The sequence below is a fragment of the Pseudomonas sp. SLFW genome (genome assembly GCF_009905615.1).
Taxonomy (GTDB): Bacteria; Pseudomonadota; Gammaproteobacteria; order Pseudomonadales; family Pseudomonadaceae; genus Aquipseudomonas; species Aquipseudomonas bambusae.
This window is the reverse complement of the sequence record NZ_JAAAKW010000011.1, coordinates 106,924-205,732: the sequence shown is the minus strand read 5'-3', so window position 1 is coordinate 205,732 and position 98,809 is coordinate 106,924. Positions and strand designations below refer to the sequence as shown.

General features: G+C 60.6%; 97 protein-coding genes, 1 tRNA gene and 1 pseudogene (1 of these 99 cut by a window edge). 34 read left to right on the top strand and 65 right to left on the bottom strand.

The window, feature by feature from the left end; all coding sequences use genetic code 11:
- Positions 1 to 730, bottom strand: a 730-nt coding sequence (locus GVN17_RS20150; protein ID WP_256665319.1) for an FGGY-family carbohydrate kinase, incomplete at its 3' end; no start/stop codon positions are given.
- Between the two features lie 517 nt (positions 731 to 1,247).
- Positions 1,248 to 1,646, bottom strand: coding sequence for a transposase (locus GVN17_RS20145; protein ID WP_371928584.1), 399 nt, complete (start codon positions 1,644 to 1,646; stop codon positions 1,248 to 1,250).
- A 400-nt stretch (positions 1,647 to 2,046) separates the two neighbouring features.
- Here GVN17_RS20145 and GVN17_RS20140 point away from each other — a divergent pair, with 400 nt between their 5' ends.
- Positions 2,047 to 2,460 (top strand): PaaI family thioesterase, encoded by a 414-nt coding sequence (locus tag GVN17_RS20140; RefSeq protein ID WP_166597000.1) that lies wholly within the window; start codon positions 2,047 to 2,049, stop codon positions 2,458 to 2,460.
- Positions 2,461 to 2,479: 19 nt separating this feature from the next.
- Here GVN17_RS20140 and GVN17_RS20135 read toward each other — a convergent pair whose 3' ends face one another.
- From GVN17_RS20135 to GVN17_RS20115, 5 genes are all read right to left on the bottom strand, one after another.
- Complete coding sequence (locus tag GVN17_RS20135) at positions 2,480 to 4,936, bottom strand: TonB-dependent receptor (protein ID WP_166596999.1); 2,457 nt, start codon at positions 4,934 to 4,936, stop codon at positions 2,480 to 2,482.
- A gap of 94 nt (positions 4,937 to 5,030) precedes the next feature.
- Positions 5,031 to 5,987, bottom strand: coding sequence for a FecR domain-containing protein (locus GVN17_RS20130; protein WP_166596998.1), 957 nt, complete (start codon positions 5,985 to 5,987; stop codon positions 5,031 to 5,033).
- Entirely contained in the window at positions 5,984 to 6,520 is a 537-nt protein-coding gene (locus tag GVN17_RS20125; protein ID WP_166596997.1) for a sigma-70 family RNA polymerase sigma factor, read from the bottom strand. The genes GVN17_RS20130 and GVN17_RS20125 overlap by 4 nt, the downstream gene beginning before the upstream one ends.
- A gap of 318 nt (positions 6,521 to 6,838) precedes the next feature.
- Positions 6,839 to 7,561 carry a dienelactone hydrolase family protein gene (locus tag GVN17_RS20120; RefSeq protein ID WP_371928583.1) on the bottom strand — a complete coding sequence of 241 codons (723 nt, stop codon included), beginning with the start codon at positions 7,559 to 7,561 and terminating at the stop codon, positions 6,839 to 6,841.
- A gap of 161 nt (positions 7,562 to 7,722) precedes the next feature.
- Positions 7,723 to 8,262 (bottom strand): sterol desaturase family protein, encoded by a 540-nt coding sequence (locus tag GVN17_RS20115; RefSeq protein WP_166596996.1) that lies wholly within the window; start codon positions 8,260 to 8,262, stop codon positions 7,723 to 7,725.
- 494 nt (positions 8,263 to 8,756) lie between these two features.
- On the opposite strand from GVN17_RS20115, the gene ppnN reads away from it, so the two are divergent.
- The 5 genes from ppnN to GVN17_RS20090 all read left to right on the top strand — a co-directional run bounded on the left by ppnN (position 8,757) and on the right by GVN17_RS20090 (position 16,787).
- Entirely contained in the window at positions 8,757 to 10,130 is a 1,374-nt protein-coding gene (gene ppnN / locus GVN17_RS20110; RefSeq protein WP_166596995.1) for a nucleotide 5'-monophosphate nucleosidase PpnN, read from the top strand.
- Between the two features lie 131 nt (positions 10,131 to 10,261).
- Positions 10,262 to 10,855: a GNAT family N-acetyltransferase gene (locus tag GVN17_RS20105; RefSeq protein ID WP_166596994.1), complete on the top strand. Its 594-nt coding sequence runs from the start codon at positions 10,262 to 10,264 to the stop codon at positions 10,853 to 10,855.
- 78 nt (positions 10,856 to 10,933) lie between these two features.
- Entirely contained in the window at positions 10,934 to 15,700 is a 4,767-nt protein-coding gene (locus GVN17_RS20100; RefSeq protein ID WP_166596993.1) for an AvrE-family type 3 secretion system effector, read from the top strand.
- 44 nt (positions 15,701 to 15,744) lie between these two features.
- The gene (locus GVN17_RS20095; protein WP_166596992.1) at positions 15,745 to 16,164 is read left to right on the top strand and encodes a type III secretion system chaperone; all 420 of its coding nucleotides are present in this window, start codon (positions 15,745 to 15,747) and stop codon (positions 16,162 to 16,164) included.
- A gap of 176 nt (positions 16,165 to 16,340) precedes the next feature.
- Complete coding sequence (locus GVN17_RS20090; RefSeq protein WP_166596991.1) at positions 16,341 to 16,787, top strand: CBS domain-containing protein; 447 nt, start codon at positions 16,341 to 16,343, stop codon at positions 16,785 to 16,787.
- Positions 16,788 to 16,856: 69 nt separating this feature from the next.
- Here GVN17_RS20090 and GVN17_RS20085 read toward each other — a convergent pair whose 3' ends face one another.
- Positions 16,857 to 17,606, bottom strand: a complete 750-nt coding sequence (locus tag GVN17_RS20085) for a hypothetical protein (protein WP_166596990.1) — start codon at positions 17,604 to 17,606, stop codon at positions 16,857 to 16,859.
- 251 nt (positions 17,607 to 17,857) lie between these two features.
- On the opposite strand from GVN17_RS20085, the gene GVN17_RS20080 reads away from it, so the two are divergent.
- The 4 genes from GVN17_RS20080 to GVN17_RS29470 all read left to right on the top strand — a co-directional run bounded on the left by GVN17_RS20080 (position 17,858) and on the right by GVN17_RS29470 (position 21,559).
- On the top strand, positions 17,858 to 19,015 hold the full coding sequence (locus GVN17_RS20080) for a murein transglycosylase A (protein WP_166597017.1): 1,158 nt from the start codon (positions 17,858 to 17,860) through the stop codon (positions 19,013 to 19,015).
- A 6-nt stretch (positions 19,016 to 19,021) separates the two neighbouring features.
- Positions 19,022 to 19,627 carry a GNAT family N-acetyltransferase gene (locus GVN17_RS20075; protein ID WP_166596989.1) on the top strand — a complete coding sequence of 202 codons (606 nt, stop codon included), beginning with the start codon at positions 19,022 to 19,024 and terminating at the stop codon, positions 19,625 to 19,627.
- Between the two features lie 104 nt (positions 19,628 to 19,731).
- Complete coding sequence (locus GVN17_RS20070) at positions 19,732 to 20,946, top strand: MFS transporter (protein ID WP_166596988.1); 1,215 nt, start codon at positions 19,732 to 19,734, stop codon at positions 20,944 to 20,946.
- A 133-nt stretch (positions 20,947 to 21,079) separates the two neighbouring features.
- Positions 21,080 to 21,559 (top strand): MarR family transcriptional regulator, encoded by a 480-nt coding sequence (locus tag GVN17_RS29470; RefSeq protein ID WP_341964564.1) that lies wholly within the window; start codon positions 21,080 to 21,082, stop codon positions 21,557 to 21,559.
- Positions 21,560 to 21,645: 86 nt separating this feature from the next.
- On the opposite strand, the pseudogene GVN17_RS20060 reads toward GVN17_RS29470, so the two are convergent.
- The 4 genes and pseudogenes from GVN17_RS20060 to GVN17_RS20045 all read right to left on the bottom strand — a co-directional run.
- Positions 21,646 to 21,777 (bottom strand): annotated as a pseudogene (locus GVN17_RS20060) (DUF2934 domain-containing protein); the annotation flags it as partial.
- A gap of 223 nt (positions 21,778 to 22,000) precedes the next feature.
- A complete protein-coding gene (locus GVN17_RS20055; RefSeq protein ID WP_166596986.1) occupies positions 22,001 to 22,354 on the bottom strand; it encodes a DUF883 family protein in 354 nt (117 codons plus the stop codon).
- Between the two features lie 110 nt (positions 22,355 to 22,464).
- Positions 22,465 to 23,046 carry a DapH/DapD/GlmU-related protein gene (locus GVN17_RS20050; RefSeq protein ID WP_256665317.1) on the bottom strand — a complete coding sequence of 194 codons (582 nt, stop codon included), beginning with the start codon at positions 23,044 to 23,046 and terminating at the stop codon, positions 22,465 to 22,467.
- A gap of 185 nt (positions 23,047 to 23,231) precedes the next feature.
- Positions 23,232 to 23,525 (bottom strand): DUF6021 family protein, encoded by a 294-nt coding sequence (locus GVN17_RS20045; protein WP_166596985.1) that lies wholly within the window; start codon positions 23,523 to 23,525, stop codon positions 23,232 to 23,234.
- A 332-nt stretch (positions 23,526 to 23,857) separates the two neighbouring features.
- On the opposite strand from GVN17_RS20045, the gene GVN17_RS20040 reads away from it, so the two are divergent.
- A complete protein-coding gene (locus GVN17_RS20040) occupies positions 23,858 to 24,061 on the top strand; it encodes a hypothetical protein (protein WP_166596984.1) in 204 nt (67 codons plus the stop codon).
- A 33-nt stretch (positions 24,062 to 24,094) separates the two neighbouring features.
- Here the strand turns inward: GVN17_RS20040 and GVN17_RS20035 are convergent, their stop codons facing one another.
- The gene (locus GVN17_RS20035; protein WP_166596983.1) at positions 24,095 to 25,198 is read right to left on the bottom strand and encodes an alkene reductase; all 1,104 of its coding nucleotides are present in this window, start codon (positions 25,196 to 25,198) and stop codon (positions 24,095 to 24,097) included.
- A 110-nt stretch (positions 25,199 to 25,308) separates the two neighbouring features.
- On the opposite strand from GVN17_RS20035, the gene GVN17_RS20030 reads away from it, so the two are divergent.
- Complete coding sequence (locus tag GVN17_RS20030) at positions 25,309 to 26,220, top strand: LysR family transcriptional regulator (RefSeq protein WP_166596982.1); 912 nt, start codon at positions 25,309 to 25,311, stop codon at positions 26,218 to 26,220.
- Between the two features lie 124 nt (positions 26,221 to 26,344).
- Entirely contained in the window at positions 26,345 to 27,574 is a 1,230-nt protein-coding gene (locus tag GVN17_RS20025) for an MFS transporter (RefSeq protein ID WP_166596981.1), read from the top strand.
- Between the two features lie 9 nt (positions 27,575 to 27,583).
- Here GVN17_RS20025 and GVN17_RS20020 read toward each other — a convergent pair whose 3' ends face one another.
- Positions 27,584 to 28,768 carry a M20 aminoacylase family protein gene (locus GVN17_RS20020; protein WP_166596980.1) on the bottom strand — a complete coding sequence of 395 codons (1,185 nt, stop codon included), beginning with the start codon at positions 28,766 to 28,768 and terminating at the stop codon, positions 27,584 to 27,586.
- 48 nt (positions 28,769 to 28,816) lie between these two features.
- Positions 28,817 to 30,142, bottom strand: coding sequence for an MFS transporter (locus GVN17_RS20015; RefSeq protein WP_166596979.1), 1,326 nt, complete (start codon positions 30,140 to 30,142; stop codon positions 28,817 to 28,819).
- Positions 30,143 to 30,305: 163 nt separating this feature from the next.
- On the opposite strand from GVN17_RS20015, the gene GVN17_RS20010 reads away from it, so the two are divergent.
- From GVN17_RS20010 to GVN17_RS20000, 3 genes are all read left to right on the top strand, one after another.
- Positions 30,306 to 31,214: a LysR family transcriptional regulator gene (locus tag GVN17_RS20010; protein ID WP_166596978.1), complete on the top strand. Its 909-nt coding sequence runs from the start codon at positions 30,306 to 30,308 to the stop codon at positions 31,212 to 31,214.
- A gap of 109 nt (positions 31,215 to 31,323) precedes the next feature.
- Positions 31,324 to 32,292 (top strand): aliphatic sulfonate ABC transporter substrate-binding protein, encoded by a 969-nt coding sequence (locus GVN17_RS20005; protein ID WP_166596977.1) that lies wholly within the window; start codon positions 31,324 to 31,326, stop codon positions 32,290 to 32,292.
- Positions 32,289 to 33,620, top strand: a complete 1,332-nt coding sequence (locus GVN17_RS20000) for an LLM class flavin-dependent oxidoreductase (protein WP_166596976.1) — start codon at positions 32,289 to 32,291, stop codon at positions 33,618 to 33,620. Before GVN17_RS20005 ends, GVN17_RS20000 begins: the two co-directional genes overlap by 4 nt.
- A gap of 10 nt (positions 33,621 to 33,630) precedes the next feature.
- On the opposite strand, the gene proB is transcribed toward GVN17_RS20000, so the two are convergent.
- From proB to GVN17_RS19970, 6 genes are read right to left on the bottom strand one after another with little or no spacing between them, the layout of a single operon-like run.
- The gene (gene proB / locus GVN17_RS19995; RefSeq protein WP_166596975.1) at positions 33,631 to 34,728 is read right to left on the bottom strand and encodes a glutamate 5-kinase; all 1,098 of its coding nucleotides are present in this window, start codon (positions 34,726 to 34,728) and stop codon (positions 33,631 to 33,633) included.
- Between the two features lie 48 nt (positions 34,729 to 34,776).
- A complete protein-coding gene (phnN, locus tag GVN17_RS19990; RefSeq protein ID WP_166596974.1) occupies positions 34,777 to 36,822 on the bottom strand; it encodes a phosphonate metabolism protein/1,5-bisphosphokinase (PRPP-forming) PhnN in 2,046 nt (681 codons plus the stop codon).
- A gap of 5 nt (positions 36,823 to 36,827) precedes the next feature.
- Positions 36,828 to 37,664, bottom strand: coding sequence for a carboxylating nicotinate-nucleotide diphosphorylase (gene nadC / locus GVN17_RS19985; RefSeq protein WP_166596973.1), 837 nt, complete (start codon positions 37,662 to 37,664; stop codon positions 36,828 to 36,830).
- Positions 37,665 to 37,706: 42 nt separating this feature from the next.
- Complete coding sequence (locus tag GVN17_RS19980; protein WP_166596972.1) at positions 37,707 to 38,438, bottom strand: ABC transporter permease; 732 nt, start codon at positions 38,436 to 38,438, stop codon at positions 37,707 to 37,709.
- 5 nt (positions 38,439 to 38,443) lie between these two features.
- On the bottom strand, positions 38,444 to 39,193 hold the full coding sequence (locus GVN17_RS19975) for an ABC transporter permease (protein ID WP_166596971.1): 750 nt from the start codon (positions 39,191 to 39,193) through the stop codon (positions 38,444 to 38,446).
- A gap of 31 nt (positions 39,194 to 39,224) precedes the next feature.
- Positions 39,225 to 40,073, bottom strand: a complete 849-nt coding sequence (locus GVN17_RS19970) for an ABC transporter ATP-binding protein (protein WP_166596970.1) — start codon at positions 40,071 to 40,073, stop codon at positions 39,225 to 39,227.
- A 605-nt stretch (positions 40,074 to 40,678) separates the two neighbouring features.
- Between GVN17_RS19970 and GVN17_RS19965 the strand changes: the two genes are divergently transcribed.
- Positions 40,679 to 41,665 (top strand): ABC transporter substrate-binding protein, encoded by a 987-nt coding sequence (locus GVN17_RS19965; protein ID WP_166596969.1) that lies wholly within the window; start codon positions 40,679 to 40,681, stop codon positions 41,663 to 41,665.
- 312 nt (positions 41,666 to 41,977) lie between these two features.
- Positions 41,978 to 43,219, top strand: coding sequence for an MFS transporter (locus GVN17_RS19960; protein ID WP_166597014.1), 1,242 nt, complete (start codon positions 41,978 to 41,980; stop codon positions 43,217 to 43,219).
- A 101-nt stretch (positions 43,220 to 43,320) separates the two neighbouring features.
- Here GVN17_RS19960 and GVN17_RS19955 read toward each other — a convergent pair whose 3' ends face one another.
- The 4 genes from GVN17_RS19955 to GVN17_RS19940 all read right to left on the bottom strand — a co-directional run bounded on the left by GVN17_RS19955 (position 43,321) and on the right by GVN17_RS19940 (position 47,349).
- A complete protein-coding gene (locus GVN17_RS19955; protein ID WP_166596968.1) occupies positions 43,321 to 43,995 on the bottom strand; it encodes a GntR family transcriptional regulator in 675 nt (224 codons plus the stop codon).
- Between the two features lie 189 nt (positions 43,996 to 44,184).
- Positions 44,185 to 45,468 (bottom strand): aspartate aminotransferase family protein, encoded by a 1,284-nt coding sequence (locus GVN17_RS19950; RefSeq protein ID WP_166596967.1) that lies wholly within the window; start codon positions 45,466 to 45,468, stop codon positions 44,185 to 44,187.
- Positions 45,458 to 46,468: a transketolase family protein gene (locus GVN17_RS19945; protein ID WP_166596966.1), complete on the bottom strand. Its 1,011-nt coding sequence runs from the start codon at positions 46,466 to 46,468 to the stop codon at positions 45,458 to 45,460. Before GVN17_RS19945 ends, GVN17_RS19950 begins: the two co-directional genes overlap by 11 nt.
- Positions 46,465 to 47,349 (bottom strand): transketolase, encoded by an 885-nt coding sequence (locus tag GVN17_RS19940; RefSeq protein ID WP_166596965.1) that lies wholly within the window; start codon positions 47,347 to 47,349, stop codon positions 46,465 to 46,467. The genes GVN17_RS19945 and GVN17_RS19940 overlap by 4 nt, the downstream gene beginning before the upstream one ends.
- A gap of 187 nt (positions 47,350 to 47,536) precedes the next feature.
- On the opposite strand from GVN17_RS19940, the gene GVN17_RS19935 reads away from it, so the two are divergent.
- From GVN17_RS19935 to GVN17_RS19905, 7 genes are all read left to right on the top strand, one after another.
- Positions 47,537 to 48,928 (top strand): aminotransferase, encoded by a 1,392-nt coding sequence (locus GVN17_RS19935; protein ID WP_256665316.1) that lies wholly within the window; start codon positions 47,537 to 47,539, stop codon positions 48,926 to 48,928.
- Positions 48,928 to 50,034, top strand: a complete 1,107-nt coding sequence (locus tag GVN17_RS19930) for an ABC transporter ATP-binding protein (protein WP_166596964.1) — start codon at positions 48,928 to 48,930, stop codon at positions 50,032 to 50,034. The genes GVN17_RS19935 and GVN17_RS19930 overlap by 1 nt, the downstream gene beginning before the upstream one ends.
- A 150-nt stretch (positions 50,035 to 50,184) precedes the next feature.
- Positions 50,185 to 51,237, top strand: coding sequence for an ABC transporter substrate-binding protein (locus GVN17_RS19925; protein WP_166596963.1), 1,053 nt, complete (start codon positions 50,185 to 50,187; stop codon positions 51,235 to 51,237).
- A gap of 71 nt (positions 51,238 to 51,308) precedes the next feature.
- Positions 51,309 to 52,562, top strand: coding sequence for an ABC transporter permease (locus tag GVN17_RS19920; RefSeq protein WP_166596962.1), 1,254 nt, complete (start codon positions 51,309 to 51,311; stop codon positions 52,560 to 52,562).
- A 13-nt stretch (positions 52,563 to 52,575) separates the two neighbouring features.
- Positions 52,576 to 53,394: an ABC transporter permease gene (locus tag GVN17_RS19915; protein ID WP_166596961.1), complete on the top strand. Its 819-nt coding sequence runs from the start codon at positions 52,576 to 52,578 to the stop codon at positions 53,392 to 53,394.
- Positions 53,395 to 53,465: 71 nt separating this feature from the next.
- On the top strand, positions 53,466 to 54,203 hold the full coding sequence (locus tag GVN17_RS19910) for an SDR family NAD(P)-dependent oxidoreductase (RefSeq protein ID WP_166596960.1): 738 nt from the start codon (positions 53,466 to 53,468) through the stop codon (positions 54,201 to 54,203).
- Between the two features lie 226 nt (positions 54,204 to 54,429).
- Positions 54,430 to 54,957 (top strand): GIY-YIG nuclease family protein, encoded by a 528-nt coding sequence (locus tag GVN17_RS19905; protein ID WP_166596959.1) that lies wholly within the window; start codon positions 54,430 to 54,432, stop codon positions 54,955 to 54,957.
- A gap of 66 nt (positions 54,958 to 55,023) precedes the next feature.
- On the opposite strand, the gene GVN17_RS19900 is transcribed toward GVN17_RS19905, so the two are convergent.
- Positions 55,024 to 55,773 carry a glucose 1-dehydrogenase gene (locus GVN17_RS19900; protein WP_166596958.1) on the bottom strand — a complete coding sequence of 250 codons (750 nt, stop codon included), beginning with the start codon at positions 55,771 to 55,773 and terminating at the stop codon, positions 55,024 to 55,026.
- A 215-nt stretch (positions 55,774 to 55,988) separates the two neighbouring features.
- Between GVN17_RS19900 and GVN17_RS19895 the strand changes: the two genes are divergently transcribed.
- The gene (locus tag GVN17_RS19895; protein WP_166596957.1) at positions 55,989 to 56,855 is read left to right on the top strand and encodes an AraC family transcriptional regulator; all 867 of its coding nucleotides are present in this window, start codon (positions 55,989 to 55,991) and stop codon (positions 56,853 to 56,855) included.
- A gap of 21 nt (positions 56,856 to 56,876) precedes the next feature.
- Here the strand turns inward: GVN17_RS19895 and GVN17_RS19890 are convergent, their stop codons facing one another.
- The 6 genes from GVN17_RS19890 to GVN17_RS19865 all read right to left on the bottom strand — a co-directional run bounded on the left by GVN17_RS19890 (position 56,877) and on the right by GVN17_RS19865 (position 62,791).
- Positions 56,877 to 57,854, bottom strand: a complete 978-nt coding sequence (locus tag GVN17_RS19890) for a trans-acting enoyl reductase family protein (protein ID WP_166596956.1) — start codon at positions 57,852 to 57,854, stop codon at positions 56,877 to 56,879.
- Positions 57,851 to 58,252, bottom strand: a complete 402-nt coding sequence (locus tag GVN17_RS19885) for a VOC family protein (RefSeq protein WP_166596955.1) — start codon at positions 58,250 to 58,252, stop codon at positions 57,851 to 57,853. Before GVN17_RS19885 ends, GVN17_RS19890 begins: the two co-directional genes overlap by 4 nt.
- A gap of 34 nt (positions 58,253 to 58,286) precedes the next feature.
- Positions 58,287 to 59,030 carry an SDR family NAD(P)-dependent oxidoreductase gene (locus GVN17_RS19880; RefSeq protein WP_166596954.1) on the bottom strand — a complete coding sequence of 248 codons (744 nt, stop codon included), beginning with the start codon at positions 59,028 to 59,030 and terminating at the stop codon, positions 58,287 to 58,289.
- 156 nt (positions 59,031 to 59,186) lie between these two features.
- Positions 59,187 to 60,428, bottom strand: a complete 1,242-nt coding sequence (locus GVN17_RS19875) for a DUF1835 domain-containing protein (protein ID WP_166596953.1) — start codon at positions 60,426 to 60,428, stop codon at positions 59,187 to 59,189.
- A 318-nt stretch (positions 60,429 to 60,746) separates the two neighbouring features.
- Positions 60,747 to 61,781, bottom strand: a complete 1,035-nt coding sequence (locus tag GVN17_RS19870; protein WP_166596952.1) for a methionine synthase — start codon at positions 61,779 to 61,781, stop codon at positions 60,747 to 60,749.
- Between the two features lie 26 nt (positions 61,782 to 61,807).
- Entirely contained in the window at positions 61,808 to 62,791 is a 984-nt protein-coding gene (locus GVN17_RS19865) for a DUF1852 domain-containing protein (RefSeq protein ID WP_166596951.1), read from the bottom strand.
- A 317-nt stretch (positions 62,792 to 63,108) separates the two neighbouring features.
- On the opposite strand from GVN17_RS19865, the gene GVN17_RS19860 reads away from it, so the two are divergent.
- Positions 63,109 to 64,005: an AraC family transcriptional regulator gene (locus GVN17_RS19860; RefSeq protein WP_166596950.1), complete on the top strand. Its 897-nt coding sequence runs from the start codon at positions 63,109 to 63,111 to the stop codon at positions 64,003 to 64,005.
- Positions 64,006 to 64,143: 138 nt separating this feature from the next.
- On the opposite strand, the gene GVN17_RS19855 is transcribed toward GVN17_RS19860, so the two are convergent.
- Complete coding sequence (locus GVN17_RS19855; RefSeq protein ID WP_256665315.1) at positions 64,144 to 66,678, bottom strand: ATP-binding protein; 2,535 nt, start codon at positions 66,676 to 66,678, stop codon at positions 64,144 to 64,146.
- 335 nt (positions 66,679 to 67,013) lie between these two features.
- On the opposite strand from GVN17_RS19855, the gene GVN17_RS19850 reads away from it, so the two are divergent.
- Positions 67,014 to 68,618 carry an inorganic phosphate transporter gene (locus tag GVN17_RS19850; RefSeq protein ID WP_166596949.1) on the top strand — a complete coding sequence of 535 codons (1,605 nt, stop codon included), beginning with the start codon at positions 67,014 to 67,016 and terminating at the stop codon, positions 68,616 to 68,618.
- 30 nt (positions 68,619 to 68,648) lie between these two features.
- Here the strand turns inward: GVN17_RS19850 and GVN17_RS19845 are convergent, their stop codons facing one another.
- Positions 68,649 to 69,836, bottom strand: a complete 1,188-nt coding sequence (locus tag GVN17_RS19845) for an ATP-binding protein (RefSeq protein ID WP_166596948.1) — start codon at positions 69,834 to 69,836, stop codon at positions 68,649 to 68,651.
- 212 nt (positions 69,837 to 70,048) lie between these two features.
- Between GVN17_RS19845 and GVN17_RS19840 the strand changes: the two genes are divergently transcribed.
- Positions 70,049 to 70,849, top strand: a complete 801-nt coding sequence (locus GVN17_RS19840) for an EAL domain-containing protein (RefSeq protein ID WP_166596947.1) — start codon at positions 70,049 to 70,051, stop codon at positions 70,847 to 70,849.
- A 10-nt stretch (positions 70,850 to 70,859) separates the two neighbouring features.
- Positions 70,860 to 71,189, top strand: coding sequence for a YceK/YidQ family lipoprotein (locus GVN17_RS19835; protein ID WP_166596946.1), 330 nt, complete (start codon positions 70,860 to 70,862; stop codon positions 71,187 to 71,189).
- A 72-nt stretch (positions 71,190 to 71,261) separates the two neighbouring features.
- On the opposite strand, the gene GVN17_RS19830 is transcribed toward GVN17_RS19835, so the two are convergent.
- From GVN17_RS19830 to GVN17_RS19810, 5 genes are all read right to left on the bottom strand, one after another.
- A tRNA-Ser gene (locus GVN17_RS19830) sits at positions 71,262 to 71,332 on the bottom strand.
- 122 nt (positions 71,333 to 71,454) lie between these two features.
- A complete protein-coding gene (locus GVN17_RS19825) occupies positions 71,455 to 71,781 on the bottom strand; it encodes a hypothetical protein (protein WP_166596945.1) in 327 nt (108 codons plus the stop codon).
- A gap of 229 nt (positions 71,782 to 72,010) precedes the next feature.
- Complete coding sequence (locus GVN17_RS19820) at positions 72,011 to 72,262, bottom strand: hypothetical protein (protein ID WP_166596944.1); 252 nt, start codon at positions 72,260 to 72,262, stop codon at positions 72,011 to 72,013.
- An 11-nt stretch (positions 72,263 to 72,273) separates the two neighbouring features.
- Entirely contained in the window at positions 72,274 to 73,554 is a 1,281-nt protein-coding gene (umuC, locus tag GVN17_RS19815; protein ID WP_166596943.1) for a translesion error-prone DNA polymerase V subunit UmuC, read from the bottom strand.
- The gene (locus GVN17_RS19810) at positions 73,541 to 73,972 is read right to left on the bottom strand and encodes a LexA family transcriptional regulator (protein ID WP_166596942.1); all 432 of its coding nucleotides are present in this window, start codon (positions 73,970 to 73,972) and stop codon (positions 73,541 to 73,543) included. The genes umuC and GVN17_RS19810 overlap by 14 nt, the downstream gene beginning before the upstream one ends.
- 99 nt (positions 73,973 to 74,071) lie before the next feature.
- On the opposite strand from GVN17_RS19810, the gene GVN17_RS19805 reads away from it, so the two are divergent.
- The 3 genes from GVN17_RS19805 to GVN17_RS19795 all read left to right on the top strand — a co-directional run bounded on the left by GVN17_RS19805 (position 74,072) and on the right by GVN17_RS19795 (position 76,037).
- Positions 74,072 to 74,794, top strand: a complete 723-nt coding sequence (locus GVN17_RS19805; protein ID WP_166596941.1) for an SOS response-associated peptidase — start codon at positions 74,072 to 74,074, stop codon at positions 74,792 to 74,794.
- A 321-nt stretch (positions 74,795 to 75,115) separates the two neighbouring features.
- Entirely contained in the window at positions 75,116 to 75,484 is a 369-nt protein-coding gene (locus GVN17_RS19800; protein WP_166596940.1) for a helix-turn-helix domain-containing protein, read from the top strand.
- Position 75,485: 1 nt separating this feature from the next.
- Positions 75,486 to 76,037 carry an ImmA/IrrE family metallo-endopeptidase gene (locus tag GVN17_RS19795; protein WP_166596939.1) on the top strand — a complete coding sequence of 184 codons (552 nt, stop codon included), beginning with the start codon at positions 75,486 to 75,488 and terminating at the stop codon, positions 76,035 to 76,037.
- 355 nt (positions 76,038 to 76,392) lie between these two features.
- Here the strand turns inward: GVN17_RS19795 and GVN17_RS19790 are convergent, their stop codons facing one another.
- Both GVN17_RS19790 and GVN17_RS19785 read right to left on the bottom strand, forming a co-directional pair.
- Positions 76,393 to 76,905, bottom strand: coding sequence for a lysis protein (locus GVN17_RS19790; protein ID WP_166596938.1), 513 nt, complete (start codon positions 76,903 to 76,905; stop codon positions 76,393 to 76,395).
- Positions 76,902 to 77,342, bottom strand: a complete 441-nt coding sequence (locus GVN17_RS19785; RefSeq protein ID WP_166596937.1) for a lysozyme — start codon at positions 77,340 to 77,342, stop codon at positions 76,902 to 76,904. The genes GVN17_RS19790 and GVN17_RS19785 overlap by 4 nt, the downstream gene beginning before the upstream one ends.
- 90 nt (positions 77,343 to 77,432) lie before the next feature.
- Here GVN17_RS19785 and GVN17_RS19780 point away from each other — a divergent pair, with 90 nt between their 5' ends.
- Positions 77,433 to 77,753, top strand: a complete 321-nt coding sequence (locus GVN17_RS19780) for a YceK/YidQ family lipoprotein (protein WP_166596936.1) — start codon at positions 77,433 to 77,435, stop codon at positions 77,751 to 77,753.
- On the opposite strand, the gene GVN17_RS19775 is transcribed toward GVN17_RS19780, so the two are convergent.
- From GVN17_RS19775 to GVN17_RS19660, 24 genes are all read right to left on the bottom strand, one after another.
- Positions 77,754 to 78,236, bottom strand: a complete 483-nt coding sequence (locus GVN17_RS19775) for a DUF1353 domain-containing protein (protein WP_166596935.1) — start codon at positions 78,234 to 78,236, stop codon at positions 77,754 to 77,756.
- Positions 78,233 to 78,769 carry a DUF4376 domain-containing protein gene (locus GVN17_RS19770; RefSeq protein WP_166596934.1) on the bottom strand — a complete coding sequence of 179 codons (537 nt, stop codon included), beginning with the start codon at positions 78,767 to 78,769 and terminating at the stop codon, positions 78,233 to 78,235. The genes GVN17_RS19775 and GVN17_RS19770 overlap by 4 nt, the downstream gene beginning before the upstream one ends.
- On the bottom strand, positions 78,766 to 80,448 hold the full coding sequence (locus GVN17_RS19765) for a sialidase family protein (RefSeq protein WP_166596933.1): 1,683 nt from the start codon (positions 80,446 to 80,448) through the stop codon (positions 78,766 to 78,768). The genes GVN17_RS19770 and GVN17_RS19765 overlap by 4 nt, the downstream gene beginning before the upstream one ends.
- Positions 80,448 to 81,362, bottom strand: a complete 915-nt coding sequence (locus tag GVN17_RS19760) for a hypothetical protein (protein WP_166596932.1) — start codon at positions 81,360 to 81,362, stop codon at positions 80,448 to 80,450. The genes GVN17_RS19765 and GVN17_RS19760 overlap by 1 nt, the downstream gene beginning before the upstream one ends.
- Positions 81,359 to 87,004, bottom strand: coding sequence for a phage tail tape measure protein (locus GVN17_RS19755; RefSeq protein WP_166596931.1), 5,646 nt, complete (start codon positions 87,002 to 87,004; stop codon positions 81,359 to 81,361). The genes GVN17_RS19760 and GVN17_RS19755 overlap by 4 nt, the downstream gene beginning before the upstream one ends.
- 88 nt (positions 87,005 to 87,092) lie before the next feature.
- Positions 87,093 to 87,470 (bottom strand): hypothetical protein, encoded by a 378-nt coding sequence (locus GVN17_RS19750; RefSeq protein ID WP_166596930.1) that lies wholly within the window; start codon positions 87,468 to 87,470, stop codon positions 87,093 to 87,095.
- A gap of 55 nt (positions 87,471 to 87,525) precedes the next feature.
- Entirely contained in the window at positions 87,526 to 87,786 is a 261-nt protein-coding gene (locus tag GVN17_RS19745; RefSeq protein WP_256665314.1) for a DUF1799 domain-containing protein, read from the bottom strand.
- 53 nt (positions 87,787 to 87,839) lie between these two features.
- Entirely contained in the window at positions 87,840 to 88,223 is a 384-nt protein-coding gene (locus GVN17_RS19740) for a phage tail assembly chaperone (protein ID WP_166596929.1), read from the bottom strand.
- 54 nt (positions 88,224 to 88,277) lie between these two features.
- A complete protein-coding gene (locus tag GVN17_RS19735) occupies positions 88,278 to 88,937 on the bottom strand; it encodes a phage tail protein (protein ID WP_166596928.1) in 660 nt (219 codons plus the stop codon).
- A gap of 66 nt (positions 88,938 to 89,003) precedes the next feature.
- A complete protein-coding gene (locus GVN17_RS19730; protein ID WP_166596927.1) occupies positions 89,004 to 89,456 on the bottom strand; it encodes a phage tail tube protein in 453 nt (150 codons plus the stop codon).
- Positions 89,457 to 89,464: 8 nt separating this feature from the next.
- On the bottom strand, positions 89,465 to 89,881 hold the full coding sequence (locus GVN17_RS19725; RefSeq protein WP_166596926.1) for a phage tail terminator-like protein: 417 nt from the start codon (positions 89,879 to 89,881) through the stop codon (positions 89,465 to 89,467).
- Positions 89,878 to 90,450, bottom strand: coding sequence for a hypothetical protein (locus GVN17_RS19720; RefSeq protein ID WP_166596925.1), 573 nt, complete (start codon positions 90,448 to 90,450; stop codon positions 89,878 to 89,880). The genes GVN17_RS19725 and GVN17_RS19720 overlap by 4 nt, the downstream gene beginning before the upstream one ends.
- The gene (locus tag GVN17_RS19715) at positions 90,447 to 90,836 is read right to left on the bottom strand and encodes a hypothetical protein (protein ID WP_166596924.1); all 390 of its coding nucleotides are present in this window, start codon (positions 90,834 to 90,836) and stop codon (positions 90,447 to 90,449) included. The genes GVN17_RS19720 and GVN17_RS19715 overlap by 4 nt, the downstream gene beginning before the upstream one ends.
- Complete coding sequence (locus GVN17_RS19710; protein ID WP_166596923.1) at positions 90,836 to 91,330, bottom strand: DnaT-like ssDNA-binding protein; 495 nt, start codon at positions 91,328 to 91,330, stop codon at positions 90,836 to 90,838. The genes GVN17_RS19715 and GVN17_RS19710 overlap by 1 nt, the downstream gene beginning before the upstream one ends.
- Positions 91,327 to 91,779, bottom strand: a complete 453-nt coding sequence (locus GVN17_RS19705; protein ID WP_166596922.1) for a hypothetical protein — start codon at positions 91,777 to 91,779, stop codon at positions 91,327 to 91,329. The genes GVN17_RS19710 and GVN17_RS19705 overlap by 4 nt, the downstream gene beginning before the upstream one ends.
- Entirely contained in the window at positions 91,779 to 92,183 is a 405-nt protein-coding gene (locus GVN17_RS19700; protein WP_218576313.1) for a hypothetical protein, read from the bottom strand. Before GVN17_RS19700 ends, GVN17_RS19705 begins: the two co-directional genes overlap by 1 nt.
- A 12-nt stretch (positions 92,184 to 92,195) precedes the next feature.
- Positions 92,196 to 92,615, bottom strand: a complete 420-nt coding sequence (locus GVN17_RS19695; protein WP_166596921.1) for a hypothetical protein — start codon at positions 92,613 to 92,615, stop codon at positions 92,196 to 92,198.
- 61 nt (positions 92,616 to 92,676) lie between these two features.
- The gene (locus GVN17_RS19690; RefSeq protein WP_166596920.1) at positions 92,677 to 93,840 is read right to left on the bottom strand and encodes a P22 phage major capsid protein family protein; all 1,164 of its coding nucleotides are present in this window, start codon (positions 93,838 to 93,840) and stop codon (positions 92,677 to 92,679) included.
- A 60-nt stretch (positions 93,841 to 93,900) separates the two neighbouring features.
- Positions 93,901 to 94,746, bottom strand: coding sequence for a DUF6651 domain-containing protein (locus GVN17_RS19685; RefSeq protein WP_371928582.1), 846 nt, complete (start codon positions 94,744 to 94,746; stop codon positions 93,901 to 93,903).
- Between the two features lie 45 nt (positions 94,747 to 94,791).
- Positions 94,792 to 95,016, bottom strand: coding sequence for a helix-hairpin-helix domain-containing protein (locus GVN17_RS30000; protein ID WP_166596919.1), 225 nt, complete (start codon positions 95,014 to 95,016; stop codon positions 94,792 to 94,794).
- A 244-nt stretch (positions 95,017 to 95,260) separates the two neighbouring features.
- A complete protein-coding gene (locus tag GVN17_RS19675; protein ID WP_166596918.1) occupies positions 95,261 to 95,434 on the bottom strand; it encodes a hypothetical protein in 174 nt (57 codons plus the stop codon).
- Positions 95,431 to 97,071, bottom strand: a complete 1,641-nt coding sequence (locus tag GVN17_RS19670) for a hypothetical protein (protein ID WP_218576312.1) — start codon at positions 97,069 to 97,071, stop codon at positions 95,431 to 95,433. The genes GVN17_RS19675 and GVN17_RS19670 overlap by 4 nt, the downstream gene beginning before the upstream one ends.
- Positions 97,072 to 98,415 (bottom strand): DUF4055 domain-containing protein, encoded by a 1,344-nt coding sequence (locus tag GVN17_RS19665; protein WP_256665313.1) that lies wholly within the window; start codon positions 98,413 to 98,415, stop codon positions 97,072 to 97,074.
- A 43-nt stretch (positions 98,416 to 98,458) separates the two neighbouring features.
- On the bottom strand, positions 98,459 to 98,809 hold the 3' end of the coding sequence (locus GVN17_RS19660; protein WP_371928581.1) for a terminase large subunit domain-containing protein. Its footprint extends 924 nt past the window's final position; the window shows 351 of its 1,275 coding nt (coding positions 925-1,275); its start codon lies off the right edge, out of view — the gene reads right to left on this strand; it ends in the stop codon at positions 98,459 to 98,461.

Genomic DNA, 98,809 nt, shown 5'->3' with positions numbered 1-98,809 from the left:
CCTGACCGTCGCCCCCGCCTGCCACCACGGGCGTACCGGCGGGCAGACCGGTGAGGGTTTCGGCATCGTCCGTGACCAAGCCCAGCACCGAGCCGGGCGCGAATGCCGTGGGGAAGCAGTCGCTGTCGAGGGGGATCGGCAATGCGCTGAGCACGTCGTCCGCCCAACGATGTTGGTGAATGTCGAAGGCGCCAAACGGGTCGGCGCTGGCCCAACTGGTGACGAACTCGCCGGTGAGTTTGCGCACCAGCCAGGCGTGAGGTTCGTAGACGTGGCGAATCTGCCGGAACCGCTCGGGTTCTGCGTCGGCCAGCCACGCCAGGCTGTAAATGGCCGGCGCCCAGTCATGGGGTTTGCCGGTGATGCTGTGCAGACGTTCGTGGCCGACGCGATGACAGAGCGCCGCGACCTCGTCCTTGCGACGCTCGTCGAGCCAGAGAATGGCGGGCCGCAGCAGGCGATCTTCGGCGTCGGTGACGGCCACGGTTTCCCGTTGGTTGACGATGGAAACGGCCGCAATGGCCGAGCCTTCGATCAGCCGCATCAGCGCCGTGACCGCCTGTTGCGTGGCCCGCCACCAGTCTTCCGGGTCCTGCTCGTACGCATTGGGCGCCGGTCGCGACAGCCCCAACGGCGCCCGCGCCTGCGCCACCAACAGGCCCCGCGCATTCCAGGCAATCGCCTTGCAGGTGGTCGTGCTCAGATCGATACCGATAACCAGCTTATGCATGCGCGCCCTGCCCCATCACCGTCCGTGACCGCCTGAAGTCGAAGGGCAAGATTAGTTCAGGATGTGTGGCGTTGTCTGGTCGGCGTGATGCCCCTATGGCCGTTCGGCATGAGCCCGATGGCGTTCACAAGGCCCCAGGGTGAGCTTTCATGCCGAAGATCGAAGCCTCTCTTCAGCCAGCCACTCCCCCTGTGGGAGCGAATTCATTCGCGAATCGTCGGCCCAGGTGCTGCATCTTCTTTGCCTGAAAGTCCGCTTTCGCGAATGAATTCGCTCCCACAGTTAGAGTCTTCGGCCAGTCAGAAATATTTCCGCAGCACTCGCGATGTCAACAACGAGCACCACCTCCCTATCAGGCAAAACACCGCCCCCCCTGTGGGAGCGAATTCATTCTGGGCGGCATTCCGACGAAGATGCCGGTACGGCTGATACATCTCCGTCGTCTGATACATCTTTCGCGAATGAATTCGCTCCCACAGTGAAGATCGCGCCGTCCCTACTTTCTTCATCCAGCCCGTCAGACCCACATGCAATCCCACAGCGGATAGTCTCCAACACGCTGAACCAAACCGGCCCTGACCGGGTTCAGCATGATGTATCGTGCGGCAGCCTTCAGATCCTCGTCATACCGCAGCGCCCGCTCGTGATAACCCTGTTGCCAGACCCTTCCTCGGCGGTGAGTCGCTCGATTCACAGCGATCGCGCTTCTCGCCGTGACCTGCTTTACCAATTGATCCAGTGATCCGCCTTTTAGCTCCGCTAGCCAGTGAATGTGATCAGGCATCACCACCCACGCCACCGAAGCCGCGATCTCCTCTCGGTCAGCGCGGCGAAACTCATCCACCACCAGACGCCCCAGGCAAAAACGCGAAAAAAACGGATGACGCCCTTCAGTGGCCGAGGTGATCAAATACACCCTGCCGGTTTCGGAAAATCGCCCTGAGCGAAGACGATGGGATTGCGATGGGTTAAGCACGCTCGACCTCTGATAGTGATTAGTACCTACTCCCCCTAGTCGTGCGTGTGAAGATCGTACGCTTTGGTATTTCTTCAAATATGAACATCGCCAACCGCATAGACCCCGTTGACTCAAGTCGCACACCGTCCCCCCCTGTGGGAGCGAATTCATTCTGGGCGGCATTCCGACGAGGGGCCGGTGCGGCCGATACATCTCCATCGTCTGATACATCTTTCGCGAATGAATTCGCCCCTACAGAGAACGGCCACTAAACGAGGCAGCGGCTTGTGCGCATTGCTCCGTTGACAATCCCCGCCCGCTCATCAAGTCTTGCGCTGCCCATCACTCAGGAGTCGTCATGGCCAGCAAAGAAGAGATTGCGGCGTTTATCGCGCAGGAGTTTCCGCAGACGCGGATCGTGGTCGAGGCGGTTGGGGAGAAGACCGCGACGGTTTCTCAGGCGGTCGATGAGTCGGACTTGCGGCCCGGTGGGACGGTGTCGGGGCCAACGTTGATGGCGGTGGCGGATGTGGCGCTGTACGTCGCGGTGTTGGGGGCAATTGGCATCGTGCCGTTGGCGGTGACCACCAGTCTGACGATCAATTTCCTGCGTAAACCTGAGGCCGGGCGGCGGATCGTGGCCGAGTGTCAGTTGCTGAAGGTCGGCAAGACCCTGGCCATTGGTGAGGTGTCGCTGTATTCCGAGGGGCTACCGGACGCAGTTGCCCATGTGGTCGGGACCTACGCGATCCCGCCCAAACGTCCGGCCTGAGCCGTTACACGACTGCCGTTCAGAACTTCCAGCGAGCGTTGATCACCGCGTTGCGCGGGTCGCCGTAGGACCCCGAGTTGAACGTGCCCAGCCCGTCGTAATACTTCTTGTCGAACAGGTTGTTCACGTTCAAACCCACACTCAGGTGCGAGTCGACTTCATAGTTGGCCAGCAACCCGACCACACCGAACGGCCGTTGATGAGCCTTGGTGCCAAAGTCTTCGTTGACTGCGTAAATGTCGCTCTGCCAGGTCATGTTGCCGCCCACTGTCAGCTTGTTCAGTTCGCCCGGCAGGCGATAGGTGGTGCCGAGTTTGAACAGATTCATCGGCTGGTTGGTTTCGACGCGATTGTCATCCTTGTCGTGGGATTCGCGGTAGGTGTAGCCGCCGATGACGTTCCACCCCGGCAGCACTTCGCCGGAGATTTCCGTCTCGATGCCCCGCGTGGTGGTGCCGCTGATGGCCTCATACACCTCACGGCCGTCTTCGCCGGTGTCGACGAATTGCGGCGTGTTCTTCTGCTTCACCTCGAACAGCGCAATGCTCGCGTTCAGCGCGCCGTCGTAGAACGAGCCCTTGAGGCCCACCTCGTAGTTGTCGCCTTCGAGTGGTTTGAGCGAGGTGTTGCTCGCCGTTTTGTAGAAGGTCTGCGGCAGGAAGATGCTGGTCCAGCTGGCGTAGACCGAGTAGGTGTCGTTCAGGTCGTAGATGACGCCCGCGTACGGCGTGACCACGCCCGTCTTTTTGGTGCGGTCACGGCTGGTGGATTCGCCGGTGAAGTCGTCGCTGCTGTCGTCCTTTTCAGTCCACGAACTGACCCGCGTGCCGAGGATCACCGACAGCGCATCCGTCGGTTTCAAGCGTACCGCGCCATAGACACCGTTCTGGCTCAGGCGCGTCAGGTTTTCACCGGTTTTGCCCAGGTGCGGCTTGCCACCGGGGTTGCCGTCGTACTCATAAATGTTATCGACCGAGGGCGTTGCACGCTCATAGTCCGGGTAGTTGAGGTGGGTGTAGGCCACGTTGGCACCGAACACCAGCTCATGCTCTCGCCCGCCCAATTCAAACGGTCCGGTGACGTACAGGTCGCCGTTGTCCTGGGTCTGGTAGCTGTCCAGCCGGTTGACGTACATACGCACGCCCCCGCCGGTTTCAAAGTCCGGCGCACCGGCACTGGCCGAGCCGACCACGCCGTGACGGTAGCCGTACTGATGGGTGTAGGCGGCTTTGAGCGTCCAGTCGTTGGCGAGTTTCTGTTCCAGCACGGTGCTGAAGTTGTACTGCGTGTTGTCCAGGTAGCTCCATTTCGCGCCGGGGTTGAACGAACGGGAAAAATGGGTCGCGGTGCCGTTGCTGTTGAACAGCGGGATATGGCCGAAGCTGACGCCGTCGGAGTCGTTATTCTGGTAATCGAGGCTGAAGCGCAGCAGCGTGTCTTCGCTCAGGTCCACGTCCACCGCGCCGTACATCACGCGTTTCTCGGTCTTGTACGCGTCGATGAAGGAACCGGCGGTTTGATACACGCTGACCAGCCGCCCCCGCACGTTGCCGCTGTCGGTCAACGGCCCCGCCACATCGGCCTCGGCGCGGTAGCGGTCCCAGGCACCGGCCTCGCCGTACACATAGCCCTGAAACTCCGAGGTCGGGCGTTTGCGAATCAGGTTCAGCGTCGCCGAAGGCGTGCCCGCCCCGCTCAACAGGCCGGTCGCGCCGCGCACGACTTCCACGCGGTCGTAAATCGCCATGTCCGCGAGGGTGCTGGTGTACTGCTGGGATTCGTTGGCGGTCTGCGATGGAATGCCGTCGTATTCGAAGTTTTGAATCTGGAAGCCGCGCGAATAGAAGGTGTAGCGATCACTGTCGCGGTGGTTGCTGGACAGGCCCGGCGTGAACTTGACCACGTCATCCAGCGACGCCAAGTGGTGATCGGTCATGACCTGACGCGGGATCACGGTGACCGACTGCGGCGTCTCTTTCAGCGACAGCCCCATCTTGGTGGCGGTACTGGTCTGGCGCGGGGTATAGGTGCCAGTGTTCTCGGTGGTCTCATCGATTCCCGCGCCGACGACGCTGGTGGCGCCGAGTTGCAGGGCCGAGGTTTTCTCGGCGCGGTACAGCACGTAAACACCTTGGGCCCCGGGGGTGGCGATCAGGTCCGAGCCCGCGAGCAACGCCGCGAAGCCTTGGTCGACGCTGTAGGTGCCGTTGAGTCCAGCGCTTTGCTTGCCATCGGTCAAACCCGCCTGAAACGACAACACCACGCCCGCTTCATTGGCGAAACGCCCCAACACCGCGCCCAGCGACCCCGGTGCGATGGCGTAGTTTTTCTGCACACTGGCGGCCTGCGCGTATGCCCCACCCAGCAAGATCGGCTCCAGCCACGCGAGCGAAGCCCCGAGCACAGCGAGTCTCAAGGTGTTGCGCGGCGTGAAGGCAAAGGGATTTCGGCTGGCGGGTTTTGACGGGGTGCGCATGCGTGCTCCTGATGCCCTGTTCGGGCGTTGTAAGGGTTTCTTACAAGGAGTCGCGCGAGCCTGCGCAAATCGACAATGCCACCCTGAAAATAAATTATGCAGAGGCTGGATGCCCCACCAACCGCATCCAGAAATCGGTGTAGCGCACCACCCTGACCGGCAGCGAGCGGGCAATCGCTGACAGCGCCAGATCGATGTCATCGAGCGGATAGGAACCCGAGACCCGAAGGTGCGCGATCTCTGGCGCGCAACCGAGGTATCCGCTGCGGTAGCGCTGCAATTCACCGATGAGACGGCCCAGCCGCCAGCCGTCGACCACGAGTCGCCCGCTGATCCACGTGTCAGCCAGAGGGTCCAGCGGATGACGGTCGAACAGCGTGCGGGCGTTGAAGCTCACGGCCTGGCCGCTGTCGATGATCGTCTGCTCCCCCGGCGCGCCTTCAGGGCGAACCGCGACCGCATGCTGAAACACGCCCAACTGCGTGACGCCGTCCTGCTGCCGCACGCTGAAACGGGTGCCCAGTGCCTGCATCTCACCCTGTGCGCTGCGCACGATGAAGGGTCGGGCATCCTTGGCGGTCTGAACGAAAATTTCGCCCTCACGCAGCAGGATCAATCGGGCCTCGGCGTTGAACACAATGTCCACGGCGCTGGCCGTGTTCAGAACAAGAGTGCTGCCATCGGCCAACGTGCGGGTCAGGCGCTCGCCAGTGCCGGTGCGCAGGTCGGCGAGCAACACCGGCGCTTCACGATACCCCGCCCAGCCAAGCGCGCTAAAACCGACACCCAGCGCAACCGTTTTGAGCACGCCCCGTCGCCCGAATGAAGCGCGACCTGCGCGATCCAGCACCTGATAACCCAGCGCACCCTTGGCGTTGCCCAGGTGCGCCTGCAACAGCGCGACCCGCTGCCAGGCCCAAGGGTGCAAGGGGTTTTCGTCGTGCCAGGTCTGGAACTGGCGCTGCATCGTGGCGTCACCAGGCGTGGCGCCCATTCGCGCAAACCAGTGGGCCGCTGCGCTCAGGGCCTGATGTTCGGGGGAACGGTTCAAGCGCCGTGTTCCAGCTGGAACAGCAGGCAATGTTCAGTAGCGCGGGCGATGTATTTGGTCACCGAACTCACTGATACGGCCAGTTGTTCAGCAATGTCCTTGTAACCCAAGCCCTGCAACTGCGAGAGCAGGAACGCTTCTTTCACCCGCTTGCCCAACCCGCTGAGCATCGCGTCAAGCGCGTGCAGGGTTTCCAGCAGCATCAGGCGTTCTTCCGGGGAGACGGCGTAACGTTCGGGCTGTTCAGCGAGGACGTGCAGATAGGCCTCTTCCACCGACCGACGCCGAAAACTGTCGACCATGACCCGTCGGGCGATGGTGACCAGAAAGTGTCGGGGTTCGATCAGTTCGTGGGTGATCGGTTGGTTACGGTCCGCCAGCAGCACGCGCATGAACGTGTCTTGCGCCATATCGGCGGCCTGATGGGAACAGCCCAGACGACCCCGTAGCCAATTCACCAGCCAGCCGTGATGAGCGCCATACAGCGTCGCAACGCCCTGATGGGGATGGGAAGAAGAACCGGAAACGGGCATGGTGAGAAACGCAAGCAAATAGGAATGGTTCGCAATATATTTCAAACGGAAACATTCGGCAACGTGCGTCAGGCTTGAATGTGCAGGGAATGAGTCAGCCGCAAGGTACTCGAGCACATCGCACCTGTAGGAGACGCCGGAGGTTACGACGGCAGCGAAGACAGCCTGGCTGACACACCCCCGCCACCGACCCGCCGCCTTCGCGGCTGTCGTACAGCTCCTGCTGCTCCCACAGGTTCAGTGCTGAATCCCATTCCCCGGCACGCCGTCACTCATCCGACAGTCCACAGCGTTTGGCGGCGTGACGGGATTAAATCATCAACCCCACAACGTCCGACCAAAGAAGGTCAAGGTCCGGTCCCACGCCAGTTGCGCCCAGACCGAGTCGTATTGGGTGCCGGGAATCCGGCCATGGCCCACGGCGGTTTCGTTGGTGAACGCGTGGTGCGCGAGGTAGCGATGGAATTCGAGGTCGACCCCGCCGTCGCCGAGTTTCTTTTCCAGCTCGTCCACGGTTTCGATCGCGAAGAACTCGTCTTGCGTCGCCCAGTGCGCCTGAACCGGCACCTTGATGGCGTTCGGATCAAGGTATTCCAGCGGCGGGAACCCGTAGAACACCACGCCGGCCGATAACTCGGGAATGAAGTTCAAGGACAGGAAGGTCAGCGCGCCGCCCATGCAGAAACCGGTCACGCCGACTTTTTGCGCATGACCTTTCAGGTATTGCACCGCGCCGCGAATGTCTTGAGTGGCGGCATCGGCGAAGTCGAGTTTGCTCATCAGGTGATGGGCCTCCTCTTCCTCGACCGTGGCTTCGCCGCGATACAAGTCAGGCACCAGCGCCAGATAACCTGCGGCTGCCAGACGGTCGGCGACGCCACGGATCTGATCGTTGAGGCCCCACCATTCCTGGATCACCACGATGGCCGGCGCGCCTTCGGTTTTCTCAGGGGTGGCCAGATAGCCGCTGACGTCTTTGCCGTCAGGGCGTTTGAAGGTAATGGTTTTGCCTGTTGCGGGTTGTGCGATGGATTGCGTCACGTGTATCTCCCGGGCGTTTTAGGTGTCTGAGATGCTGACCTTGGGCATCCTCGGACAGCAGAGCCCTCTGTTCTACGACACTTGCACGCGCCTGAAAAGGGCAAATAACGGCCATTGCATGAAAGTTGCCATCAAATGGCAGAAATGAGCGATGTCAAGGCTCAGCCGTTTTGCAGATCGGAGTTGATCGAGGTCCCGCAGAGGTCGGTCAGGGAAGCGTCGCGGTCTCGGGCGCGCTCGGCATCACGCATGTCCCGCAGTTGCTTTTGCAGCGTCGGCACCGACGGCGAATAAAGGAAACCGAACGACACGCTGTTGCGTCGGCCCTTCACCGCGTGGTGCATCCGGTGGGCTTGATAGAGACGGCGCAGGTAGCGATTGCGCGGTTGCGGCCGCATGGGCCAGTGGCGATGGACGATGCCGTCGTGCACCAGCATGTAAATCAGCCCGAACGCCGCGACACCGGCCCCCACCCATTGCAGCGGGTCGTAGCCGTTAATGCCCAGAACAATCAAGCCGACTGCCGCCATGCCCAGCGCCAGCAAATAAAGGTCGTTGGTTTCCAGCGCGCCGAGGTGTTCTTCGTGGTGGGAACGGTGCAGAAACCAGCCCCAGCCGTGCATCACGTACTTGTGAGCCAGAAAGCCGACACCCTCCATGGCGACCAGGGTGCAGAGGAAAATCGCGAAGTTAAGGATCATGGGGATGGCGTGGTCACGGGCTGGTGGACATCGAGGTGCAGCATACCGGGGCACGCGGGAAAATCAAAAGCGGGCAGGCGAACGGAGGCCACATCGCCGCACGGGATTCCCTGTGGGAGCGAATTCATTCGCGAAAGAGGGTATGGCCGATGGAGATGCGTCGGCTGTACCGGCCGTTCGCGAATGAATTCGCTCCCACAGGGGTTTACGTGTTTAGCCTGTTCGGGTGGAGTTGGCCCGGATTTGATGTCAGCGGCCGCAGAGGTGTTTCTGCCGGTCCAAATGGTCAGAAGATCTGCGTCAGCTGCAAAGCCATCGTCAGCACGCCAAGGCCAACCGCTTTTGCTCCTCAGCCGAAGATTTCACTCACAACGTTTGCTTTCCTGACCGAGCGATGTAAAAAATGGCCCCCATGGGTGGGCGGAAATCTGGCCCACTGTATTAATGCCGGTCATCGACACCCGCTGGCCAGCATCGCTTTCAAGGAATTCAGAATGGCTCCAAGACATGTAATCAACGCTTCGGTCAGTCCTAAAGGTAGCCTGGAGACGCTGTCACAACGTGAAGTGCAACAGCTCAGCGCCGCAGGTTCCGGCAGCATCTACAACCTCTTCCGCCAGTGCGCCCTGGCCATCCTCAACACCGGCGCCCATGTCGATAACGCCAAAACCATCCTCGAAGCCTACAAAGACTTCGAAGTCCGCATTCATCAACAGGACCGGGGCGTGCGCCTTGAATTGCTGAACGCCCCTGCCGACGCCTTCGTCGATGGCGAGATGATCGCCAGTACCCGGGAAATGCTGTTCAGCGCCCTGCGCGACATCGTCTACACCGAGAGTGAACTGGACAGCCAGCGCATCGACCTCAGCTCGTCCCAGGGCATCACCGACTACGTCTTCCACCTGCTGCGCAACGCCCGCACCCTGCGTCCGGGCGTCGAGCCGAAGATGGTGGTCTGCTGGGGCGGCCACTCGATCAACACCGAAGAATACAAATACACCAAGAAAGTCGGCCACGAACTGGGCCTGCGCAAGCTGGACATCTGCACCGGCTGCGGCCCTGGCGTGATGAAAGGCCCGATGAAAGGCGCGACCATCGCCCACGCCAAACAGCGCATCAACGGCGGCCGCTATCTGGGCCTGACCGAGCCCGGCATCATTGCCGCCGAGGCGCCGAACCCCATCGTCAACGAGCTGGTGATCCTGCCGGACATCGAGAAACGGCTCGAAGCCTTCGTGCGCGTGGGTCACGGCATCATCATCTTCCCGGGCGGTGCCGGTACGGCGGAGGAATTCCTTTATCTGCTGGGCATCCTGATGCACCCGGACAACCAGGGCCTGCCGTTCCCGGTGATCCTGACCGGGCCAAAAAGCACCGCACCGTACCTGGAGCAGTTGCACGCATTCGTCAGCGCGACCCTGGGCGAAGAGGCACACAAGCATTACACGATCATCATTGACGACCCGGCGGAAGTCGCCCGGCAGATGACCGAAGGCCTGAAAGCCGTGCGTCAGTTCCGTCGCGAACGGGCCGATGCGTTCCACTTCAACTGGTTGCTGAAGATCGAAGAAAGCTTCCAGCGTCCCTTCGACCCGACCCACGCCAACATGGCCAGCCTGCAACTGCGCCGCGACCTGCCACCCCATGAACTGGCGGCCAACCTGCGCCGTGCGTTTTCCGGCATCGTGGCGGGCAACGTCAAGGACAAGGGCATCCGTTTGATCGAAGAGCACGGGCCTTACGAGATTCACGGCGACGCCGAAGTCATGCAGCCGCTGGACAAGTTGCTGCAAGCCTTCGTCGAACAGCACCGGATGAAATTGCCGGGCGGCGCGGCGTATGTGCCGTGTTATCGCGTGGTCTCTTGAGGCACACAAACCTGTAGGAGCGCGCTTGCCCGCGAGAGGGGTGGGCGTGTGACACATTTACGCGCTGACACACCGTCATCGCGGGCAAGCGCGCTCCTACCCTTCAACTCTCTGGTCTCCAACGGTTCCTCATGATCCACATCCGCCCCATGACGCCCGAAGATTTCGAACGCTTCTGGCCCACCTTTCAGGCCGTGGTCCAGGCGCAGGAAACCTACGCCTACGACCCCGCCACGACCTACGAACAAGCCCTGCACCTCTGGCTCGACTACCCGCTGCACACCCTCATCGCCGAGGAAGACGGCGTGTTGCTCGGCAGCTATTACCTCAAGGCCAACGCCGCCGGCCCTGGCAGCCATGTGTGCAACTGCGGTTACATGGTCACGCCTGAGGCCCGTGGCAAAGGCGTCGCCCGACTGATGTGCGAACACTCTCAGCAACTGGCGGTGGACAGCGGTTTCTCGGCGATGCAGTTCAACTCGGTGGTCGCCACCAACGAGGTCGCAGTCGCGCTGTGGGGCAAACTGGGGTTCGAGACCGTTGGCCGCCTGCCCCGCGCCTATCGTCACGCCCGCCTCGGACTGGTCGACTGCCTGGTGATGTACAAATGGCTGGCCGACATGCCTGCGTCCCGCAAAGCCAAAAGCCCGCTGCTGATCGGCCGCAAGAATATCGAGTCCGTCGTCTCGCGCCCGCGACGCAAGGCCCCTGACGCGCCCGCCTGATTTTTTCGATCGGCGGGAACCGGTCGCCGTCTGACGCCACTCAGTCCGCACAGTACCCACTGCATGGACGGCGTCAGCATGGCCTTACCCCCGAACCTTTTTCACCGGACCGCCCCCACGGGCAATGTGGCGCGGACGGGACACGCCGACGCAGCAGCCCCCGCCGAAGGACCGCGCCAGCGCTCGGGCATCATGGGCCGCATGGCCATCCTCAGTCAGTCGGCGGTCACCAAGGGCCGCAACCTGAGGGACGGGCTGTTCAGGGCGCGACCGGGCGACGCCGCTTCCGTGCCCCGCAGTTCCCGCGCCCCCACGCCTGACCCGGGCCTGGCCGATCCAGGCCTGGCGCCGCCACCAGTGGCCCTGCCATTGATGCCGAAACTCACCATGGCGCTGGACAACCAGAAGCTGGTGTTCGGCGCGGACGGCCACACCACCCACACCGAAAGACTCCTCGACGGCATCCTCAACACGCCTGCCGACCGTTACAAAAGCCTCGCGCACCTTGGCACCCATGGCGATCAGAGCACCTATGCGCTGATCGACGCCCGTGATCGGCTGATCCATGCCCAGGCGAGCAACCTCTCGGTGTCCGTCTTCAAAAGCAGCGGGACACACGTCAACCCGGCGAGCCTGACCATGCCGGACCACGCGCACAGGGCGCAAATCACCGGCGTTCACGTGGGCGATGACGGCCAGGCATGGCGGCTGCACGAAAAGAAACTCTACGCGCTGGAAAACGGCGAATGGAAAGAACGCACCCACGTCCGCCACCTGAAAAGCCTGCACAGCGTCGGCGACGGCACGGTCTACGCCTTGGGCGAGGACGGCAAGGTGCGTTCGCTGAAAGATCCCCGCACGCCGCTGGAATTCACCCACAAGGTGTCTGCGCTGGGAAGCGCCACGGGCGGTGGGCTGATCGCGCTGTCCGAAGACGACGACCACGCCCCGACGCTGGAGCGGCTACACGTGTTCGGCGACGGCGTCCACGACGTTCAGCCCCTGCGCCTGCCCACCGGCACGCCCAACGACGAGGCCCTGAAGCCGAAATCCGTGACCATCGCCGGTAACACGCTGCTTGCCACCAGCGCGTCGGGCAAGTTGCTGCAGGCGCACATCAGCGACAACGACCTCATGCCCTCGCTGGACCCTGACGCCCCCGAAGGCACGATGGTCCGGCGCCCGCCGTTGATCGGCCTCGACCTGCACCTGAGCGAGAAAACACCCGACGCCCGCTTGCAAAACGCCTTCGGCGAGCACACCGTCAGCGACTTCTTCCACGACGATCAGGGGCAGCTGCACGCCAGGATCAAGGATCAGAAAGGCGCCGAACACAGCGCTCAGTGGGACCCGCATCGTCAGGATTTCAAACCCGGCTGGAACATGGCACCGCTGATCATGGACCGGCAGAAAGGCTTGCCGACGTTGACCCCGGATGCCCAGTCGCAGATTCGTCTGCCGCGCGGCAACATCGCCCTCAGCGGCAACGACCTGCTGGTGCAGGACCCGCGCACCGAGCAATGGAAGAAAGGCAGCGAAAAAGACCTCAAGGCCCTGCAGGCGGGTCAGGACGGCTTCGCGTATCTGGTCGACAAGGACGGCAAGCTCAAGCAACTCAAGGTCGCGCCGCAAGCCGCCGCCCACGAAATGGGCAAGGGGGCGGACCTGGCGTTGCCGGGGCGCGGGACCGAAGCCAAAGGCACGGTCATGCGCGGCGCCGAACACCTCACCGTGGACAAAGTCGCGGTGCAGAACGATCAGAAATACGTGACCCTCAGCGCCGGCCAGTTGCGCCTGCACGACCAGAACGGTGAGCGTGCGTTCCTGCCCTCGCCGCCCGGCACCGGGCCGATTCAGTCCTTGAGCAGTGGCGGCAAGGATTGGTACGCGCTGCGCGACGATCAGCTGTTTCGCCTCCCTGGCGACAGCACCGACCCAAAAAAAATGAGCACCGAAACACCTCGCTGGGACCCCGTCACCGTGGACGGCCCACTCGCAGGCGCGACCCTGCAAGACCTGCGACCGGATCACGACGGCAAGCTGCTGGCGAAAACCGACCGGGGCGATTTCGTTCGAAACGGTGACGGCACCTGGGCAGCTGCCACGGCGCCCGCCGACCCCACACGCAAGGCCCACGAACATTTCGACCAATTGGTGGCCGGCGAGCCAGACTTCACCCGGCGTGGCAACGTCAAGGCGAGTCTCAATGTGCTAGGCCGCAGCAACATCGAGACGATCAAATCCGAACAGTTCGCCCCCGCGCGCTGGAATCAGAACTACCTCACGTCTCACCTGTCACCGACCGGCGCTGTCAAGGTGCCTGCCGACAGCGTGCAGCACGCCTGGAAAGGCCGCGAAGGCCTGAAACCGATCTACACCGGAGAAACTGCCGCCCTGCAAACCCTGGGCGAAAAATCGACCGCCGCGATGAGCGCTGTCAACGCGCCCACGGCGGCCTCTCGTATCGACGCGTTGAAAGCCATCCCGATCCCGGCCCAGACACCCGCGCTCACTGAGCTGACCGAGCTGTTCGACTGGTTCCACACAGCGGTGACCGACGACCTGCAACACACCCTGCGCGAGCTGGCGGAAAAAGAGAACGCGCTGCTCAAAAACGGTGAGGTCAACCCGGCGTATCAAGGCAAACCCAGGGCCAACGACATGCTGACCGAAGTGGCGCAAGTGGCGCGCAACAGCGGGATCAACGACACCCACCCGCTGGGCAAACTGCTCAATTCGCTGCAGGACCAACATTTCACGCTGGAGCATCGCACCTCGCAAACCGGCCTCGATGCCTCGCGCAAACGCGGTGACGATCAAGCGCTGTTGCGTGCGCGCCTGGCACTGGACATCAACGTGCTGGACGACATCAGCAAAAAACTCAGTGAATTGGTCGCGGAGACCCAAAAAACCGGCCCACAGAACCTCGATGCCATCGCCAGGTCACTCGCCAAACTGCACAACGACACCTACGAAGGCAGCCCGATCAAGCGCTACACCGACGCCGGTTTCCGCAATCATGCCGCGCTGGAAGCCAGCTACGACGCGACCAAAAGCCTGCTCAAGTACATGCGTAAGGACAACCACCCGGTCAAACGCAGCGTCCTGCAAGGGCTGGAAACCCGTCCCGACGCGTTGGTGAGCAACCTGACCAATGCCCTGCGCGATCTTGAACCGAGGGAAAGCCTCAAGCTCAACCGCAACTACGGCGGCGGCGTCACGGGTGGCGTCTCTGGTCCGGAAGGCAAAGCGTTTCTCGGTTTTCGCGGCAGCATCGACCCCGAACGCACGTTCGGGCTGACGTTCACCCGATTCGATCGCGGCCTGAAAGTCGCGCTCAATCGCGAGGGCGCGGTCAGCGGCACCGCCAGTTTCGGCTTCGGCAACGGCATCAGCGACACCCGCACCACACCCGGCGACAGCCACAAGAACATTCAGTCCAACGGCGGCTGGTTCGGCGGCAGCCTCGATGGCAAGTACAAATACACCGACAACACCGCCCTCAGCTTTTTTATCCGCGACGACGAGCTTGAAGCCTTCATGAAAGACCTCATGCAAGAGCCGCTGCACAGCAGCAAGCAACCCGACGCGGGCGGCTTGAAGCCCATGGCGTTGATGGACCGTGGCGTGGAAAAGGAAGTTCGTGAAACCACCAAGCACAACTTCGACCTCGACGTGGGACTGAACATCGAGTCCCGGACCAACAAGGGCCAGACCGACGCCGAGCCGGTCGCCGGCTTCATGCGTTTCGGTGCCGGGCTGCTCGCCAGCCTGTCCCTGCTCAGCGCCGAGCGAGAACGGACGGAAGGCCACGGCAGCGACGGCCTGTCCACTGACATCTACAGCAGCAATCGGGCGCGCTTCCTCGAAAAGGGCTCGGTCTCGGGGTATGCGCGGATGTTCAGCACCGTGTTCAGTTCGCGTCCCAGCAACCTGTTCATCGCCGGCGGGGCGCCAATGGGCGTCACGGCGAGCCTGTCCTTCGATAACAAGACCGGCAAAACCTACGACGTGCGGTTCAAGCACGCGTTGCCCGTGCAAAACAACGACCTGAAAGGCCTGGCCGAAACCCTGGAGAAGGCCTACCCCGCCCTGCCCAAAAACCAGCCCACCGAGGGGCATCCGGCAGACCGCACCCTCCTGCTGCTCAAAACCAAATACCTCAGCGCCGGGGCACCGAAGAACGACGCTCAATTCGCCGCGCTTGCCAGCCTGCGCCAATTGGACCGGCAGAACACGGCCGCCAAACAGGGGTCGAGCCTGATGTCCCTGATGGACATGGTGGTCAAGCACAACAACGTCAATCGGGTCGACCAGGCGGCGCTGTCGAAACGCGGCATCGACTGGACCAAGGAATTGCTGGGCCTGGACGTCAACCCCGGCAATGCCGAGCATATCCACGATTTGATGAGCCATGACCCGCAGCTCAAGGGCCTGCTCGATGAACTGAAACGCACGAAAGGCACGACCCGCGCCGAGTTGAAGCTGGAGGTGCGCGACGACATCAAGCAGCGCATCGAAGAAGGCGCGCTGGCCGGGACCCTGACCGACAAGGACCTCAAGGAGATGCTCGCCAACAAGGACAACCTGCGCATCAAGAGCATCGCAATCTTCCGGACGGCGGCGAAGGACGATTCGCTGGCGATCCCACTGCCCTATGTCAGCTTCAAGAGCGGCAGCAACCTGAGCATCGAGCGCCTGCGCGGCGAGGTCACGTTCGAGTACGGGCTGGATCAGACCCAGCCGAAGAAATTCACCCTGGACGGCGAGCAGGCGGATCAAAGCGACCCGCAACCGGCCCGCGACCTGGCCAGCGACGCCCAAGGCGTGTTCAGGCCCGCGTGATGCGAGGCAGGATTGCGCGACGACATCATTCGAGGAGTTCACCCATGGCAACTGCAACCACCCTGATCGACGCCCTGGCCAAACAGATGGGCATTACGCTGACGCTGGAAAACGGCGTCTGCGCCCTGTTCGACCAGCAACGCGAAGTGGTCATCATTGAAATCCCGACGGCGGGGGATGTCGCGATTTTGCATTGTCGGCTGGCACTGCGCCCCGACCCCGCGCTGCATGAAAAGCTGCTGCGCCTGAACTTCGACTCCAGCGCCATGAGTGGTTGCTGGCTGGCGCTCGACGACCGCAATCAGGTGCGGCTGTGCGCCGAGCTGCCGCTGGACGGCTTGAGTGAACTGGCGTTCGTGCATTGGGTGCAAGGCTTCGTCAAGCAGACGCAGGAGGTCCCGGCGCTGTTGCGCCCTGCGACGTCGGCTCCGGCTGCGCCGGTGATGGCTCGACGGTTCGTCTGATCGATCGTCCCGCGAGCCGCAAATACGGCTAAAAACGTCAATGCTTGGCTCAGCTGACGTTTTTCGCCATCTGCGCGGCGCTTTCAAAAACTTGCCGGAATGCCATCTCTCTACGATTCTCTACACACGGCCCGACCACGGTGGCCGGGCTTACAATACGTGCCGGAGAGGCCACCATGACAACCGTAGCCGAGTTACTGAAGCTCAAAGACGAACAACACAGGGTTCCTCATACCGTCAGGCCGGACCAGATGGTCTTTGAGGTGATCACGTTGATGGCGGAGAAAAACATCGGTGCCGTGCCGGTGGTGCGGGACGGGAAGGTGGTGGGCATCGTCAGCGAGCGGGATTACGTGCGCAAGATGGAGTTGAAGGGCCGCGCCTCGGTGGGGACGCCCGTCAGCGAGATCATGACCCACGAGGTGAAGACCGTTGCGCCGGGTGACAAGGTCAGTGATTGCATGGCGATCATGACCAACGGCCGGCTGCGGCATTTGCCGGTCGTCGACAACGGCGAGCTGGTGGGATTGCTGTCGATTGGTGACCTGGTGAAAGAGGCGATTGCGGAACAGGCCAGGCTCATTCAGAAAATGCAGGAATACATTCGCGGCGAGAGTTATTGAAGTCCGGGGTGGGTCAGGCAGGTTTCAAAACGCCTGACCCACCCCTGCGTCCGACGGCGGCCCGTGCGGTTACTGCACCGGCAAGAAATTCAGGAACAACAGGCTCTGCGCATAATTGAGCCCGATCCTCCGGTAGCGCTCGTCGAGCATCTGGGTCAGCAGGTCCAGCCGGGCCACGATCTTGCCGAATTCCGTGGCGAAACTCAGGTTGCTGCCCTCCTCCGAAATCTCGTTCGAGAACAGCATCAACTCGCCATTGGCATTCTGCCGCTGGCTCAGCAGCCACGTGGCCTTTTCGATGTTGCGGGCGGCGTTGCTGACGAATTTGGGGTTGATCTGGTCGGTCATGAAGAACTCCATCCGCCCGCCATGGGCCGTCACCAGCATGCTGCCAATGGCATAGATGAACGCGCCCACCCGGTCGCCGAGAAATTCCGGGCTGAGGGCGTAGCTCAGGGCGGCCAGATCCCGCCGGTTGCCCAGCTGCGCCAGTGACTTCTGCTGCTCGATGGCGTTACGCACGTTGCGTTCGGCTGACCGCGCATCGACAAACCCGGACTTGCGCCACTCGGCGGGGTTGCGCAGGTAGAGCTTGTTCATCAGCAGGTAGAGGCTTTCCAGGTTGTCATGCATGGCGAGGGTGGCCATGCGGTCGACGCTGGTCTGGAAGAATTCCTGAGGGCGGGTATTGCCGAACTGCGTCGCCACATCCTGCCCGTCCTGACGGGTGCAGCCGAGGGTACAGACAGCGGTCAGACACACCACGAGCCAGGGGCGAACGCGGTGGCGTGCAAGGAATGGAAGGCGCAGTGGAACCATGTTTCAAGGGCTTCGACGATCTGGACCCCACGCGAATCGCGGCGTCCCGGCCATGCATAGAGCGGCAAATCGGTGAAAAGTGCGGAATCAGGGGTGAAATGACGTTGGCACCCCCTGACACACCGCCTTCGTCCGATCGCGGTGGGTCTGACACTCCAGTGTCGATGAAACAAAGCCTCACACATTTGACGTCGCCCTCGCCTTTCACCAAGCTAGCGGACTTCACTTGCTTTCAGGAAACACCCCGCGTGATGACCCCAAGCCTGCACTGGCGCCGCTTTCTGTTTTGCCTCGCTCCCTTGATCGCCCTGCTTGCGGCCTGCGACGGAGGGGCGCCGAAGACCAAGCCTTCCGAAGCCACGACTTATGTAAGTGTCGAATGGGACAAGCTGCCTGCGGTCAGTGATCAGGACTTGATGGCCGGGTTCAACAGCTGGTTCTCGGCGTGCAAGCGCCTGGCCAAGGACCCGGTCTGGGGCACGACCTGCGCAACCGCCGCTCAGGTGCCGTTGAACCCGCCAGCGGTACGGGACTTTCTCAAGAATCAATTGCAGGTCTACAGCCTGCGCTCGTCCGAGCACGGCGCCAACGGATTGATCACCGGCTATTACGAGCCGATCTATAAAGGCAGCGAAGCCCATAACGATCAGCATCCGGTGGCCATCTACGGCGTGCCGGACGATCTGATCATCGTCAATCTCGACAGCATTTATCCGGAACTCAAGGGCAAACGCTTGCGTGGTCGTCTGGATGGCCGCGTGTTGCGCCCCTACGACGACGCGTCCACGATCAACGAGAAAGGCGTCAACGCTCCCGTGCTCGCCTGGCTGGAAAACCCCATCGACCTGCAATTCCTGCAAATCCAGGGCTCGGGACGGGTGCAACTGGAAAGCGGTCGGCAACTGCGCATCGCCTACGCCGACCAGAACGGCCACCCCTATAAACCGGTGGGCCGCTGGCTGGTTGAACAGGGTCAACTGACCAAGGACGAGGTGTCCATGGGCCGCATCCGTGACTGGGCCATCGCTCACCCGGATCGCGTGCATGAACTGCTCGGCAGCAACCCCAGCTACGTGTTCTTCACCCTGCGCCCGGACAGCGACGAAGGCCCTCGCGGCTCGCTCAACGTGCCGCTGACTGCGGGCTACAGTGTGGCCATCGACCGCAAGGTCATCCCGCTCGGCAGCCTGTTGTGGCTGTCGTCGACGCGTCCCGACGGCTCGCCGCTGGTGCGCCCGGTCGCCGCTCAAGACACCGGCGGTGCCATCGCCGGTGAAGTCCGCGCCGACATGTTCTGGGGCACCGGCGACGCGGCTGGTGAACTGGCGGGCAACATGAAACAGCAGGGGCAGATCTGGATGCTGTGGCCCAAAGGCGCCGCACTCCCCAACGCCAAACCCAAGGAATAATGCGGCATGAGCAGTGAAGTGATCGCCACCGAACAGGTGACCCTGACTGGCAATAGCGTGACCCTGCTGCCGTTGCAGGCCGAACACGCCGCGTCACTGGTGCAGGCTGCCGAAGACGGCGAGTTGTGGAACATGAAGGTCACGGTGATTCCGGGACCGACGACGGTCGAGTCCTACATTGCCACCGCGCTGGCGGGCCGTGCGGCCGGAACCGTCATGCCCTTCGCCATCGTGCACCGCGCCACCGGCAAGATCGTTGGCAGCACCCGGTTCTGGAAGATCGACCGCAAGCACCGCAAGCTTGAGATCGGCCACACCTGGCTCGGCCAGTCGGTGCAGCGCTCGGGGCTGAACACCGAGATGAAATTCCTGCTGCTGGAATACGCCTTCGAGGTCATGCAGTGCGTGCGGGTGCAGTTCACCACCGACGAACTCAACGAGAAGTCCCGCGCCGCCATCCTGCGCATCGGCGCGAAACAGGAAGGCATCGTACGCCACGAGCGGATCATGCCCGACGGCCGCAAGCGCAATTCCGTGCGGTTCAGCATCATCGATGACGAGTGGCCTGACGTGAAAGCCATGCTACGAGAGAAAATGGCACATTTCGGCTGACGCCCCCAACGCTCTCCTTCGCGCCTCTGAACCGGTTGCGGGTTGATCTGAAACCGGTTTCAGGTATAACAGGATGTTTCTTCTCTCAAGCGCCGCGCTCCCCAATGACTCACACCCCTGACACCCCACACGACTTTCACATGGGCTGGCTGCTGTTCGCGCTGGCCATGGGCGCGTTCGCCATCGGCACCACCGAATTTGCTTCGATGACGTTGTTGCCCTTTATCGCTGGCGACTTCCAGACCACCCAGCCGCTGGCCGGCCACGCCATCAGTGCCTATGCCCTGGGCGTGGTGGTCGGTTCCCCGGTGATCATGGTCCTCGGCGTCCGATTACCACGGCGGGCGCTGCTGGTGGGCCTCGCGGCGTTCATCGGCATCGCCAATGCCCTGAGCGCCATCGCCCCTTCGCTGCCTTGGCTGGTGTTCTTCCGGTTTCTCAGCGGCTTTCCCCATGGGGCGTATTTCGGCGTCGCCATGTTGCTGGCCGCGTCTCTTGTCCCGAAGAATCAGCGTGCACAGGCAGTTTCACGAGTGTTTCTCGGCCTGACCATTGCCACCATCGTCGGCGTGCCGTTCGCCACCTGGATCGGCCAGACCGTCGGTTGGCGCTGGGGCCTGGCGGTGGTCGCGATACTCGCCGCGATCACTGCCGTGCTGATCCGCACCCTCGCCCCCGCCTCGCCCGCCCAGGCCGACGCCAGCCCGCTGCGTGAACTCGGCGCACTGCGTTCGCGCCAGGTCTGGCTCACGCTGGGCATTGCCGGGATCGGTTTTGGCGGCGTGTTCTGCGTCTACACCTACCTGGCCGCGACGCTGATCGAAGTCACCAGGACCTCAGACTTCATGATTCCGGTGGTCATGGCCGTGTTCGGGGTGGGCACCACGGTCGGCAATCTGGTCTGCGGCTGGGCAGCGGACCGGGCCACCATGCGCTCGGCCGGCATCTCGCTGGGCTTCACCGCATTGGTACTGGCGCTCTACCCCTCGGCCACCGATAACCTCTGGCTACTGATCCCGCTGGTGTTTTTCATCGGCTGTGGCGTCGGGCTGGCGGCCATTCTGCAAACCCGCCTGATGGACGTCGCGCCCCACGCGCAATCGTTGGCGGGGGCATTGGTGCAGAGCGCCTTTAACCTGGCGAACGCCATCGGCCCGTGGGTCGGCGGCCTGGTGATTTCAGCCGGAATGGGACTGCCCGCCACCGGCTATGCCGCCGCGGCGCTGACCCTGGGCGGTCTGGGCATGTGGTACTGGGCGATCACCGATGCCCGCGCCAGCGCGCAGCGATTTGACCGCCAAGCGGCCGGGGAATCCTGATTCGGCAAGCCCCCGGTCACGACCGTGCGTCATCGTGTCACCGCCCGGCGGGCTGAAAAACCTTGTCCGCCTCGCTCGCGCAGGCATAATCGGTCCACCCTTTGCATTGAATGAGTACCCCGTATTGAAACGCGTGACCTCCTGCTCAGATACCGTTGCGCCCAGCAGTTGTGCCAACGGCTCGGTGCGCCGAGCTTCCCGCCGTCTGGGGCAGATCTATGACGAAGCCTTTACTGACTGCGGCCTGAAAGCCACTCAGTATTCCCTGCTGTCGCAGATCGCACGCAGTGGCCAGCCCAAGATGCGCGACCTCGCGCAGGCGCTGGTCATGGACCTCTCCGCCCTGGGCCATACGCTCAAGCCGCTGGTGCGCGACGGTCTGGTGGAATTGCAGGTAGATGAGACGGACCGCCGCAGTCGCCGGGTGCTCCTGACCCAGGCCGGTCAGGAAAAGTACGCACAGGCGCGCAAGGTTTCGGAGCGGGTTCAGCAGGTTTTCGACAAGACCTTCGGCGTCGAAGAGACGGTAAAGCTGCGTCAGGCGCTGGACTTCATCGCTTCAGAGAGCTTTGCGCAGTCCTTGCTGGGCGAGTTGCAGGCCAGCGAAGCCTGACGGCGCACTCACCGCCGTCATGGGTCCTCTGGCTCATCCGGGGTCGGGAACAGGGTATCGACCTTGTGCCGGTTCGACACCCGTACCGGCGCCATCGCGGCGGACTCGGCCAGCTTGGTGGCCATGTCCCAGTGACGGGCCTCCTGCCCCTCGGGTCGGCCCTCTGTCTCCCAAATCAGTTGCGCCAGTTGACGAACAGCTTCTTCGTCGACATTCATGCACCGCCCCCCTAGATATTTCTGCAGTTCGTCGCCCGGCGTCAGATAGACACCGAGGCCTCCCGCGGTGACCACACTGGGCGAGCCATAGACCAGCCAGTACCGGGGAGAAAATAGCCGCGCGCCCTCACACCGTTTGTAGGCGTTGGACAGCGAAAATCGGCCTCCTGGCCCTCTGCGCATTGTTGCGATACCGCGACCACGCATCACGACAGATCTCCTTTCAGGGTTGCCGGCGGTTGAGCAAAATGCTCACGACCAGGCCAACACCTGCTGCCGCCGCAACGGCCGCCCAAGGGTTGGCCTTGACGAACACCTTGGCTTCATCGAGCGCACGGGTCAGCGGTGGCTGCTCAGGGAGGAAGTCACGTTCATACACCGTTTCACCGCGTGTGGCAGCGTCTTTGAGGAATGCGATCAAACGCGCGTGGGCCTGACTTGTGCGGTCTTCGTGCAGGGCATCACCCGCCGCAAGCAACGCATTGGTTTCATTGATAAAGGTGTTGAGCTGCGCGCGGGTCTTTTCATAGAGGTCCTCGCTCAGGGTTTCGGTGAGGTTATCGATCATCTTGCTCATGGACATTCCGTGTTCAAGGGGGGTGAAAAAGGTTGACCGGTGCTCGGGATAATTCGTTCCGAAAGACTGAACAACCGCGGACGCGTGTACAGGTTTAACGTGTCGAGGGCTTATCCAGGGGTCGCATCGCCGTTCAAAACGCGATTCAGCTCCGTGAATGGATCACCGTTTTCCCGACTCGAATCCAGCGTCAGCCATTTCTTGAACCGGGCCGGACTGCCGGTATACAGCGCATTCGCCGGAACGTCCGTGTTCACCACGCTGTTGGCGCCAATCACGCTGTTCTCGCCGATGCTGATGCCCGGCAGGATCACCACGCCCGCGCCAATCCACGCGTTTGCGCCGATGCTGATCGGTGATGAACGGGTGTGGCTGTGGCGCAGCGCAGGGTTCAAGTCATGGGTGGTGGTGCAAAGACGCACCTGCGGCCCGAGCATCGCGTCGGCGCCGATGGTAATGCCTGCCTGATCCAGAAAGACGCAACCGGCGTTGATCAAAACGTTCCTGCCCAAGGTGATGCGGCCCCGTTCGAAATAGAACGGTGGGCGGATGACCGCATTGCCCGCGGTCACAACGCCTGTCTTGCTTAAAAGACGGTTGCTTTTCTTTTTGCCGAGGTCGTGAGTGCTGAGCAGCCGTGTGTACTCGGCCGGTTTGAGATGTTTTTTGAGGTTATACAGCCACAGCATCATGGGGTTCGGTCACGTGAGAAAGGGGATCGCCTGCCCGGTATCGAGCGCCGTCGTGATTCTAGCGCGTTGCCGAAAAGCCGTATGGAATGCTTGCGCGTTGCTGCTGTACAGAATGGAAAAGCCCGACACAGGTGCCGGGCTTCACTGTGCGCTGCCAAACCGCGCAACGCCAGGCGCGGTTCGGACTAGATGCCCCGACCCCCCAGGGATGGTTTCGAATCATCGCGGTTCGACCGATCCGCCGACGGCACCGGGTCATTGCTGGTCCGGGCCGGGTGCAATGGGTCAACGGCGGGATCGGAAGCGTCTGGGGATTCTGGATCGAATCCCAGATCAGGGTCGATCTTGCGCGGTTTTTCACCTGAAGTGGGTTCAGCCGGGCGAGTGCCAGCGCGATGATCGAAACCGGTCTCATTGTCGGCCTGGCTGTTCACGCCTTTCTGCGAAACATTGCCGGGCGCGTCGGGATTCATCTCCATCTCGATTCTCCATCCTCACAGCATGGGATATCCACGCATATACCCATCGGAAATGCCCCGCATCCAGGAGTGCCGCAAGATGGACGAATGGCACCGGTAGGCCCGAAAGGTCGCAAACCGGCACGTCAAGGTCGGGTCTGTATCCTTAAGTATGATGGCAATCAGCTACGCTCCCGCTCACTATGGAGGCTGGCTGTGAGCCAAGCCAACCGATGTGTCGTCAAACCGAGGATGCCCACGGGACACGCTGGTGCTGTGAAAGCGGACGGACGTAGAGGTCAACGGATCGGTGACCACTGACTGCTTCAGAACGTACACACCAGAGGCCCATAGTGCTCGTACCCCTACCTGCGATCAAACGCGACCTTGAAGAAACCGCCGTTCATCTTGAACGCCTGTCTCAGTCGATGGCGGGCCATCTGGCCTACGCCACGTTTCGTCAGCCCCACCAGACCCACACGGAAATCGCCGGGAATATTCGGGGCATTCATTCCTCTGTTCAACAGCTGAAAGCAGCGGCTGCGCGCATCGATTAGCGCCCTGCCGCTGCACGTCAGACCTCCTGCGTTTTACTTGGCTGCGGAAGGGTAATCGCTGTAGCCCTGGGCCGCGCCGCCGAACAACGTGGCGGGGTCGAGTGCCGCCAGGGGCAAGTCGTGCGCCAGGCGTCGCGGCAAGTCAGGGTTGGCCACGAACGGTCTGCCGAACGCCACCAAGTCCGCATACCCCTGAGCGATCACCCACTCGGCACGAGCGACGTCGTAGTTGCCTGCGACGATGATCGGGCGAGTGAACCGCTCGCGAATCGCCCGACGGAACGTTTCAGTGATCACCGGCGCATCGTCCCAATCCGCTTCGACCAGATGCAGGTAGCCGATGCCCTTGCCTTGCAGGTATTCGGCAGCGTCGAGGATGGTCGGCAGGATGTCGGGGCAGTCCATGCCCCGGGCCGTCAGAAACGGCGCCAGGCGAATGGCCGTGCGTTCGGCGCCGATCTCGTCAACGACCGCATCGACCACTTCCCGGAGAAACCGCAGACGGTTAGTGCGGGACCCGCCGTATTCATCAGTGCGTTTGTTCGAGGTGGTGCGCAGGAACTGATCCACCAAGTAGCCATTGGCGCCGTGAATCTCGACCCCATCGAAACCGGCCCGAATGGCACGGCGGGCCGCCTGACGGAAGTCGTCGACGATCTGGGCAATCTCGCTGCGGCTCAACGCCCGTGGTGTCGGTGAATCGACCATCGTGCCCTGCCCGGTCGCCGGGTCGACTTTCCAGATCTGCCCTTCGAAGGGTTCGGCGGACGGTGCCACCGGCAACTCGCCCTGATGAAAGTCCGGGTGAGACATCCGCCCCACATGCCAGAGTTGCAGGAAGATCCGGCCGCCTTCGGCGTGCACCGCGTCCGTCACCCCGCGCCAGCCTTCCTGCTGGGCGTCGTTATAGATGCCGGGCGTGAAGGAGTAGCCTTTGCCTTGGGTGGAAATCTGCGAAGCTTCGGTGACAATCAGCGCCGCCGACGCGCGTTGAGCGTAATACTGCGCGTTGAGCGCGTTGGGGATGTCGCCAGGCTGGGAGCTACGAGCTCGGGTCATCGGGGCCATCACCACACGGTGTGGGGCACTCAGGCCCGCGAAGTCGATGGGCGTGAACAGGTTCGAAGAGGTCGTCATGATCGGTGTGTCCTGAGCCAGTGAGAGAAGATGGGCTCAGTCTGCGATCAGCGACTGCGTTTGATAATTGGGTTAGGCTTTGATGGATTTTCAAAAATAACGGAAGAATCATGGACAACCTGGACGCGATCCGCCTGTTCGTCGAAGCCGCCGAGTTGGGTGGTCTTTCTGCCGCAGGCCGCAAACTGGGCCTGTCCCCCGCCGCTGCCAGCGCCCGCCTGCTCAAGCTCGAAAGCTCACTCGCTACCCGTCTCTTCGAACGCACCACCCGCCAGCTCCGGCTCACCGATGAAGGCCGACTGTATTTGCAGCACTGCCGATTGGCGCTGCAATCGCTGGACGACGCCCGCGCCGCGCTGTCCGCTGAAAAAAAGGAAATACGCGGCAAGGTTCGTCTCTCCGCGACCTCGGATTTCGGCCGCAACGTGCTTAACCCCTGGCTCGATGAATTCACCCGCCTTTACCCGCAGGTCGTGCCCGCGCTGCTGCTGTCCGATTCCCTGTCGCACCTGATCACCGACGATGTCGATCTGGTGATCCGCTTCGGCGTGCCACCGGACAGCTCGCTGATCGCCCGACCGCTGGCCGCCAATCACCGCGTGCTGTGCGCCGCGCCCGATTATTTGCAGCGCAAAGGCGTACCGACGCATCCCGATCAACTGGCGAATTTCGACCACATCGTTTCTGGCCAGACAGGGTGGTCGAGCGAGTGGCGCCTGCAACGGGAGGATGAAACCGCGCTGTTCAAGGTGCCTCTGGAGGCGGCGCGTGAAACCAACGACGGGGCGGTCGCTCGGCAATGGGCCATTGATGGACACGGCATCGCCCTCAAGTCGATCTGGGACATCCGCGCCGACCTCGCCGCCGGGCGCTTGAAACAGGTGATGCCCCAATGGCAAACCGCCGAAACCCCGGTGTACGCGCTGTATCCGCGCAACCGGTATCTGGCGCCGAGGGTGCGTGCGTTGCTGGACTTTCTGAGCGAACGGTTCCAGCAGTCGCCGCCAGCAGAGGGCGTTTGAGCGGCGAGGGTCGTGAGTGATCGGCATCGTCGTACAGGTCGCCTGCAGGCATAATCCCGTCGGCGGTTGAGGGATGGCCCGTCCGAATCGACCCGCCCGCGCTGCTCACCACCAGGAGGTCACTGTGCGCAAGGATTACCTCGCCTTTTTCATGTCGCTGTTTCTGTCTCGATTGGCGGATCAGATTCTGCTGTTCATCGTGCCGCTGGTGGTGTTCCAGACCACCCAAAGCGCCGCTTGGGCCGGGCTGGCGTTTTCCGTCGAGTCGCTGCCGCGGTTTCTGGCGTTTCCCGTGTGCGGGGCGCTTTGCGATAAATACCCTCCGGTCAGAATCCTGCACATCAGCCAGGTGTACCGCGCCGTGCTGTGTCTGCTGGCGATGGCGCTTTACGGGGTCTTCGGCGGGATCGGCTGGTTGGTGGCGCTGTCGGCACTCTGCGGGGTGCTGACGACCCAGGGGGTCATGGCGCGGGAAGTGCTGATGCCTCACATTTTTCAGCACTACCGCTACACCCAAACGCTGTCTTACTCGCAGATCGCCGACCAGACCGGGCTGGTCCTCGGGCCACTGCTGGCGGCTCTGGTGCTGGAAGTCTGGCCCTGGCATTGGGTGGTGCTGGGCATCGCCGGGCTGTTTTTGCTGGCTGACCTGAGCATGCTGATGTGGCAGCGCCTCAGCCACGTCACCCTTGAGGTGTTCGAGCCCATTCAAGGCCTCTGGCTGCAACCGTTGAGAGTGGCCTTCGGGCACATCCGGGATCGGGCGGAACTGAAGAAGATCATCACGCTGGCCGTGGGCGTCAACCTGATCGTCGGCGTGACCCTGGCCACTTCGGCGGCCATGGTGATCGGCGATTACGGCGCCGACAAGGACCACTACGCCGGGTTGCAGGCGGCGGGTGCGGTGGCCACGATCCTGATTCTGTTCGTGCTGGCGCGCGTTTCGCTGCCCTTGCGGCTGTTGGGCGGAGCCGGGTATTCGATGATCGCCGTGGGCGCTTTCGTCTGTGCACTGAGCCCGAATTTGCTGGGCTACGGCCTGGGGTTTCTGCTGATCGTCGCGTTCGACAAGGTCTTCAACGTCTACATGCGCACCACCCGTCAGCGCGTGATTCCCGCTCAGGACTTCGGCAAAACCGTGGGCGTGATCACCCTGCTCAACAACCTCTCGCAGCCGTTTGCCGGTCTGCTAGTGGCGCTGCTCGCGGCGCCGTTGGGCACGCAACCCGTGGTCCTGATCCTCGCGGTGCTGGCGAGTCTCTTGGGCGGCGGTGCAGGGTGGTGGTTTGCCAAAGAACGTCGCCCCGCCGCCGTGACCTCGATCCTTGAGGCCGATCAGCACGCGGGGAAATGATCCGGGGCTTCAGCTCAGATACCGCTCCACCAGACGTGCCCAATACGCCGCGCCAATGGGCAGGTTCTTGTCATTGAAGTCGTACGCCGGGTTGTGAACCATGCAGCCGTCTTCTCCCACGCCATTGCCCAGCCGCAGAAAGCATCCGGGCCGCTGTTCCAGCATGTAAGCGAAGTCTTCGCTGGACATGAGCTGGTCAGCGTGGGGAATGATGTGCGCGTCGCCCACCAGTTCACGGGCAACCTGCAAGGCGAACTCGGTTTCAGCGGGCGTGTTGTCGATCACCGGGTAGCCTTCCATGTAATCGATGGTCGCCGTGGCCCCGTAGCTGCTGGCCTGCGCGTGAACCAGTGCCTGCACACGTTCCTTCAACAGCGCGCGCACGGGCTTGCTGAACGAACGAATGCTCAGCTCCAGATAGGCGCTGTTGGAGATGACGTTGTTGGCCACCCCCGCCTGCAACAAACCGACGGTGACCACCGCGGGTTCTACCGGATTAACGTTGCGCGCGACGACGGTCTGCAGCGCCATGACGATGCTCGACGCCACCACGATGGGGTCCACCGTCAGGTGCGGCCGGGCCGCGTGACCGCCGTGGCCGTGCACGGTGATCGCCACTTTGTCGCTCGCCGACATGAACGCACCACTGCGAAACAGAAAGGTGCCCGGCGCCTCTCCCGGATGGTTGTGAAGGCCGAACACGGCGTCGCAGGGAAAGCGCTCGAACAGCCCGTCGTTCACCATGCGCTGCGCGCCGCTGTCGAATCCCTTCTCCTCGGCAGGCTGGAAATACAGGTGCACCGTTCCGTTGAAATTCCGGGTGCGCGCCAGGTATTCAGCCGCCCCCAGCAACATGGTGGTGTGACCGTCGTGACCGCAGGCGTGCATGGTTCCCGCATGAACACTGGCGTAAGGCAGGCCAGTCTGCTCGGTCAGCGGCAAGGCATCCATGTCCGCCCGGAGGCCGATACGCTTGCCACTGCCCACTGTCAGCGTGCCGACGACGCCGGTTTCGCCTACGCCTTCAGTGACGTCATACCCCCACGCGCGCAACTTGCCTGCCACCAGCGCGGCGGTTTCGAACTCTTCATAGGCCATTTCCGGGTGCTGGTGAATGTGGCGGCGTATCCGGGTCAGCTCATCCGTCATGGGCTGGAGGTCGTCGATTTCGCAGTAATGGGGTTCAGTGTTCATCCGAAACATACCTGACGATAAGAAATGAAAGTGCGTGAATCATGCCGATCAAGGCGCATCGGCTTGAGGTATCGCAGGCGCTGGCAAACGCAGGGCCAGCGTGCAGACACCGCCAATGACCAACAGCGCGGCCATCGCGGCCATCCCGGTGACAAACGAACCCGTGAGGGTTTTCAGGAAACCGATGATGGACGGGCTGACAAAGCCGCCGAACGCGCCGATGCTGTTGATCAACGCAATGCCGCCCGCCGCCGCAGTGCCTTTCAGGTAGGTCGAAGGCCTCGCCCAGAACACGGCATAAGCGGCATAGGTCGATAAGGTCGCCAACGTGATGCTCCCCAGGGCGAGCGGCAGGTTGCCGCTGCTGAAACCGGTCAGGACCAGACCACCGGCCCCCATGAACGCTGGCACCGCGCCGTGCCATCGCCGCTCGCTGAGCCGGTCGGAGCGCCGGGCGTTGATCATCATCGCCACAATGGCGGCGCTGTACGGAATGACCGAGTACAGCCCGATGTCGACAATGTCCTTCACGCCCGCATCCCGCAGCAGGGTCGGCAACCAGAAGCTGACCGTATAAAGCCCGCAGATGAGGCAGAAGTAAATCAGCGCCATCACATAAATCCGCCAGTCCTTCAACGCCGCCGCAAAGGTGTGCTGTTTCGACGGCGGCGTCTGTTCGAGATCGTTCGCCAACCACTGTTTTTCTTCTGTGCTCAGCCACGGCGCCTGGGCGGGTGAATCACTCAAAAAGAAGTACGCGACCACCCCCAAGAGGATGCATGGCGCCCCTTCCAGGATGAACATCCACTGCCAGCCTTCCAGCCCTTGGGTCCCGGCGAAGGCTTGCATGATCCAGGTGGACAACGGCCCGCCGACGATATTCGACACCGGCCCCGCCAACAACACGCACGCCATGACCTGCGCCCGGCGTTTGCCGGAAAACCACAGCGTCAGGTAGAGGATCATGCCGGGGGCGAATCCGGCCTCGAACACCCCGAGAAAGAAACGCAATACGTAAAAGGTGGTGCTGTCATGGACGAACAGCATCGACGTCGAGGCCACGCCCCACAACAGCATGATGCGGCTGAGGGTCTTGCGAATCCCCACCCGCGCCAGCCACAGGTTGCTCGGCACTTCGAACATCACGTAGCCGATGAAGAAAATCCCGGCGGCCAGCCCGTAAGCGGCGTCGGTGAGACCGAACTCCTGCTGCATCGCGATCTTGGCGTAACTGATGTTGACCCGATCCAGATAGGCCAGCGAATAACACAGCAACAGGAACGGCAGCAGCCGCCAACTGATCTTGCGGTACATCCTCCCCAAAGCCCCGTCATCCGGGGGTGACACGGTAATCAGCGTTGCGGCGTAAGCCATGGTGATGTCCTCGAACACTCTGCGTTGTTGTTCTTGTTGTCTGGAACCGATGAGCTTGGCATCGCCCGATTGACACAAAGTATGAGAAGGATGAAGACTGCGAACAATAGCAATACTCGCTGGCGAGCGTTGCCTTTTAGTCAACGGTCAGGAGACACCGACTGTGCAAAGAATTGGCCTGAGTGAACGACGTTTGCACTACTTTCTCGCCGTGGCAGAAACCGGCTCGATACGCGGCGCGGCAGACCATCTGAATGTCGAAGCGTCGGTGGTCAGCCGGCAAATTCATCAGCTGGAAAGCGAGCTGGGTGTGCAGTTGCTCCAGCGCCACGGCCGAGGCGTCATTCCGACCGAAGCCGCCGAGCTGGTGATCAACCATTGCCGCGAACGACGCTCCAGTGAAACGCTGCTGCTGACCCAGATTTCTGAACTGCAGGGGCTGGAGCGTGGCGAAATTCATATCGTTGCGGGGGAAGGTTTTCGCGAGGAATTGGTGCGCTGGGTGCTTCAGGATTTCTGCCAGCAACACCCCAAGCTGAAGGTGACGTTGGAATTCGCCAACGCAGTGGACACCGTGCGCATGCTCGCCAACGACCAGGCCCACCTCGGCCTGGCCTATCGCCCGCCCATCGACCCGGCCGTGCGCACCGTCATGCAACGCAAACAGCCCATGTGCGTGATCGCCTGGCCTGGCCATCCCCTGACCCGGAAAAAACAGCCGCTGGCCCTGAGCGACGTTTGCCCCTATCCGGTGGGGATGATGTCCAACGGCTTTGGTCTGAGCAACCTGGTCAAACTGGCGCAATACCACGACCGTGTGCAGTTCGAATCCAGCCTGGTGACCAACTCCATCGCCACCCTTAAAAGCTACGTGAAGGCGCAGCTTGGCGTGACCTTTCTGTCGTCCCACGCCGTGGCAGATGAAGTCGCCGACGGCAGCCTTGTCGCGCTCCGCACCCGCAGCGAGGTGTTCGAAACCGCAGAGGCGCACATGCTGGTGCGCGCCGATCGGCAGCCATCGGTGGCGGTCGAGCGACTGTTGCAGATGCTGGAGGAGAAGGCGCTGTTTTGAGCGTTCGGGTGGTCCGTTGAACCCACATAAGCTTATGTGTATTGGGTATTTACGGTGCGTCGCCCGGACTGGATACCCTGACGCCCCTTCCCTTTCATAAGCGTGAACCATGCACATCCCTTTCAAAACAGCCGTGTGGGTAGCGGCCTTTCAGGTGGCAGGTGTGTGGGCGAGCATTGCCCAGGCCGCCGTCGAGTATCCGCAAACCGTTCGCGTCGGCTACCAGAAAGGCAACAGCCTGGTGGTCCTGAAAAACCGCGGGACGCTGGAAAAAGCCCTCGCGCCTCACGGCGTCAAAGTGGTGTGGCAAGAGTTCGCGTTCGGGCCGCCGCTGGTCGAAGGCATCAACAGTGGCGACATCGACATCGGCTTCGTGGGCGCGACCCCGCCCGTGTTCGCCCAGGCGGGCGCCGGGCCTGATGTGACGTACGTCGGCTACAGCGAACCCTATCAGGACAATTACGCGATTCTGGTGCCGAAGGACTCCACCGCGAAGTCGCTTGCGGATCTGCGTGGCAAACGGATTGCCGTGGCCAAGGGGTCTGCGGGCCAATACCTGCTGATCGCCGCGCTGGAGCAGGCCAAGCTCAGACTCGGTGACGTGGAAGAAGCCTATCTCGGTTACAGCGAAGGCCGGGCGGCGTTCGAGCGGGGCGACGTGGCCGCGTGGGTGGTGCCGGACCCGCGCCTCGCCGACACCGAACTGTCGAGTGGGGCCCGTCCGTTGATCACGGCGCGCAGCCTGCCGATTCAATACAGCTTCTACATCGCGCCGCGCCCCTTCGCCAAACGCTACCCGGAAACCCTCGCTACGGTGCTGCGCGAGCTGGACAGCACCGAGCATTACGTTCAGAGCCATCAACAGGAAGTCGCGCAGCTGCTGAGCGACGACACCAAGGTGCCCGTGCCGGTGTGGATTCGGTCGCTGGCCCGCCAGCCGTGGGGCGTGCATTTTCCGCTGAGCCCTCAGGTGATTGATGCCCAGCAACGGGTGGCCGATGCGTTCTATCGCAACCAATTGCTGCCGAAGGCCGTGCACGTCGCTGACGCGGTGGTCGATCTGGAGCACCCGCAATGAGCCGACAACTGCACCTCGGTGCCTTTCTCATGGGCATCGGCCACCACGCCAGCGCCTGGCGCCTGCCCGACGCGCAACCCGGCAATCTGACCAGCCCGGCCTACTTCAAGGCTTTGGCCCAGACCGCCGAACGCGGCAAGTTCGACTACCTTTTTTTCGCCGACCGCCTGGCCTTGTCAGACCGCTTCGGTAACAACCTCGACGCCAGCGTGCACTACCTCACCAGTTCCCGCCTCGACCCGGTCGCATTGCTCGGCCTGCTGGCGGGCGCGACGTCGCACATCGGCCTCGCGGCGACAGCTTCGACCACCTTCAATCACCCGTTCACCCTCGCACGCACCTTCGCCACGCTGGATCACCTCAGCGAAGGCCGCATCGGCTGGAACATCGTGACCTCCACCAACGACGGCGAAGCGCTGAACCACAGCGCCGAGCCGATCCTCGAACACGAACTGCGCTACCGGCGTGCGCGGGAGTTCGTCGAACTGGCGATCAAACTGTGGGACAGCTGGGAAGACGACCCCTTCATCCACGACAAGGTCACGGGGGAGTTTGCCCATCCCGAGCGGGTGCATTACCTCAATCACGCGGGGGAGTTCTTCAACGTGCGCGGCCCGCTCAATGTGCCGCGCTCGCCGCAGGGCCACCCGGTGCTGATTCAGGCGGGCTCTTCGGACACCGGCCAGGGCTTCGCTGCCAGCGTCGCCGACGTGATCTTCGCAGCACAGCCCGATTTGCAAAAAGCCAAGGTGTTTTACGAGACGGTCAATCAGCGCCTGCTCGCTCAGGGGCGCGCGGCCGGTTCGCTGAAAATCATGCCGGGCGTGATGCCGTTCGTGGGCAAGAGCAAAGACGAAGCGCAGGCCCGATTCGCCGAACTGGAGGACAACGTGCACCCCCTCGCCGGGCTGGCGCTGTTGTCTGACAGCATGAACCACGACCTCTCGGTCTACCCGCTGGACGAGCCGTTGCCGGAGGTGAAAGAGATACGCGGCAACCAGAGCCGCTTCAAACTCGTGCAGGAACTCTCGCAACGCGAAGGCCTGACCCTGCGCCAACTGGGCAAACGCTTTGGTGGCAGTCGCTCCCATCGGGTGCTGGCGGGCACGGCCAGCGAAGTCGCGGATGATCTCGAACAGTGGTTCACGGAACGCGCCTGCGACGGCTTTAACATCATGCCGCCCTACCTGCCTCAAAGCCTCGACGATTTCGTCAACGGTGTGGTGCCCGAGTTGCAGCGACGGGGCCTGTTTCGACGGGAGTACAGCGGACGCACCCTGCGTGAGCATCTGGGGCTGGAGCGGCCTGCGAACGGCCCTCGCGCCTAAAGGCGTCCGGTCAGGGCGCCTTTACAACCACCAGATTTTCGCGACTGATGATGTCCGGTTCGGCGACATAACCGATTTGCCGGGAAAACGCTTCGACGAACTGGCCACGCAGCTTTTGAATTTCCTGCGAGCTGTAGTTGACCAGCCCCCGCGCCCACTCAACGCCGTCAGCGCCTCGGCACACCACCATGTCGCCACGCTGAAACACGCCTTCGCTGCGCAGGATCATCAACGCGGTGATGCCCGTCGTGGCCGATGCGCTGCCGTCGATGATCTCCAGCGTCCCGCGCATGGGCAGTTGATTGGACAGCCAGCGTCCTCGGGACGCCGCCGGGTGGGTATCAGAGATCAGCAGCGTGCCGACCGATGCGCCCGCAGCGATGGCATCGAGAATGCCGTCCTGGCGCCCATCGGCGATCACCGTGTGGGCACCTGAACGGGCGGCCAGCCGCGCCGAGCGCAACCAGGAGCGCACATCGACGCCGAAGTGTTCAGTCATGTCGTGCGCGTAGCGATCCAGCGAGGCATCCCCGGCAGCGGCTTCATCGATCACCGCTGTGGCCTGATCGGTTTCAAGGCCTTGGCTCGTAATCAGGAAGCCTTCCAGCTCGGTCAGCAAAATGTACACATCCGCCTGCACCAGATTGACCACCAGCGCCCCCAGACTGTCGGTGTTTCCCGCGCGAATCCCATGGGTGGCCAAGGCACAGTTCTCGCTGACCAACGGGATCACGCCCTGCCCGAGCAAGACTTGCAGCGTGCTGCGTGCGTTGAGGTAGTGCTTGCGGTGGGACAGGTCATCCTGTGTCAGCAGAATCTGCGCAGATTGAGCGCCAGCGTGCGCCAGCGCTTGCGCCCAGAGCTGGGTCAGCCTGATCTGATCGATCGCGGCCAGGGCCTGCGCTTGATGCAAGGGCAGCGCGACGCCCGTGGAGGCACCGGCGCCAGGCGTCGAGACCACAACGACTTCAAGCCCTCGTTGACGCAGGGCCATCGATTGAGCGGCCAGCTTGCGGATGGCATCCGGATTGAAGCCGTCGGTTGCCGCAATCAGGCGGTTGTCGACGTGGATGACCCAGCGCTGGGTGGTCGTGATCGCTTCACGCATGTGGCTACCTCACTGTTTGTTCAGGGCGCGGATGGCGGTGCATCCGGATCACGCGATTGGCGTGACGGTCACGCCGTCGCTCATCTGTGCCAGGAGGCTGGCAGACTGAAGGTCCGTGCTGTTGGAGCCATGGATGACATACAGGCATTGCCCCGCCGTTACCCGGTCACCCAGCCCGACCTTGAGGTCGATGCCAGCGGATTTATCCGCCGGCGCACCGGCGCGTCGGGCCAGCTCACCGATGCGCCAACCGTCCAGTGCACTCACCTCCCCTGCCGCGCTCGCACACACCACGAAGGTCAGCGCACCTGGCAACACGGGCGCTCGCCGACCCTGGGCGTCGATGATCCGCTCAAACGCCGCATTGGCCTCGCCATTGGTCAGCAGTTCCTCCGCGCGGCGACGACCGGCTTCCACACTGCCGATGGCCGGGTCCCACGCCAGAATCTGTCCCGCGAAAAAAAGCGCCTTGTCGCGCAAGTCCTGCGCCGCCTCAGGATCATTGGCCAGCACCGCCCGCACGTCGCGCACCTCCAGCGAAGGCCCGATGCCGCGACCGATAGGCCGGCTTCCGTCTGTGGCAAAAGCCACCACGGTCAGACCCAGCCCGGCCCCGACCCGCTCGAACAAATCGCCCAGTTCCCTGGCCTGCGCCTGCGTCTTAAGTTTGGTGCGCGGGCCGTACGGCAGATCGACCACCACGTGGGTCGAGCCAGCGGTGAGCTTTTTCGACAGGATCGACGCCACCGACCACCGATTGGAATCAAGCCCCAACGGCCGGGTGATCGCGTTCATCACATCGTCCACCCGTGAGTGATTGAGTCGCCCATTCCAGGCAATGCACGCCCCCGCCTCAGCGACACAACGCTGCACGTCGGCGATGTCCAGGTCCACTCGCGCCACGGACTCCATGGCGTCAGCCGTGCCCGCCGCAGACGTGATTGCCCGGGACGACGTTTTGGGCATCGCCAGGCCGTGAGCCGCGACGATGGGCACCACCAGCAAGGTGATGCGGCTGCCGGGGACCCCGCCCATCGAGTGCTTGTCGACCACGATCGGACGGTCCCACGTCATCGTCGGGGAGAAGCGGCTGCGCACCCTGGCCAGCGCGACGACCTCGGCGTCGGACAGGCTGCGCGTGGCGCTGACCAGAAACGCGCTGATTTCGCCATCCGTGTAACGCCCCTCAATGATGTCGCGCAGCAGCATTTCATACTCGGGTTCGCCCAGCTCTTGCCCCTGAACCTTCTGAATCAGGGCCTGACGACTGGCCGGTGATGGCGTGCGGCGCAAGGCGATCTCGGCGCCCTCGGCAACCCGCCAATGGGCGAATGCTTCCTCGCTCAACCCGATTTCGTCCGCCGCCAGCAACCCCGGCGCGTCCAGCCCTTGAATCTGTACGCTCAATGATGCGGTGTCGGCCAGGAGGTCGACTTTCGAGCCGCCCAAATAATCGCCGACCGACAGCACGGCGCTGTGAAGGGGCAAGTAGGCCACCCGCTCCAGGCCCGTCGAGATCGGCACACGGCGCAGACGTACCCGTTGAGAGGCGTTCGCCAACGCATGAACGAACGCGCTGACCCCCTGCTCAAGGGCGCCGTCGTTGTTGACACGGATCGTTTCGATGTCCACGGGCAACGGCTCGACCTGACGCATCACCCGCGCGCCCGCCTCCAGGGCATTTTCCCGGCCACGGGCGAGAATGCGCGCCGCCAGCACGTCGATCGACGCCGTGACTTCCACCACCACGAGCCTGGGCACCAGCCCGGCCAGTTGACGAATCATTTTGCGTGAGCCGTTGGCGATGACGTTGCAGCCCTCGCCCAACGCTGTCAGCAAATCAGCAGACAAACCGTATGACAGTCCATGAGCGTCCCAGGTGACCAGAAACGCCCCTGCACTCACGGACGCCGAGAATTGAGCCTCAGTGACGCCGATGTGGTCCTCGCCCGGTGCGCCCGAGGGGCGCGTGATCGTGCGACGGGCGAACACGTATCGACCGGTGTCACCGAGTTGGGCGCGGGCGCCTTCGATCAACGAATCCTTACCGGCACCGCTGGGGCCGACAACAAAGAAGAAGATGCCCTGCGCCATGTGACTTACTCCGCCTCGTCCAGGCCGATGTCTACACACACCGCGGCCTGATTGAGCTTGCTGGTCGAGATGTAGTCGACACCGGTCTTGGAAATCGCGCCGATGGTCGACAGATTGATGCCGCCGGACGCTTCCAGTTTGGTGCGCCCATTGACCATTTTCACCGCCTCGGCCATGTCCGCCACGCTCATGTTGTCGAGCATGATCACGTCGACATTGGCCTCCAGCGCTTCGGCCACTTGGGTGAGGCTGTCGCATTCGACTTCGAGCTTGGTCAGCACGGGCAACTGGCGACGCGCGCGCTGTACCGCCTGGGTGATGCCGCCGCACACCGCAATGTGGTTGTCTTTGATCATCACGCCGTTGTCCAGGCCCAGGCGATGGTTAAGGCCGCCACCGCACGTCACCGCGTGTTTCTCAAGCATGCGCAGGCCGGGCGTGGTCTTGCGGGTGTCGATCAGGCGTGCACGGCTGCCGGCAACGGCGGCCACGTATTTGGCGGTCTCGTTGGCGATCCCCGACATGCGCTGCACGATATTCAGCGCCGTTCGTTCGGCTGTCAGAACGCTGCGCGCGTTGCCACGGACATCGATCATCACCGTACCGGCTTCGATTTTCTGACCGTCCTTCACCCGCACGATCACTTCCAGCGTCGGGTCGTAACGCTTGAACACCCGTGCAGCGATATCGATGCCGGAGACGATCAGCGTCTCGCGAGCGTTCATGTAGAAAGCGCCCACTTCGTCCGCTTCGATCATCACTTGAGCGGTCAGGTCGCAATAACCGATGTCTTCGGCCAGCCAAAGGTCGATCAGGCGGTCAGTCTGGAATACGTCATACATCGTGGTTACCCCTATGTGTGGATACAGTTCGGTGAAGGTCGATTATCGGTGCTGCAATTTTTTGTCGAGCATCAGCATCAGGCTGTTGCAGGTGACGGCGATGACGGTGAGTAACAACGCGACGGCCATGATGGTCGGGATATCCCCCAGCCCCATCGCGTTGACCGCCAGGTAGCCCAGCCCCCGTTGAGAAGCGAACATTTCGCCGATCAGCACCCCCAGCAACGTCAGCGCAAAACCCAGCCGTACGCCGGCCACGATTTCCGGCAGGATCGCGGGCAGCAGAACGTGGAACAGCGATTGGAGGGGGCTCAGGCGCAGCGTCCCGGCGGTGCGCAGGTACACCGGTCGCATCTGGCGAATGGCGTTCATGGTGAACAACAGAATCGGAATCAGACCGTGCATGACGCCGAACGCCACTTTCGACGAAAGCCCCAGGCCGAAACACAGCAAGACCAGCGGGTAGAGCGTCACTTTGGGGATCGCGTACAGATTCAGCAGAATCGGTTCGGCGACCGCACCGGCGAGACGGTTGATGCCCAGTAACACGCCCAGCACGATGCCGCCGATCAATGCCAGGCTCATGGCGTAGGCGAATGCCTTGGCGGTCGCCCCCACGTTGGCCCACAGCTCGGCCGTGCCCATCATTGAAATCAGGTGTGTGAGCGTCATCCAGGGCGAGGTCAGCGCGCCGGCCCCAATCATGAGGTGCAACACCTGCCAGGCGGCAATCAGGGCCATGACCAGTAAAAACGTCGGAACCATTCTTTGCATGGTATTCACCGTTGACGACGCGCTTGCAGGCGACGGTCCATGAAATTGAGCAGCGCGTTGATCAGCGTGACACTGATCAACACCAGCAACATGAGGGCGTACATGTTGTCGCTCTCGAAATTGTTGTAGGCAAAGGCAATGGCGTAGCCGATCCCGGAGCCTGAGAGGATGAACTCGGAGGCTATGACGCCGATGAAGGCGTAGGCCACCGCCAGTTTCACCCCGCCAAACAGGTACGGCAGCGCGGCAGGCAGCTCGATGCGGTACGCCGTCTCAAGCCTGGACATGCGCATGACCGCAGCGCTCTTGCGCAAGACCTTGGGGATACGATCAAGCCCGGTCAGCGTGGCGGTGATCATGGCGACGATGGCCAGCAGCACCGCGATGGCGATGATCGAGCCGTGACCGACACCGAAAACCACGATGAATACGGGGTAGAAAATGAACGTCGGGACGGCGTAATAGCTCGCCAGCAACGGTTCCAGGGCCGCCCGAAAACGCGGCATCGAATGCACCGCCAGGCCAATGAAGAACCCGCTGATGACCGCGATGAACGCCGACACCAGAATGTTGGTGAAACTGAACAGAATGTCGGCGCCGTAATGCCCCGACGACACCAGTGCCAACAGATGCGTGAGCATTTGCGAGGGTGGAATCAACACGCTTTGAGGGATGACGTGCGTCCGGCACAGCAGCTCGATCAACCCGATGAAGCTTGCGACCAGTGCAGATCGCAGCACGCTTTCGATATTCAACTCGACGTCCTCGCTAGATGGCCCGACCGGATCAGTGCTGGGTGCCCATGACCTTCATGGTTTCCACGCGCAACTTCTCCCAGAGACGGGAATTGATCTCGCCGAAGCGTGGCGTGGACACCACGCGGCTGTCGCGGTCGCGATCCCAGCCGGTGTCCACCATGTCAATGAACAGCCCTGGCCGTGAGGACATCACGCCGACGCGATCCGAGAGCATCGCGGCTTCGTCCAGCGCGTGGGTGATCAGCAACACAGTGGCGGACGTTTCGCGCCACAACCGCAGCAGTTCGTCCCCCATCAACAAGCGCGTCTGTTGGTCCAGCGCACCGAAGGGTTCGTCCATCAGAATCAGGCGCGGCTGCATGACCAACGTTCGGGCGATGCACACCCGCTGGCGCATGCCTCCGGAAAGTTGCGCGGGGTAGGCACTCGCGAAATCCCGCAGGCCCATGAACCCCAATGCGTAGGCCACCCGACGCTCCACTTCCGGGCCATCGACGCCGCTGCGACGCAGGCCGAAAGCGATGTTGTCGCGCACGTTCAGCCAGGGAAACGACGCATCCTCCTGAAACACCACGCCCACGCCGTCTGGCACGCTGGAAATGACCTTGCCTTCGAACATCACCTCGCCCGACGTCGGTCGCGCAAGGCCGGACAGGACGTCCATCAATGTGGATTTGCCGCACCCGGAGGGGCCGACAACGGAGAAGAATTCACCTTTGTTCAGCGTCAGGTCGATGGGCCCGAGCGCCGCAAACAGTTCACGCGTACCCGCCTTTTTGAACGAGCGAGTCACCTGACTCAGAGTGACGTGCGCCGTGCGAGATTCCGGGGCCGCCCTTAGCGGTTCAACCGCCCCACCCTTCAATGCAAAGGTCATGCTTCACTCCTCCAGATTCGCTGGTAAGCCCTGGCCCGCCAAGGCTAAAAGCGCTCAACTTATAATGCATACGCTACATATGAAGGACACAGCAAGATCGCTGCCAAGTAATAAAAACCCGCATTGAAGTAACAACAACATTCAATTAAACAGATGATTTATAACGGCTTTTAACAGATTAAATCTGATTTTAAAGCTGATAAGTGAGCGCGGTAAAAACAAGCGCTATAAAACAGAAAGTTAATCGATTGCAATGTGTACGCTACTCGCTCCAGCTTAGTGCTGTCGTTCGTACAATCGCACTAAAACGGGACGAACTCACCCGTCTTCCGCTCAGCGAGCAGTGCGCGCAACGGCCGGCAAAAACAACGTACACACTGATTCAACGCGGCACGCGGCCTTTTTGGCGAAAGACAATGAAAACGCCCTAAGTTCAGGATTATCAGCGTGTTAATGTCCAAGACTGCAAAAAAGCTCGTTCAGAAAATACCCTTGGCCTGCATTTTGCTGCCCGCAGTTAATAGCGTACAGAAACTAATAATAACGACGCCTCGCCCCTCTCTTGCCATGCCCCATGCACCCTGAAGCCAATAGGAGTTTCAAGAATGACTGCACAGCAAGCCCTTTTGTACTCGACCCGAAAGTTCGCCGCAGCCGGCCTGGCGATGTTGTCGCTGATCGCCACGTCTGCGCACGCCGACGAGATTTCGGTGACCCAATGGGGAACAAGCCTTTATGGCCTCCCTTATGCCGTGGCGATGGAGACCGGGTTGTTCAAGAAGGCAGGTATCGATATCACGGGCATTCTGGGATCGGGCGGTGGCGGCACCACCGTGCGCAATATTCTGGCAAGCGATACGCCCTACGGTGAAGTGGCCGTGGCCGCAGCGCTCGCCGCCCAGCGCCAGGGGCTTGATTTGGTCATCGTCAACATCGGCACCCGCTCGGTGGCCGAATCGTCTGTCGTGACCCTCAAGGGTTCTCCGGTGAAGGACATCGCTCAACTGGAAGGGAAAAAAGTCGCGATCACCTCGCCCAAGGGCGTCTCGGAGATGCTGCTGCTGATGTCGCTCAAAGCCAAGGGCATCGACGCGGACACAGTGACCCGCGTGGCCTCCGGCGGCTACGTGAACGGCCTGACGTTGCTGGATCAGAAAGCCGTGGACGCGGCCGTGCAGATCGAGCCTCTGTCGATCCTGCGCAAAGATCAGTACACCACGCTCTACAAGTCCAGCGACTTGCTGCCGCCGATGACGACGTCGGTGGGGATCACCACCCGCGAATTCGCCAAGGCCCACCCCGACAAACTGCGAGCAATCATCGAAGGCCGCCGACTGGGCGTCAAAGCCATCTACGACAACCCGCAGCAGGCTGCCGACATCCTCGCCAAGAGTTTCAAGCTGGAGCCGGCCATCGCCAAGGAAGCCGTGGACAATATGATCGCGCCCCACATGTGGAGCGAGGGTGATTTCAACACGGTCGAACTGGAGCGCATGGCCGACGGCCTGAGACTCAACGGAGAACTCAAAGGCACGGTGGACTGGGCCGCCATCATGGACAAATCCTACCTGCCGAGCGACTTGCAGCCTTAATCACGGCTGATGCTCCCCTGCAAACGGCCCGTTTGCCTGTGTGACAGGCGACGGGCCGTCGGTGTTTTTTTGCACGGCCAGGGTTCGGCCATGGGCGATCAGTGTTGAGCACCCGCTCTTGGGGCAGGCCTGCCGACAGCACCCGTGAGAGGCTCTATCCAGGGCGTTTGGAGGGGTCTTATCAATCTTACTGATGATGACTATCGAACCGCTCGCCTGTTGGCGCTCGAAAGCTGACTCCTACAATCTCCTCCTCTTTTCCCCCGCTCCTGCGCCTCCTTGAGGCGACACTCTTCCTTGGAATTCGAAACCATGCCAAGCGCCAGTCATACCCCGCCCGAACACAATCAGCAGAGCGTCAAACAGCAGTGGCTGGCGATTCTCTCGGTCGCCGTCGGCGCCTTCGCCCTGGTCACCAGCGAGTTTCTTCCGGTCGGCGTGCTCAACGACGTTGCGCGCGACCTGGGCATCAGTGCGGGCCACGCCGGCCTGATGGTGACCCTGCCCGGCATCATGGCCGCCCTCGCCGCGCCGTTGTTGTCGGTGGGCATTGGCGCCATGGACCGTCGTTACCTGTTGATCGGCCTGACGCTGATCATGATCATCGCCAACTCGGTCGTGGCCTACGCCAGCGACTTCAGTCTGCTGCTGTTCGGTCGCGTGCTTCTGGGCGTCAGCATCGGCGGGTTCTGGGCCACGGCGATTGCCCTGAGCGGCCGTCTCGCCCCCAAAGGCGTAGGCGTGGCGCAAGCGACGTCGATCATCATGGTGGGCGTGACCCTGGCCACGGTGCTGGGCGTGCCGGTCGGCACCTGGCTGAGCGAACTGATGGGCTGGCGCATGACCTTTCTGGTGACCGCACTGCTGGGCGTCCCGGTATTGCTGGCGCAGCTTTTCCTGCTGCCGAGACTCAATCCGGACAAAGCCATTCGCATCAGTGACCTCCCGGCCCTGTTCATCAATCCACAAGCGAGGGTTGGGCTGATCGCGGTCCTGCTGATCGGCCTGGCGCACTTCGCTGCCTACACCTACGTCGCGCCCTTCTTCAAACACAGCGCCGGGTTCGACGGCCCCACCATTGGTTCGTTGCTGCTGCTCTATGGCATCGCCGGGGTCATGGGTAACATCTTTGCCGGTTTCGCTGCCAACCGCAGCGTGCGCCACACGCTGATGCTGGTCGCGGTGCTGATTGGCGTCAGCACCGCGTTGTTCCCGTACTTCGCCACCGGCCTGACGGGCGCTGCCATGCTGATCGCGCTCTGGGGCTTTGCCTTCGGCGCCTTCCCGGCCTGCGCCAGTATCTGGATGTTCGTCGTGGCCCCCAAAGATGTCGAACGCGGCATGCCGCTGTTCGTCGCGATGTTCCAGGTGATCATTGCGCTGGGTTCTTTCTTCGGCGGGCAGATCGTCGACCAACTGGGCAGCTCGGTGTTGATGAGCCTGGCGACGGCGTTGGTGGGCTGCGGTCTGGCGACGGTGCTGGTGCTGGGACGTAACGTCAGCAACAGCCAGGCCGGGGATGCTGACGCCTCGGTTGTGGTCACTCAGCACTGAGCGACAGGGCCGGGCTTCCTGCGTAGCGCGCTGGAAACCTGATCTGCGGACCGGCTGCGATGAGCATTGCAGCGCGGTCAGGGCCTGTGGAGAGACCCTGATCAGGCCAGTTTCTCCTCGGTTTCATCAATGAATTTCAGAATGCTGACACCGCCGCGCAGGATGTCATCAGCAATGGCCTTGCGGGCCTTGGCGGGTTTTTTATCGCGCAACGCATCCATCAGCACCATGTGTTCATCGGCCCCGATATAAGAGTTGTGGCCGAAGGTATAGAACAGATTCAGGATCGGCCCCATGGAGACCCACAAGCCCTCGATCTGAGCGGTGAGCATGTCCATGCCCGACAGCCTGTAGAGCGTGAAGTGAAACTCTCGGTTGTGGTGCATCGCCGCCAGGCCGTCGTTGTTTCGATCCGCTTCTTCGAACAAGTTGTGAAGCGCCAGAAGCCTGGCCAAGTCGGCTTCAGTCACGTTTTGGGTGGCCATTTCGGCGGCCAGCCCTTCCAGCGCCATGCGGATGGTCCGAACCTCCAGATACCGCGCGCGGGTCAATGCCGGCACCGTTGCAAACCGGCCAGAGCGAAGTTCCAGACCGCGTTCGCTGACCAGCCGAAGACAGGCTTCGCGCACAGGCGTGACGCTGGTTCCCAGTCGTTCTGCGAGGTCCTGCATGACCAACCGCTCCCCCGGCTTGAAGTTTCCAGCGATCAGTCCTTCGCGAATCGAAAAGTACGCCCGAGCCGAAAGGTTGCCTTGCTCCAAGGGTTGAATCTGCACAGTGAGCTCCTGATAGTGGCGGTCTCGGGTAATGGCATGAAGGCTCGCGCCCTCATAAGCGATAAGGGGCCACTTATAACATATAGGGCGCGATCACCTGTAGGCGCGAATTCACTCGCGATGGCTGGCGACTGTCGCCAGCCCGAAGTCAGTCGGCAGGCTGTCTTCGGCACACAACGCTGTGAACCGCTAGACCAGCGTTTTCAACACATCTTCAATCACGCCAAGGGACTCATCCAGTATCTCGCGGGTGTGCGCGGTCGACAGATACAGTCGCTTGAGTTGCATCGGCTGGAAGATGTGCCGTTTCTCGATCAGGCGCTGACGAAAGGCCATGTCGCGCGCGTCATCGTTGCGCAGCAGATCGGTGTACTGGTGGTACGGCCCCTCGAAAAAATACAGCAGCCAGGCCGAACCATAACCGGCGCTTTGTGCCGGAATGCCCAGGCGTTGCACGATGATGTCCAGCTGTGCGCGCATGTAATCGCCCAAGGCGAACAGCTTTTCGTACGTCCCGGGGCGCGCCAGTTCTTCGAGGGTGGCCTGCACCGCCGCCAGCGTTGAAGGGGTGCCATTGCAGGTGCCGCCCATGAAAACGCCCTTGGGACCGGTCAAACCGATCAAGTGCATCAACTCACGCTTCCCGGCAATGAACCCCACGGGATAGCCGGACGAAGCAGCCTTGCCAAACGTGGCCAAATCCGGTGTCACCCCAACGATCGACTGATAGCCGCCCAGCGCGTGCCTGAAGCCGGTGATCACTTCATCGAAGATCAGCACGACGCCATGGTCGCGTGTCAGGCTGCGCAGGTCTTTAAGAAAAGCGTCCGTCGCCGCCACCGCCCCCATATTGTGAGCGATGGGCTCAACGATAATGGCTGCCACCTCCCCCGGATGAGCCTTGAGGTACTGCTCGACCGCTTCGGCATCGTTGTACGGAAGAACAGCCGTGTACTCGGCGGCGGCGTGGAGAATGCCATCGGACATCGGGTCGAACTGGCCGATCCGGTCTCTGGCGGTCTGACCGTTCATGGCGACGTAATCGTGCCAGCCGTGGTATCCGCCCTGAAACTTGATGATCCGTTTGCGACCCGTGGCCGCACGGGCGAGGCGCAACGCGTGATAGGTCGCCTCCGAGCCGCTGTTGCAAAACGCAATCTGCTCGGCGCAGGGAATGTGACCGACCAGCGTCTCCGCCACTTCGACTTCCAGGTCGGTGATGCCTGCGCCCATCAGGTCCATGCGCTGCGCCACTTCGAAGACCCGATCACGGATTGCCGGATGCCCGTGCCCCAGGACATGGGCGCCGAATCCGCAATGAAAGTCCGTGTGTCGATGACCGTCGGCGTCGAAGAGATACGCCCCTTCTGCGCGAACGAACGCATAGGGTTGTCCAAGCTTGCGGCTGGGACTGAGATGACCACCTGGCAGCACTTTTTCGGCACGGGCATACCACGCTTGATTAGCCGACATGGCGCTGCTCCTTGCCGGAAACGTTGGCCAAGGCCTCGCGGGTCACCGCTTCGATGCCTGCCGCGTCCAGCCGGTAATGCCGATAGAGATGGGTCGGCGGCGCAATAAGGCTGTATTCGTCATGAATGCCATGGCGAATCAGACGCACACCGGCGCCCTCATCGGCCAGCACTTCGGCCACAGCGCCCCCCAGTCCGCCGAGCACGTTGTGCTCTTCCACGGTGATCAGCAGGTTCGTTCCAGCGGCAGCGTTCACGATCGCCTCGCGGTCGATGGGCTTGAGGGTGTGCATGTCGATCACGCCGACCGCAAGACCGCTTTCGGTCAGTGCTTTGGCGGCTTCCAGGGTCGGGTGCAGCATGCTGCCGGTGGCAATCAGCGTCACGTCGCGGCCTACGGCATGCACGATGGCTTTGCCAAACTCAAAGGTGACGTCGTCAGGATAAACAGACGGTTCCTGACCGCGTCCGATGCGGAAATAAATCGGCTGCGGATGGTGAATCGACGCGCGAATCGCGGCTGCCAGCTGCGGACCGTCTGCCGGAGCAACCACCGTGAGATCCGCGATGCTGCGCATGATCGCGATGTCTTCAGTGGCGTGGTGCGAGGTGCCATAAAAGCCGAGGCTGATGCCGGTGTGATGGCCGATCAGACGCACCGGCAACGCCGAATACGCCACGTCCATGCGGATCTGTTCACAGCACAACAACGCCAGGAATGACGCAAAGGTCGCCACGAACGGCATGGTCCCGGTGGTGGCGATCCCGGCTGCGGCGCTGACCATGTTCTGCTCGGCGATACCAAACTGGATAAACAGATCCGGGTGTTTCTCGGCGAAGCGGTTCAGGCCGTTGGAGTATTGCAGGTCGGCCGTCGCGACAGCGATGGGATGGCCGTCGGCAACCAGATCCAGCAGCCCTTCCGATAAATAATCGAGCCCCGGATTGATCGCGTTCAGTTGGCGGTACTGCCAGCTTTTCGGGTTGACTGGCGCACTCATTGAACACCTCCATTGGCTTTGATTTCTTCGATGGCCAGCACTTCGTCTTCCGGGGCAAGCCAGCCCAGATGCCAGCCGGGTTCGGTTTCCATGTACTCCACACCCTTGCCCTTGGCGGTCAGGGCGATCACGCAGACCGGACGTTCCCGCGCAGGCTCGGCTTTCAACTCGCGGAACAACGTCGCCACGGCGGCCACGTCATGGCCGTCCACTTCCCGGACGTCCCAGCCGAAGGCCCGCCATTTGTCTGCCAGCGGTTCGATGCCCACGACGTCATCGACCTTGCCGTCAAGCTGATAGCCGTTGCGATCAACGATGGCGATCAGGTTGCCGGTCTTGTGATGCGCAGCCGCCAATGCGGCCTCCCAGACCTGCCCCTCTTGCATCTCGCCATCGCCCAGCAGCACGTAGACGTCGAATGCATTGCCCCGCAAACGCCCGCCCAGCGCCATGCCCAGGCCGCCCGACAACGCATGGCCAATGGACCCCGAACTGAAATCAACCCCCGGCACCTTGCGCATGTCCGGGTGATCGCCCAGTGGGCTGCCTAGCCGCGTGTAGTCATCCAGCCAGGCCTTGTCGAAGAAATCCCAGTCGGCCAACAGCGGGTAGAGGCCGACGGCAGCGTGGCCCTTGCCCATCAGAAACCGGTCGCGTCCCGGCCATTTCGGCTCGCCGCGTTTCAGGCGCATGGCGTCGTAGTACAGCGCGGAGAAAATCTCGGCACACGAGAATACCGAGGTGTAGTGGCCAACCTTGGCGATGGAAATCAGCCGCACCGTCTCAAGGCGCACGAACAGTGCGCGCTCTTTCAGACGAGCGATCTGCTCGGGCGTCAACGGCGTTACGGGATCACGAACCGCGCGATTTTCAGCGGGCATGAGGGCACTCCTGAGTGGGTTGATCGAGGCCTGATGCGGCCTTCTTCTTACAACTTATAAGTTATATTTTGTGGAATCAACCACCGATTGACGTTTTTATTTTTTCTCGTCGAGGACTTGCGCGGCGTCAATTTCGGTGTCAATCATATAAGTTATAAGTGATCAGTAACGCTCAACGAGGCTTTTCATGATGCAGGAAACCACCCTTCCCTTAACCGAACTGGCCCGCACGGACGTGCGCTTCCACCTGCATTCGCAGACCAATCTGCGGGCGCATCAGCAACAGGGCCCGCTGGTCATCGAGCGTGGATCAGGGATTTACGTGACCGATGAACACGGCCGCGATTACATCGAAGGGATGTCGGGCTTGTGGTGCGCGGGGCTTGGGTTTTCCAACCCTCGGCTGGTGGAAGCGGCGCAGCGCCAGATGGCCGTGCTGCCCTACTACCACACCTTCAACCACCGGGTGCCGAATGTGGTCGCACAGTTGGCCGAACGCATTGCCAGCCTGGTGCCGTTCGAACAGCCGAAGATTTTCTTCGCCTGTTCGGGTTCAGAAGCGAACGATTCGATGATCAAGCTCGCCTGGGCGTACCATCGGGCGCGCGGCAAGGGCAGCAAGCGCAAGGTGATTGCCCACCAGAAAGGTTTTCACGGTTCGACGGTGATGGGTGCCAGCCTGTCGGGGTTGCCCAACATGCACGCGGCGTTCGGCTTGCCGCTGGAAAACAGCGTCTTGCATGTGCAATGCCCACATTTCTATCGCTACGGCATCGAGGGCGAAAGCGAAGCGCAGTTCACCGGGCGCCTGCTGCGGGCGCTGGAAGCGCGCATCGAAGCGGAAGGCGCCGACACCATCGCCGCGTTCATCTCGGAACCGGTGATGGGCGCCGGTGGCGTGATCGTCCCTCCTTCGGGCTACTTCGCAGGCGTTCAGGCGCTGCTGAAAAAGCACGACATTCTGTTCCTGGCCGACGAAATCATCTGCGGTTTTGGACGCACGGGCCGTTGGTTCGGTCATCAGACCCTGGGCTTCACGCCGGACATGATGGCCTGCGCCAAGAGCCTGTCATCGGGTTATCAACCCATCTCCTGCGTGGTGGTCGCGGGGAATGTCTATCAGGCCATCGAAGAGCAGAGCCAGCAACTCGGCGGTTTCGGCCACGGTTTTACGTATTCAGGCCACCCGGTAGCGGCCGCTGTGGCCTTGGAAACCCTGACGATTTACCAGGAAATGCATTTGCCTGAACGCACCAAGGAGCTGGGCCGTCTGCTGCACCAGCAACTGGAACCGCTGCTGGCACACCCGCTGATCGGCGAGCTGCGCGGCATCGGCCTGGTGGCGGGGCTGGAGCTGGTCGCGGACAAAACGACCCGTGCGTCCTTCCCGGCGCACATCGGCATCGGCGCCCAAGTCGAGCGGGCAGCCCGGGAACACGGCCTCATCGTGCGCAACATGGGGGACTCCATCGCCCTCGCGCCGCCGTTCATCATCACCGCCGACGAGATCGCCGAGCTGGTCGCCCGCCTGACGCGCGCGCTGGATGTCGTCGCTTTGGCCAACGGGTTGTCATTGTGATGAACGCCAAGGCCGCAGTCCCTCAAACCACCTTGCCCTTGATCGAGTTCAACGGCGTTCAGAAAAGCTATGACGGCAAATCGCTGGTCATCAAGGATCTGAATCTGGGCATCAGCCGGGGCGAATTCCTGACCTTGCTGGGCGCCTCGGGCTCCGGCAAGACCACGACGCTGATGATGCTCGCCGGTTTCGAGACCCCGACCCGGGGCGAGATTTTCATGGGTGGCACGCCGATCCAGAAAAAACCGGCCCATCAGCGGGGCATGGGCATGGTGTTCCAGAACTACGCGCTGTTCCCCCACATGAGTGTCGAGGAAAACCTGGCCTACCCGCTGAAAATGCGGGGCCTGAATCGCTCGGACTTACAGGCCAAGGTCAAGCGCGCCATCGACATGGTGCAGCTGCATGGCATGCAGCAACGGCGCATTACCGAGCTTTCCGGTGGGCAGCAACAGCGCGTCGCTTTGGCGAGGGCGATGGTCTTCGAGCCGGAAATCATTCTGATGGACGAGCCGCTGGGCGCGCTGGACAAGAACCTGCGCGAGCACATGCAGTACGAGATCAAGCAACTGCACAAATCCCTGGGTGTGACCATCGTCTACGTGACCCACGACCAGAGCGAAGCGCTGACGATGTCCGATCGGGTGGCCGTGTTTCATCAGGGCGACATCGCGCAAATCGGCTCGCCGACAGCGCTGTACGAACACCCGGAAAACGCCTATGTCGCGAATTTCATTGGCGAGAACAACGTGTTGATCGGCGCGGCCCGGCCTCGCGATGAGCAGACCTGTGAAGTGATCCTGGAAAACGGCCTGCAGGTCACCGGCTCTGCGAAAGCGCTCAAGGGCCGGCGTCCTGAGCGGGTTGAGCTGGTCATCCGACCGGAGAACATTCGCCTCGGCCCCATGGCAAGCATGCCTTGGCAGGCGACGGTGACCGACACCGTTTACCTCGGCGACCACCTGCGCGTGCATCTGCGCCTGAGCAACCAGCAAGCGCTGATTGTGAAAGTGCCCAACAACGCCCTGTTCAAACAACTGCGACCCGGCCAGATGACCGGCTTTGACTGGAGTACCGACGACGCCCATCTATTCGAATTGAGCTGATCCACCGCAGCACCGATAACGATAAGTCTCGACAACAATAACGATCCGAGAGGCAACCATGCACACCATCCCTGACACCGTTTAGTTCGTCACTGCCCGTTTGTGAACCTTGTCTTCCATTTACATCCTCAAACAGCAGGAGGGACAAACATGTCCTCGATATTCCGTCGCACCGCACTGGTCTGTTCGATTTGCGCCGCCACTTTGCTTGCCAGCCACGCCGTGCAGGCCCGAGACCTGACCGCGGTCGGCTTCGGTGGCGCTACTCAGGAAGCGTTCGATAAGGCCTACTTCAAGCCCTATGCAGCACAAAGTGGCAAACCCGTGGTGCAAGACACCTACGATGGCGGCATTGCCAAACAGAAAGCCATGGTCCAGGCCGGCAACCCCACGTGGGACGTGGTGCAGATGGACGAAAACGAAATGGCCCTGGCCTGCGAGCAAGGCCTGCTGGAACCCTTGGATCACAGCAAGCTGAGCAACGCCGCCGACATCCCCTCGGACAAGTTCGCACCGTGCGGGGTCGGCGCGATTGTCTGGTCGGAAGTCATGACCTACGACAACAAAAAGTTCGCCAGTGATGGCCCGAAAACCTGGGCCGACTTCTGGAACGTCAAGAAATGGCCCGGCAAGCGTGGCCTGCGCAAGCAAGCGCGCATGACGCTGGAAATCGCCCTCATGGCCGACGGCGTCAAGCCTGCCGATGTCTACACGGTACTGGCGACCAAGGCTGGTCAGGATCGCGCCTTCGCCAAGCTGGATGAGATCAAGCCCTACATCCAATGGTGGGAAACCGGCGCTCAACCCCTTGAATGGCTGTCGTCCGGCAGCGTTGCGGTCACGGCTGCCTATAACGGTCGGATCGCCATCGCCAACCAGCAAGGCGGACACTTCCCCCTGATCTGGAACCAGCAGCTCTACAGCATGGATTACTGGACGATCATCAAGGGCACGCCAAACCTCGCAGACAGCTACGCCCTGCTCGACTACATGGTCAGCCCCAAAGCCCAGACCGCCTTCGCTCAAGCGATCCCCTACGGCATCGTCAACGCCAAGGCCCAGGCTGCACTGGACAAACAGACGCTGAGCAATTTGCCCACCGCCCCCGCCAACCTGGAAAACGCCTTACTGCTCGACACGCCGTTCTGGGTCAACTACGAGGAAGACCTGATGGCGCGCTTCACCAATTGGGCGGCGAAGTAAGCCCGTCCTTTGCTTGAATGGCGGCTTCGTTCACCCGAAGCCGCTGCCATCGAATTCCGAGGTCAGCCACTATGTCCGCCCCTGCGCTGGAATCACTTGCAAGCGCCCACCAGAAGTCGAGTCGACAGAAACGCCTCGTCTCGGTGTTGCTGTTGTTGCCCCTGTTGATCTACACCGCCGTCTTTTTCGTTCTCCCCATCGGCATGATGCTGTACCGCGCCGTCAGCAACCCGGAGCTGATTCAGGCGTTCCCACGCACGGTTCACGCACTGGAGCAGCAAGCGCGGAGCGAGAGCCCTGGCTTGCCGAGCGATGCCGTGTTCGAGGCGATCGAGCAGGACTTCATTCACGTCGAGAATCTGGGCGCCGTGGGCGAAGCGGCGCGGCGTATGAATTACGAAAACAGCGGCTACCGGTTTCTGATCACCGCCACCGCTCGTCGCTATCAGTGGCCCGCCAATCAGCAACCGGTCAGCGGTGAATCGCCCCGCGCACGTCTGACCGCCATCGACCCTCGCTGGTCTACGCCTGAGCTGTGGGAGGCGTTTGAGCGCGCATCACCGGCCTACACCTCCTATTACCTGCTCAGCGCCCTCGACCTTGAACGCACGACGCAAGGCATCCAGCGCGTCGCCCCGGAAAAACGGGTGTACCTGGACCTCACGTTCAAGACCTTGAAGATCGCGGTTGTCGTGTCTGTGTTGTGCCTGTTGCTGGGGTTTCCGTTCGCCGTCCTGCTGGTCAAAGCCTCGCGACCGTTTCAGATGCTGCTGATTCTGGCGGTGATGCTGCCCTTCTGGACATCACTGCTGGCCCGAACCACTGCCTGGATCGTGGTGCTGCAGGAGAAAGGCATCGTCAACACCCTGCTGCTCAAACTGGGCCTGATCGACCAACCGCTGCCGATGATCTTCGATGCGTTGGGGGTTTACATCGTCATGGTGCACATCCTGCTGCCTTTCACCGTGCTGCCGCTGTACAGCGTGATGAAAGGCATTCCGGCCCACTACATGCGCGCGTCGGGGTCCCTGGGTGCGCATCCGGTGCGCGGGTTCCTGCATGTTTATTTGCCCATGACCCTCACGGGCATCGGCTCCGGCACGCTGCTGACCTTCATCGTCGCGGCCGGTTACTACGTCACCCCCACGCTGGTGGGCAGTGCACGGGAACAGATGCTCGGCTATTTCATCGCCTTCTATACCAACACCACGGTCAACTGGGGCATGGCCTCGGCACTGGGGCTGGTGTTGATCCTCTGCGTCATGGCGATCTACCTGGTCGCCGCTCGGCTGGTCGGCATCCGCCAGATCGCCGGTCTCACGTAATCGGGAACCTGCCATGAACCATTTCACCCTGTGCTTCATCAGCCGCAATCTGCTGCGTCTGTTCGGGATCATCATGATCGTTTTCATGATCGTGCCATTGCTGGCCGTGGTGCCGATCTCCTTCAGCAGCGGCACGTTCCTGTCCTATCCGCTGCCGGGGCTGTCCTTGCGCTGGTACGAGAAAGTCTTCAGTGCCGGTCCCTGGCTTCAGGCCTTGCGTAACAGCCTGCTGGTCGGTTGCGCCGCGACGTTGCTGGCCACGTTATTGGGCACCCTGGCAGCGTTGGCATTCGCACGGCGCAACCTGCCTGGCGCGACCAACGTGTTGGCGTTGTTGATTTCGCCGATGATCATTCCGCCGGTGATTTCCGGGCTGGGCATGTATTTTCTGTTCGGCCAATTGGGCCTGACAGGCACGCTGACCGGGATGATTCTGGCTCACACCGTGCTCGCGACACCCTTCGTCCTGATCAACGTCGCCGCCAGCCTGCAGGGTCTGGACATGAGCCTGCTGAAGGCCGCCGCAATGTCCGGGGCATCGCCGCTACGCGCCTTCATCAACGTCGCGCTGCCGATCATTGCGCCCGGCGTGATCTCGGGCGCGCTGTTTGCCTTCATGACATCGTTCGACGAGATCGTCGTCGTGCTGTTCATCGGTGGGCCCGGCCAGCGCACGCTGCCACGGCAGATGTTCGATGGCATTCGTGACACCATCGACCCGTCGATTGTCGCGATGTCATCGTTCCTGCTGGTGGTGGGTCTGGCGGGTCTGTTGGCCACGACCTGGCTCTCGTTGCGCTCAAGCAGAACCTTGAATCAACCGGCCGCCTGACGTTCAGCGCCACGTCTTCTTTCACAGCCGCCGGCCTGACCATGGCCGGCGATACTTTCAGGAGCAGTACCATGTACATCGTCACAGGCGGCACCCAAGGCATCGGCGCCGCAACCGTGGAAAAACTCGTCAGCCTTGGCCACCCGGTGGTGTTCACCGGACGCGATGAAACGGCAGGCGCCCAATTGGCGGCGCGCCTGCCCCACTGCACGTTCGTCCCGGGCGATGTCGTGAATGAAGACGAATGCCGCAACGTCGTCGCAACGGCACTGCAATTGAGCGACGGCAAGCTGGCAGGCCTGGTCAACAACGCAGGCATGTCCGGCCGCAAAGCGTTTACCGAGACCACCCAACAAGAGTGGGACACGCTGTTCGCCGTCAATACGCGCTCGGTGTTCTTCTACACAAAACACGCGCTACCAGGTCTGATCGCAGGCCGTGGCGCCGTGGTGAACGTCTCCTCCATCGCGGGCAAAACCGGGGAACAAGGGCTGGCCACCTACTGCGCGAGCAAAGCCGCGCTCTTGGGTCTGACTCAGGCTCTGGCCCTGGAATATGGCGGGGAAGTGCGTTTCAACGCGGTCTGCCCCGGCCAGATCGCCACGCGCATGATGGACAAAATCGTCAACGACGAAGCCCGCCTTGCAGCCCTGACCGCGCGAATCCCGGAAGGTCGCCTGGCATCGGCCACGGAAGTCGCTGACGCCATTTGCTGGCTGCTTTCGCCGGGAGCCAGCTACGTGAACGGCACCACGCTCACGGTCGACGGGGGTGAGACAGCCGGATTGCTGTCGCCAAAGTCCCTATAGTGACCGGGGATGGCAGGCGTGCTGAGGTTTTGTCAGTCGCCTGGCCCTGACCGTGCACATTCATTTCGGGCGGGCAGCGTCGTCAAAACCGGATGAAATCTGGGAGATCGTGACGCTCTCTGGCTGGCCCTTGTAGTCTGTCTACCCGATTCGCATACTCCTGCGCGGAAACTGAACGGCCGCGATACGGCCATCCATGGGTAGTCCAGGCGCTGAGCACTTCAATATGCATCATCCCCAGTCCATTCGTACGGTCGGCAGCCTTTTCAGCCAGCGCCCCTCCTCCATTCCTGATGGACCCGGTGTGTACGCGTTTTGGTGGATCGCTGACAGGGATACTCTCCTGGCGTCAAACCGTACAGTTGTCCTCAAGGGGCCTAATGAGGTTCGGGTCAACGTAGAGTACAAGGATTGGTGGCCGACTGAGCTGACGTACCCTTGCCTTTACGTCGGCAAGACAACCAACCTGCGAAAAAGGTTTGGTCTTCACCTGAAGCGCAAGAGCAAAGGTCGACTGCACGCAGCACATCCCGAGCACCACAAAGCAACCCCTCACACCACGTCATGTCAGCTTCGCTGGGGAATCGAACACATTTTCCCCAACGAACCCGACCCGCTGCATCTCATCTCGAATTCTGTAGGTTTCTCCTACAGGAATGATTTTGCTGACAATGCAATCGCGGAGCGGTTTTTCGAGGAAGATCGGCTTGTGGAAACCTGGCGGCCGTGGTTCAACATCGACGCCGAGCGTTGAGACGCCCTGATCAAGTCAGACCTCTTGACCGGCGAGATACTCTTGTCGGAGCCATCACCTGTCGCGTCAGTAACCCACCCCGCGAACACCACCCGAAGCGCGAATGGATTCGCCGGTCACCCAGTGCGCGTCTTCGGACGCCAGAAACACCGCCAATGGCGCGATGTCTTCAGGCTCCCCAAAACGTCCCAGCGGGGTTCCCGCCAGCAGCTTTTCTCCGAACTCACCGGCAAAATTCCCGTCAGTCGCCGGGGTGTTCGTGTGCCCTGGCAGAATTGAGTTAACCCTGATGCCTCGCGCGCCCAACTCCCTGGCCAAAGCGAAGGTCAAGGTATCGACCGCGCCTTTGGTCGCCGAGTACACACTCGACGCCAGATAGGGGTCGGTGCTGAGGATCGAGCTGATATTGATGATGCTGCCTGTCGGCCCCAGCAGTTTGACGGCCTCACGCACGGCCAGCAGATAGCCCAGCACGTTCAGGTTGAATTGCTTATGGAACGCTTCTTCGGTCAGGTCATCGATCATCTGGAACACTGCCACACCGGCATTGTTGACCAGGATATCCAGAGTGCCGTAGTGCTCACGGACCGTTTCAAACAGGCGCACCACATCGGTCGCCTGACTCATGTCTGCCTGCACGGCGACCGCTGATCCGCCGTTGGCCTCGATCCCGGCGACCACTGCATCGGCATCCGCCTGGCTGGTGGCGTAATTGACGATGACCGTTGCGCCCTGCGCCGCCAAAGCCTTTGCAATCCCGGCGCCGATGCCTTTGGATGCGCCGGTGACAACCGCTATTTTTCCTTCGAGTTTCATGACGTGCCCTTTTGACGTTGCGAGTTGAAGTTGCGTGACAGGTGGCTGCATCGCGCTTGGTCTTGAAAAACGCAAGGCAACGCGCCGCTTGCCATCAGTATCCAGGCAGCGAGGGCGCCGACGTTTGCCGGTTAATCGCACATGCTTGCCTATTCTTCTCAGTTGGCTTGCCATGTGTTGGGATATGGCTCACGGTGGGCGGCATGGAACGATCAATGGCAGAACTGCGCAGCATCGTAATGCGCGCGCAAGACAAGTGGACCGAGACCGGGCTACCCCGCGTGACGATGGTGCGTGCCGAGGCCTGTGCAAGTCAGGTCTATCAACCGATGCTGCATTTGGTGCTTCAGGGCACCAAGACCTTGTCGATTGGGGATGAGGTTTCCAGGTATTCAGCAGGCCACTATTTTCTGGTGCCGGTGGATGTGCCCGCCACCGGGCAGGTTCACGCAGACGCGGTTGGCCAGCCCTATCTGGCGGTCAGTCTGACGCTGGACCCGGATGTGATCGCCACGCTGTTGATGGACGAAGGCAAAACGCCGAGGCCACCGCAGAACACTTGTTTTGAAGGTGTCGTCGCACCTGCGCAAATGATCGATGCGTGGTTGCGCATGATGCGGCTCATGGATCATCCCCACGAGGCCACGATCCTGGCGCCGATGATCGAACGTGAGATTCTGTTCCGCGCCTTACAGGGGCCGTTGGGTGGCATTCTGCGTGACGTCGCGCGGCCGGATGGCCGGATGACGCAGATCCGCCGCGTCACACAGTGGATTCGTGACCACTACACCGAGCCTTTTCGGGTAGAGCCGCTGGCACTCATGGCGGACATGAGCGTTGCCGCCTTTTACCGGCACTTCAAATCGGTGACGGCCATGACACCGATCCAGTACCAGAAACGCCTGCGTTTGCTCCGGGCGCGGTGGTTGCTGCTGTTCGACACACTGGACGCGACGTCGATTGCCTATGCCGTGGGTTATGAAAGCGCCTCGCAATTCAGCCGTGAATACGCGAGGTTATTTGGCCTGCCGCCTGCGCGGGATGCGGCGAGATTCAAGTCTCCCCTCCCCGCCACGGGCTGACAGCATCCCATTGGGGCCGCCTCAGAAATCGATGATCAACGTCCCCTCGATACGCTCGGCAAACCCATCACCGAAGACATTCGCGGGTGTGGCGAACCCGGGTAGACGCTCACCTTCCAATACCCGCCGCGCTGCCTCTACTGCGGCCAGCGGCGTGTAGGAATAGCCGTTCACGGTTTCGATCACGGACCGGGCGATGGCTCCGTCAACGCCAGTGACCTCAACCACTGCACGGGCACGATGCGCGTCCCGCTGCGCTTGGGTCGGGCCGTCGGGCAATTGTGAGAGATCGCCTTCTGGAAACGCGTCGCCTGAGATGTGCACGAACATCGCGATGTTCGGAATGCCCGTCGAATGCCAGGCTGTCACCAGATCACCAAACGACAGCGGCACACACAGGACTGGCCCCTCACCGAAGTCAAAATGACGCGGCGTTGCATCCGGTGTGGCGACCAGTTCGCCATCGACCCTCGCCATGACCCCTGCCCCGATGATTTCGCTGACGCTCATGGCCGAGCCACGTGACATCGAACCCGGGACTTGAAGCGCAATGCTCAGCGCAAAAGGCTGTTCGACCCGCTTGGCGACCTGCACCGCCAGCGAATCGGTCGGCACGACGTCCCACCCCACACCCGGCAAGAGCATGACCTGATGCACAGCGGCTTCCGCTCCCAGTCGCTCGGCCAGCCGGTAGACGTTGATCTCCGCCGTGATGTCCAGGTAGTCGACCCCGGCCTCGATACAGGACCGCATCAGCGGCTCTGCGGTGTGCGCAAAAGGGCCAGCGAAGTTGAGCAGGACCGAGATGCCTGAGAGCGAGCCCGCCGCATCTGCATTGGCATCGAACAGTCGAAACGGCACGCCCAGTTGCGCAGCCAGTGCCGCAAGACGCGCATGATCACGCCCGGCGATTTCGAAGGACAGGCCCAGCGCTTTTGCCCGTTCAGCGGCCATGCGACCGGTGTAACCGGTGGCGCCGTAGATCAGAAGCGTGCTCATTGGACGTGCTGCCATTTTTTATAAACGAATTCGAGGCTGTACCCGTCCGGGTCCAGCACATTGGCGGCGTAGTAATCGGGATCGTAGTGCAGACGCGCACCGGGCGCGCCGTTGTCGACAGCGCCCTCCTTCATGGCAGCAGCGTAGGCGGCGTCCACTTCGGCCTGGCTGTAGGCGACGAAACCCACGTGTGCGGCGCGTCCCTCGACGACCCCTTCACGCAGCCAGAAAAACACCCGGCCATTGGCACCAAAGCCTTTGAGATTGGGGTGCCCCGGCGGGCCGTCCTTGCCGTCGTAGTCCAGGCGCGCAGTAATGCCCAACGGGGTTAACGCCGCTTCGTAGAAACGGATGGAACGGGTGATGTCGCTGACCGACAAAAAGACATGATCCAGCATTGCGTGCTCCTCAAAGGATGTAGCTGTCGGCGGTTCAGATGTTGTAGCCGCCTGCGACTTCGATGGTCTGGGCATTGATCCAGCTGCCGTCGTGCGACAGCAGCATGGCAATCACGCGGGCGACGTCTTGCGGCTCACCCACTCTGCCAAGCGCGGTCTGCGCTGCGAGCATGGCCTCGAATTCGTCGTTCAAGCCGCCGCCAAGCTCCGTGCGGATCGCGCCGGGTGACACAGCGTTGGCCCGAATCCGCCGCTCGCCAAACTCTTTGGCCATGTAACGGGTGAGCACTTCCAGCCCGCCCTTGAACGCTGCGTAAGGCGCCACACCCGCCGTAGCAACGCGGGTGGTTGCGCTGGTCAGGTTGACGATACTCGCGCCGTCCGCCAGCAGCGGCAGCAATGTTTGCGTGAGGAAAAAGGGGCCTTTGAGATGAACATTGAAAAGGCCATCGAACTGCGTTTCGCTGACAGTGGCCAAGGGGTTGAACAGGCCATACCCGGCATTGTTGACCAGGCCGTCGAGCGTGGCGACGCCCCAGGTCTCGCGCAACGCCAAGGCCACCGACTCACGAAACCCGGAGAAACTTGCCACCTCCGACACATCGAGCTTGAGCGCTACCGCCTTGCCTCCCGCGTGCTCGATGCGCTCGACGACCGAAACCGCCTCCTCTGGATGACTGTTGTAGGTCAGGATGACACCCATGCCCCGCTGAGCAATGTGCTCGGCGGCACTGGCCCCGATGCCGCGACTCCCGCCCGTGACGACGATTACGCTCATGTGCTGTTCCTCTGTGCTTCGAATGAGGACCCAGCCTACGGATCAGGCCGATCAGGAGCGCACCCGTTCCTGCTCGAAACCTGCCTGTTTCTGCTTTTTGCTCGCAGCCTCCGAGCGTCTGCCCTCAGCCTGTGCGAACTGGAAAGATGGATCGACTCAACGCCGCCACACCTTTCCCTGATCGCTCACGACCCACGGTTGGTCATCGGCCACGACATGGACCCCGCCGACCCAGCGCTCTGCTGGTGCGTGGTCGAGCCAGTTCAAGCGGCCCGACAATACCTGCTCGCCCAAGGCAGTGATTCGGATAACGCGCTTCTGCCACTCGGGTCCCGGCTGCTCATGCACGAGAGGCTGCGGCGAATCGATCAGGGGCCGCAGCAGTGCGTGGAACATCAAATCCCCCAGAAAGGGCAACGGCTCATAACTCATCATCAAGTGGCCAAAGACTTTTCCGGAGGGCAGCTCACCGTGATCGGCCAGCACGCGCAGTGTCAGGCGCTCGGTCATGCTTAATCCGTCATTGGCGCCTGGAAGCTCTTGCAGTTGCCTGGCCAAAGCGGGCCCCAGCAGCGGCAGTGCTGGATGCGCTCGCGCAGCAATGCGGGCCCACTCGACCGGGGTTGTCGACGTGTAGGCGGCCCATGCTTCACGCGCCACTGCCAAGGCGTCTTCGCCCAACGGGCGCCGTTGTGGCCACAGCCAGGCGAGCAGATCGGGCGCCAGTTGCCCAATGCCGATAAATCGCTCCACGCCGGGAACCTGAGCGATTTCGATCAATTCAAGTCTGCGCGGTAACGCGGGCAGGCTCGCCAGTACCCGCGCCAGAAACAGTTGATCGTAGGCGTCGGCTTCGCACCACAACACCAGTTCGCTCTCGGCATCCAGTTGCGCCAATGCCTTGCGCTGCGTGGCTTGGCGCTGCTGGATATTTTGCTTCGGCAGACCGAAGGCCTGTTCGGCAAAAGCCGCTCGCACGGCCCAGTAATCATCCTCAGGCAAAGCCGGCACCGGGCCCATCACCATCGGATCATCGAACATATGAAACGCACCCGAGAAACCGGCGATTCGCAGACTGTGCTCGATATCGTTGCCGCAGCGCCAGTGCTGGACCGCCGCCTCACCCGTTGCGACAAAATCCGGATGACGTGCAGCGAACGCAATGCTGTCGGCATGGGCTATCAGCTTGGGCCAACTGGGGAAACCCGCGTCGCGCGCCACCAGCCACTGCGTGTCAGCGAGTCGATAGTCAGGGCCCGACAAACCGATCACCCGCAACTGCATGCGGGCATCGTCGGCTTCGTGGTTTTTCAGTGCTTTCAAAAGACGCTTGGCGCGCTTGCGCAGCGAGGGCAGATCAGGGAGGCCGTGATAGCGGGAAGCGTTTATGGCAGGCATGCCAACTCCTTTCAGGGCTCGGTCCGCCGACAAGCCGGGAGCTGGAATGAAAAATTGAAAACGCTTGCCTGGGTGACCCCTTCGCGCGGACCGCAGGCGCAGCAAACGCCCGGCGCTGACTGTAGCGGGAAGAGCCGAAGGAAGCAAAGCCCGATTGGTAATGCCCAAGCGCTTCGCGAAAGCTCAATGGCTCAATCGCAGTACCGGCGGAAGACATGGCAAATCCTGAATAAATATGGACGGTTGGACACTGTTAACGTTGACCTCAAGACGCCCGTTCAACAGGCTGACTTCAGGCTTTCCAATGACGAACGCGATTTAACGCGCGTTCAACAGTTCTCTGCGGACGATGTCTGCGCCCGCACTCAGCGCCTTCAACTTGCCGCTGGCTATTCGTCGCGGCAACGGCGCCATGCCGCAGTTGGTGCACGGGTAAAGTTTGTCCGCATCCACGAACTGAAGCGCCTTTCTCAAGGTATTGGCGACGTCTTCCGGCGTTTCAATCGCGTGGTTTGCCACATCGATGGCCCCTACCATCACCTTTTTACCCCGGATGAGTTCGATCAGGTCCATGGGCACGTGGGAGTTGTGGCACTCCAGGGAAACGATGTCGATGCTGGATTTCTGCAGTTTGGGAAAGGCCTCTTCATACTGTCGCCACTCGGAACCCAGGGTTTTCTTCCAGTCGGTGTTCGCCTTGATGCCGTAGCCGTAGCAGATGTGCACCGCCGTTTCGCACTTCAGTCCTTCGATGGCACGCTCCAGGGTCGCCACGCCCCAGTCGTTCACCTCATCGAAAAACACGTTAAAGGCAGGCTCGTCGAATTGAATGATGTCGACACCCGCGGCTTCCAGTTCCCTGGCTTCCTGATTGAGAATTTTGGCAAATTCCCAAGCCAGTTTTTCACGGCTTTTATAGTGGGCATCGTAGAGGGTGTCGATCATCGTCATCGGGCCTGGCAGCGCCCACTTGATCGGCTGATCGGTCTGCTGACGCAAGAATTTGGCGTCTTCAACGAACACCGGTTTTTGGCGAGTGACGGCCCCGACCACCGTCGGCACGCTCGCGTCATAACGGTCACGAATCCTGACGGTTTTGCGCTTTTCGAAATCAACGCCATCAAGGTGCTCGATGAAGGTCGTGACGAAATGCTGGCGGGTTTGTTCGCCATCGCTGACGATATCGATGCCCGCCCTTTGTTGTTCTTGAAGTGCAAGTAACAGCGCGTCTTGCTTGCCTTCAATCAACTCGCCGTCCTGCAACTTCCAGGGAGACCAAAGCGTCTCCGGTGGTGCGAGCCAGGAAGGTTTAGGCAAGCTGCCAGCCGTCGACGTGGGCAACAGTTTTTTCATGAAAAAAGACCTTATCTATTAATGAATCAAAGCGCGCAGTTACCGGACCACTGTTCAAGAGCGGTCTGGTAGGGCTTGATGAAGTGTTCTTCGGCAAACTTTCCTTGCTCGACGGCCAGCTGACTACGCTCTTCGCGGTCATACACAATTCGGGTCAATGAATAGTCCTGGTGCTTCAAGCTGGGCTGATACGACTTTCCTGCGGCGGAGTTCGCGTTATAAATCTCAGGCCGATAGATCTTCTGAAAAGTGTCCATCGTGCTGACCGTGCCAATCAGCTCAAGGGCGGTGTAATCAGCCAACAAATCCCCTGAGAAATAAAAAGCCAACGGCGCTGCGCTGTTAGGGGGCATGAAATAACGGACGTTCAGGCCCATCTTTTTGAAATACTCATCGGTCAACGAGTCGTCATCCTGCCGGTATTCAAAACCCAGCACAGGGTGTTGATTCTCGGTGCGGTGGTAAGTTCTGGCGCTGGAGACGCTCAAGCAGATGACGGGCGGCTTGTCGAAATGCGCTTTGTAGGCGCTTGAATTAACGAAGCACTTGAAGAGTTTGCCGTGCAGCTCTCCAAAGTCCTCGGGCGTGCTGAACCCGGATCGGTTCTTGTTGTGCTCCGTCAACCGCACGCTAAAGTCATAATCTCGAACGTAAGAAGAGAAATTGTTCCCGACGATGCCATTCAGGCGCTCGTTCGTTGTTCGATCGACAATGGTCGTTTTCAACACCTCAATCATGGGGATGGCGTGGTCACCATCTTCACCATGTAGGCTCACTTCAACAGAGATGATGTCCAACTCGACCGTGTAACGATCAGCGGCAGGGTTGTCCCAGTGCGCCAAGGCATTGAAGCGGTTATCGATCATCTTCAAGGTGTTGCGCAAATTCTCCTGCCGACGTTCCCCTCTGGCAAGGTTTGCGAAGTTGGTCGTGATGCGCGTCGTGTCTGACGGAATATAATGCTCATCAAAACTGATGCGCTTGATCGCAAATTCGAATGCTGTGCTCATGTTGATCCGACACCCTGTTTTTAGCCACACCTGAATAAGCTGTTTGTCTTTATCAGGAATGGCTGTCGTTCCGTTCTTTCACTCGGCTGGATTAACAGTGCCTGCAGTGAAAAGCTGTACGAAGTTTAGGCGGGGACCCTGCATGAATAAAAACGAATTGAATTCAGTGAAGGCATTAGCCGGGCTCATGATCAACTTAAGAATGCGGTCCTTCCGTCTTCATCGTCCGGATAAGGAACGCACCTGTTCCTGCTCAAAACCTGCCTGTTTCTGCTTTTCACTTGCGGGTACGGCCGTCACCCCTCAGCATGCCGGTTATGGACAACTCACTGAACGAACTCAGGTCACTCGCGGCCCAGGCTGAAAATCGGCGAACCGACACCGGCATCCCTCACGTGGCCATGGTCAAGGGAGCAGTTCCCGAGCACCTGCTGGCAGCGGTGTACGACCCGATGATCAATGTGATTTTGCAAGGCAGCAAAACCATGACAGTGGGTGACCGGACGCTGCGCTATGACCCCGCCACCTACTTCGTCATGTCCATCGATTTGCCTGCCGTGGGTTCGGTGCACCCGGCCGCCACCGGCGAGCCCTATCTTGCGGTCAGCCTGACACTCGATCTCACTGTATTGTCCACACTGTTCGCTGACCTGCCCGAACCTGCGCTTCGAGCCGAAACGAATCCCGGTTTTTCAGTCGCCCCCATGACCCGCGATCTCACGGACGCCTGGGTGCGAATGCTCAGGTTAATGGGTGACCCGCCAGCCATCGCAGCCCTCGCGCCGGTCTACGAACGAGAGATTATTTTCCGCGTGCTTCAAGGCCCGCTTGGCTGGATGCTTAGGGAAATCGCCGCACCGGACAGCGCGATGGCCCGCGTGAACCTGGCAGTCCAGTGGATTCGTCGCGATTTCGCCCAACCCATCCGCGTCGAACACCTGGCTGAGCGAGCCTCGATGAGCGTCTCGGCATTCCACCGCCATTTCAAGGCCGTGACCAATTTGAGCCCGTTGCAATATCAGAAACGTGTGCGCCTGCTTCAAGCCCGAATGCTCATGGTTGCCAGTGCAAAAAGTGTGATGTCGGCAGCGTTCGAAGTGGGTTATGAAAGCCCGACACAGTTCAGCCGGGATTACGCGAAAGCCTTCGGACTGCCCCCTTCGCGAGATGCCAGCAGAATAGCGGGCGATGGCGCATTCGCAGGCGGCCAGTGAGTGGTGAGATTGTCGGGGTCAGGTCCGTCGCAACAGCCAGCGTGGCGGTCGCTGCTGGTCAAGTCCGGCGCCGAATCGCGAAAAAAATCGCCGGCGCATATACGTCTTTCGTCGGGCCGGAGTGGGCGTTTGGCGGTTTCAAGCCCCACGACCAAGGTGCACCAGACTCTCCGCCAGCTCGTTTTTGCGGAAGGGCTTGGTGAGACGAGGCAGATCAGGGTCGAGGCCCTCACGTTCCGCGTAGCCGGAGACGAGCAGAATCGGCGTCCCCGGCCGGGAGTCCCGAACCACCTTCGCCAAGTCGGTCCCGCTGATACCGGGCATGAGGTGGTCCGTGACGAGCAGGTCAAACGACTCCCTACCCTTCATCAGCTCCATAGCCTCTTCTCCTGACGCGGCTTCAATCACGCAATAGCCCAGTTCGGCCAACATGTAGGACGTGCTGGCGCGAACCAGTTCTTCATCATCGACCAGCAGCGCAACCCCGCGCGTCAATGGCGGCTCAGGCGCCTCCGCCATGCGGAGTACCGCCGCAGGTACGGTCATGCTGCGCGGAAGCCACAGCTCCACATTCGTGCCAAGGCCGGGCGAACTCTGGATCGTGAGGGCGCCGTTCAATTGCGATGCCAACCCGTGCACCATCGAGAGCCCAAGCCCAGTCCCCTTGCCGACGCCCTTGGTGGAAAAGAACGGCTCGACCGCGAGGGCAAGTGTCGCGGGGTCCATGCCGATGCCGGTGTCGGCCACCGATAGACACAAGTATTCGCCAGCCGGAAGTCTGGAGCGGTGGTCGACGCCCACTGCCTCCATGGTGGCCGAGATGCGCAAGGTGCCGCCTTCCAGCATCGCATCCCGCGCGTTGACAGAGAGGTTGAGCAGCGCCATTTCGAGCTGATTGAGGTCAGCGATGGCGGCCGGGAGATGGTCAGGTGCATCGACAACCACTTTGATTTGCGGCCCGGTGGTGCTGGCCACCAGATCACCCATGTCACTCACCAGCTTCGCCACATCGACGGGCACCGGTTGCAGCGGCTGACGGCGGGCAAACGCCAGCAGCCGCTGGACGAGTGTCTTCGCCCGCTCGGCGGACTGCATGGCGCCGGAGATCAGCCGCTGCTCCCGCTCACCACCCACGCCCCGGCGTTGAAGCAGGTCGAGCGTACCGACAATCGGAGTCAGCAGGTTGTTGAAGTCGTGGGCGACGCCGCCGGTCAACTGCCCCATGGCTTCCATTTTCTGGCTCTGCCGCAGGGCCTTTTGAACCTCTTCCCGTTCGGCGATGGCCTGGGCCACCCGCCCTTCCAGCGTGGCGTTGAGTTCTCGAAGCGCGTCCTCGGCCGTCTTGCGGGCCGTGATTTCCATCGCCGTACCGGTCACCCGCAAACAGCGACCCGTGGTGTCGAACACCCCCCGTCCTTTGGCCGCCACCCAACGCACGATGCCGTCCTCACGGCCCACCGTCCGGTAGTCAACGTCATAGAGCGCGCGATGCTCAGGGTCGATGGCGGCGCTAAATGCCTCAATCGTTGCGTCACGGTCCTCAGGGTGCAAACCGTCGTAAAAATCCTGCAGCGTGACCGGCACGTCAGCCGAAATACCAAACATGGCCTTCGTCTGTGCGGGCCATACCAATGTGTTCTGCACGAAATCCACATCCCAGAAACCCACGTCTGCGTGGGCCACGGCCAGGCGCAAACGCTCTTCGCTGATCCGTATCGAAGCATCCGCCCGCGCCCGGTGCACGACCAGCCCGACCGTTTGAACCACGAAATCGACAACCTCGATATCCGCCAACAACGGATCGCGGCGCTCGGGGTGATACAGCACAAACGCGCCCAGCGTGACACCTTGCGCCGAACGGATCGGGATTGACCAACACAGGTGCAGACCCTGTTCGATGGCCCGCTCCCGGCACGCGGACCAGAGGGGATCGGCACTGACGCCAGCGATGGCGTTCCTATACGCAGCGGGCAGGCTCGGGCCGGAGCAGGAATGAATACGCCGGCCGTCGTCGTCCAACAGCACAATGCTGCCGAGGAACCGGGACGGGGACAGCGTTTCCACCTCGCGGACGATGGCGTCCAGCGAGAACGCAAGCGGCGTCTGCGCGACGGCCAGTTCCAGAATGCGGTTCTGAGCGGCGCCCAGTGCTGCCGCACGATTGCGCGCTTGGGTCAGGCGCGCATTCTCGATGGCAATCGTCGCCAGACGCGCGAGGCTTTCCAGACGCTTGAGCGTGTCCTGACCATGATCCCCGACTTCAGCCCAATAGGCCCCGAGCGCGGCGACTGGAACAGGGCGACCAATGGGCACCATGACGAGACTGCGCACAAAAGTCGCCGCATAGGCGTCTTGGGGAACACGGGAATCCAGCCGGACATCAGGAATCGCGACGGTCGCGTTATGGCGCATCGCCCAGCCCGAAACGCAGTGGTCCGCAGGAAACGTCTGGCCTTGCCAGAGTGGCGAGACCGCGTCTTCCGCCACATAGGAACAATAGCCGCCCGTCTCGATCACGATCGCAACGCCTTCTGCCCCGACCGCCGCACGCGCCGTGTCGCGGAGCACGGCAACGACTTCGTCTACCGAACCGGCCAGCGCCAGCCGTTCGCTGGCATTCAACACGTGGGACAAACGGTCATTACGGTCGGGACCGACGAGATCAGTAGGCAAACGGGCTTCCTCATGAACGCCGCACAGACGTTCTGCGGGCGGGTTCAGCGTGAACGTGACGAAAGCGTGCCGTGCAGCCCCCTCCCTGTTCGGCAGTGTGAAATCCAGTCTGTCAGAAATGTCGCCACGAAGCATCACCCCACCGGCCGTGACCAGGAACACGACGTCCGATGGCACGCCGTTGTACGAGAAGGCGGCGAAAACAGGGTCGTTTGAGTGGCGTTTAAGGCCGTTAGTCCAAAGGCCCGACGGATCGGCCCTGATTACGTCCCTGGTAAGAAAAGCGTCATCTGCCCTGACTAGGTTGAAAGCTCACTCCGAGCTGAGACAAGAACGTGAACACTTCAGCCACCCCCGACAACGCCCACCTCTCCCGTCCCAAACTCGATCACGCGCTGAGCCCCCGAAGCCTCGCGCTGTTCATCGGCCTGTTGATCGTCGGCGTCCTCGTCAGCGGCTGGGGCATCGTGCAAGACGTTGACGAGGCTGGCGCCGTGGCCACGACGTGGCTGCCCTACGGCCTGCTGTGTCTGGCGCTGGTCATCGCGCTGGGCTTCGAGTTCGTCAACGGCTTTCACGACACAGCCAACGCCGTGGCCACGGTGATCTACACCCACTCGCTCCCGGCCAACATTGCGGTGGTGTGGTCGGGCCTCTGCAACTTCAGCGGGGTGCTGGCGTCAAGCGGGGCGGTTGCGTTCAGCATCATCGCGTTGCTGCCAGTGGACATGATCCTCCAGGTGGGCTCCGCAAACGGTTTCGCCATGATCTTCGCGCTGCTGATCGCCGCCATCGTCTGGAACCTGGGCACGTGGTGGCTCGGGCTGCCGGCGTCTTCATCGCACACGCTGATCGGTTCGATCCTTGGCGTCGGTCTGGCCAATGCCTGGCTGCAAGGCCGTTCGGCCGCGGACAGCGTCGACTGGTCACAAGTTTCTAAAGTGGCCTACGCGCTGTTGCTGTCTCCGCTGGTGGGCTTCGTCTGCGCGGCAGGGTTACTGCTGTTACTGAGGCTGCTGGTCAAACAGAAAGCGTTGTATCAGGAGCCGAAGGGCCAGAACCCGCCGCCACCGTGGATTCGCGGGTTGTTAATCCTCACCTGCAGTGGCGTGTCCTTCGCCCACGGCTCTAACGACGGCCAGAAAGGCATGGGGCTGATCATGCTGATTCTGGTGGGCACCTTGCCCATGGCCTACGCGCTGGACCGTGCCGTGCCTGTCACCCAGACGACCCAGTTCGTCGCCGTTGCGCAGGTCACCCACCAAGGGCTGACGACCGAAGCCAAGGGGCGTCAAGTGAATGACCCGCGCACGGTGTTGATGGAATACGTCCGCACCCGAAAAGCCAGCGACGACACCGTGCCTGCGCTGGCCGCCGTGACCGGAATCATCGCCGACGAGGTGAAGAACTACGGCACCCTCGCCAAGGTGCCAGCACAGGCCATGACCAACGTGCGCAACGACATGTTCCTGACCTCGGAGAGCATTCGGCTGCTCGGCACTCAGCACCTCGATAATTTCTCTGCGGGCACCCGCACCAACGTCGCGGAATTCAAACGCCAGATCGACGCGGCCACGCGCTTCATTCCGTTCTGGGTGAAGATCGCCGTGGCCATCGCCCTGGGGTTGGGCACGCTCGTGGGCTGGCGCCGTATCGTCATCACCGTGGGCGAAAAAATCGGCAAGGCGCACTTGACCTATGCCCAGGGCGCCAGTGCCGAACTGGTGACCATGGCCACCATCGGCGCGGCCGACGGTTTCGGCCTGCCCGTGTCCACGACCCATGTGCTCTCCTCCGGCGTCGCCGGGGCCATGGCGGCCAATGGCAGCGGGTTGCAGATGGCGACTGTGCGCAACCTGATTCTCGCGTGGGTGTTCACCTTGCCCGCCGCCATGGTGCTCTCGGCGCTGCTGTTCTGGCTGTTTCATGCCATTTTTTGAAGGGTGAATCGTGACAGGCCGTCAATCCGCTCATTTCACCCTGGCGGGAAATTGGGCGGTAAAGGCAGTGCCGGCCGCCAGCGTCGACGTCACCCCCAGGGTTCCGCCGTGGGCTTGGGCGATTTGCGCTGCGATGTATAGGCCCAGCCCCAACCCTTCCCCGCGCTGCCCGGCCTCCGAACGCGTGAACGGTTCGAACAGCAGCGGCATCAACGCGACCGGAATTGGAGGGCCCTGGTTGGTCACTAGGATGACGATTTCCTCGCCTTCCTGCCACGCTTTCACTCGAATGGGCGCATCCGTCGCCCCATGCGTCACGGCGTTGCCCACCAGATTGGACAGCAATTGCGTGATGCGCAGCGAATCGCAGTAGATTCCGGTGGGCAGATCGAGCGAGTGGCTGATACATGCCTGCGGGTTGGAGTGCTGCACCTCACTCAGCGCCTGCTCCAGAACAGGCCCCAGGTCATCCACCCATTGTGGCTTCACCGGAATCCCGCCGCCCATGCGACCCCGGGCAAAATCCAGCACGTTTTCGATGAGCATGCCCATGCGCGATGCGCTGTGGCGGATGGCAGCCAGAAGCCGCAGCGGACGCGTTTCTGTGGTCTGGGTTTCCAGCAGATCGGTGCTCATGCGGATCGCACTCAAGGGCGTGCGCAGGTCGTGCCCCAGCACCGCCACGAATTGATCACGCAAGCGTTCGTGTTCCTTGGCGGTCGCCAGCGCAGCTTGCGTCACCTCCAGGTCTTTCTGGGCATCGAGGCTCATTCCGATCAACTGTGCGAACAGGCTGAGCGTCTTGAGAATGGAGGGTTCCTCCAGATCGGCCGGCAGTGAATCAATGGCGCAGAGAGTCCCGAAAAACGCGCCGTCTCTCGTGATGATCGGAATCGAGACATAGCTCTCCAATCCATAGGTCTGGGGCGTGTGATGCAACGAGAAATGCGGATGCGCACTGGCTTGGCCAAAAATAACCGGGGTTCGGTGCTGGCGGATTTCGTGGCAGATAGTGGACTCGAGCCGCAACTCCCCACCGGGTTCAAGGCCAAAATCGATGGAGTCGTCCACCGCGCAGGCCACCCAGTTCTTGTCCGTGACCCGGGCCACCGCCGCGAAACGCATCCGGGTCAAATGCTTGACCATGCTCAGGATCACGGGCACGGCCCCGATCGCCTGCACGGCGTCAATGTCAGCTGAAAAATCCGGGCGGACCATACGGGGCGGGCCTTTGATCGAAGATTGGAGCGGAGACTACAACGAATAGCGCCCGGCTTACAGACACACTCGCTCCGATTCCACCATGAGTCCCTTGGTGCACCTCCAAGAAGAGTTAACGGTGACGCTTGCCACACGCAAATGAAGGTAGAAAAAAGAGGTCATGCGTGCATTAATTGGCCACCACTGGTGACATCAATCGGAAGGTTGGCATGACTCATATTTACCCTTCCCTGCCTTTCGAACCGATTGGCTGTGCCCAATGCCGCAACCTCGAAGGTTTGGGCTTCGACTTCACCATGGCGTTTCAGCCGATTTTCAACGTTCACACCCAGACAGCCTATGCCTACGAGGCTCTGGTTCGCGGCATCAATGGCGAATCGGCTGCGAGCATCTTGAGCAAAGTGGATGACACCAACCGCTATCGCTTCGATCAGGCCTGTCGTGTCAAAGCCATCGAACTGGCGGCCACGCTGGGGTTGTTGCAGCAGCCCAGGTGCAAGCTCAGCATCAACTTCCTGCCCAATGCCGTCTACCGGGCCGAAACTTGCATCCGGGCGACACTTGAAGCAGCCCACCTGTTCGACTTCCCGTTAGACAGGCTGATGTTCGAGGTGACCGAAGGCGAACGCGTCGACGATCCCGATCACTTGAAATCCATTTTCCAGGCGTACGAGCGTCACGGCTTCACCACCGCGATCGATGACTTCGGGTCAGGCTATTCAGGCTTGAACTTCCTGGCCATGTTCCAGCCCCACGTGCTGAAAATTGACATGGCACTGACCCGAGGCATCGACGCGGATCCGGTGAGAAAAGCCATCGTTGAAGGGATCGTGCTGGTTTCGAAACGCCTGAACATCGAAGTCGTCGCCGAAGGGATCGAAACGCCCGAAGAATATTGGGCGCTCCGGGCGCTGGGTATTTCGCTGATGCAAGGCTATCTGCTGGCACGCCCGGCCATTGGCGCGTTGGTGTCCGGCGACTTTTCGCGAGTCGGCGCTACGGCTGAATAAGGAGTCTCACATGAACCCAAGGATTGCAGGCTGTCTGGCCATAGCCGTATCGATGTCCGGCTGCGGCACGATCGCGACGTTGACCAACGAAAAAGGCGCTGCCGACGAACTCGCCAGCTGGCATTCGCACTGCCACACCATTCCCCGCGCCTACAGCGGCGTCGCCTACGATTTCTGCACGCTGAATGGCCCGGAGCGACATGGGCAACCGCCTACTGCCACCGGGATGGTCATCGACATCGCACTGTCCAGCATTACAGATACGCTGGTCATTCCGTACACCGGTTATCAGCAGTATCAACGGGGAAGTATTCCGGTGCGCAGGAAACATCTGGATTAGGCACCGCCTCAAGCATCCAGACATGAAAAAGCCCAACCTGAGAAGGTCGGGCTAAGTCATTGAAAAATAAGTTGGTCGGGACGGAGTGATTCGAACACTCGACCCCTAGCACCCCATGCTGGGGACCATAGACCAATAACCCGTTGATTCCTAATGAAAACCGCCTTTTACAGAGCCTGCAAAATACGGCCTTTTTTGTGATTTTGCAAACGGAAACACGCGGCCTCCAGGGGAGGTTTTGCGCGCCGAAAATCTGGTTCACTCGTCAGTCCGGGCCCAAGCATGTCGCTATTGCTTGCAGAACAACTGAGGCTGCGACCAGCGCCGCCGCCCATCGCAGTAGCGCTGCATTGCGCTTGCCATCATCGGCGCTGACTAATTTGTAAAGGTCAGCTTCAGCTTCGCTTTGCGGTCTAGTTCGGCCGTCCACCACAGCATTGAAAACGTCCACAAAGTGGTTTTCGCCTAGATCGTCTTCAGCTTGGCTTATAGCCAGGGCCTTGAGGTCCAGACGCGTCGCGAGCCACAGCGCAACCAGCTGTAGTGCGTAGGAAAAAAGGTTTAGAGACTTAACCACAGTCATAATTTGCATCTCCATTACTCCGGGCCTTCATAGTGCCATGAGTGATCAAGCAGCCGACTCGCCTATGATGCAGCAGTAGTAGAAAAACGGACTCGCAGGTCAGAAGCGGCAAGGCCTGCGCGGTTTCGCTGTCTAAAAAGAAATCTCGATTTAGGCACGCTGAAGGCCAATAAAACCGAGATAGATTGAGGAAGTATTAGACACTTCAGCAACCCCGCCTCCGGCATCCTGCCGACCTTCACCTCTTCCCCAATTCCTGCTTTTCCCTGAGCCATCGCTGCGTATCAAGCTGTTCGCTGACATGGCTGAATGCCGAGTCAGCAAGCTCGAGCAATTCGCACAACTCCTCATCATCGATGATGCGCATCCGGCGCAGCACCTTGGCATGGCCCAGCAACTCACCGGACCAATGCTCGATCGCGCATTCCCGCCTGGCCTCATGGTCTAGCAGGTCGTGCCAAATCTTAAGTTCTCGCTCTTTAACGTCCACCTCGCTGCACCTCAGTTGCATTTTACCGTCCACAGTTGCTCCATCTTCGTCGTGAAGCTCTGGCTCATCAGATCACGGCGCATCGCCCATCCTGGATTGGATGGTACGCTCGCCGCCCGCAATGTTCCCCTGCCCCACCGCCCGTTGATTTCGTCCAGCACACTCATGACCTTTTCGGCCTCCACGGGCTGCGAGTGGGCAAACAAGTCGTCGGTGAATTCGCCCGGCTGACGCAGATCCATCAAAAGCACCTCGGCCTTGCTGTATTTGAAGCCTGGCCGGAAAAGCCGGTTGACCGCCTCCGTCGCCGCTTTGGTCATCAGCCGCACATCGTTAGTGGGGTATGGAAGTTCGACCAGCGCGCCATTCGCGTATTTGGCTTCCTCGGGATTGAACATGCCCGTCCGGATGCTGACGCGGATCTTTTTGCACAGCGAGTTCTGCGCCCGCAGCTTTTCCGCGGCGCGCTGGGTGTAGGTGGCCACCGCCTCTTTGATTGGCTCGATCTCTGTCAGCCGGGTGCCGAACATCCGGCTGCAGCAGATCTCCTGTTTCGGCGGGTCGGCCTCGCCCAGCTCAAGACAGGGAGTGCCGGCGAGTTCGCGGGCGGTTTTCTCGATGACGACGCTGAATTTCTTTCTCAGCGTCCATGCGTCAGCTTTGGCCAGATCCATCGCGGTCTTTATGCCCATCGATTCCAGATGGGCTTTCATGCGCTTGCCTACGCCCCAGACTTCGCCGACGTCAGTGTTGCGCAGCGTCCAGTCGCGCTTGAACGGGTCGCAAATATCGACCACACCGCCTGTCTTCGACAACAGCCGCTTCGCTGTATGGTTCGCGAGCTTGGCGAGAGTTTTTGTTCGCGCGATGCCAACGCCCACGGGGATGCCCGTCCGTTGATAGATCATCGAGCGGATCTCACGACCGAATCCCGTCAGGTCTCCCGGGATGCCGGTCAGGTCAGCGAAAGCTTCGTCGATGCTGTACACCTCCAGTGCTGGCACCATCGACTCGATGACGGTCATCACCCGCTCGCTCATATCGCCGTACAGGGCGTAATTGCTGCTAAAAGCGACCACGCCGTTGCGTCGCAGGTGATCCCTGATTTGAAAATACGGCTGGCCCATCTTTACGAAGGGTTTGGCGTCGTAGCTGCGCGCAATGACGCAGCCATCGTTATTCGACAGCACCACGATCGGGGTTTTCGCGAGGTCAGGACGAAAAACACGCTCACAGCTGGCATAGAAGCTGTTGCAGTCGATCAGCGCGAAAACTGGCTCAGGCGTGGTCATGATCGCGAACGCTGTATTTCACAACGCCCCACATCATCAGCTCATCGCCTTCCAGGATGTACCGAGACGGGAACTTGCTGTTCTCCGACATCAGGATAATGGTGTTACCGACCTTGTGCAGGCGCTTGCACACAGGCTCTCCGTTAACAGAAGCGATCACGATGTCACCGTGTACGGCATTCAAACTGCGGTCTACGATCACAAGGTCTCCACAAAAAATCCCTGCACCTTGCATGCTGTCACCTTCGATCTTCACCAGGTACACGTGGGGCGCCCGGATATCGAACAGCTCATCGAGCGAAATATGCTTTTCGATATGGTCGGCGGCCGGAGACGGGAAGCCTGCGGGCACCTTGAAGCCATAGAGGGGAATTTTCTGACCGGAGCTGGCTAATGGACCAAGGATGATGACGCTCATGATGCAAACCTGTGAGTGAATGACTGTATGCATATACAGTTAACGGTCTGCATCGCTTGCGGTCAATCTCACATTGGGAAAATTTCGACAGGTGACACCATGTGCGGACGCTACTCGATCTACGAACCGATGGACCACTACCTGAAGGAGTTGGCCCCGCAACAGCTTGTGATCAACGGTTACGACCTGTGGCCGATCGAGCGCTACAACGTCGCACCAAGTACTAGGGTAGAGATCATCCGTCCGACGGAAGGCGGGTTGAGCGTGGATAAAGTGAAGTGGGGATGGTCGCCGTTCTGGGCGAAGAAGGATGCGAAGCGTCCCGCACCCATAAACGCCAGGGTCGAGACAGCGATGACGGGTAAGTACTTCAAGCAGCTGTGGCCGAATGGGCGCGCGTTGGCCCCGGCGAACGGCTGGTTTGAGTGGGTCAAAGACCCGGACGACCCGAAGAAGAAGCAGCCCTTTTTCATCAGGCTGAAGGAGGAAGGCCCGATGTTCTTCGCCGCGCTGGCTGAAGTGCATCAGGGGATGGATCCGGACCCGCAGGATGGCTTTGTGATTATCACTGCGGATTCGGATCAGGGGATGGTAGACATTCACGACCGGCGCCCGGTGGTGCTAAGCCCGGAGCATGCAAGGGAGTGGGTCGATCCGGAGACTACGCCTGAGCGCGCCGCCGAGATCGCCAAAGAGTGCTGCCGCCCGACAGAGGAGTTCACCTGGTTCGAGGTGAGCAAAGACGTGGGCAACGTGCGAAATCAGGGCGCGCATTTGATAGGGGCGATCGACGCTAAGCCTCAAGGCGATTTGTTCGGCTGAATCTTCAAGGCTGAGTAACTTGCTTCACAGGCGAATCCGGCTTTACAGATCGACGGCTTCGTGATTATCGCGAAGCGCATTTTTTCGAGCGCGTCGGCGTCGGGATTGCTCGTCTACATTCGTAGCGCACCCGTGACGCGGCAATTAGTTTCAAGCTTTCAATGTGGACCGAAAACGATTTCGCGCCTCCAAAATATTCAATTCAGGAACGAAAGCGCCCTAATACGATCAGAGATTTGTATCAACCAGTTGACCAGATTAACCAATTGGGTTAAATTTAGTTTCGCGAATGGAATGTTTCCATCGCTGGAGGATGAGACCATGCTTACTGAATTCGGAAAATTGCTCAGGAAAATCCGGATCGACAAAGGAATGCTTCTGAAGGATATGGCAGGAGCCCTAAGTATCAGTCCCGCCTACCTTTCAGCTGTAGAGACTGGCAAAAAACCAATCCCTGACGGCTTTGTGGGACGCATTGCTAGCCTGTTTGACTATACCGTGGGGTCTGACGAGCACGCAGCTCTTGAAGATTCCGCCTCAATGAGCAAAGGAGAGGCACCAATGAAGCATCTGCCACAGAAACACCAGCAAGCAGTGTTGGCTTTCGCTCGAAACCTTAACCACTTGAGCGCGGACGACGTTGAAAAAGTGTTGGCCAGCATCAAGCAACTGAAGATGAAGGCTCAGTAACATGAGCAAATTCGCCATCGAGGTGCCGCCGCTCACTTGCGCTGAAATCATAAGCGTTGCAACTGATGTCAGGCAGCGCTTCGGTGTTACAGGTGACCGCTACCCCGTGGTCCAGATTCTTGAGGTGGGCATGCTGCTTCTTGATCCGGAGTTTACTTTCGGCGTCAAAGAGCGCTACTTGATGAAGGATGATCTCGGGCAGACCGTTCCAAGCGAAAATGCTATCTACTTACGTGAGGACGTCTACAAGCGCGCGGCTAATGACGTATATAACGATAGATTCACGGTTGCGCACGAGCTAGGTCATCATTTTCTGCACAAAAACGTCAAGGTAACTTTTCATCAGAAGCATCACCGTCGCAAGTATCGCCCTCAGACAGACAGTGAGTGGCAGGCTGACATTTTCGGTGCGGCACTAATGATGCCAGTTCGCCGCCTTATTAAGTGTCGCTCGTTGGACGAAGCCGCTGTGAGATTCGGAGTACCGAAATCGAAGGTAGGGTCCTTCAACCGGGCATTGGACAGAGAAAGACTGATGAGAAGGCTTTACTAGGGGTAAAAATTGACTGCCTTCCTGCGCTGGTATGCACAGAAAAGCAGTCTATCGATTGTAGGCGCGTGAAGGTTTGCGACGTGCTTACCTCGCATTATCCAAACGCTTTCGTCGACGTTGGCGCGATGACGATAGCAAACAGGAGAAGGCGAGTCCATAACTGCCGATCGATTGCTGGAGAAATCGCCATGTCTTTCACATGTCCGATCGTTCGTCCGGTACACGTTTGCGCTTACACCCGTATGCGCCGGGGTCAACTCGAGTACGTGTGCCAACACTGTCGTAGCATGCCTAACCGTTAAGGTTTGGTCGTAAACAAAGCCACCCTTTCAGATGATCGGGTGGCTTTTTGCGTTCACTGGCACACATCTTTGATGTACGCCTGCGCTGCCTTCAACGCTGCTTGGTCGGCAATAATATCTCGTCGGAGATCGAGAACAGCTTGTCCAGTTTCTCGACTGAGTTCGACGGTGCTTGCATCACCCACGCCGGGGGCTCCGGTGGCACTGGGCACGTTCCCGCCACCGGCACCACAACTCCCCGCGATGCGCAGCCGGCGAGTGCCGTCAGCAACAGCGCGGCGCAGAGTTTCGTTTTCAGCATTGGCTTTCACCTTCTCTTCTGTGGCGGTCTTGTCCAGGGTGGCAAGGCGCTGCTCGGCGTCCTGCTGCTTGGCGAGCGCCTTTCGGGCCTGCTCGGCACCAGCGTTGGCGATCAGTGCCAGATCGGCCTGGCGGCTGGCCTCGTTCGTCGCGATGACCTTGCCGTAGGCATTGGCCTGCCAGAACCAAGCTGCGGAGAACCCGGCGCTGAACAGGGATAGCACCGCCAGCCCGTAGGCCAGCAGCTTGACGCGGATGTCACTCATGCTGCACTCAGGAACAGAGACCGTTCCGCCAGTCGGCGCTTTGTCAGCCCGGGCATTTCCTTACCTGCCGCCTTGTTCCAGCGCGGGAACTGTTCAGCGGCTCGTGCGTAATCGCCAACGTTCAGCAACTTGAGCAGCGTCGATGATGCGAGATTCGCTGAGCCAAGGTTGTAGACGAAGCTCATCAACGCATCCCACTGGTTTTGGGTAAGCGGCACCTTGACCAGATTGGCAAGCTCGGGCTCGAACCGCGCAACGTCGGCTTTCAGGTATTGGTCAGCCTGATCTACTGTGATCCGCATGCCCTGCTTCACGCCTCGGGTAGTGCCGTATCCGATCGTCCACGGGTCACCGCCAGTCGCCGGGTCCGGGTAGGCAGTCAAGCGCAGGCCCTCTGCCGACTTGATGAGGTCAAAGCCCTTTGGGGATGTTCGCATTTACTAATCTCCAGACGTAAAAAAGCCCGCACGCAGCAGGCTCGTTCAGCAGCAGGTTATGATTGGTGGTTCAACAAAAAGGAGAGACCGATGAAGATATGGATTACCACGTGCATCGTGGCCTTACTGTCAGGCTGCGGTACGATCAAAACGCTCAACAATGAGGAAGGCGCGGCTGACGACCTTGCCAAGTGGCAATCCAACTGCCACACGATCCCCCGCGCTTATAGCGGGATGAGCTATCAGTTCTGTAACCTGGACAGCCCTCCCCGGTCCGGTCCTCACTGGGCCGTCACGCCGATTGCGCTCGATCTGGTGGCTTCCGCGATTGCGGACACAATCGTGATTCCGTACACGGGGTACCAGCAATACAAACGCGGCGATATTCAAGTGCGGCGAAAGCAGTACTGATTAGGCCCCGTCCAACTGGGCGGTACCGTAATGCTTAGCTCCACCAAGCCTCACGCCCAACCAGAACATCGACGCCCGCCATCGGGCGGTACCGTCGCCGGTCGTGAGCGCGCGGTAGAACACTCCGTCGCAGTCAGCCCGGGTCAGGGTGCCGACTCCATAGAGCCAGTCGTGCAGGATGGCGGCGCGCATGCCGTACCCAGCGAGCAGGCCGTACAGGGCCAAGGTCACAATGGCCAGCGCCAGCAACGCAGCCGCGAGCCAGCCCCAGGCAAACACCCAGCCCGTCAACGCGCCGATCGCTGCCCACCGACAGACCTCGCGTAGAATCCGAATCGATGCCAAGTCGCTGTAGAAGTCGGCCGGCACCGCCAGCAGCCCGTAAACCGGGTCGTTGAACGTCAGGCCTTCCTGTGTGGCCACATCCCAACGGCTGGTGAAGCGTACCGCCGGATGTACGTCGAATTTGCCGATCGGGGTCATGTTGGCCACCCTTCCTCGATCATTTCGGCGGTGACTGTGCCCCCGGCGGCGGCTTCAAGCAGAGCACCCTCACGGTCGTAGCAAGCTTGCACATAGCGGTAGGCCTGCTGACCGATGTCGATCATCTCGGCGTTCGTTGTCGGGCGGCTGACGATCTGCCCAGTTGCGAGGTCGAGGCATTTCCAGACTGAGCCGTCCTCCCGGAACCCATCTCGCGCCGCAGACCAACTGCTGCTGATCTTCGCCTGGCTGTCCCGCTCGGTGTCGATGCCGAAGCCGTTCCAGGGGAAACCCGCGATCTCGGCGCGGAAGCGCCGGTCGGCGATCAAGGCCACCCAGTCCGGCGCAGGTTCAGGGTCTGGATCTGGCGCTTTCGCCAGCTTCTCCCAGCCCTCCCCGGTCCAGCGCGCCACCTGTGTGCCGGTCAGCTTTGGTGGCTTGGTCGGCGTGCTGCGCGGCGGCAATGCGCCTTCCTCGTCCACGTCCTGCTGCCCTACAAACAGCCCAGAGGCGTCCCATTGATAAAAGATCATGCGAGCTCCTTGGCTTTAATGTACGCATTCAGACCGACAGCTGCTGGAACATTCGGCAATGCAAATAGCGAGGAAGTGTCGTAACCAAACTGCGGGACCGACCGAGACAACCTGTTTGCTGTTGTAGAACCTGCAAAGATGATTCCATTACCAACATTGGCGAATCTGGTTAAAACGTTAGCGGCTGAACTTTGTGAAGAGAATGAGCCGTTAGGGTTCATTACAATCACCTTTACACCAGAGCCCGCAAACATGAACAAGACCAACCCGTTGACAAAAATTATGTCAGGACTGGTAGCAACCCCTCCGGTTACAGTGAAGGCAGTAAAACCCGCAGCTGTTGTAGCGTCTTCAAAGCTGCGCAACGCGTTTATTCCGCCAAGGCTGATTATCCACGTGCCCTGGCCATCGGTGGCGATACACGTGCTAATGCCGCTAAGGGTCATGAATCCAGCGAATGTAGCGCCATAGTCTGTGCTTTTTCTTACAGTATAGTTCGTTCCGTCATAACCAGAAATCAGAACCGTACCACTACCGTTTGCTGCCAATGTTTGTGGTGGGCTACTTTGAGGGTAGCTATGCACAAACGTGCTCCAACTAGCTCCGCCGTTTACGCTCCGCATCATATATGAGCCGTAATTAGCGGTGCAAAGCCAAACGCCGTTGCCGCAATACAGTAACTTACTCCAATTGGCGCCCGCACCTGCGCCGCCGTTCGGGGGAGGCAAAGACACTACCTGCCACGTCTGCCCATCGTCGGTACTGCGAAGACATTGAAAAGGAGACGCAGTAATATTGGACATAATTATCCACGTACCGGCACCATCCGTTTTGATATCACCGGCGTTATTACCCAAGCTAGGCGTTGTGACATTTGCCCAAGTTTGCCCGCGATCCGTGCTTCTACGTACTTGAGTTTGAGACTGCCACACGATGATTGTTCCGTTTGGCGCGCCTGCAAAAATGCCTGTGACACCGCCGAAATCGTAATCCGCCCAAGCTGTACCAATTGCGCCACCGATTAAACCTAACTTGGCGAAAAGCGCTGGATAAGCAGATTGCAGACGAATGCTGCCGTTCGCAGGCAGATAAAGTGAACCCGGATCGCGGCAGGTCTGCAATACATCGCCGATCTGCTGGCCGGGGAATACCCACTGCGGCGTTTTGCCGGTACCGAGCATGAGCGCTTGGCCTGGCAAGGCGTTGGTCTTGTCGATCAGGCCATCAGTCCATGCGACGTTGCCCGCTGCATTGATCTGCAATACGGTGAACGGCACGCGCCCGCCAGGTAGGCCAGCAGCAGCCCCAGCGGCTTGAGCGGCAGACTGTGCGTCGGCTCTGGCCTGATTAGCCAACGTCACCTGCTGCGCCGCCAGCGCAACTTGAGCCGCCCCGTTGTTTGTCGCATCGGTTGCAGACTGGGCAGCGGCAAGCTTTGAGGTGTTTGCAGAACTGGCAGACCCGGCAGCGTCACTGGCGCTCTGAGCCGCAGCGTTCTTGGCAGAGGTGGCGTCGGTGACTGCCTGGTTGATGCCGGGGATAACCTTCGTGTTCATGTCCACGTTCACGAAGGTCTGCTGAGCCAGCAATGTCGCGTCGGTCTTGCTGTTGAACACGTCTTCCGGGTCGGTCGACAATGCTGGGGATGGCAAGGGGGTAAGCGTAGGAATCGCCGCCATTACATGAGGCTCCTTACTTCAAGGGTGAACTGAGAGTCGTTGGGAGCACGCAGATTCGGGGCGAACCGCTCGTATCGACCGATGATGATGGTGACGCCCAGCGTCGTTGCGCCCACGTACAGGCATGCGCTTTCGCTGTTGTCGGAGAGAATCCGCTTGATCGTTGAGAGCCGGTCTTCATCGACCACAACGTCGTAATCCACAAAGTCCCGCTTGCCGAGCGGAATGATGGTTACCTGGCCGAAATAGCCGATTTTGACGTTCGAGTAGTTCTCGATACCGAACGACGTGTCGCCGTAGACAGCGGTACCAACCTGCTCCGCCCAGCCCACGACCATCATGCCGATCTGCGCTGTGCCGTTTGGCGCGTTGGCGATGACTCGGATGGTTGCACCGGATACCGGAGGAAGGTCCACCACCGCCAGCGTTTCCGTAGTGGTGAACGGGCCGAAGAAATATTGGTACCAGCCGTTCGCCTTTTTGGTCTGCATAGCGAATGTCTGGTTGAAAACCTCCTGCCCGCCCGCTGTCATGATGACTTGCACCGACGATGCCCGGACGCCCACCAAACCAATCGCGTTGACCCGCTTGGTGAGCGCCACGGACACATCGATGACCGAGGCGTATGAGGTGCTGGTGCCCACGATCCAGTCGTTGCCGATCTGCTTCTTGAACATCTTCCAGCGGTTGGTTGGGCCAAGGTCCTGCCAGACCGGAGGCTGACTTGTGTCGGTCTCCGGGTTCTTGCCCGTGTTGGCGCCTGTGGCTTGGTAGTTCCGGTTGTTGAGCGAAACGTAATCCCCCACCACGTACGCCTTGGTTGGGGAATACACATCGTAATCATTGGCCGGAACGTTGCTGGTCAGCATTGCCGGGGTGATTTCCGTCGGCGGCACCACTGTCATGCGGCTCAAGCTGCCACCTCCTTAGTTGAAACGGTGCCCACGACTTGAACGCCCGCATTGTTGATCTGCCGCAGATCGCGCGAGGCGCTGTCCATGTAGGTTTCGAGATTGCCTAAGCGTCTGTTGAGCTGACGGAGTACTTCGGTGGTATCACCCGCATCATTGCCCGGTCTGGCCCGCTGGGAACCGACGACAATCGGACTGGCAACATTCATGACCGCGCCGCCGGAGGCGAACTTCGGCATTTGGAGGTTGTTCATCCGGTCCAGCGTGTCGGTACCAAACGTCCTGACAGCGGCAGCGCTCATCACAAACTCGCCGTTGGAGAGCCAGGCCGGGATGCTGTCGCTGGTACCGGTGCCGGGGCCGCTGATGTAACCGCCCGTAGCGTATCCAGCCTTGACCGTTGCGCCGCTTTGCTTGGCCGCGTTGGCAATGGCTTGGGCCAGCTGGTCGAGCGTCAGGTGACCGTTCGCCAGTTCGCCCAGCCAGTAATCCTTGCCAGCTTGGTCAGCCCCGTTGCGCCCCAGCACGTCCTTGTAAATGGTATCGATCAGCGTGCCGTTGTTGGTCGCGGTAGAGCCCTTGCCACCAATGCCAGCCAGCGCCGCAACCACAGCCGCGTTCATCTCCTTGACGGCCTGCGCCACGCTCTTGACCGAGTTGTCCACGCCGTTGAGCGCGTCCAGCTGCGACTGAGCGAACTCAAGCTGGTCATCCAGGGCGTCGAGCTGATCCTGAAGCGTTCTGGCCGTCTGCTGAGCCGACGTCAGTTGCTTGCCGTTCAGCTTTTCCAGTTCGGCCACGACGTTCGCGGTACGGCCCTGGTCCCGGTTGAAGTCTTCGAGCGAGGAATACAGGTCTGTCGTGTTGCTGGTGACCACACCGAGGGCATCTTCCAGACCGCCGAACCCGGCCAGCGACTTACCGGCACGCGCTTGGGCCAATGCCGCCTGCAGCGTGGCCTGAGCCTGTTGCCGCAGCACCTTCACCGCGCTGTCAGAATCACCACGGAGCGACTTGAGCGCCGAGCCGAGGCTGTTGCTGACCGTAGTGAGGTCGCCCACCTGCTGGTTGGCGGTTTCGAGCATGTCGTTGACCGACGCCTTTTGAGCGTTGATCGCGCGCTCGACCGCGCTTTGGGCGGATGTGACGTTGCCCAGCAGACCATCAATGATCTTCTGTGCTGCGTCCGCCGCCGCCTGCTGCGCTTGTGTCGCCGCCTGCTCTGCGTCCTTGGACTTCTGCTCCAGGCCCGAGTAGTAGGAGTCGGCATTGGTCGCCAACCCTACCAGCGTGGCGAACATCGCCTGCCCGGCAGCAGTCGTGACGTCAATGTCCTCAACCATCTGGCGATAGGCCGCGCGGGTATCCGGCAGCTTCACGCCCAGGTTGCCCAGCGCGTTTTGCAGGTTCTTCGTCAGGTCAGCGAACTGCTCATCTGCCGAGAAGAACGCTTGGTAGTAGGTGGTGACCGACTTGTTGAGCGCGTCCACCTTGTCCTTGGCGGATGCGGTTGCGGTATCCAACCCGCCCATGGCGCCGATCATGTTCAGGATCGCGTCAGAGGCCTGGAGGCCGGTGTCGTTCAGCTTCAAGTTGTCGATGTTGATCAGCGACAGCGCATCGTTCACCCCATTGAAGCGGGTGAAGACGCCTTCAATCGTCTTGATGACCTGATCAGCAGTGACATTCCAGTCGCTGGCGAACTGCGTGAACTGCGCCTTGAAGTAATCCGGCAGCGACTTCGAACTGACGATTGCCTTGGCCAGGAACGTGCCCAGGATGTTGTCGTAGTTCTCCGTCAGCGCCGCCGCTGCATCTGCCGCGTTGAACAGCTGACGATCTTCCAGAACAGAACCGTCGTCCAGCCGGGTGCCGAACGTGGTCGAGTACTTGCCCGAGGTCTTGCGGACCTGAAGGGTGTTGTACGCGACAACATCGCCACCGTTGCCCAGCACGTCATAGAGCTTGCCCAGTGTTGCGCTGAACTGGTTGAGCGTGGACGACAGCTGCGCATCAGCCGCTTGGCCGAACTTCGGCGCATTGGTCTGCCAGCCCTGCACAATCCCGGTATCGGTGTACTGGCCGTTGATGTAGCGACCGGTCGCCGAAGTGCTGAGGTCGGGGTACTTCTCGCCGCTGCCGCCAAACAACTTGCCCGATACGAAAGACCCCAGGACAGAACCAATAGCGGCGCCGGCTGCGGTCCCGATTGGTCCGACGAAAGAACCGACCAGAGCGCCCGCACCAGCGAAGCCAGCGGTGGTTGCAGCACCTTTCACACCGTATTGCTGGAACGATGTAAGGACCGAATACGCCGCACCGATGTAGCTTAGAACGCTGCTGAGGCTAGCCAAACTGGTCGAAGCGTTTTGCCCTGCTACAAAGTTCTGGAAGGCAGTACCTGTGTAGCCAGCTTGCGAGGCACCAGCAGCGGAACTGGCAGCGAAGTTGGAGGCTACACTAGCCGCCGTAGCGGAACCGGAGGTGAAGCCGCTGGTAATAGCGCTCTTGATGTAGTCCGCGCCATTACCGAACGCATTTTGTAGGCCGCCGAGAACACCTTCGCTTCCGTTCCAGCCGGCCAGCACGGATTCACCGAACTTGCTGCCTGCGACTGAAACGACACTGCTGATGTTGCTGAGCGCGCCGCCCAGGCCGCCGCCGCCAAAGATGGAACCGGCGCCGACTCCTACACCAGTCCCGCCGCCCGCTGGGTCGCCGCCGATGCCCAATGCGGCAATGATCGGGGTGACCACGTAAGCCTTGGCCACGATGCGAGCCAAGTCTGCAATGATGCTGTCTGCCAAGTCCTTGAACGACAGCTTGCCGGTTGTGGCAGCGTTGACGAACGCATCCTCAACGCCATGCAACGCGTCCGAGAAAAGGCCCTCAGTCTGCCCGGCAACGTCCTTGGTTTCGTCGATGTAGTTGGCGAAAGCGCGCGAGGCGCCGTTCATCCAGTCGGAGCGAAGTGTGTCTACGTCCTGATAATACTTTTGCTGCTTAGCAAGGCGCTCATCAAGAGCGCTCTGAAGTAGTTGAGTCTCGCGCTCGAAGTTAGACTTCTGGCCATTCGTTGGATTATCGATCTTGTTGTAGTCACGAGTCAGCTGCTCGAGTTTGCGCTGATAGTCCTCGCGGATCTGGAGGTCTTGCTGCAACTGCTGCCGGGCGCGCTCACCCAAGCCAAAGCCAGCGAGCTGCTGATCCAACCCGCGCTGGGCGAGAGCCAAGCTGTCGCTAACCGTCTGCGCAAATGCCTTATAGGCTGCCTCCTCCTGCTCCAGGCGGCCTTTGGTTTGTTTGGACAGAACGTCCTGATCCGTATCCAGCTTCTTCAGCGCATCAGTTTGCTTCTGACGAGCATCGGCGATCTTTTGATCGATGCCAATACGTTGCGCCCCTGTGGTCGTGGCTTTGTCACGAACCGCCTGGAGGGCTGCGATTTCAGCGTTGTAAGCTGCCTCAACATCAGTTTTTTCTTTGTCGATCAGCGCTAATTTTTGAAGGGTGTATTGCTCCTGGCTGACCAAGCCCGACTTCAGCGAAGCATCAAGCACGCGAACCGAATTCTGGTAAGCAGCGTCAAGGGATTTGAGCGCATTCTCCGCATCATTGAAGCCGGTCAGATCAACAGCAGGGGCGGCGACTTTGGCATCTTTGTAGCGGTCATTGATCGCCTTCAGGGAGACATCGTATTCCTTATTGATCTGCGCGACGTTGACGCCCTCACCCTTCAGCGCTTCGGCGCGCTTACGGTCTAGCTCGGCAATATCGAGTTTTTTCTTGGATTCCTTGTCCAGGCCTGCGAGGTACGAGGTGTGCAGCGAATCAATAGCATTGATGCTCGCCTTTTCGCGCTCTTGGGCATTCCCTTGCGCTTTAGCAATTGCGCTTTGGCTATCCAGTTGGTCCTGCAAGAAACCGCGCTGAACGGTCCAGCTCTTGACCTTCTCCGCATCGTAACCGGCACTTTCCTTGTAGCGCTTGAGTTGCTCGTCCGATAGCCCAACTTGTTTGCTGGCCAAGTCCTCGATGGCCTTCATCGAGGCAATCTGACTATCCAGCTGATCAATCTGGCTTTGGATAGTCTTCTGCCGACCAAACTCCTTAAGGCCGTCGATGGCGCCCAATGTCATGGTCTTAACGGCTTTCCATGCTGTCTCTACGTAGCCGAGATCCTCAACAATTTGGCCTGCCCGGCTTTTGACAGTGGAGGCGTAGGTGTCGGTCAGCAGCTTGACCGCATCTTGCTCCTTGCCCTGCTCCTTCAGCGATACGATCTGTTCGTATACGGAAGCAGTCAAAAAGCCATACGATTCATTGAGCGTTTTCGCAGCTGACACAGGGTCATCCGCAATTTTCACGAACTCAGCGATCGTGTCCTGCACAGCTTTGCCAGTCGCCTGATTCATTGCGACAGCCGCAACAGCAATCTCGTCGAAGCTTTCCCCAGCGATTTTGCCGGTCGCCGCGAGCTCGCCCAGTGCCTCCGCTGCCAAGCCAACCGTTCCGTTGGACCTGCCGATCGATTCTGCAAGCGCGTTGAGCTGTCCAGCGCTCAGTCCCGCGCTCCCGCCGGTCTGCGTCAGCGCTTTTTGGTACTCGGTGAACTCTTTGGAGCCTTGGTATGCGCCATACGCAATGGCTGTGAGAGCAACACCTGCAACTGTCAGTGGGTTGATCAGTCCGAGGACGTAGCCGCCAAGAGCATTGGCAGCGGCGCCGATACCTCCGAAGGAATCTTTGATCTGGCCGCCCTGCTGAAGCAAGACAGTCAATGGCGCCTGGCCGCCCTGAAGTGATGTGAAAATATCAGTGAACTGAGCGGGCAGCGTGCGCAATGCTGCGGCGTTCTGTTTTGCGCTTACGCCGGTTTTGTTCAGGTCACCTTGGAATCTTGTCAGCCCCTCGCGAGTCTGGTCGATTGAGGCTGTGTAGCGGCTGAAGTCTTCCTTGGATAGCAGTCCCAGCTCTTTCGACCTGCCCAGCAAATCCTGCTGCGCGTCGAGTCTTTTTAGCGCCGACACAGCGGGGTCGATCTGGCCGATCAGCTTGGCTAGTGCATTGGCGTCCTCCGCAGTTGCGGTGGCAGCCTTCTTGGTTGAACTGGTGGCCTTGTCTTGGGCTACCACCGAGTCTGCCGCTGCCTGTGCAACACGGCGCTGCGTGGCAAGCTGGTCTAGCTGCTTGCGTGCCGCTTCCCCGGCTGCAGCTGCAGTGGTATCAAGCGCTCCCGATAGCTGTTGTTGGCCTTTTGCGGCATCAATGGCCGCCGTCGCAAGCGCCAGCATCCGAGCCTTGGCCTGCTCAGCGGATTCCGCAACTTTTGCCTCTGCGGTGGCTGTTTTTTCAGCCGCCGTGCTGGCAGACGTAAACGCTGACGATGCCTGGTTAACCGACTGAGCCAATTTGGCCATCAACTGGGCGGTGCTGTCTTGCCGTGCGTTTAGCTGCTGAAGCTCTTTGACGATCTGGCTGGTATCGCTGGAAATACCCGATACGGCTCTTTGCCAGGCACTCTCTACTCGCTTGGCGGAATCCTCCGCGCCCTTGCCGGAATCAACTAATCGGTCCAAGTCGTCAGTGGCCCGCACTACAGACTGCGAGTTGATCTCTACACCGAGCGAGGCGATTGTCGTCATGGGTTTCTTCCGGGCATAAAAAAACCGGCCCATGGCCGGTTGCTAAACGGATGTAAGCCTCCAGTTCTGGGAGGCTTCGCTGAGGTGGTCAGAACTTGTTGGATTGCGGGGCCTTGACGATGGAGCAATTCGAAGTAGCGTTATAGACAGTTCCAGACATGGCGCTGGTTGTCTCTCGCTTAAGCATCAGGCTTTCTCGATTCACGGAGTAAAGCTGCGCATAGCTGGCGGAATCACTCCTCCAGGTAACCTCTTCTGGTCCAAATGACGCGGGAGAAGTGAAGTTGAGGCCGCTGCCGCTTTTCTTACTTTGGACCGACGCTGTTCCGCCTTGCTGATCAAGAACAATCAGCAGATCGTCCGCCCGCTTGTCCAACTCCGGGCATGAAAGGTAGGTGACTTTTCCTGCAGCTAAAGACGCTTGGCAAATGGAACAGATAGCCAGCGCGGCCAACACATTTCGCATTTTGATGCTCTCCTTTGTGATGACAGCAATCTATCACTAGGGGTTTAGCGACGCATTACTCGCGGTTGTCTTCCATTGCCCGCAATGCCTCACGCTCCATGATCCGCAGGTCGGCGAATATCGCGGCGCGGTCCTTGCGCTTGCGTAGCCCGGCCATGTCCAAGACTACTGGCAGGGCTTGGTAGTCCAGCCCAGTAGCTCCGCCCATGCCCATACGCCACTGGGTGCCCATGGCTTCAAACACGGCAAAGGATTGAGCATTGGTCGCCCACAGTTCCACCTCCTCCTGCATGTCCTCAAGCTGAAGGCCGAACAATGCGGCCTGCTCTGCTGACACGGACGGGGTGTAGAGCGTGCGGGCAACCTCTGTCAGTTTCCCTCGCGCGCCTTGTGGTACGCCGTCTTGTAAGCGGTCAGGATTGCATCCGGCACCGCCGATGCGCTGCGCACCAGAGTGCGCAGGTTGTCGTCGTTCAGTTCATCGTCGAACCCCCAGCCTTTGACGATCATCTTCAACTGATTGAACTCGAAGTCGGTCGCCTTTGCGGTGACATCGCGCACGGTTGCATCGCCCTTTTTGATCACTTCAGTCAAGTCTTTGCCGTGGCTTATTTCGCCGTCGGCAAACTCGCCCAACTGGTCGCGATCGAGATAGGCGAAGGTGAACGGCACCTTGACTGGCTTATCGCCGATGCGGGGAATCTCCACGTCAGTGGTGAAGGTCGGCTTTTGCTGGATGGTAATTTTGGCCACGGGTGAGGCTCCAAAGGCTTGGAAGGAGGTTCGAAAGGAGGGGTAAAGCCGCTGTTAAGCGGCTTTCAGGTAGCGCACTGGACGGCTAGACAGTGCGAAGTTCACGGTGCGGGTCATCAGCTCGTTACGAGACAGCGTGGGGGTATCGGTGATGGTGCAATAACCCGGGTACAGAATTTTGTCACCGCTTGGCAGATTCAGCCGCAGGACAGACTGAGTTTTGTTGTTGGTATAGTTTTCAGCAACTGGGACATACGCAGCGGTCGGCTGATCTTCTACCGTAATTGCAATGCTCATCGGGCTGCGGTTTGTTGGGTACTGATGATCGTCATCGTCTTCCAGATAGCCAACGGTAGTGAACTGCTGCTCGCCGCCACTGAACTGGGTACCGGTAACCTTGGTGATTCCCACCCAGCCACTCACAGCCTGGAAGCTACCTGCGCCACCACCCGCTGTGAAGAAGTCAGTATTGGTGGTGTTGATATTTTCCAGTGAGAACGCGTCAGTACCCGCAGCGGTAACGCGCACGGCACGGCCGTTAAGCTTACCCCAGCCGGAGTCGACCAGAATGATGGCGCCATCCGCCAGGCCGTTTGCCGCTGCGGTTGCCACGGCTGGACTGGCATTGCTGATGGCCGAAATAATTTTCGAAGCGGCAAAACCGGTCGCCAAATCGAAGGTTGCGCCGTTGGGAAGCGCGATGGACTTTGCCATGGGGTATTACCTCTTGATAACGAGAAAACCCGCTCATGGCGGGTGGTGGTTTTCGGGGTGGATGAATCAGGCAGGGGTGCGCGCAGGCGTCCCTTTTACGGCAATGGTGAAGTTCAGGACCATCAATTGGTTGCGGTCCAGGATCGGTAACAAACCGCCACTGGCGAAACCCACGTAGGTGACCTTCGCTCCTCCGGGTAGAACGTACTTCCAGGCGAGCGGCTTCCTGGCATCCCGGCCGGTGGCGATAACAGTCTGGTGATCCGAATCAGGGTCATCCTGGAACCCAAGCTGAACATCTAGCGGGTTGCGACCATTGGGCTTGCGCACGTCCTCATACTCGCCCAGCGGTGTGTAGGAGGTGAAACGCTCTTCGCCACCGGATTGGGTAAGGACGGTGACCTTCTTGACCGGCACCCAGCTGTCGGAATCGACGGCCGGCGGGGTCTGGTCTGACAGGTCAACTTCAGCGCTCACCCACACCGTAGTGCCGTTTGGTAGCGGTACTCTTTTCGGCATGGTGAGCCTCAGTCGGTTTCTGCGCGGTACTGGAATGAAGTGGGGACAGTGATAGTGGTATCGCCAACCAACAGCGGTCCGGTTTCCACAGGGCTCATGATGATCAGGCCCAAGTCATCGCGGGCAAGGCGCAGCGCATTGGGAAACAATACTTCCAGTTCGGCGGCGATGGCTTCGGCGACACCCGGGCCACTGCCGCCCGGGGCAACAATGATCACTTGAAAGACCCCTGCGAACACCTTGTCGGTCGCCTCAAGCGTGATTGAAGTGGTCGATGCCGGAAGCAGGTATGCGGCCAGGTAGGTTTCACTGGTCTGCGGTGTGAACGCCACGTTTTGGTACGCGACTCTAATCGGCGGTGTTCTGGCTTTTGCCCATGTCGACAGCCGAGACTCTAGCAGCGCCCTTACAAGTTTTTGGCTCATTGCTTCACGCTCGCTACGGCTGAGTCGACAAACTCTTGCGCTCTTGTGACGGTGATCCGGACCATCCCTGCCGGCGCTTGCTTGGACCATGACTCGAACTCAAGTCTCGGACCGTACGGCAAGTTGTTGGCAATCCAGATGGTGCCGCCTGCCTTCTGAGCCGCGATTACAGCAGCGCCCGCGGCTTTGGTCTCGCCACCGTTGGGGTCGATGCGGTCAAGGGTGCCCGCAGCGGGCTGATCTACCGTGACTTGCCAATTGCCCCGAAATCGCCCGCCCACATAATCCTTACCGGCCGCCAGATCCATCCCGTCCTTGAGCAAACGTCCAGGCTTGAGCCTTCCGTTCTTGGTCAGGTTATCGGGATTGTTCCGGGCCTCGGCGTTATAGCGCTTGACCTCGTTGTTGTAATGCGTGGCCTCGGCATTCGCAGCCCACAGCTCAGGATTGCCCACGGGCGAGCGGTCGATGACTTCGTTCAGCACGTCAATGGCTACCTTCTGCACCACGGTGTCAGCGTCGGCCTTGAACTGGTCGGCAAACTCTTGAAGCTGGAGTGCAAAGCTCATTTTCTGGCCTGTACGCTGAAGCCGACCGCGAGGCCAGCATAGTCCCAAGGGTCAACGTTCTGAATCGTGTAGGTGTCACCATCGAACAGGATCTTGTCCTGGCTGAGTGGTTGCGGCATGTCAGAACCGTTCAGCAACACGGGTGAAATAAGGATTTTGAAATCACCCTCCTGCACCCGCGAACCGTCGATCTCGGATTGGCGATAGTTCTCGCGAAGCCCTGAACCGTCGAAGTTCTCCGTCACCTGGCTGGCTCCGCCCGCGTCGGGGTCGTACTCGCCCTCAGTGACACGCACAAGCGTCAGCTCCAGCCCTTTGCCACCAACAGATCGAGGCGCAAGCAGGCGCGCCGCTGTGGCCTTTGCGCGGTCATAGATGTCTGCCATCAGGATCTGCTCAGTTTGATCTGCCCGCTCGACTCAACGAGGCCAGTAAATTGGGCGTATGACTGACGGATAGCGGCCGCCTTTGTGACGGTCGCGCTCGCCGCTGCGTATTTTGTCGTGAGTGGGCCGACTGTTTCTTCGGTGATTGCGCCCTGCTTGGTGGCAGGGTCTGCGAGGTCGTCACCGTGGATCTCAGCCGCCAAAGCAAGCTGTCCAGCCTTGATCTGAGCCGGGATGACATTCCACGGGAGGTCGAAGCCGTTCCGGCATACACCCTCTCGCGGCCATGCCAGTGCCTGATCGCGAGTAACGGCACAGCCTTTCCATGGGAGCGCGTTCATTTGCAGCGCGGCCCGGCGTAGTAGAGACTCTTGCGCGGGCTCGTCAGCCGGTACGACCTTGCCAAATTTCAATGCGTAGTCCGCGAGTTCGGCGGCGGTGGCGAAGCTTTCGGCATCAGGCAGCCCGCTGCCGGTCTCGATAATCAAAGTCACAGCAGCCCTCCGCTCGCAGTCTGAACCCACTGAGTTCCGTCGTATTCCATGTCCATCCAGCTGTTCAAACCCAGCGTGCCGAGCGCGCCGATGACGATGCCGAACAGACCGGTGGCTTCCCGCTTGACCCTGAACTTGGCGCTGCTATAGGCACGCACTGTGCTCAAGGTCAGCGTTCGGTTTGCCGTGATTGCCCCGCGTAGCACTTGGGTCGGTGAATTGACCAGTGCTTGAAGCGTCATGGGTGAATCTGAGTTGGCAACGATGCGCGCGGCCAGCGGCCTTACAGGCTTCCAGTTGACGCCATCGCTCAAGACGTAATCAGGCTGACCATCATGAAGATCGGTCACCCAAGCGTACTGCCTGTAAAAGTCGGTAGCAGATGGCAGACCGGCAACGGAGAACACACCCTGCATGATGGTGAGGCCCGGAGGCATGTACAGAGGCATCAGCTCAACTCCGTTACCCTGGCGTTGCCATTGGCAGTCGCCCATATGCCTGAGATTGTACCGGTGTAGCCGAATGGCACTTCGTAGTAGCCATTGGCAGACACCTGCGCGGTGTAACTGGACGCGCTCACTGTGGAACCAAGTTTCACGTAGAGCACGGCCGTGGATTCGTTGTAGACCGTCGCGCCTTTGCGCGCGGCATTGGCAGCGAGTAGCGCGGTGCTGCTGGTCGAACTTGGCACACTGCTAGTGGTGCTGTTGGCCGGCGCCGACGAGACAGAAGCCCCGCCCGCGCCGATCAGTGTTGCCACGCCTGAGGCGCTGACCGAGTAAGGCCCCGAGCCATCGACTTCGGAGTACAGGCCGCCGGGGCCGTGACGATACCCTTGGGTTACTGATGGCATCGAGAAATCTCCTTATTCGGTCAGGCGCCACCCGGCACGCGCGTAGTCGCCGACCATTTCTGGATGAACATCTGCGAAGGCCTGCGACCCGTTCGGCTTGTCGTTGACCATGCGAACGGTCTTCACTTCCGGGTCGAGGCCCGGGGCCAGCGCCGGGTTGAGTGGATTGTTGCCGAACACTTGCGCCTCATGGTCGCCTGCGGGCACTTCTGGATCGATGACGGCGACTTCACCGGCCAAGGTCTCGTCAGCGGTGCGCTCGTCGCTACCCTGCTCTTCCTGTGCTTTGGCGGCCAGGTCATCGGCCTTCTGCGCGGCGGCGTCGGCTTTCTTCTGCTCAGGCGTCACTTCTTGAGCGTCGGCCTTGGCTTGCAGGTCATCGGCGGTTTTTTGCGCATCAGCAGCTTGTTGCTCGGTGGTCTTCTTGGACATTTTCTCTTCCTCGAATGGTGAAGCGGATGGCAGCGGGGCTCCCCGCTGCGTGATCTGCGGATTACCCGCGCAGGATGGCGATGTGATCCGGCTTGACGGCCTTCACACCCCACGCCAGTGCGATCTCCCAGTAGATCTGGCGATACTGGCGGTACTGGGTCAGCTGGAAGCTCAAACCAGACACCGGGTCGGTGATCATCATCATGTCGTCTGCGGCGTCGATCGGACGGCCATCGAGGCCGACCGGCATCGCAGGAGCGCGAGCAGCCAGAACCAGTGCCGACTTCGCGAACGCGACGTTCGGGGCGTAGCTGTTGCCGGTGGTAATTGCGGTGTTGTCAGCAACCGCCGTCAGCAGGCCGGGGCCGCCGATGGTGATCACGCCAGCGCTATAGGCGTTCACCATGTAGACGTTAGGGTCGCCCGCGAAAGTGATCGCATCGCCCGGCAAGATGGTGCCGTTGCCGGTGTCTACAGGGATCGACACGGAACCGATGACCAGGCTGGTGCTGTTCACCAGGTAACCGGTGCCGGTGCCCTTCACTACCGGCTTGAGCTGTGCCGATTGGCCTACGTCGAAGCCTTCAACGCGGCCGATCACGCCTTGACGCAGCATCTCGTCAGTACCGGCTTCGTTCGCCTTGAACAGTACCGACTGCTTGCCACGAAGGTTGGCAGCAGAACTGGAGTTCACCACCATGCCCAGGTTGGTGGTCGGCGCGCCGTTGTCTTCCAGGATCTTGCGAGCCAGAGCAAAGTCGCTCAGGTCAGCGGGAACACCGAAGGGAGTCGTGCCGGGAGTGCCAGTTGCGCGAGAGGCGCCGCGGACTGCCGCGTTGGCCAGATCGGCGTCAACTGCGTTACCAATCGCGCGGAACGCGTTGATGAACTGGTTGCGCATGATGACGGTAGTGCCAGCACCGGATGGACCGTTCAGGCCCTTCTGCTCTTCACCGTTCCAGCGAATCGGGTAGGACTTGCTGGTGGTGATGACGACCGGCACGTTGCCGATGATGTGGTCCCCGGCGTTGGGCGCGGTCAGGCCGGGGGTGATGTCTTGCAGGCTGACAGGCTGGACCACCGGAGAGCGTACCTCTTGGCCCACAGCGGCAGCTTCCGCCGATGCGTCCATGGTTACGATCTTGGTGAAGCCGACCAGCTCGCGGGATACCACGTCCAGTGCTTCGTACAGCGGGCCAATGAGGCCGGTCAGGGTGTTGCTCATGTGCGGAACTCCATAAATGAAAAAGCCCGCAATGAGCGGGCACGGACCTTCGGTTCAGGGTTAATCCGTGACCGTTACAGCGCCGCTTGCCACCTGCTTGCCGACATTGGCTTGCTCGGCAGGGCTGAGCGCTGAGAATTGCTCACGGGTATACGTTTTGCCGCCCGGATTGGGCTTGCCACCGCCACTGGGAGCGCCGCCGCCATTGCCGCCGGAGCTCTTCAGGATGTGGTCTTTGTACGGGTACTGCTCGACCAGGGTTTCGATGGCTTCGTCGAAGTCCGCCAACTCTCCCGGGCGCGCGCGGCTGAAGATCTTGTTACCGTTCGAGTCGTAGGCGACAGGCTTGCCGTCTTCGATCTTGAAGGCGCTACCGAACCGGGCTTGCACCATGTCGGCAGGGATGGCCAGCTTTTCGGCGATCACCTTCGAGCGGGCAAACGAACCGCCGATTTTCTCGTCGTACAGCTGTTTCTCGAACGTCTGGACCTTGCCGTTGGCTTCATCCAGCTGAGCCTGGAAGGCTTTGCTGATTTCGCCTTTCACCTTCTCGATCTCGCCGGCATCCACCAGCTTTTTCGCATCGAGGTTGGCAATAGTCTTGAGCGCCTCGCGTGCTGCTGCGGGGTCTTCGATGCCTTCGAAGGCCTTCACGGTCTTCTCGGCGGTTTCCGCACGCTCGCGGTGGGCCTTGGCCTCGCCGTTCAGCCGGCTGATGGTGGCAACAGTTCCAGCGGCGTCGAACGCCACCTCTTTGCCGTCCTCATGGACGTAAACCGGTTTGCCATCCTGCAGCACTGCGTGTCCTTGATCGTCGATCTTCAGTTTCATGTTGGTCTCCAGGCATCCGCCTATTGCTGAGCCATCCGGCTCCGTGCGGCGCGCTCCATCCGGAATCGCGCCCATAAAAAAACCCCGGCGGATGCCAGGGCTTGGTGTGTTCATTTGTTGTCAGTCGTAACGCTTCACGAACGATTTCGGAAAGCTGTGGGCAATCCCAAATCGATCAAGTTCGTGCCTAAAGATCTCCACTGTCCTCGGCCCCACGCCTTGTATTGAGATGAGGCGCTCGACACTCATGACAGCGATTTGCTCTAGAGTATGAATCCCGGCCTTGGCCAAGCGGTTTGTGAACCTTGCCTCAATGCCCAGATCGACGATCCTTGTCTCAGTCATGACAGAACAACCCTTTCGCCTCGCAACAGACAGCTCACGCAGAGAAGCTGTTTAGTCCCGCCCGAGTACTTACCATTCTTCAATAGGACGCCAACCTTGGTTTCCATTACTTCGCGACCGCCGCAACGATGGCACTGAACCATAGATGCAGGCTTTGGCATGGCGCGCACACGCTTGCGGACCTGCTCAACCGGTGTGTCCGGTGCAGGCGTGCCGTGAATGACGTGGAAGCGCGGTTTGTCGGTCATTGCTCGTCGAAGTCGTCGACCAGTTTGCCTGGCCCGGTTTCATCGATCATCCGCTTGCTGAACTCCTTCCAGGCAGTACCACCGTCGAAATAGACCATGCCAGTGACAGGATCTGGCACCGGCTTTTTGAACATCTCAGCAACGAGTTCATCAGTGGTCTGTTTCGTCATGATTTCTCACGCCCGTATGCAAGTTTCAGCGCCGCACTGAAGGCAACCCACACCTGGTGTTCTGCCTCGGACTGCCTGTGCTCGTTCTCAAGCTCGCCGCGTCCCGTCATCGAGTCGACACGCTTCTGAGCAATCGCCATTGATTCCCTCATGACTGCCTGCATCGTAGCATGGTCCGGCCAGCCGTTCTCGGCAACCATGGTGTATCTCAGCGTCGGGCCGACGGCTCGCAGTTCATGCAAACCCGTCGCAGCCGCCAATGAGACATCCTCTGCCGAGAAAGTGGAGTTGCCCGGATGGTTATGGGTGAAAGTCGCCCCTTTCATCTGTTCCAGTTCTGCGGGGTAGAAGCCCACATGGTCCGGCTCACCCTGGCGCTGCAGTATCACGGCGCCGCTCTTGTCGATGAATGCACCTGTCTCGAGGCTGTCGCCGCGGATGCGCTTTTCGATCTCAACTGCGGCACGCCTGGCAGGTGTCGAAACATCAGGCGTTGATACGGGATGCCCCACGTCATAGACCGTGAACTCGCCAGTCGGCTGCCTGAACTTCGCATCCCGGACTTTCAACTGCTCGAGCGTTAGCCACTCGCCGTTTGGCTTGTAGAAGCTGTCGAGATCTCGCCCCTCCTTGTACAGCTGGAACCGGGTAGGCCCTAAAACCTCGAGTTTACGCGCGTCTGACTGGCGTTCGAGCCACTGACCGTAGCTCATGTCGGCCGGCACAGCACCGTCCATGCTGGCGCGTTGTTTCCCCGTCATTTCATCGATAGGAATGCCAAGTTCGCCCCATGACTTGGTGCGCGGCGTTGAGGTTGAACGGCAGTTGAAGTGCAGTCTGCCGGGACCCTGTAACCAAGGAATGCTGTGCCCGATCGGCTTATGAGTGCCGACCTCGTACGCCTTCTTGTCCCTGATGCGGCATGGCACGCTGGTCTTGGTATCAAGCGTACTTGTCCAATCTTCAGCGGCGATGATGTCCGAATTGGCCGCGTAAAGATTTTCTCGGGCTACAGCTGCCGTGTGACTGACAGCCGAGCGCACGATGGTAGCCAGATCCTGCCGGGGCCGCTCGAGGAAGCCATCAGCGTAGCCATTGACCTTGGTCCCGCGCACTGTGCGGATGATTTGGTCGGTCGTCTTGCCTTCGAGGTAACCGGTGCGCACAGCGTTGCGGATTTTCACCATCCGGTCAGCTTCGATGGTGCTGGCCCAATCACGCAGCAACCTCCCTTGGAGCGGCCTGGCCATAGCTGCGGCGTAAACTTGCTGGGCGGATACCCGAACCAATGGAAAGCGAACAAGGACCGGCTTCGGCAACGTCGTCGTGATCAGCTTTTGCTGCCAATCTATTTCGTAGCCTGTGAAGTCTTTAAGGTCCGTCTGAAGGCCTTCCATCACCTCAGAATAAGCGTCGGCATTGATGTCGCGAACCTGCTTCAACAGCAGTTCAAGTCGCTCAACGGTAAACGACTCGGGCGGCAGCCGTTGAAGCGCGTTGCCCAGCTCTTCTACCAGCTGGGAATCAGACCTGTTCAGGAGTGCGATGATGCGCCGGACGATGCCAACCTTGTACTGGTCCAGCGAGATCGCATGCGCAACACTCTCATCGGCAAGGACTTCGTTGACGGTAGCCATTTATAGCGCTCCGAGAGCTGGTCCTTGGTCGGCGATTTTCTGTTTCTCCTCGTCCCACTTGAGGTCCGTGGAGACCACGCCGCGGCGCTGGTACTCAGCGAACAGCGTCTGGTCGGATAGTCTGCCCTGAGCCGCCATATTGAGCAGCAGTGGCAAGGTCGTTTCCGGCGCGAAGTCCACGTCGAAATTGCCATTGACCTGCACATGGCCACCTTCAGCCTGTCCGGTGTACGCGGCGAAGAACTGGAATATCTGATCCAGCGCGTCTTCCAGCTGCCCCGCCATGGTTTCAAGCGGGCTCATCTCCTGAGCTGCCTCTTCCTCGGCCTGGGTCGCGGTTTTGACCGCCTGTTTTTCGCGCTGAAGCAATTTCGCACCGGCAATACGCATCTGGTCTTCGAGGTCCTGGAGCGATACACGCCCCGCCTCGATCGCCTTGCCAGTGTGTTCGACCCACTTCATTTCGCCGCCGGTTGGCAGCTTGGTCGCCGACGCCGTGCCGACTTTCAGCTCCCACTGATCATCATCGATCCCGGAAATTGCCAGCATCGGCACGCGCGCAACGTGCAGGATGTTGTCCTGATCGCTTTGCGACTGCCAATGCTTGACGTTGAGGTGTGCCAGTTCCAGCAGTGGCGGCGTAGCCGTCATGTAGCCGGTGCGACCTGTGTAAAAGGTGGTCAGCGGAATGACGCTGAGCGAATTTCTGCCTTCCTTATGGAGCAGCCATTCGTCTTTGTCGTTTGATTTGCGGTAGGTCGCCCAAGCGCCAGGAGTCAGCACGCGGATCTGCTGGATCGACTTGGTGCCGAATGCACCGTCGTCTTCCTCAACCGTCTCTATGTAGCGGAACTGGGTCAGTACATGCTCACCGGCCTGCGACGCCGAGCGCCACCCCAGAACTTGCTGGGCATGGATCAAGATTACGTAAGGGCGGACGCGAGCGGCTTGCTCTTCGGCTCGAGTGCGAATCAGTGCCTTGCCATCCGGGCCTACGGTCTGGGGGTAGTCAACCAGTACATGGCACAAGCCACGGGCCAGTGCATTCGCGAAAAACGTCTGCGCCCAAACCTGCAAGTTGTTGCCTTGACGGTCAATATTCTCCGCGTACTGCTGTAGCGATTCGGGAATGTCGTCGCTCAGCACCAAAGGCTCTGCAAACACCCGCCCTGTCATGTTCTTGACCGTCTCACTGTACGCTGGCAGCAGCGTGGACTGCTTAACGCGGCTGTCGTAATCCTCGCGCTCTTCCTTCGGCCACTTCGGCAGCAGCTTTGCACCGGCCACGCGCATCGCGCTCGTACCGCCCATGAGCGGGTCTACGATGTCCCAGTCCAGGCGCATGGCATCCACGGCCGGGATTGTTTTGCTTGGGTCATCGGACATGTCAAAGTCTCAGGGCGTTGGTGGTCGCTGTGCGCTTCACGATTGGGAACAGGTAGGCCAGCGGATAGCCCGCAGCGTCGATCACGTGATCGAGGCCTCCAGATTTGTCAGGCATGCCGTTCTTGTCGTACGCCTGCTGCTCGAGCGAGTCGGTCAGATTTGGGCAACGATTGGTGTTCACCAGCAGCCGGCGCTCACCCTGCCCGTTAAGAATCAGCGCGTTCACCGCGTTGACCCGATCCACAATGGCCGGGTTGGTGCTGTTCACGCGAACGCTAAGGCCTGCCTGACGCAGAATCGATAAGTCCGACTCGCTGGCATTCTTGCTGCTCGCGTTCTGGCCGCTGGCATC

Excerpts from the sequence above, each read along its gene's own strand:
- GVN17_RS20140 (WP_166597000.1), top strand. The coding sequence starts at position 2,047 with ATGGCCAGCAAAGAAGAGATTGCGGCGTTTATCGCGCAGGAGTTTCCG.
- GVN17_RS20135 (WP_166596999.1), bottom strand. The coding sequence starts at position 4,936 with ATGCGCACCCCGTCAAAACCCGCCAGCCGAAATCCCTTTGCCTTCACG.
- GVN17_RS20125 (WP_166596997.1), bottom strand. The coding sequence starts at position 6,520 with ATGCCCGTTTCCGGTTCTTCTTCCCATCCCCATCAGGGCGTTGCGACG.
- GVN17_RS20115 (WP_166596996.1), bottom strand. The coding sequence starts at position 8,262 with ATGATCCTTAACTTCGCGATTTTCCTCTGCACCCTGGTCGCCATGGAG.
- ppnN (WP_166596995.1), top strand. The coding sequence starts at position 8,757 with ATGGCTCCAAGACATGTAATCAACGCTTCGGTCAGTCCTAAAGGTAGC.
- GVN17_RS20105 (WP_166596994.1), top strand. The coding sequence starts at position 10,262 with ATGATCCACATCCGCCCCATGACGCCCGAAGATTTCGAACGCTTCTGG.
- GVN17_RS20100 (WP_166596993.1), top strand. The coding sequence starts at position 10,934 with ATGGCCTTACCCCCGAACCTTTTTCACCGGACCGCCCCCACGGGCAAT.
- GVN17_RS20095 (WP_166596992.1), top strand. The coding sequence starts at position 15,745 with ATGGCAACTGCAACCACCCTGATCGACGCCCTGGCCAAACAGATGGGC.
- GVN17_RS20090 (WP_166596991.1), top strand. The coding sequence starts at position 16,341 with ATGACAACCGTAGCCGAGTTACTGAAGCTCAAAGACGAACAACACAGG.
- GVN17_RS20085 (WP_166596990.1), bottom strand. The coding sequence starts at position 17,606 with ATGGTTCCACTGCGCCTTCCATTCCTTGCACGCCACCGCGTTCGCCCC.
- GVN17_RS20080 (WP_166597017.1), top strand. The coding sequence starts at position 17,858 with ATGACCCCAAGCCTGCACTGGCGCCGCTTTCTGTTTTGCCTCGCTCCC.
- GVN17_RS20075 (WP_166596989.1), top strand. The coding sequence starts at position 19,022 with ATGAGCAGTGAAGTGATCGCCACCGAACAGGTGACCCTGACTGGCAAT.
- GVN17_RS20070 (WP_166596988.1), top strand. The coding sequence starts at position 19,732 with ATGACTCACACCCCTGACACCCCACACGACTTTCACATGGGCTGGCTG.
- GVN17_RS20055 (WP_166596986.1), bottom strand. The coding sequence starts at position 22,354 with ATGAGCAAGATGATCGATAACCTCACCGAAACCCTGAGCGAGGACCTC.
- GVN17_RS20050 (WP_256665317.1), bottom strand. The coding sequence starts at position 23,046 with ATGATGCTGTGGCTGTATAACCTCAAAAAACATCTCAAACCGGCCGAG.
- GVN17_RS20045 (WP_166596985.1), bottom strand. The coding sequence starts at position 23,525 with ATGGAGATGAATCCCGACGCGCCCGGCAATGTTTCGCAGAAAGGCGTG.
- GVN17_RS20035 (WP_166596983.1), bottom strand. The coding sequence starts at position 25,198 with ATGACGACCTCTTCGAACCTGTTCACGCCCATCGACTTCGCGGGCCTG.
- GVN17_RS20030 (WP_166596982.1), top strand. The coding sequence starts at position 25,309 with ATGGACAACCTGGACGCGATCCGCCTGTTCGTCGAAGCCGCCGAGTTG.
- GVN17_RS20020 (WP_166596980.1), bottom strand. The coding sequence starts at position 28,768 with ATGAACACTGAACCCCATTACTGCGAAATCGACGACCTCCAGCCCATG.
- GVN17_RS20015 (WP_166596979.1), bottom strand. The coding sequence starts at position 30,142 with ATGGCTTACGCCGCAACGCTGATTACCGTGTCACCCCCGGATGACGGG.
- GVN17_RS20005 (WP_166596977.1), top strand. The coding sequence starts at position 31,324 with ATGCACATCCCTTTCAAAACAGCCGTGTGGGTAGCGGCCTTTCAGGTG.
- GVN17_RS20000 (WP_166596976.1), top strand. The coding sequence starts at position 32,289 with ATGAGCCGACAACTGCACCTCGGTGCCTTTCTCATGGGCATCGGCCAC.
- proB (WP_166596975.1), bottom strand. The coding sequence starts at position 34,728 with ATGCGTGAAGCGATCACGACCACCCAGCGCTGGGTCATCCACGTCGAC.
- phnN (WP_166596974.1), bottom strand. The coding sequence starts at position 36,822 with ATGGCGCAGGGCATCTTCTTCTTTGTTGTCGGCCCCAGCGGTGCCGGT.
- nadC (WP_166596973.1), bottom strand. The coding sequence starts at position 37,664 with ATGTATGACGTATTCCAGACTGACCGCCTGATCGACCTTTGGCTGGCC.
- GVN17_RS19980 (WP_166596972.1), bottom strand. The coding sequence starts at position 38,438 with ATGCAAAGAATGGTTCCGACGTTTTTACTGGTCATGGCCCTGATTGCC.
- GVN17_RS19970 (WP_166596970.1), bottom strand. The coding sequence starts at position 40,073 with ATGACCTTTGCATTGAAGGGTGGGGCGGTTGAACCGCTAAGGGCGGCC.
- GVN17_RS19965 (WP_166596969.1), top strand. The coding sequence starts at position 40,679 with ATGACTGCACAGCAAGCCCTTTTGTACTCGACCCGAAAGTTCGCCGCA.
- GVN17_RS19960 (WP_166597014.1), top strand. The coding sequence starts at position 41,978 with ATGCCAAGCGCCAGTCATACCCCGCCCGAACACAATCAGCAGAGCGTC.
- GVN17_RS19950 (WP_166596967.1), bottom strand. The coding sequence starts at position 45,468 with ATGTCGGCTAATCAAGCGTGGTATGCCCGTGCCGAAAAAGTGCTGCCA.
- GVN17_RS19945 (WP_166596966.1), bottom strand. The coding sequence starts at position 46,468 with ATGAGTGCGCCAGTCAACCCGAAAAGCTGGCAGTACCGCCAACTGAAC.
- GVN17_RS19940 (WP_166596965.1), bottom strand. The coding sequence starts at position 47,349 with ATGCCCGCTGAAAATCGCGCGGTTCGTGATCCCGTAACGCCGTTGACG.
- GVN17_RS19935 (WP_256665316.1), top strand. The coding sequence starts at position 47,537 with ATGATGCAGGAAACCACCCTTCCCTTAACCGAACTGGCCCGCACGGAC.
- GVN17_RS19930 (WP_166596964.1), top strand. The coding sequence starts at position 48,928 with ATGAACGCCAAGGCCGCAGTCCCTCAAACCACCTTGCCCTTGATCGAG.
- GVN17_RS19925 (WP_166596963.1), top strand. The coding sequence starts at position 50,185 with ATGTCCTCGATATTCCGTCGCACCGCACTGGTCTGTTCGATTTGCGCC.
- GVN17_RS19920 (WP_166596962.1), top strand. The coding sequence starts at position 51,309 with ATGTCCGCCCCTGCGCTGGAATCACTTGCAAGCGCCCACCAGAAGTCG.
- GVN17_RS19915 (WP_166596961.1), top strand. The coding sequence starts at position 52,576 with ATGAACCATTTCACCCTGTGCTTCATCAGCCGCAATCTGCTGCGTCTG.
- GVN17_RS19910 (WP_166596960.1), top strand. The coding sequence starts at position 53,466 with ATGTACATCGTCACAGGCGGCACCCAAGGCATCGGCGCCGCAACCGTG.
- GVN17_RS19905 (WP_166596959.1), top strand. The coding sequence starts at position 54,430 with ATGCATCATCCCCAGTCCATTCGTACGGTCGGCAGCCTTTTCAGCCAG.
- GVN17_RS19900 (WP_166596958.1), bottom strand. The coding sequence starts at position 55,773 with ATGAAACTCGAAGGAAAAATAGCGGTTGTCACCGGCGCATCCAAAGGC.
- GVN17_RS19895 (WP_166596957.1), top strand. The coding sequence starts at position 55,989 with ATGGCAGAACTGCGCAGCATCGTAATGCGCGCGCAAGACAAGTGGACC.
- GVN17_RS19890 (WP_166596956.1), bottom strand. The coding sequence starts at position 57,854 with ATGAGCACGCTTCTGATCTACGGCGCCACCGGTTACACCGGTCGCATG.
- GVN17_RS19885 (WP_166596955.1), bottom strand. The coding sequence starts at position 58,252 with ATGCTGGATCATGTCTTTTTGTCGGTCAGCGACATCACCCGTTCCATC.
- GVN17_RS19880 (WP_166596954.1), bottom strand. The coding sequence starts at position 59,030 with ATGAGCGTAATCGTCGTCACGGGCGGGAGTCGCGGCATCGGGGCCAGT.
- GVN17_RS19875 (WP_166596953.1), bottom strand. The coding sequence starts at position 60,428 with ATGCCTGCCATAAACGCTTCCCGCTATCACGGCCTCCCTGATCTGCCC.
- GVN17_RS19870 (WP_166596952.1), bottom strand. The coding sequence starts at position 61,781 with ATGAAAAAACTGTTGCCCACGTCGACGGCTGGCAGCTTGCCTAAACCT.
- GVN17_RS19865 (WP_166596951.1), bottom strand. The coding sequence starts at position 62,791 with ATGAGCACAGCATTCGAATTTGCGATCAAGCGCATCAGTTTTGATGAG.
- GVN17_RS19860 (WP_166596950.1), top strand. The coding sequence starts at position 63,109 with ATGGACAACTCACTGAACGAACTCAGGTCACTCGCGGCCCAGGCTGAA.
- GVN17_RS19845 (WP_166596948.1), bottom strand. The coding sequence starts at position 69,836 with ATGGTCCGCCCGGATTTTTCAGCTGACATTGACGCCGTGCAGGCGATC.
- GVN17_RS19840 (WP_166596947.1), top strand. The coding sequence starts at position 70,049 with ATGACTCATATTTACCCTTCCCTGCCTTTCGAACCGATTGGCTGTGCC.
- GVN17_RS19835 (WP_166596946.1), top strand. The coding sequence starts at position 70,860 with ATGAACCCAAGGATTGCAGGCTGTCTGGCCATAGCCGTATCGATGTCC.
- GVN17_RS19825 (WP_166596945.1), bottom strand. The coding sequence starts at position 71,781 with ATGCAAATTATGACTGTGGTTAAGTCTCTAAACCTTTTTTCCTACGCA.
- umuC (WP_166596943.1), bottom strand. The coding sequence starts at position 73,554 with ATGACCACGCCTGAGCCAGTTTTCGCGCTGATCGACTGCAACAGCTTC.
- GVN17_RS19810 (WP_166596942.1), bottom strand. The coding sequence starts at position 73,972 with ATGAGCGTCATCATCCTTGGTCCATTAGCCAGCTCCGGTCAGAAAATT.
- GVN17_RS19805 (WP_166596941.1), top strand. The coding sequence starts at position 74,072 with ATGTGCGGACGCTACTCGATCTACGAACCGATGGACCACTACCTGAAG.
- GVN17_RS19800 (WP_166596940.1), top strand. The coding sequence starts at position 75,116 with ATGCTTACTGAATTCGGAAAATTGCTCAGGAAAATCCGGATCGACAAA.
- GVN17_RS19795 (WP_166596939.1), top strand. The coding sequence starts at position 75,486 with ATGAGCAAATTCGCCATCGAGGTGCCGCCGCTCACTTGCGCTGAAATC.
- GVN17_RS19790 (WP_166596938.1), bottom strand. The coding sequence starts at position 76,905 with ATGAGTGACATCCGCGTCAAGCTGCTGGCCTACGGGCTGGCGGTGCTA.
- GVN17_RS19785 (WP_166596937.1), bottom strand. The coding sequence starts at position 77,342 with ATGCGAACATCCCCAAAGGGCTTTGACCTCATCAAGTCGGCAGAGGGC.
- GVN17_RS19780 (WP_166596936.1), top strand. The coding sequence starts at position 77,433 with ATGAAGATATGGATTACCACGTGCATCGTGGCCTTACTGTCAGGCTGC.
- GVN17_RS19775 (WP_166596935.1), bottom strand. The coding sequence starts at position 78,236 with ATGACCCCGATCGGCAAATTCGACGTACATCCGGCGGTACGCTTCACC.
- GVN17_RS19770 (WP_166596934.1), bottom strand. The coding sequence starts at position 78,769 with ATGATCTTTTATCAATGGGACGCCTCTGGGCTGTTTGTAGGGCAGCAG.
- GVN17_RS19765 (WP_166596933.1), bottom strand. The coding sequence starts at position 80,448 with ATGGCGGCGATTCCTACGCTTACCCCCTTGCCATCCCCAGCATTGTCG.
- GVN17_RS19755 (WP_166596931.1), bottom strand. The coding sequence starts at position 87,004 with ATGACGACAATCGCCTCGCTCGGTGTAGAGATCAACTCGCAGTCTGTA.
- GVN17_RS19750 (WP_166596930.1), bottom strand. The coding sequence starts at position 87,470 with ATGCGAAATGTGTTGGCCGCGCTGGCTATCTGTTCCATTTGCCAAGCG.
- GVN17_RS19735 (WP_166596928.1), bottom strand. The coding sequence starts at position 88,937 with ATGGCAAAGTCCATCGCGCTTCCCAACGGCGCAACCTTCGATTTGGCG.
- GVN17_RS19730 (WP_166596927.1), bottom strand. The coding sequence starts at position 89,456 with ATGCCGAAAAGAGTACCGCTACCAAACGGCACTACGGTGTGGGTGAGC.
- GVN17_RS19725 (WP_166596926.1), bottom strand. The coding sequence starts at position 89,881 with ATGAGCCAAAAACTTGTAAGGGCGCTGCTAGAGTCTCGGCTGTCGACA.
- GVN17_RS19720 (WP_166596925.1), bottom strand. The coding sequence starts at position 90,450 with ATGAGCTTTGCACTCCAGCTTCAAGAGTTTGCCGACCAGTTCAAGGCC.
- GVN17_RS19715 (WP_166596924.1), bottom strand. The coding sequence starts at position 90,836 with ATGGCAGACATCTATGACCGCGCAAAGGCCACAGCGGCGCGCCTGCTT.
- GVN17_RS19705 (WP_166596922.1), bottom strand. The coding sequence starts at position 91,779 with ATGCCTCTGTACATGCCTCCGGGCCTCACCATCATGCAGGGTGTGTTC.
- GVN17_RS19700 (WP_218576313.1), bottom strand. The coding sequence starts at position 92,183 with ATGCCATCAGTAACCCAAGGGTATCGTCACGGCCCCGGCGGCCTGTAC.
- GVN17_RS19695 (WP_166596921.1), bottom strand. The coding sequence starts at position 92,615 with ATGTCCAAGAAGACCACCGAGCAACAAGCTGCTGATGCGCAAAAAACC.
- GVN17_RS19690 (WP_166596920.1), bottom strand. The coding sequence starts at position 93,840 with ATGAGCAACACCCTGACCGGCCTCATTGGCCCGCTGTACGAAGCACTG.
- GVN17_RS19685 (WP_371928582.1), bottom strand. The coding sequence starts at position 94,746 with ATGGGCGCGATTCCGGATGGAGCGCGCCGCACGGAGCCGGATGGCTCA.
- GVN17_RS30000 (WP_166596919.1), bottom strand. The coding sequence starts at position 95,016 with ATGACTGAGACAAGGATCGTCGATCTGGGCATTGAGGCAAGGTTCACA.
- GVN17_RS19675 (WP_166596918.1), bottom strand. The coding sequence starts at position 95,434 with ATGACGAAACAGACCACTGATGAACTCGTTGCTGAGATGTTCAAAAAG.
- GVN17_RS19670 (WP_218576312.1), bottom strand. The coding sequence starts at position 97,071 with ATGGCTACCGTCAACGAAGTCCTTGCCGATGAGAGTGTTGCGCATGCG.
- GVN17_RS19665 (WP_256665313.1), bottom strand. The coding sequence starts at position 98,415 with ATGCGCCTGGACTGGGACATCGTAGACCCGCTCATGGGCGGTACGAGC.